This is a genomic window from Streptacidiphilus jeojiensis, from assembly GCF_042510965.1.
GTDB lineage: Bacteria > Actinomycetota > Actinomycetes > Streptomycetales > Streptomycetaceae > Streptacidiphilus > Streptacidiphilus jeojiensis.
The window spans coordinates 360,537-475,879 of record NZ_JBEUKS010000003.1; the positions used below are offsets into that span (position 1 = coordinate 360,537).

Annotated in this window: 90 protein-coding genes (1 of these 90 only partly in view); 50 read left to right on the forward strand and 40 right to left on the reverse strand. The window is 72.4% G+C overall.

The annotated features are described in order from the left end of the window. Positions 1–54: 54 nt before the first annotated feature. Entirely contained in the window at positions 55–1,131 is a 1,077-nt protein-coding gene (locus ABUW04_RS10655; RefSeq protein ID WP_380564274.1) for a LacI family DNA-binding transcriptional regulator, read from the reverse strand. Between the two features lie 177 nt (positions 1,132–1,308). After that, on the reverse strand, positions 1,309–2,556 hold the full coding sequence (locus tag ABUW04_RS10660; RefSeq protein ID WP_380564275.1) for a carboxylate--amine ligase: 1,248 nt from the start codon (positions 2,554–2,556) through the stop codon (positions 1,309–1,311). Positions 2,557–2,722: 166 nt separating this feature from the next. Here ABUW04_RS10660 and ABUW04_RS10665 point away from each other — a divergent pair, with 166 nt between their 5' ends. The 3 genes from ABUW04_RS10665 to ABUW04_RS10675 are packed head-to-tail and all read left to right on the forward strand — an operon-like array spanning position 2,723 to position 7,063. Continuing rightward, positions 2,723–3,952: an FAD-dependent oxidoreductase gene (locus ABUW04_RS10665; protein WP_380564276.1), complete on the forward strand. Its 1,230-nt coding sequence runs from the start codon at positions 2,723–2,725 to the stop codon at positions 3,950–3,952. Between the two features lie 16 nt (positions 3,953–3,968). Further along, on the forward strand, positions 3,969–5,726 hold the full coding sequence (locus ABUW04_RS10670) for a glycosyltransferase (RefSeq protein ID WP_380564277.1): 1,758 nt from the start codon (positions 3,969–3,971) through the stop codon (positions 5,724–5,726). 11 nt (positions 5,727–5,737) lie between these two features. Then, the gene (locus ABUW04_RS10675) at positions 5,738–7,063 is read left to right on the forward strand and encodes a glycoside hydrolase family 16 protein (protein WP_380564278.1); all 1,326 of its coding nucleotides are present in this window, start codon (positions 5,738–5,740) and stop codon (positions 7,061–7,063) included. Between the two features lie 34 nt (positions 7,064–7,097). Here ABUW04_RS10675 and ABUW04_RS10680 read toward each other — a convergent pair whose 3' ends face one another. The 8 genes from ABUW04_RS10680 to ABUW04_RS10715 form a co-directional block, all read right to left on the reverse strand. Beyond that, positions 7,098–7,922, reverse strand: coding sequence for a polysaccharide deacetylase family protein (locus ABUW04_RS10680; protein ID WP_030261709.1), 825 nt, complete (start codon positions 7,920–7,922; stop codon positions 7,098–7,100). Then, complete coding sequence (locus ABUW04_RS10685; protein WP_030261710.1) at positions 7,919–8,857, reverse strand: glycosyltransferase family 2 protein; 939 nt, start codon at positions 8,855–8,857, stop codon at positions 7,919–7,921. Before ABUW04_RS10685 ends, ABUW04_RS10680 begins: the two co-directional genes overlap by 4 nt. Then, positions 8,857–10,233 (reverse strand): lipopolysaccharide biosynthesis protein, encoded by a 1,377-nt coding sequence (locus ABUW04_RS10690; protein ID WP_380564279.1) that lies wholly within the window; start codon positions 10,231–10,233, stop codon positions 8,857–8,859. The genes ABUW04_RS10685 and ABUW04_RS10690 overlap by 1 nt, the downstream gene beginning before the upstream one ends. Positions 10,234–10,239: 6 nt before the next feature. Then, complete coding sequence (locus ABUW04_RS10695; protein ID WP_380564280.1) at positions 10,240–11,637, reverse strand: glycosyltransferase family 2 protein; 1,398 nt, start codon at positions 11,635–11,637, stop codon at positions 10,240–10,242. Continuing rightward, on the reverse strand, positions 11,634–12,494 hold the full coding sequence (locus ABUW04_RS10700) for a glycosyltransferase family 2 protein (RefSeq protein WP_380564281.1): 861 nt from the start codon (positions 12,492–12,494) through the stop codon (positions 11,634–11,636). The genes ABUW04_RS10695 and ABUW04_RS10700 overlap by 4 nt, the downstream gene beginning before the upstream one ends. Before the next feature lie 405 nt (positions 12,495–12,899). Next, complete coding sequence (locus ABUW04_RS10705) at positions 12,900–15,017, reverse strand: putative bifunctional diguanylate cyclase/phosphodiesterase (protein WP_380564282.1); 2,118 nt, start codon at positions 15,015–15,017, stop codon at positions 12,900–12,902. Beyond that, the gene (locus ABUW04_RS10710; protein ID WP_380564283.1) at positions 15,014–15,820 is read right to left on the reverse strand and encodes an SAM-dependent methyltransferase; all 807 of its coding nucleotides are present in this window, start codon (positions 15,818–15,820) and stop codon (positions 15,014–15,016) included. The genes ABUW04_RS10705 and ABUW04_RS10710 overlap by 4 nt, the downstream gene beginning before the upstream one ends. A gap of 120 nt (positions 15,821–15,940) precedes the next feature. Beyond that, positions 15,941–16,405, reverse strand: coding sequence for a MarR family winged helix-turn-helix transcriptional regulator (locus tag ABUW04_RS10715; RefSeq protein ID WP_380564284.1), 465 nt, complete (start codon positions 16,403–16,405; stop codon positions 15,941–15,943). 91 nt (positions 16,406–16,496) lie between these two features. Here ABUW04_RS10715 and ABUW04_RS10720 point away from each other — a divergent pair, with 91 nt between their 5' ends. Continuing rightward, positions 16,497–17,435, forward strand: coding sequence for an LLM class flavin-dependent oxidoreductase (locus ABUW04_RS10720; RefSeq protein ID WP_380564285.1), 939 nt, complete (start codon positions 16,497–16,499; stop codon positions 17,433–17,435). A 387-nt stretch (positions 17,436–17,822) separates the two neighbouring features. Next, complete coding sequence (locus ABUW04_RS10725; RefSeq protein ID WP_380564286.1) at positions 17,823–19,535, forward strand: hypothetical protein; 1,713 nt, start codon at positions 17,823–17,825, stop codon at positions 19,533–19,535. 374 nt (positions 19,536–19,909) lie between these two features. Here the strand turns inward: ABUW04_RS10725 and ABUW04_RS10730 are convergent, their stop codons facing one another. Then, positions 19,910–21,424 (reverse strand): hypothetical protein, encoded by a 1,515-nt coding sequence (locus tag ABUW04_RS10730; RefSeq protein ID WP_380564287.1) that lies wholly within the window; start codon positions 21,422–21,424, stop codon positions 19,910–19,912. Between the two features lie 357 nt (positions 21,425–21,781). Between ABUW04_RS10730 and ABUW04_RS10735 the strand changes: the two genes are divergently transcribed. The 3 genes from ABUW04_RS10735 to ABUW04_RS10745 all read left to right on the forward strand — a co-directional run bounded on the left by ABUW04_RS10735 (position 21,782) and on the right by ABUW04_RS10745 (position 26,068). Continuing rightward, positions 21,782–23,440, forward strand: a complete 1,659-nt coding sequence (locus tag ABUW04_RS10735) for an alkaline phosphatase family protein (protein ID WP_380564288.1) — start codon at positions 21,782–21,784, stop codon at positions 23,438–23,440. Positions 23,441–23,574: 134 nt separating this feature from the next. Beyond that, complete coding sequence (locus tag ABUW04_RS10740) at positions 23,575–25,293, forward strand: MFS transporter (protein WP_380564289.1); 1,719 nt, start codon at positions 23,575–23,577, stop codon at positions 25,291–25,293. 145 nt (positions 25,294–25,438) lie between these two features. Continuing rightward, positions 25,439–26,068, forward strand: coding sequence for an Rv1733c family protein (locus ABUW04_RS10745; protein WP_380564290.1), 630 nt, complete (start codon positions 25,439–25,441; stop codon positions 26,066–26,068). A 50-nt stretch (positions 26,069–26,118) separates the two neighbouring features. Here the strand turns inward: ABUW04_RS10745 and ABUW04_RS10750 are convergent, their stop codons facing one another. Together ABUW04_RS10750 and ABUW04_RS10755 are read right to left on the reverse strand one after the other, a co-directional pair. Next, positions 26,119–27,318, reverse strand: coding sequence for a PQQ-dependent sugar dehydrogenase (locus ABUW04_RS10750; protein ID WP_380564291.1), 1,200 nt, complete (start codon positions 27,316–27,318; stop codon positions 26,119–26,121). Positions 27,319–27,415: 97 nt separating this feature from the next. Then, the gene (locus ABUW04_RS10755) at positions 27,416–27,937 is read right to left on the reverse strand and encodes an Lrp/AsnC family transcriptional regulator (RefSeq protein ID WP_030261738.1); all 522 of its coding nucleotides are present in this window, start codon (positions 27,935–27,937) and stop codon (positions 27,416–27,418) included. 215 nt (positions 27,938–28,152) lie between these two features. Here ABUW04_RS10755 and hppD point away from each other — a divergent pair, with 215 nt between their 5' ends. Genes hppD through ABUW04_RS10785 form a run of 6 tightly spaced genes read left to right on the forward strand, consistent with a single transcriptional unit; the run spans position 28,153 to position 33,908 of the window. Beyond that, the gene (gene hppD, locus ABUW04_RS10760; protein ID WP_232242680.1) at positions 28,153–29,226 is read left to right on the forward strand and encodes a 4-hydroxyphenylpyruvate dioxygenase; all 1,074 of its coding nucleotides are present in this window, start codon (positions 28,153–28,155) and stop codon (positions 29,224–29,226) included. Positions 29,227–29,237: 11 nt separating this feature from the next. Beyond that, positions 29,238–30,437, forward strand: a complete 1,200-nt coding sequence (locus ABUW04_RS10765) for a homogentisate 1,2-dioxygenase (RefSeq protein ID WP_380564292.1) — start codon at positions 29,238–29,240, stop codon at positions 30,435–30,437. Further along, on the forward strand, positions 30,434–31,279 hold the full coding sequence (locus ABUW04_RS10770; RefSeq protein WP_380564293.1) for a hypothetical protein: 846 nt from the start codon (positions 30,434–30,436) through the stop codon (positions 31,277–31,279). The genes ABUW04_RS10765 and ABUW04_RS10770 overlap by 4 nt, the downstream gene beginning before the upstream one ends. Beyond that, positions 31,276–32,505, forward strand: coding sequence for a fumarylacetoacetase (fahA, locus tag ABUW04_RS10775; RefSeq protein ID WP_380564294.1), 1,230 nt, complete (start codon positions 31,276–31,278; stop codon positions 32,503–32,505). Before ABUW04_RS10770 ends, fahA begins: the two co-directional genes overlap by 4 nt. A gap of 3 nt (positions 32,506–32,508) precedes the next feature. Then, a complete protein-coding gene (locus ABUW04_RS10780) occupies positions 32,509–33,264 on the forward strand; it encodes a CoA transferase subunit A (RefSeq protein WP_380564295.1) in 756 nt (251 codons plus the stop codon). Further along, positions 33,264–33,908: a CoA transferase subunit B gene (locus ABUW04_RS10785; protein WP_380564296.1), complete on the forward strand. Its 645-nt coding sequence runs from the start codon at positions 33,264–33,266 to the stop codon at positions 33,906–33,908. Before ABUW04_RS10780 ends, ABUW04_RS10785 begins: the two co-directional genes overlap by 1 nt. A gap of 67 nt (positions 33,909–33,975) precedes the next feature. On the opposite strand, the gene ABUW04_RS10790 is transcribed toward ABUW04_RS10785, so the two are convergent. Continuing rightward, positions 33,976–34,650 (reverse strand): GntR family transcriptional regulator, encoded by a 675-nt coding sequence (locus tag ABUW04_RS10790; protein WP_380564297.1) that lies wholly within the window; start codon positions 34,648–34,650, stop codon positions 33,976–33,978. 194 nt (positions 34,651–34,844) lie between these two features. On the opposite strand from ABUW04_RS10790, the gene ABUW04_RS10795 reads away from it, so the two are divergent. The 9 genes from ABUW04_RS10795 to ABUW04_RS10835 are packed head-to-tail and all read left to right on the forward strand — an operon-like array spanning position 34,845 to position 45,486. Then, positions 34,845–36,086 carry an amino acid ABC transporter substrate-binding protein gene (locus ABUW04_RS10795; RefSeq protein WP_380564298.1) on the forward strand — a complete coding sequence of 414 codons (1,242 nt, stop codon included), beginning with the start codon at positions 34,845–34,847 and terminating at the stop codon, positions 36,084–36,086. After that, positions 36,083–36,967 (forward strand): branched-chain amino acid ABC transporter permease, encoded by an 885-nt coding sequence (locus ABUW04_RS10800; protein WP_030261752.1) that lies wholly within the window; start codon positions 36,083–36,085, stop codon positions 36,965–36,967. Before ABUW04_RS10795 ends, ABUW04_RS10800 begins: the two co-directional genes overlap by 4 nt. Next, positions 36,964–38,784, forward strand: a complete 1,821-nt coding sequence (locus ABUW04_RS10805; protein ID WP_380564299.1) for a branched-chain amino acid ABC transporter ATP-binding protein/permease — start codon at positions 36,964–36,966, stop codon at positions 38,782–38,784. Before ABUW04_RS10800 ends, ABUW04_RS10805 begins: the two co-directional genes overlap by 4 nt. Further along, complete coding sequence (locus tag ABUW04_RS10810) at positions 38,781–39,581, forward strand: ABC transporter ATP-binding protein (RefSeq protein ID WP_380564300.1); 801 nt, start codon at positions 38,781–38,783, stop codon at positions 39,579–39,581. The genes ABUW04_RS10805 and ABUW04_RS10810 overlap by 4 nt, the downstream gene beginning before the upstream one ends. After that, a complete protein-coding gene (locus ABUW04_RS10815; RefSeq protein WP_380564301.1) occupies positions 39,578–41,209 on the forward strand; it encodes an FAD-dependent monooxygenase in 1,632 nt (543 codons plus the stop codon). The genes ABUW04_RS10810 and ABUW04_RS10815 overlap by 4 nt, the downstream gene beginning before the upstream one ends. Further along, the gene (locus ABUW04_RS10820) at positions 41,206–42,009 is read left to right on the forward strand and encodes a TIM barrel protein (protein WP_380564302.1); all 804 of its coding nucleotides are present in this window, start codon (positions 41,206–41,208) and stop codon (positions 42,007–42,009) included. Before ABUW04_RS10815 ends, ABUW04_RS10820 begins: the two co-directional genes overlap by 4 nt. Further along, on the forward strand, positions 42,006–43,715 hold the full coding sequence (locus tag ABUW04_RS10825) for a dihydroxy-acid dehydratase (RefSeq protein WP_380564303.1): 1,710 nt from the start codon (positions 42,006–42,008) through the stop codon (positions 43,713–43,715). Before ABUW04_RS10820 ends, ABUW04_RS10825 begins: the two co-directional genes overlap by 4 nt. Next, a complete protein-coding gene (locus ABUW04_RS10830) occupies positions 43,712–44,608 on the forward strand; it encodes a fumarylacetoacetate hydrolase family protein (protein WP_030261762.1) in 897 nt (298 codons plus the stop codon). The genes ABUW04_RS10825 and ABUW04_RS10830 overlap by 4 nt, the downstream gene beginning before the upstream one ends. Continuing rightward, positions 44,605–45,486 carry an NAD(P)-dependent oxidoreductase gene (locus ABUW04_RS10835; protein ID WP_380564304.1) on the forward strand — a complete coding sequence of 294 codons (882 nt, stop codon included), beginning with the start codon at positions 44,605–44,607 and terminating at the stop codon, positions 45,484–45,486. Before ABUW04_RS10830 ends, ABUW04_RS10835 begins: the two co-directional genes overlap by 4 nt. Positions 45,487–45,558: 72 nt before the next feature. On the opposite strand, the gene ABUW04_RS10840 is transcribed toward ABUW04_RS10835, so the two are convergent. Genes ABUW04_RS10840 through ABUW04_RS10875 form a run of 8 tightly spaced genes read right to left on the reverse strand, consistent with a single transcriptional unit; the run spans position 45,559 to position 53,696 of the window. After that, positions 45,559–46,566 (reverse strand): sugar phosphate isomerase/epimerase family protein, encoded by a 1,008-nt coding sequence (locus ABUW04_RS10840; RefSeq protein ID WP_380564305.1) that lies wholly within the window; start codon positions 46,564–46,566, stop codon positions 45,559–45,561. 40 nt (positions 46,567–46,606) lie between these two features. Next, entirely contained in the window at positions 46,607–47,758 is a 1,152-nt protein-coding gene (locus ABUW04_RS10845; protein WP_380564549.1) for a Gfo/Idh/MocA family protein, read from the reverse strand. 38 nt (positions 47,759–47,796) lie between these two features. After that, positions 47,797–48,906 carry a Gfo/Idh/MocA family protein gene (locus ABUW04_RS10850; RefSeq protein ID WP_380564306.1) on the reverse strand — a complete coding sequence of 370 codons (1,110 nt, stop codon included), beginning with the start codon at positions 48,904–48,906 and terminating at the stop codon, positions 47,797–47,799. Continuing rightward, complete coding sequence (locus ABUW04_RS10855) at positions 48,891–49,559, reverse strand: ThuA domain-containing protein (RefSeq protein ID WP_380564307.1); 669 nt, start codon at positions 49,557–49,559, stop codon at positions 48,891–48,893. Before ABUW04_RS10855 ends, ABUW04_RS10850 begins: the two co-directional genes overlap by 16 nt. Continuing rightward, positions 49,556–50,437, reverse strand: coding sequence for an NAD-dependent epimerase/dehydratase family protein (locus ABUW04_RS10860; protein WP_380564308.1), 882 nt, complete (start codon positions 50,435–50,437; stop codon positions 49,556–49,558). Before ABUW04_RS10860 ends, ABUW04_RS10855 begins: the two co-directional genes overlap by 4 nt. A 40-nt stretch (positions 50,438–50,477) precedes the next feature. Continuing rightward, positions 50,478–51,392 carry a carbohydrate ABC transporter permease gene (locus ABUW04_RS10865; protein ID WP_084715257.1) on the reverse strand — a complete coding sequence of 305 codons (915 nt, stop codon included), beginning with the start codon at positions 51,390–51,392 and terminating at the stop codon, positions 50,478–50,480. Further along, positions 51,389–52,348 (reverse strand): carbohydrate ABC transporter permease, encoded by a 960-nt coding sequence (locus ABUW04_RS10870; protein ID WP_380564309.1) that lies wholly within the window; start codon positions 52,346–52,348, stop codon positions 51,389–51,391. The genes ABUW04_RS10865 and ABUW04_RS10870 overlap by 4 nt, the downstream gene beginning before the upstream one ends. Positions 52,349–52,355: 7 nt before the next feature. Further along, positions 52,356–53,696 carry an ABC transporter substrate-binding protein gene (locus ABUW04_RS10875; protein WP_380564310.1) on the reverse strand — a complete coding sequence of 447 codons (1,341 nt, stop codon included), beginning with the start codon at positions 53,694–53,696 and terminating at the stop codon, positions 52,356–52,358. Between the two features lie 275 nt (positions 53,697–53,971). Here ABUW04_RS10875 and ABUW04_RS10880 point away from each other — a divergent pair, with 275 nt between their 5' ends. From ABUW04_RS10880 to ABUW04_RS10905, 6 genes are all read left to right on the forward strand, one after another. Further along, positions 53,972–55,132, forward strand: coding sequence for a substrate-binding domain-containing protein (locus ABUW04_RS10880; RefSeq protein ID WP_380564311.1), 1,161 nt, complete (start codon positions 53,972–53,974; stop codon positions 55,130–55,132). Positions 55,133–55,184: 52 nt separating this feature from the next. Beyond that, complete coding sequence (locus tag ABUW04_RS10885; RefSeq protein WP_030261781.1) at positions 55,185–56,480, forward strand: enolase C-terminal domain-like protein; 1,296 nt, start codon at positions 55,185–55,187, stop codon at positions 56,478–56,480. 292 nt (positions 56,481–56,772) lie between these two features. Beyond that, positions 56,773–60,753 (forward strand): glycoside hydrolase family 3 C-terminal domain-containing protein, encoded by a 3,981-nt coding sequence (locus ABUW04_RS10890; protein WP_380564312.1) that lies wholly within the window; start codon positions 56,773–56,775, stop codon positions 60,751–60,753. Between the two features lie 292 nt (positions 60,754–61,045). Further along, positions 61,046–64,072: an alpha-mannosidase gene (locus ABUW04_RS10895; protein ID WP_380564313.1), complete on the forward strand. Its 3,027-nt coding sequence runs from the start codon at positions 61,046–61,048 to the stop codon at positions 64,070–64,072. Positions 64,073–64,141: 69 nt separating this feature from the next. After that, a complete protein-coding gene (locus ABUW04_RS10900; protein ID WP_380564314.1) occupies positions 64,142–67,291 on the forward strand; it encodes an alpha-mannosidase in 3,150 nt (1,049 codons plus the stop codon). A 74-nt stretch (positions 67,292–67,365) separates the two neighbouring features. After that, complete coding sequence (locus tag ABUW04_RS10905) at positions 67,366–68,571, forward strand: ROK family transcriptional regulator (protein ID WP_380564315.1); 1,206 nt, start codon at positions 67,366–67,368, stop codon at positions 68,569–68,571. Positions 68,572–68,596: 25 nt separating this feature from the next. On the opposite strand, the gene ABUW04_RS10910 is transcribed toward ABUW04_RS10905, so the two are convergent. Next, positions 68,597–70,723 carry an ROK family protein gene (locus ABUW04_RS10910; protein ID WP_380564316.1) on the reverse strand — a complete coding sequence of 709 codons (2,127 nt, stop codon included), beginning with the start codon at positions 70,721–70,723 and terminating at the stop codon, positions 68,597–68,599. Between the two features lie 68 nt (positions 70,724–70,791). Further along, complete coding sequence (locus ABUW04_RS10915; protein ID WP_030261789.1) at positions 70,792–73,092, reverse strand: beta-galactosidase; 2,301 nt, start codon at positions 73,090–73,092, stop codon at positions 70,792–70,794. 360 nt (positions 73,093–73,452) lie between these two features. Between ABUW04_RS10915 and ABUW04_RS10920 the strand changes: the two genes are divergently transcribed. The 5 genes from ABUW04_RS10920 (at position 73,453) to ABUW04_RS10940 (ending at position 80,681) form a co-directional block, all read left to right on the forward strand. Continuing rightward, positions 73,453–74,823, forward strand: a complete 1,371-nt coding sequence (locus ABUW04_RS10920) for an ABC transporter substrate-binding protein (RefSeq protein ID WP_030261790.1) — start codon at positions 73,453–73,455, stop codon at positions 74,821–74,823. 9 nt (positions 74,824–74,832) lie between these two features. Then, entirely contained in the window at positions 74,833–75,732 is a 900-nt protein-coding gene (locus tag ABUW04_RS10925) for a carbohydrate ABC transporter permease (protein ID WP_030261791.1), read from the forward strand. Next, positions 75,729–76,676 carry a carbohydrate ABC transporter permease gene (locus tag ABUW04_RS10930; RefSeq protein ID WP_198037598.1) on the forward strand — a complete coding sequence of 316 codons (948 nt, stop codon included), beginning with the start codon at positions 75,729–75,731 and terminating at the stop codon, positions 76,674–76,676. Before ABUW04_RS10925 ends, ABUW04_RS10930 begins: the two co-directional genes overlap by 4 nt. A 488-nt stretch (positions 76,677–77,164) precedes the next feature. Continuing rightward, complete coding sequence (locus ABUW04_RS10935) at positions 77,165–80,008, forward strand: fascin domain-containing protein (RefSeq protein ID WP_380564317.1); 2,844 nt, start codon at positions 77,165–77,167, stop codon at positions 80,006–80,008. Between the two features lie 100 nt (positions 80,009–80,108). Beyond that, entirely contained in the window at positions 80,109–80,681 is a 573-nt protein-coding gene (locus ABUW04_RS10940; RefSeq protein WP_030261794.1) for a dihydrofolate reductase family protein, read from the forward strand. Between the two features lie 22 nt (positions 80,682–80,703). On the opposite strand, the gene ABUW04_RS10945 is transcribed toward ABUW04_RS10940, so the two are convergent. Together ABUW04_RS10945 and ABUW04_RS10950 are read right to left on the reverse strand one after the other, a co-directional pair. Continuing rightward, positions 80,704–81,561 (reverse strand): CAP domain-containing protein, encoded by an 858-nt coding sequence (locus ABUW04_RS10945; protein ID WP_380564318.1) that lies wholly within the window; start codon positions 81,559–81,561, stop codon positions 80,704–80,706. Between the two features lie 164 nt (positions 81,562–81,725). Further along, positions 81,726–82,292 (reverse strand): hypothetical protein, encoded by a 567-nt coding sequence (locus ABUW04_RS10950; protein WP_380564319.1) that lies wholly within the window; start codon positions 82,290–82,292, stop codon positions 81,726–81,728. A gap of 66 nt (positions 82,293–82,358) precedes the next feature. Here ABUW04_RS10950 and ABUW04_RS10955 point away from each other — a divergent pair, with 66 nt between their 5' ends. Then, entirely contained in the window at positions 82,359–83,081 is a 723-nt protein-coding gene (locus ABUW04_RS10955) for a response regulator transcription factor (RefSeq protein WP_030261799.1), read from the forward strand. Then, positions 83,078–84,460, forward strand: coding sequence for a sensor histidine kinase (locus tag ABUW04_RS10960; protein WP_380564320.1), 1,383 nt, complete (start codon positions 83,078–83,080; stop codon positions 84,458–84,460). Before ABUW04_RS10955 ends, ABUW04_RS10960 begins: the two co-directional genes overlap by 4 nt. A gap of 99 nt (positions 84,461–84,559) precedes the next feature. Here ABUW04_RS10960 and ABUW04_RS10965 read toward each other — a convergent pair whose 3' ends face one another. Together ABUW04_RS10965 and ABUW04_RS10970 are read right to left on the reverse strand one after the other, a co-directional pair. Then, positions 84,560–85,951 (reverse strand): Cys-Gln thioester bond-forming surface protein, encoded by a 1,392-nt coding sequence (locus tag ABUW04_RS10965; protein ID WP_380564321.1) that lies wholly within the window; start codon positions 85,949–85,951, stop codon positions 84,560–84,562. A 179-nt stretch (positions 85,952–86,130) separates the two neighbouring features. Beyond that, complete coding sequence (locus tag ABUW04_RS10970; protein ID WP_380564322.1) at positions 86,131–87,543, reverse strand: S41 family peptidase; 1,413 nt, start codon at positions 87,541–87,543, stop codon at positions 86,131–86,133. Positions 87,544–87,765: 222 nt separating this feature from the next. On the opposite strand from ABUW04_RS10970, the gene ABUW04_RS10975 reads away from it, so the two are divergent. The 5 genes from ABUW04_RS10975 to ABUW04_RS10995 all read left to right on the forward strand — a co-directional run bounded on the left by ABUW04_RS10975 (position 87,766) and on the right by ABUW04_RS10995 (position 96,096). Next, complete coding sequence (locus ABUW04_RS10975; protein ID WP_380564323.1) at positions 87,766–89,478, forward strand: glycerol-3-phosphate dehydrogenase/oxidase; 1,713 nt, start codon at positions 87,766–87,768, stop codon at positions 89,476–89,478. An 85-nt stretch (positions 89,479–89,563) separates the two neighbouring features. Then, entirely contained in the window at positions 89,564–90,364 is an 801-nt protein-coding gene (locus ABUW04_RS10980; RefSeq protein WP_380564550.1) for an MIP/aquaporin family protein, read from the forward strand. A 44-nt stretch (positions 90,365–90,408) separates the two neighbouring features. Further along, on the forward strand, positions 90,409–91,923 hold the full coding sequence (gene glpK / locus ABUW04_RS10985; protein WP_380564324.1) for a glycerol kinase GlpK: 1,515 nt from the start codon (positions 90,409–90,411) through the stop codon (positions 91,921–91,923). A gap of 160 nt (positions 91,924–92,083) precedes the next feature. Beyond that, positions 92,084–95,440, forward strand: a complete 3,357-nt coding sequence (locus ABUW04_RS10990) for a glucodextranase DOMON-like domain-containing protein (RefSeq protein ID WP_380564325.1) — start codon at positions 92,084–92,086, stop codon at positions 95,438–95,440. A 35-nt stretch (positions 95,441–95,475) separates the two neighbouring features. Then, positions 95,476–96,096, forward strand: a complete 621-nt coding sequence (locus tag ABUW04_RS10995; RefSeq protein ID WP_030261814.1) for an L-threonylcarbamoyladenylate synthase — start codon at positions 95,476–95,478, stop codon at positions 96,094–96,096. A gap of 25 nt (positions 96,097–96,121) precedes the next feature. Here the strand turns inward: ABUW04_RS10995 and ABUW04_RS11000 are convergent, their stop codons facing one another. Further along, complete coding sequence (locus tag ABUW04_RS11000) at positions 96,122–97,018, reverse strand: SDR family oxidoreductase (RefSeq protein ID WP_380564326.1); 897 nt, start codon at positions 97,016–97,018, stop codon at positions 96,122–96,124. Positions 97,019–97,132: 114 nt separating this feature from the next. On the opposite strand from ABUW04_RS11000, the gene ABUW04_RS11005 reads away from it, so the two are divergent. Beyond that, on the forward strand, positions 97,133–97,705 hold the full coding sequence (locus ABUW04_RS11005) for a TetR family transcriptional regulator (protein ID WP_380564327.1): 573 nt from the start codon (positions 97,133–97,135) through the stop codon (positions 97,703–97,705). Positions 97,706–97,733: 28 nt separating this feature from the next. On the opposite strand, the gene ABUW04_RS11010 is transcribed toward ABUW04_RS11005, so the two are convergent. The 3 genes from ABUW04_RS11010 to ABUW04_RS11020 form a co-directional block, all read right to left on the reverse strand. After that, positions 97,734–99,443 carry a methyltransferase gene (locus ABUW04_RS11010; RefSeq protein ID WP_380564328.1) on the reverse strand — a complete coding sequence of 570 codons (1,710 nt, stop codon included), beginning with the start codon at positions 99,441–99,443 and terminating at the stop codon, positions 97,734–97,736. A 54-nt stretch (positions 99,444–99,497) separates the two neighbouring features. Beyond that, positions 99,498–100,709, reverse strand: a complete 1,212-nt coding sequence (locus ABUW04_RS11015; RefSeq protein WP_380564329.1) for a 4-hydroxybenzoate 3-monooxygenase — start codon at positions 100,707–100,709, stop codon at positions 99,498–99,500. 90 nt (positions 100,710–100,799) lie between these two features. After that, positions 100,800–101,702 carry a LysR substrate-binding domain-containing protein gene (locus ABUW04_RS11020; protein ID WP_380564330.1) on the reverse strand — a complete coding sequence of 301 codons (903 nt, stop codon included), beginning with the start codon at positions 101,700–101,702 and terminating at the stop codon, positions 100,800–100,802. A gap of 71 nt (positions 101,703–101,773) precedes the next feature. Between ABUW04_RS11020 and ABUW04_RS11025 the strand changes: the two genes are divergently transcribed. The 3 genes from ABUW04_RS11025 (at position 101,774) to ABUW04_RS11035 (ending at position 103,643) form a co-directional block, all read left to right on the forward strand. Next, complete coding sequence (locus tag ABUW04_RS11025; protein ID WP_030261825.1) at positions 101,774–102,466, forward strand: 3-oxoacid CoA-transferase subunit A; 693 nt, start codon at positions 101,774–101,776, stop codon at positions 102,464–102,466. Further along, positions 102,463–103,158, forward strand: a complete 696-nt coding sequence (locus ABUW04_RS11030; RefSeq protein ID WP_380564331.1) for a 3-oxoacid CoA-transferase subunit B — start codon at positions 102,463–102,465, stop codon at positions 103,156–103,158. The genes ABUW04_RS11025 and ABUW04_RS11030 overlap by 4 nt, the downstream gene beginning before the upstream one ends. A gap of 98 nt (positions 103,159–103,256) precedes the next feature. Further along, on the forward strand, positions 103,257–103,643 hold the full coding sequence (locus tag ABUW04_RS11035) for a hypothetical protein (protein ID WP_380564332.1): 387 nt from the start codon (positions 103,257–103,259) through the stop codon (positions 103,641–103,643). A 22-nt stretch (positions 103,644–103,665) separates the two neighbouring features. Here ABUW04_RS11035 and ABUW04_RS11040 read toward each other — a convergent pair whose 3' ends face one another. Both ABUW04_RS11040 and ABUW04_RS11045 read right to left on the reverse strand, forming a co-directional pair. Beyond that, the gene (locus tag ABUW04_RS11040; protein ID WP_380564333.1) at positions 103,666–104,130 is read right to left on the reverse strand and encodes a phage tail protein; all 465 of its coding nucleotides are present in this window, start codon (positions 104,128–104,130) and stop codon (positions 103,666–103,668) included. Between the two features lie 72 nt (positions 104,131–104,202). Further along, positions 104,203–104,781, reverse strand: a complete 579-nt coding sequence (locus ABUW04_RS11045) for a helix-turn-helix domain-containing protein (RefSeq protein ID WP_380564551.1) — start codon at positions 104,779–104,781, stop codon at positions 104,203–104,205. Positions 104,782–104,892: 111 nt separating this feature from the next. On the opposite strand from ABUW04_RS11045, the gene ABUW04_RS11050 reads away from it, so the two are divergent. Both ABUW04_RS11050 and ABUW04_RS11055 read left to right on the forward strand, forming a co-directional pair. Next, positions 104,893–105,390: a mycothiol transferase gene (locus tag ABUW04_RS11050; RefSeq protein ID WP_380564334.1), complete on the forward strand. Its 498-nt coding sequence runs from the start codon at positions 104,893–104,895 to the stop codon at positions 105,388–105,390. A gap of 1,463 nt (positions 105,391–106,853) precedes the next feature. Beyond that, positions 106,854–107,288: an AAA family ATPase gene (locus ABUW04_RS11055; RefSeq protein WP_380564335.1), complete on the forward strand. Its 435-nt coding sequence runs from the start codon at positions 106,854–106,856 to the stop codon at positions 107,286–107,288. An 82-nt stretch (positions 107,289–107,370) separates the two neighbouring features. Here ABUW04_RS11055 and ABUW04_RS11060 read toward each other — a convergent pair whose 3' ends face one another. From ABUW04_RS11060 to ABUW04_RS11070, 3 genes are all read right to left on the reverse strand, one after another. Continuing rightward, the gene (locus ABUW04_RS11060; protein WP_380564336.1) at positions 107,371–108,147 is read right to left on the reverse strand and encodes an amidase domain-containing protein; all 777 of its coding nucleotides are present in this window, start codon (positions 108,145–108,147) and stop codon (positions 107,371–107,373) included. A 126-nt stretch (positions 108,148–108,273) separates the two neighbouring features. After that, positions 108,274–109,275: an NADP-dependent oxidoreductase gene (locus tag ABUW04_RS11065; RefSeq protein ID WP_380564337.1), complete on the reverse strand. Its 1,002-nt coding sequence runs from the start codon at positions 109,273–109,275 to the stop codon at positions 108,274–108,276. Between the two features lie 121 nt (positions 109,276–109,396). Continuing rightward, entirely contained in the window at positions 109,397–109,846 is a 450-nt protein-coding gene (locus ABUW04_RS11070; protein WP_030261840.1) for a carboxymuconolactone decarboxylase family protein, read from the reverse strand. Positions 109,847–109,951: 105 nt separating this feature from the next. On the opposite strand from ABUW04_RS11070, the gene ABUW04_RS11075 reads away from it, so the two are divergent. Next, positions 109,952–110,842 carry a sigma-70 family RNA polymerase sigma factor gene (locus tag ABUW04_RS11075; protein ID WP_380564338.1) on the forward strand — a complete coding sequence of 297 codons (891 nt, stop codon included), beginning with the start codon at positions 109,952–109,954 and terminating at the stop codon, positions 110,840–110,842. Between the two features lie 7 nt (positions 110,843–110,849). On the opposite strand, the gene ABUW04_RS11080 is transcribed toward ABUW04_RS11075, so the two are convergent. After that, positions 110,850–112,130 (reverse strand): vWA domain-containing protein, encoded by a 1,281-nt coding sequence (locus ABUW04_RS11080; protein WP_380564339.1) that lies wholly within the window; start codon positions 112,128–112,130, stop codon positions 110,850–110,852. A gap of 133 nt (positions 112,131–112,263) precedes the next feature. On the opposite strand from ABUW04_RS11080, the gene ABUW04_RS11085 reads away from it, so the two are divergent. Both ABUW04_RS11085 and ABUW04_RS11090 read left to right on the forward strand, forming a co-directional pair. Further along, entirely contained in the window at positions 112,264–112,728 is a 465-nt protein-coding gene (locus ABUW04_RS11085) for a hypothetical protein (RefSeq protein ID WP_380564340.1), read from the forward strand. A gap of 118 nt (positions 112,729–112,846) precedes the next feature. After that, positions 112,847–113,473, forward strand: a complete 627-nt coding sequence (locus ABUW04_RS11090) for a maleylpyruvate isomerase family mycothiol-dependent enzyme (RefSeq protein WP_380564341.1) — start codon at positions 112,847–112,849, stop codon at positions 113,471–113,473. Between the two features lie 57 nt (positions 113,474–113,530). Here ABUW04_RS11090 and ABUW04_RS11095 read toward each other — a convergent pair whose 3' ends face one another. Together ABUW04_RS11095 and ABUW04_RS11100 are read right to left on the reverse strand one after the other, a co-directional pair. After that, positions 113,531–114,394: an LLM class flavin-dependent oxidoreductase gene (locus ABUW04_RS11095; RefSeq protein WP_380564342.1), complete on the reverse strand. Its 864-nt coding sequence runs from the start codon at positions 114,392–114,394 to the stop codon at positions 113,531–113,533. Positions 114,395–114,439: 45 nt separating this feature from the next. Further along, positions 114,440–115,343: the 3' portion of an ABC transporter ATP-binding protein gene (locus ABUW04_RS11100; protein WP_380564343.1), read on the reverse strand. It continues 860 nt past the right edge of the window; the window shows 904 of its 1,764 coding nt (coding positions 861–1,764); the start codon falls outside the window, past its right edge; its stop codon occupies positions 114,440–114,442.

Genomic DNA, 115,343 nt, shown 5'->3' on the forward strand with positions numbered 1-115,343 from the left:
TGGTGTCGATCCGCAGGTCGGTCAGGACGATGTCCCCGCGCCCCGCGCCCGTCGTCACACCCCCACCTGGCGGGTCAACTCCTCGGCCTCGCGCACCGGGTCGGTGCGCGGGCCGGTCGAGCCGCGCACCACCAGTTCGGGTTCGTGCAGCAGTTCCTTGGGGGTGGGCGCGCCGCCCTGGATCTGGTTGACCAGCAGGGTGACGGCGGCCTTGGCCATGGCTTCGATGGGCTGGCGCAGGGTGGTCAGCGGCGGGTCGGTGTAGTTCATGAAGGCCGAGTCGTCGTAGCCCACCACGGACACGTCGCCGGGCACCGACAGCCGCTTCCGCCGCGCGGCCCGCACGGCGCCCAGCGCCAGGATGTCGCTGCCGCAGATCAGACCGGTCATCCCGGCCGCCAGCAGTTCGCCGGCCACGGCCTGGCCGCCTTCGAAGGAGAAGAGGGCGTGGCCGATGCGGTGGTCCTCGCGGCCGCCGGCACGGGCGCTCAGCGAGCGGAAGGCGGCGATCTTGCGTAGCGAGGGGGTGTGGTCCTCGGGGCCGACCAGCAGGCCGATCCGGCGGTGGCCGAGCGAGGTCAGATGGGCGAAGGCCTGTTCCACGGCGGAGGTGTCGTCGGTGGACACCTGGGGGAAGCCCAGCCGGGCGGGGGCCGGACCGTACGCGGGCTCGCGCTGCTGCACGCCGGAGTAGTCGACGGCGGCGTTGAGGAGGACCACCGGGACGCCGCGGCCCAGGAGTTGCCGGTACTCGTCGGCGCTGAGGCCGCCGCAGAAGACCACGCCGGAGACCTGCTGGTCCAGCAGCATGGTCACGTACTCGGCCTCGGTCAGCCCGCCGGCCGTCCTGGTGCAGAGCACCGGGGTGAAGCCGAGTTGGACCAGGGCGCCGCCGACGACCTCGGCCAGGGCCGGGAAGATCGGGTTCTGCAGTTCCGGCAGCACCAGTCCGACCAACCGGGCGCGGACGCCGCGCAGTTGGGTGGGGCGTTCGTAGCCGAGCACGTCCAGGGCGGTCAGCACGGACTGGCGGGTGGTGTCGGAAACGCCGGGCTTGCCGTTCAGGACACGGCTCACGGTCGCTTCGCTGACGCCGACCCTCTTGGCGACTTCCGCGAGTCTACGAGTCATGCAACGACTATGGCATGCACTCCCACCTATTTGCATAGGCCCATTGGTGCATTGCAAGAAGATATCCAGTCCATGCGCTGCGATGTCGACTATTTGCGCAAGCGGCTGAGCTCGGACTTCCGGACAGGGACATCGTGCCTGCCCCGAGGGGTCGTCGTCCAGCAGGCAGCGTCGGGTCTACCGGGAGCGCACCCGGCGCCAGGCGCGGCCGGTGAGCGGGCCGGCCCGGTGGGCCACGGTGCCGGCGAAGCGGACCGCCTCGGCCGCCGCCGGGGCCGGGTCGTCCCGGCACAGCCAGGCGCGCTCGGTGCCCCGGCGCGGCAGCAGCTCCCCGGGGAGGCTGCGCAACTGCCAGCCGCGGACCGCCGCGGACAGCAGGTCGAGCTGCCCGAGACCGAAGCTGCGGGGCGGCGCCTGCGCACCGCGCGGCAGCGGCCGGCCGGTCAGGTCCAGGTGCAGGGCGCGCACCACGTCCAGACCGTCCACCGTCTCCAGCAGCCGGAACTGGGCGCCGGTGCGCGGGTTGAAGTCGACCAGCTTGTACTGCCCGTCCCTGCGGTCCAGCCGCCAGTCCAGGTCGGCCACGCCGCGGTAGCCGATGCGGCGGCAGAACTCGGTGGCCAGCTCGGCCAGGAACGGGTTGTCCAGCGCGCGGGCCCGGGTGGTCACCCCGGCGTCCGGCGGCCAGGAGCGGATCTTGAACCCGGTGAGGACCAGCGGACGGCCGCCGTCGGCCGGGCAGTAGAGATGGGTGAACCAGTCCTCGGCCTGCTCCTTGGGGATGCACTCCTGGACCAGGACGGACGGCATGCGGCCCGGCGGGCAGGCGGCCAGCAGCTCGCGCTCGTCGCGCACCACCGTGGTGTGCCCGACCGCCGGGGTCCGCAGCCGGGTCCACGCCTCCAGGTTCTTCAGCACCAGCGGGTAGCCCCAGTCGCGGCCCGCCGCCACCAGCCCGTCGTGGTCGGCCGGGGCCCGCGAGCGCGGGGTCGGTGTGCCGTGCTCCAGGCAGAGCCGGTGCAGCCCGCCCTTGTCGGCCAGCCGCCGCGGCAGGCTGCCCGGGACCGGTGGCAGCAGGAACCACTCGGACAGCCGGTCGGCGTGCTCCGCCAGCAGCAGCGCGGCCTCGTCGTCGGTGGCCACCGGGACGCTGCGGCGGCCGATCGCCCGGCCGACCGCCAGCAGCAGGTCCACCAGCACGGCCGGCTGCTCCAGGCCGGTGGTGGGGGTGACGAACCGTCCGGCCGCGTAGCGGGACACCGCCGCCGGGGTGAACCGGTCCTCGACCATCGCGTGCACCGGCACCCCGGTCCGGCCCAGCGTCCGCAGCACGCCGACGCCGCCGGCGTGCTGCGGATAGCGGCCGATCTTGACCAGCAGCGCCGGGACCGTACGGTCCGGCTCGGAACCTTGCAGGGCGACCATGGCGACCTCGAAGCGGCCGGGCGGCGGAGTCCGGCCAGGTGCAGCCCATTGTCCGAGCCGGTACCGGCCGCCGCGAGCGGGGACGCCCGGCGGCGGGCCGCCCGCCGCGCGCCGTGGCCGCACCTGTTGTCCACTGGAAGATGATCCGCGCCGAGGAGGTCCGACGATGGCTGTGCCCCGCTCCACCGCCGCCGACACAGTGCCGGTCACGGTGATCGGCGCCGGACCCTACGGCCTGGCCGCCGCCGCGCATCTGCGCGCTCGCGGGCTGCGGTTGCGCGCCTTCGGCGAACCGATGGACAGCTGGCGGACGCGGATGCCGGCCGGGATGTTCCTCAAGTCCACCCCCTCCGCGTCGAGCATCGCCGACGCGGCCGGAGCCTGGAACCTGGACCGGTTCCGGGCCACCGAGGGCCGCCGCTCCGAGGGCGACCTGCACCCGGTGCCGCTGGACGAGTTCGTCCGCTACGGCCTCTGGTTCCAGCGGCAGATCCTGCCCGACCTGGACACCACGGCGGTGCGCGAGGTCGACACGGTGGACGGCGGCTTCCGGATCGAGCTGGCGTCGGGCGAGACCTTCGCCAGCCGCTCGGTGGTGCTGGCCACCGGACTCGGCCCGTTCCCCCGGATCCCGGGCCAGTTGGTGGAGCTGGCCCGGGCGGGCCTGGCCTCGCACCCGGCCGAGCACGCCGACCTGTCCGGCTTCGCCGGCAAGCGGGTGGCGGTGATCGGGGCGGGCCAGTCGGCGCTGGAAAGCGCGGCGCTGCTGCGCGAAGCGGGCGCCGAGCCCATCGTGGTGGCCAGGACCGACCGGCTGCTGTTCGGCGAACCCCCGGACGAGGACCGTCCGGAGCAGCGCCCGCTCCCGCTGCGCCTGGTCAAACCAGCCACCCCGCTGGGCCCCGGCTGGTCGCACCGCGCCTTCAGCGGCGCCCCCGGCGCCTATCGGTACCTGCCGTCGGGGGTGCGCGAGCACTTCCTGCGCACCGTGCTCGGCCCGTCCGGGGCCTGGTGGCTGCGGGACCGGGTGGAGGGCCGGGTGGAGGTGCTCACCGGCCACGGCGTGCGATCGGCCCAGGCCGCCGACGGCGGTGCCCGGCTCACGCTGGCGGACCGGCAGGGCGGCAGCAGGGTGCTCGAAGCCGACCACGTCCTGGCCGCCACCGGCTACCGGGTCGACGTGGACCAGATCGACCTGCTGGCCCCGGGCCTGCGTGCGCGGGTGCGCAGGGACGGCGGGGCGCCGAAGCTCTCCGCCGGGTTCGAGTCCTCGGTGCCCGGCCTGTACTTCACCGGCCTGGCCGCCGCCGCGACCTTTGGCCCGGTGCTGCGCTTCGTCTGCGGCACCGGCTTCGCCGGCCACCGGATCAGCGCCGCTGTGGTGGCCCGCGGATGACACCGAGGGGGGTCCGGTGACCGGCAGCACCGTCTGGGCCGCCCGGACGGTCCGGGCGGATCCGGAATCCCCGGCGGGCACCGTGCCTGCTCTGGCCGCGCGGGCGGCACTGCCGCTGGCACTGCTGCTCTGGCTGCTGTCGCTGCGCGGGGTGGACCTCGCCGCGATGGGGGACCTGGGGCTGATCCAGGTGCTGCCGGTGCTGTTCTGGGTGGCCGTCGCGGTGCTCACCCTGGGCTTCGCGCTCGCCGTGCGCGACCGGCGGGTCGGCAACGGCTGGCTGGTCGGCTATCTGCTCGGACTGATCGCGGTCATCCACGCCACCCCGGCCCTGCTCTACCCCGAACTGCGCTACGCCTGGGCCTGGAAGCACCTGTCGGTGATCGACGCCATGCTGCGCAACGGCGGTTCGGTGCCGCACGCGGCCGCGCTGGACATCTACAACCAGTGGCCGGGCTTCTTCCAGCTGAACGCGCTGGTGCTGCGGGCCACCGGGCTGCACTCGGCGCTCGGCTACGCGGCCTGGACCCCGCCGGTGGTCAACGCCCTGGTGCTGGCCCCGCTGCTGCTGCTCTACCGGTCGGTCAGCCGGGACCGCAGGCTGGTCTGGGGCGGCGCCTGGATCTTCTACGCCTGCTCCTGGGTGGGGCAGGACTACTTCTCGCCGCAGGCGTTCGGATTCCTGCTCTACGTGGTGGTGCTGGCCACGGTGTTCCGGCAGCTGTCAGCAGTCCCGCGGCGGGGCTGGGCACCGTCGCGGCTGATCCTGGTGCTGGTGCTGCAGGCGGCGATCGTCTCCTCGCACCAGCTCACCCCGCTGATGCTGGTCACCGCGCTGGCCGCGCTCTCGCTGCCGCGCGCCAACCGGCGGATCACCGTGCCGCCGCTGCTCGGCGCGCTCGGCCTGATGCTGCTCTGGGACCTGACGGTGGCCCGCCCCTACATCTCCGCCAATCTGCACAGCTTCGGCAGGGCGCTGCTCACCCCGGACGGCAACGCGGTCGCCGGGATCGCCGGACTCGGGGCCGCCGCACCGGGCCAGGTGCTGGTGGACTGGGTGGACCGCGGGCTGTCCGCGACCGTGGTGCTGCTCGCCCTGCTCTGCTTCGTGCGGCGCCCCTGGGTGCGCCGCACCGGCATCCCGCTGATCGCGCTGTCGCCGCTGCCGCTGCTCGCCGCGAACAGCTACGGCGGGGAGATGATCTTCCGGGTCTACCTGTTCGCGCTGCCGGGCACCGCGTTCCTGATCGGCGCCCTGGTGCTGCAGCCCGGACCGCGGGCCCGGCTGCGCGAGGCCGGCGCGTTCCTGGTCACGCTGGCACTGCTGGCCGGCCTGTTCTTCGGCTACTACGGCAAGGAGCTGATGAACCACTTCACCCCCGCCGAGGTCGCCGCCTCCCGGTACGTCACCGCCACGGCGCCGCCGGGCTCCGCGGTGGTGGCCCTGACCGGCAACGTCCCCGGTTTCTACGACCACTACGACCAGCATGTGCTGATCCAGCTGAGCCAGGAGGACACCGAGGTCACCTCGCTGCTGCTGCGCGACCCGCTGGCCGGCCTGCGGCTGGCGGTGGGCGGCGCGGACCGGGTGGAGCCCGGCTACCTGGTGCTGACCCGGGGTCAGGCGGCCGAGTGCTACCTCACCGGGGTGCTGCCCGCGGACACCATGAACCGGCTGCAGACCGCCGTCGACCGGGCCCCGGGCTTCAGCGTGGTCTACCGCAACGCGGACGCGGTGGTCTACCGGTTCGTGCCGGTGGGGGCCGAGCGATGAACGGGCGGCCGATGCGGCGGATTCCCGGCGGACCTGTGGCCGTCGAGGTGCTGCTGGCCGGCTCCGGGTGGATCGCGCTGGCCTCGACGCTGCTGCCGGCGGCGAATCCGCTGCGGGTGCTGCTGGTCACGGCGTTCCTGGTGGTCTGTCCCGGTGCGGCGGCGGTGCGGTGGGCGGCCCCCGCCCCCGACTCCCGGCGCCGTGCCTCCACCGTGCTGGAGACCGGCTGCCTGGCCGTGGCGGTCAGCCTGGCGATCGCGGCGCTGGTCGCCGAGGCGTTCTTCCTCGGGCATGCCTTCACCGCGACGCGGGTGGTGGCGACGCTGGCGGGGCTCACCACACTGCTGGTGCTGGCCCGGTACCTGGGCCCGCGACTGCGCCGCCGGGCCCGGGCCGATCCGGATCCGCCCGGATCCGGACGCCCGGCGGACGCCGGGCCCCCGCTGCGGGTCGCCCGTGGGCTGCTGGCGGCAGCCGTGCTGGCGGCGACCGGCGCCGGCTGCGCCGACCGCCAGTCCGCCCCCTCGCTCTCACCGCTGCCCCCGACCGGCGCCACGTCCAGCGCCGCGCCCTCGTCCGGCCCCTCGACCGCAGGCACCGTCCCCGGGCCGAGCCCGGCCGCGCCCGGCCCGTGGCACGCGGTCTTCCAGGACGACTTCACCGGCTCCGCCCTGGACACGTCCCGCTGGACCACCTGCTACGACTGGAACGTGGCCGGCTGCACCAACGCCGGGAACCACGAGAGCGAGTGGTACCTGCCCAGCCAGGTCACCGTGGACCAGGGCTTGCTGAGCCTCACCGCCCAGCGCCAGGCCACCACCGGCTCGGACGGCCTGCACTACCCGTGGCGCTCGGGGATGGTCTCCACCGGACGCGACTCCTGGGACGCGACCCCCCGGCACACCTTCACCTACGGCTACTTCGCCGCCAGGCTCCGGATCCCCGCCGGCGCCGGGTTCTTCCCGGCGTTCTGGCTGATGCCGGCCTCCCGCACCACCCCGCCCGAGCTCGACGTGGTCGAGTTCATCGGCACCACCCTCAGCGCCACCATGACCGTGCACTGGACCGGCCCCGGCGGCGACGACCTGCACGAGGGCAGGCGCTTCACCGGTCCGTCCGACTTCTCCGCCGGCTACCACGTCTTCGCGCTGGACTGGGAGAAGACCTCGCTGACCTGGTACATCGACGGCGTCGCCCGGCTCACGCTGAAGGAGCACGTCCCGGACGTGCCGATGGAGGTGCTGCTCACCCTCGCCGTCGGCTACCCGCACCCGCCCGCCGCCGGGCAGGAATCGGCGGTGCTGCGGGCCGACTGGATCCGGGTCTGGCAGCACTGAGCCGCGACCCCGACCGCAGCCGCCGGCGCGCGGGTCAGTCGGTCGGCGGGCCGCCGACCGGGCGGCCGATCCCGGCCCGGACCCGGCGGTAGGCCCGCCAGCCCCTGGTCCGCAGCCGCTCGGGGTACGGCGCCACCGGGGCGCCGCTGCCCTCGGTCCAAGCCCGGAACTGCTCCGCCGGGGTGTCGGCGCGGACCATCAGCCGGGAGATCCGCAGCGCCTGGTCCGCGGGTGAGCTGAAGGCGTAGCCGACCGAGGCGGCCGAGGACCACCCGGCCCGCTGCACCTTGCGGCGCACCGACGGGCTGGAGTAGCCGTGCGGGTAGGCGAAGGCCTCCACCGGGTGCGACAGCAGTTCCTCCAGCTCCTGCTTGCAGCCCCCCACCTCGTCGCAGAGCTGCCGTCCCGGCAGCGTGTCCAGCTGCGGATGGGTGCGGGTGTGGCCGCCGATCTCGATGCCGCAGGCGTCCAGGGTGGTGATCTGACGCCAGTTCAGCATCGGTGCCGGCGGCAGCAGGCTGCCGCGGGCCGCGCCGCCCGGCGCGTGCACCGCGCCGGTGGTGACGTAGAGGGTGGCCGGCAGCTCACGGTCGGTCAGCAGCGGGGTGACGGTCCAGTAGAAGTCGGCGAAGCCGTCGTCGAAGGTGAGCACCGCCGAGCGCGGCGGCAGGGTCGGCCCGCCGCGGATCGCGGCCACCAGGCGGCGCAGCGGCACCACGGTGAGCCCGGCCTCGGCGATGCGGTCCAGCTGCTCGGCGAAGGTGCGCGGGCTGACCGTGAACGGCGCGATCCACGACGGCGGGTCCTCCGACACCGAGTGGTAGAGGAAGACCGGGACGGCGTACCCGGGTCCGGTCATGTCGCACCTCCGCCGATCCGGCCCGCGGCGTAGCCGAGCAGGGTGGCACCGGCCCCGGTGACCACGGCCGCTGCGGCGGTCGCCGGGGTGCCCGAGCCGGGCCGCAGCCCGCGGGCCAGCGCCCGGGGGAGCGTCGAGCGCAGGTAGGCCCGCTCGCTGGCCAGCCCGGGTCCGGACCCGGCGTGCCGGGCCACCGCGGCCTTGGACAGCCCCTCGGCGTAGCAGCGCGAGCGGAAGTAGGCCCAATCGGTGCGGGCCGGCGGGACGTGGTGGCGGACCACCGCGGCAGGTTCGTACAGCAGCACGCCCTGCGGGTCGCGGGCCGCCATCCGCAGGCACAGCTCGGTCTCCTCGCAGCCGAGCGGGCGGGTGCCGACCCGGCCGAGGTCGGTTCGGAAGCCGCCGGCGGCGAGCACCGCCGCGCGCCGGAAGGACATGTTGGCGCCGATGAAGTTGCGTACCGGCGCCCGCCGTTCGGTCATGCCGCGGTAGCTGCAGCCGACCACCCAGTCGAACTCCGGCGGGAACCAGGCCGGGCGGCCGGTCTCCCACCAGGGCAGCACCAGGCCGCCGACGCCGAGCACCCGCGGGTCGCGGTAGCCGTCCAGCAGGCGCCCGCTCCACTCGGGTTCGGCGACGGCGTCGTCGTCCAGGAAGGCGACCACCTCGCCGCGGGCGGCGGCCACCCCGGTGTTGCGGGCGCCGGAGAGCCCCTGCTGCTCCTGGTTGCTGACGATCCGTACGCCGTCCAGGGCGCCCCGGGCGCGGTCGGCCAGCTCCGGGCAGTGGTCCACCACCAGCAGCAGTTCGTCGACCGGGGTGCGCTGGGCCCGTACCGAGCGGACCGAGGCGGACAGGTCGTCCCAGCGCTCCAGGGTGTAGGCGCAGACCAGCACCGTGACCGAGGGTCCCGCGGGCGTTCCGGTGGGATCCATCACGGCCTCCTTTCCTGTTGCCGCGGCTCCTGCTCCCGCGGCTCCTGCTCCCGGGGCAGCCAGCGCGGCAGCGTCGCCAGCAGCGGCAGGCCCAGCGCGCATTCGGCAGCCAGCCAGGCGACACCGACGCCGGTCACGCCGAAGCGCGGGATCAGCAGCACGCTGAGGCCCAGGACCAGCACGCACAGCAGTGCCTGCAGCAGCACCACCCAGCCGAGCCGGCGGCGCGCCCTGGCCACGTCGATCGCCACGCTCAGCACCAGGTTGGGCAGCGCGGACAGGGCCAGCAGCCGCAGCAGGGCGGTCCCGTGCCGGGCGTACTGGGGGCCGAACAGGCCCAGCAGCCAGGGCGCGGCCAGCACCATCACCGTCGCGGCGGCGGCGATCAGCACCGCGTTGTGGCGCAGCACCCGTCGGGCGTGCTCGACCAGCCGCTCCGGGGCCCGCGCCGCCTCCACCAGCAGTGAGCTGCCCATGTTGTAGGCCACCAGGAAGAGCGTGTAGGCGATCACCCAGGCCAGCGAGAGGTAGGCACTGCCCTCCGGACCGAGCCGGTTCAGCACCAGCAGTGGCACCACGTTGTAGGCGGCCAGCCGGAACTGCGCGCCGACGTAGTCGGCGGCCGCGTAGCCGACCAGCCGCTGCGGCGCGGGGGCGTCCAACTGGGCCCGCCGGTGGGCCGGGACGGCGCTGCGGAACAGGAAGACATTGGTCACCACCAGCGCGGTGAGCAGCGCCGCGACCCAGGAGGCGAGGATCCCGGCGTCCAGCGCCAGCGTGCCGCAGAGCGCCAGCAGCGCCGCCTTCACCGCGGCGAACAGCGCGTTCTCGCCGAGCACCCATCCGGGCCTGCGCAGCCCGGTGAGGGCACCGTCCTGGAGCACGAAGATCGAGTATCCGGCGGCCCCCAGCGTGAAGCAGACCGCGACCAGCGGTCGGCGCAGGTAGTCCAGGCCCGGCGCGAGTTGGGGCACCAGCAGCAGGAAGGCCACCGCGACCACCGTGCTGAACACTCCGGCGGCCAGGTAGCAGCGCAGCGCCAGCCGTCCGGCGTGCGCCCCGGCGGCCGGGACGAAACGCACCAGCACGTCGGCCAGGTTGAGCTGGCCGATCCCGGACAGCAGCATCACCGCCGACAGCGCGGCGTAGCTGCGGCCCACGGTCGCGGTGTCGTACCAGGTGGTGGCGAGCACCCAGAAACCCGCGCCCAGGGCTGCGGCCAGCAGCGAACTCAGGGTCAGCACATGGCCGTTGCGCAGCAGCGGCTCGCCGTCCAGGGCCGTCCGCAGCCGGGCCGGCAGCAGTGCCGGGCGCCGGGCCGGCCGGGGCAGCGCGGCCGGGACCGGCGTGCCGGGGGTCTCCACGCGGGTGGTCATGGCAGGTCAGCCTCCGGCCCCGAGCCGTCGGGCGCTGCGCGAGGCGCGCAGGTAGCCCAGCGGCCCGTACAGCAGGCCCTGCACCTCCAGCAGCGAGAGCCGGCGGGACCAGCCGTCGTGCTGCGCGGTGGCGTCCCGGCGGCGGGTGGCGGCGTAGTGCACGCCGCGCGGCAGCCGGCGGGCCAGCGCCGGCAGCATGGCCGGCTCGTGGGCGACCGCGGCGGCCAGGAAGGCCCCGAAGCCGGCGCCGTAGCCGAACGCCTGCGCGGGCAGCGCGTCCGGGTCCTGGCTCGGGCGGTGCCAGACCACGGCGTCGGGCTGGTAGGCGAGGGTGGCCCCGGCGACCAGGGCGCGGAAGAAGCCGAGCAGGTCGTCGCCGCCGCGGGCGGCGGTGCCGGTGCCGGTGGCCGGGTCGAAGCCGCCCATGGTGTGCAGCAGCCCGGTCCTGAAGGCCATGTTGGCCCCGGAGCCGAACCGGCCCGCGGTGAACGGGAACAGCGGGTCGCCGGGCGGGTCGGCCAGCGACCAGGTGCGCATGGTGAAGCCCTTGTCGTAGCCGCCGTGCCGCTGCAGGTCGGCCTGCGCCCTGGTCTCCAGCTCGGCGGGCAGGATCAGCCCGGTGACGCAGCCGATCCGGTCCGAGGCGGCGAAGGTCTCGGCGATCGCGGCGGGCCAGTCCGGGTCGACCAGGGTGTCGTCGTCGGTGAAGGCGGTGATGGCGCCGGTGACCTCGGTCAGGGCCCGGTTGTGCGCCCGGGCCAGCCCGGCGACCGGCTCGCGCAGGTAGCGGATCCGTCCGCGGTAGCGGCCCTGGACCATGGCCCGGGCCTCGTCATCCTGCGGCGCGTTGTCCACCACCAGGACCTCCAGCCGCGGGTAGCCGGTGCGCAGCAGCGAGTCCAGGCACTGCCGCAGCGCGCGGACCCGGTTGTGGGTGGCGACCACCACGCTGATCGCGGGCGGGTCGCGCAGCACCAGGCTGCGGGAGAGCCGGCACGGGTGCGCCGCGGCCGCGTCCCCGCCGGGCAGCCGGCTGTGGACCGGTCGGCCGACGGCGGGTTCACGGGCGGCCAGCGCCCGGGCGTCGGCGGCGCGGTGCGCGGCGACGGCGCCGGACAGTTCCCGGCAGACGGCGCGGGCCAGCGCCCGGCGGGCGTAGCCGGGGTCGCCGGGCGGGCTGGTGACAGTGAGCACGCCCAGCGGGTGGCCGTGCAGCCGGGCCAGCACCAGCACCCGTCCGCGCGGATCGACCGGCCCGGCGCTCGCGGGGGAGTGCAGCCCGTCCGGGTCGTCCAGGTCGAGGTCGAGCACGCGGACCGGGGTGTAGGGGCAGTCCTGGGTGTCCGGTCCTGGCGGGACCGCGACGGTGCTGCGCTGCCGGCCGCCGGCCTGCCGGCCGTTCATCGCTGCGCCGCCGTGAGCGGGGCCGCCGGCCGGGCGCCGGGGCGCTCGGCGATCAGGGTGCGCAGCACCCGGCGGCCGTCCGAGACCGCGTGCAGGTGCGAACGCCCGTTGCGGCGCGGGAGTTCGAGGCTGGGGACCTCGGCGATGCGCAGGCCCGAGCGCAGTGCGTGGGCGATCATCTCGGCCTCGATCTCGAAGCCGGTGGACCGCAGGTCCAGCTCGTCCAGGAAGCTGCGCCGGAAGGCGCAGTAGCCGTAGCAGAGGTCGGTCAGCACGGTGTCGTAGAGCCGGTTGACGACCGCCAGCAGGGCCCGGTTGCCGAGCGAGCGGATGGCGGTGAGGTCCAGCGAGCCGCCGCCGGCGACGTACCGGGAGCCCTTGACGAAGTCGTAGCCGTTGTCCAGGAAGTGCAGGTAGTGCGGGATCTCGCCGGGCGACATGCTGCCGTCGGCGTCCAGCATCACCACGTACTCGCCGGTCGCGGCCGCGAAGCCGGTGCGCAGCGCGTTGCCCTTGCCGGAGCCGCGCTGCGGGACGCTGCGCACGTTCGGCAGGCAGTGCGCCGCCATCCGCAGGGTCGCGTCGCGGGAGTCCCCGTCGACCAGGATGACCTCGTCCACGCAGGACGGGATCTGTTCGAAGACCCAGGGGATGTTGCGGGCCTCGTTGCGGGCCGGCACCACCAGACTGACGGTGTGTCGGGGCGCGGGCGGGTCGTCCTGGCGCCTCAGCGGGTGCGGTGCGGGTGGGCGGTCGGCGACGCGGTCGGTGCTGCGGCGCCCCGCCCCGCGGTCACCGGCGCGCCGGTCGCTGTGGACGCCGACCCGGCGTTCGATTCTGGGCAGGGTGGTACTCATGGCGGACGACCTCTCCGTACGCAGGGCGCGAGGAGAGTTCGGACGGGCGGCCGGGTGCGGCCGCAGGAGCGGACTCGGCGGCCGTTGCGCCGGTGACGGGAATCGGGGACCGTGTCGGCGTTGACCGCTTCCTCGCGAGGAAGGTGCTCCAGCTCTCGACTGAAGCGGTCGACTGGGGCAGCGGGCCCGGAACGGGCGGTCTGCCACGGACGTCACGGGGACGCCGCTCGGCCTCGGACGCCGAAGCGCCAACTGAGACTGGCAAATGTGCTGTCCGCGGACGGCGGTGCCGGTGTGGCGGCCGGTCGATCGCGGTGCCAGGGGTTCATTCTCGGCGCGGAACCCCGTCGGAGTCAAGCGATATCGGCCAAAATCTTCTGATACATGCTGATTTGGGCGTTACTGCTACCGGGTCAGTCCGCTTTCCGCGATCCGGCGGGAGATCTCGCCCGGCCGGACCGGCCTGCCGTAGTGCCACCCCTGCGCCCAGTCGCAGCCCATCGCCCGCAGCCGCTGCGCATGGGCCTCGGTCTCGACCTCCTCGGCGGTGACGGTCAGCCCCAGCGTGTGCGCCAGCGAGACCACGCCGCCGACGATCCGCCAGCCCAGCGCCTCGTCCCGGTCCGGGTCGTTCAGGTCGCTGATGAAGGAGCCGGCGATCTTCAGCCCGGAGACCGGCAGGTCCCGCAGGTAGGACAGGTTGGACCAGCCGGTGCCGAAGTCGTCGATGGCCAGCGAGACGCCCATGCCGACCAGGTCGTGCAGGGTCTTCAGCGACTCGTCGTCGCGCCCGACCACGGCGCTCTCGGTGATCTCCAGCTGCAGCCGGCGCGGGTCCAGACCGGTGCTGCTCAGGATCCGGGCGACGTCGGTCACCAGGCCCGGGTTGCGGGTCTGCCGTCCGGCCACGTTGACGTTGACCTGCGGCGCGGCGGCGCCGAACCGGCGCACCCAGGAGGCGGCCTGGCCGCAGGCCTGCTCCAGCACCCAGCGGCCCAGCGGCATGATCACGCCGGTCTCCTCCGCCGTGGCCACGAACTCGTCCGGGCCCAGCACCCCGAACTGCGGGTGCCGCCAGCGCAGCAGGGCCTCGACCGCGACCAGCGAGCCGTCCGGCAGCGCGCACAGCGGCTGGTAGTCGACGAAGAACTCGCCCCGGTCCATGGCGGTCGGCATCCGGACCGAGACGGCGTAGCGGCTGACCGAGAGGGCGTTGCGGCCCGGGTCGAACACGGTCCAGCGGCCGCGGCCCTCCTCCTTGGCCCGGTACAGCGTCAGATCCGCCGCCCGCACGGCGGCCATCGGGGTGGTGGTGGCGACGGTCCGCTCCAGCACCCCGACGCTGGCCCCCACCGACAGCTGGTTGTCGCCGACCGCCATCGGCCGGCTGAGCGCGTCCAGCACCGTCTTGGCGACCGACACCGCCTGCTGCTCGCCGCGGCAGTTCTCCAGCAGCACCACGAACTCGTCGCCGCCCAGCCTGGCCAGCAGGTGGCCGGTGGGGGCGAGCGCCCCGGCCAGCCGCCCGGCCACCGCGGTCAGCAGCTGGTCCCCGGCCTCGTGGCCGAGGCTGTCGTTGATCACCTTGAAGCCGTCGAGGTCGATGTAGCACAGGCCGAGCCTGGCGCCCGGGGCCGGATCCTCGAACAGCGCCTCCAGCCGCTCGAAGAACGCCGCGCGGTTGGGCAGACCGGTCAGCCCGTCGTGGGTGGCCTGGTAGCGCAGCCGCTCCTGCAGCCGGTAGCGGTCGGTGATGTCCTCCAGCATCGCCACCTGGTACTGCGGCTTGCCGTCCTCGTCGCGGATCAGCGAGACCGTCAGGTTGGTCCAGACGACCTCGCCGTCCTGCCGGTAGTAGGGCTTGTCGACCTGGAACCGGTTGCGTTCGCCGCTGATCAGCTCCGCGTAGGCCTCCCACACGCCCGGGGTGTCCTCCGGGTGCACCAGGTCGTCGACCCGGCGCCCCTCCAGGTCCTCGGTGCGCGCGCCGAACAGCTCCACCAGGGACGGGTTGACCTCCAGGATCCGGCCCTCGATGTCGCCGATCCCGATGCCGATGGCGGCGCTCTCGAACAGCGCCCGGAACCGGGCCTCCGAGGCGTGCAGCGCGCGTTCCGCGTCCTGCCGGGCGGAGTCGGCGGCCAGCCGGATGCTCTCCTGCTCGTGCAGGGTCTGCTCGCGCAGCGTCACCGCCCAGCCGACCGCGAACGCCCCGGCCAGCTCGGGACCGCGGCCCTCGGCCAGCGGCGGCTCCTGCACCAGCTCCACCACCCTGGCCAGCATCCCCGGGTCGGTGTAGTGGGCGTGCACCAGCAGCGCGCCGACCTCCTCGGCCAGCACGGGGTCGAACGGGTCCTCGTTCCTGGCCCGGTGCAGCAGCGCGGTGGTCCTGGCCACCAGCCGGCGCTTGGTGCCCGGGGTGAGCGTGCCGCCGTGGTCGCCGTCGCGGCCGTGCAGCAGCGCGGCCCACGCCTCGGCGAAACGGTCGGTGGCGCTGGGAGCCTGCTGCGGTGCGGCGTTCACGATCGGCGTCCCACGCCCACCATGCCGACCATCCGCTCCGGATGGGCCTCCACCGCGCCCGGGTTCTCCGGGTGCCACTCGGAGAAGTAGACGACGCCCGGCTCGACCAGCTCGAAGCCGTTGAACAGGGCGGTGATCCGCTCGCGGCTGCGCATGGTCAGCGGGGTGGGCGTGCGGGCGTAGAGGTCCTGGTGCGGGCCGGCCTGGTCGGGACGGCCCTCCAGGCCGGCGTGCGAGAGCGCCAGCATGCTGCCGGGCGGCACCGCACTGTGCAGTCTGCGGACGATCCCTTCCGGGTCCTCCTCGTCGGTGATGAAGTGCAGCACCGCGACCAGCAGCACCGCGACCGGCTCGCCGGGCGCCAGCAGGTCGGCGACGGCGGGTTCGGCGAGCAGGCCCTCGACGTCGCGCATGTCGGCCTCGACGACCTCGCTGAGCGGGTCGTCCTTGAGCAGCAGGCGGCTGTGCGCCACCGCAACCGGGTCGCGGTCCACGTACACCACCCGGGCGTCGGGGGTCACCTCGCGGGCGATCTCGTGCACCGCGCCGAAGGTCGGGATCCCGGAGCCGATGTCCAGGAAGCGGGAGACGCCCTGCTCGGCCATGTACTGCACCGCGCGGCGCAGGAAGGCGCGGTTGGCCCTCATGATGTCGGGCAGTTCCGGCCACAGCTCGATCGCCTTGCGGGCCATCGCCCGGTCAACGGCGAAGTTGTGCGAGCCGCCGAGGTAGTAGTCGTACACCCGGGCAGCGTTCGGCTTGTCCAGGTCCGTGCCTGCGGGGACCCACTTCGGTCGCGACATGTGCTGGACCTCTCCGGCCTGGGCGGGTGGACGTGGACAGTAAAAGCCTCCTACTAGCCCATACGTGGTGCAACCCGCAGAATTCCTCGCCCTTGTCGGCGACGCGGTGAGGTCGGAGGGTTACCCGGCGTTCGAGGGGGCGGGTCGGTCGGGGGCGGCCAGGAGCGTCTGCAGGGTGAGGACCAGTCGGTCCGCGTCCCGGGCGGCGAGTGGGGCGAGGAACTGACGTTCCATCTCCTCGCGTGCGCGCTCGGCTCCGCGCAGGCAGTCCTGGCCAGCCGGGGTCAGCTGGACGGTGTTCTTCCGGCGGTCCTGCTCGCTGCGGCGGCGCTCGACGAGCCCCTTGCGCTCCAGGGCGTCGACGAGCGCCACCATCGTGGTGCGGTCGACGCCGAGCCGGCCCGCCGCCTCCAGCTGGGACAGCGGGTTCTGCGCCGTGAGCACCACCAGGACCGCGAGCTCGCGGCCGTCGATGCCGAACGGCGCCAGTGCCCGTGCGGACTGCTCCGCCAGCCGCAGCTGCACGTGCTTGAGCAGATAGCCGAGTCGGGAGGCGAGGGCCTCGGAGGTTGCGTCGCCCGTCATGGCTGCAGCGTATCCGAGACCTGATGGTCAGTAGTGCTGACGATCAGCTATGGTGACGGTAGTCCCCGAGCTGAAGGGCGCGTGACCACCCATGACCGTGACATTCGGAATCAAGACCACCCCGATGCGGGTGGAGTACGCGGACATCCTGCGGGTGTGGCAGGAGGCCGACGACCTGCCGGAGATCGCGGACGCCTGGCTGTGGGACCACCTGCTGCCGATCGCCGGTCCCAGGGACGGGCAGATCCTGGAGGGGTGGACACTGCTCAGCGCGCTGGCGGCGCAGACCCGACGGCTGCGGCTGGGGCTGCTGGTGACGAGCAACCGGATCCGCGAGCCCGCCGTCCTCGGCAAGATCGCCACGACCGTGGACGTGATCTCCGGGGGCCGCCTGGTGATGGGCCTCGGCGTCGGCGGGACCCACCAGCCGCCCGACGCCGGAGGCATCGCGGGGGAGAACCCCGCCACGGCGGAGTACGACGCCTACGGGCTGACCCTGGTGCCGCCGGCCGAGGGCATCGCCCGCCTGGCCGAGACCGTCGCCATCCTCAAGCGGATGTGGACCCAGGAGGTCTTCGACTTCCACGGGCGGTACTACACCCTCAAGGGCAACCGCAACGAGCCCAAGCCGGTCCAGCGCCCGGGCCCGCCACTGCTGATCGGCGGGTGGGGGACCCGGACCCTGCGCCTGGTCGCCGAACACGCGGACATCTGGAACATCCCCGGCCCGCCGCACAACACCCTCGACTACATCCGCGAACGCAGCGGCGTCCTGGACGCGCACTGTGCCGCGATCGGGCGGGATCCGCGGACGATCACCCGCTCGGTGCAGTACATCGTCAACTACGACGACCCCGCCGGTGACCGCGCGGCCGTCCGGGGCCTGATCGACGCCGGCCTGACCCACATCGTGCTGAGCCTGCGCAGCCCCTACCCGCCGCAGGTCGCGCAGTGGCTGGTCGAGGCGATCATCGCGCCCCTGGGCGGAGGTCGGCGGATCCGGACCAACGGACCCGTAACGGCCTCGTAAGGAGTCCCCGAACCTCTGCGTCAGCAGGGAACGGTGGTGCGCCGCAAGGGTGTTGGCGGAGACCTCGGCCACCGGGCCGATCAGGGGTTTCAGTGTTGCGGGGAGAGCCGCCGGGTCGGTCGGGTCGGCAGTGGCGGATGGGGAGGAGGTGGGAATTGGTCCGGCTATGCCCGGTATCTCCCGCGCTAGAACGGCGGACTCCGGTTCTGCAACTATCGGCCACCAAGGCAAGCACCCTCCGAAGGGAGCCGCCGTCCCCGAGTGCGGACCCCGCATGCAGCAGGGGGCGGCAGTCGGATAGGAGTTGGTTCGATGTCAGGCCACCGATCATCACCACCCAGGCGCTCGCGGCCCCTGCCGATGGAGCCCCTGCCCACGCGCCGGTCGTTGGACCAGCGAAGCAAGCAACGCAAGAGGCGGTCGCTGTGGGCCGTCCTGACGGTGGTGCTCACCGTGGTCGCCGGTGGACTGGCCACCGCCCTCGCGGCGAACAACGCCGCGCCGGCCGCGCCCAACCCCAACTGCTCGCTGATCGTCCCGGCCGACCCGCTGACGGCGCAGGGCCTGGCCACGCCCTACCAGTTGGCCGCGACGGACGCGGGCGGCGGGCCCTGCAACGAGGCCAACGCCAACCAGTCGGCCTTCGTCGAGGCGGCGATCCTCACCAACAACGGTCAGTTGACGCTCTACGACCCGCTGGTGGTCGACCAGGGCACCCAGCCCGCGGCCGCCCCGGTCACCCCGCAGGTGCCCGCGGGATCCACCGTGGGCCTCTGGTTCGGCTTCAACGGCACCAACCTCACCCTGCAGTCGGCCAACGGCACGACCGCGCTGCAGCAGGGCAACTGCGTCAACGGAACCCAGGGCTCCATCTTCGGCCAGTTCTCCTACTGCAACGCGCCGGCGTTCTTCCAGAGCGCCAACCAGGAGATACAGGCGAACATGCTGCAGGTCCCGGCTGCCGGGACGGCCAACGACGGCCAACCCTGCCCCACCGTGCGTGACTTCTCCGTGGTCGACCAGGACCAGAGCGACAACGTGGTGACCCACTACATCGCCACCGGCAACGGCACCATCGCGCAGAACAACGCGGCGAGCAAGGCCGCCCTGCAGAACCAGAACCCCGTCGACCTGGCGAACGGCAGCGACAACCTGCTGCTCACCCAGTTCATCGACCCGGCCCTGGGCTGCACCCCGTGGACCCGCCCCGACCAGTCCAGCGACGGCGCGCCCTCGGCGGCACTTCCGCTGGACGAACTCTCGGCCGCCGCCAACCAGCAGGCGCCGATCGCCCTCGTGCCGCAGAACGACCCGATGGTGCTGAACAACAACAACCAGGACGCCAACAAGACCAACCTCTACCGCCAGGGCGTGGACCAGGCCGCGATCGGCGGCGCCGACAGCGGCAGTGGCGCCACGTACTGCCAGAACTTCTTCGGCTCGGCCAACGGCATCCAGCGGGTCTTCAAGGACATGGCGACCTTCCAGAACGCCCCCTCGGTGGACGCGGCGATGGCCACCAACCTCTTCACCTTCCTGGCGATGCGGGCCAACCAGAGCTTCACCAACCTGAACTGCGGCGGGCTGCTCAACGTGGCCAACCCGATCACGCTGACCATGGACGGCAACGGCGTGGTGACCGCGGCCACCTACACCCCGCTCGGCCAGACCCCGGTCGCCGCCGCCACCTGCACGGCGACCCCGACGGCGGGCGCCGCGAGCACGCCTGCGGCAGCCGGCATGTCGGCGTCGGCTTCGGCGGCGCCGTCGGCGGCGGGCTCGGCCTCCGCGTCGGCAGCGGGTTCCGCGACCGCGTCGTCGGCCGTGGGCAACGCCTGGTCGGCGACGGGCCCAGCCTCCATGGCAGCGGGAGCCGGCTCCACCAGTGCGTCGGCAGCAGCGCCGAGTACGGCAGCAGCGGGTACGGCACCCACGTCGGCAGCCGCGGCCGCGCCTCCGTCGGCGTCCAGCACCTGCACCGCGGCCGCCTCGGCCCCGGCGGCCGGTAACAGCACCGGTGCCACCACCCCGGCATCCGCCATGCCGACCGCCACCTGGGGCGGCGGTCGCGGGATGAAGCACCATCACCACCACATGTGATTCCACCCGTACACAAAAGGGTGCCGCAGGCTCACGAAGCCTGCGGCACCCTTTTGTGCGCCCGCTGTGGGTTCAGCTCCGTATGCGTCTCTTCGGCGGAGCGACAGCACCATTTCACGTACTCATGTGCTGACGAACTATTGAAGCTGGGGGAAAGCAGCGGGTCCCCCGAGCGATTCGCTCGAGGGACCCGGTACCGGTACCACTCGATCAGCCGGACGTGGGTGCCGGTGTACTTACTGGCCGTTGCGGTAGGGGTCCTGGCACCGGTCAGGGCGACCGACTCGGTGGTCTCCAGCGGCTGCCGCTGCGGGAAGGCACCGGGCCCCTCGAGCGAATCGCTCGAGGGGCCCGGTGCCGGTACCGCTGGAGGCTCACCAGTGGGAGCCGGCGTTCACCGTGGCGGAGGACGTCGCGGTCGGCGCTGCGCTCATTCCCATCGTCATCGAGGGGGTGGGGGAGGGGGACATGCTCGGCGACGGCATCGGTGCCGAGGTCGGGCTGGAGGTCGACCCCGAGCCCGAACCCGAGAAGCTGACCCGGAGGCGGGCCAGGAAGAGGTGCGTGGTGGTCGGCCAGCTGCCGCCGCGGTGGTAGGACGCCGGGGTCTGCTGGACGAAGGCCCAGGCCAGATCCCCGTTGCGGAGCACCACGATGTTGCCGGAGACATGGATCGTCAGGACCAGGTCCGCCGTCAGGAACCGTCCCTGCAGGTCGATCAGCCGGAGGTGGGTGCCGGTGTACTGGCCGTTGCGGTACGAGTCCCAGCTGGCCAGCATCGCGTTCCGGCCGTACGGCGCGATGTGCACATTGATGTTCTGGACGGACTGGTCGCCGGTCAGGGCGACCGACTTGGCGGTCTTCCAGTGGCTGCCGCTGAGGAAGACGAGCACCACCTGGTCGGTCTTCCAGCGCGGGTTGACGCTCCAGGTGAGGCTGTTCTTCTTGTAGGTGACCGGACCGGGCGCGGACAGGGCGACCACCTGGCTGCCGTTGCCGGCCGTGATCTGGTCGGCGCTGCTGCTCTTGGAGGCGCCGGAGCCGCCGTCGTCGTAGCAGATCGCGTAGTTCGCGGAGCCGGTGGAGAGGGAGCGGCCGACGTCGCCGCGGCAGCCCCACTCCCAGCCGCCGGAGAGGACGCGCCCGGAGCTGCTGACGGGGACCATCTTGTCGCCCCACTGCCCGGACCTGGAGCCGCTGGTGCCGTGCACGGTGAAGTACGTGGTGTACTTGCTGCCGTTCCAGGCCAGTTGGCCGTTGAGCACCGGCGAGGTGTCACGGCTGGCCGTGCCGGTCAGCTTGACGACGAAGACCACGTGGTTGTTGGCGACGTGGATCAGTGCCGCGGCGGTCTCCCCGTTCCTGTTGTGGTCGGCGATCCGGGTGAGCAGGGTGAAGCCGTTGTTGAAGGCGACCAGGCCGCCGACCTCATGGGCCCCGTTGATCACCACGTCCGGTCCGCTCCGCTGCAGGAACCGGTTGACCGGGGTGACGTGGATCGAGTTGGACGCCTGCCAGGCCACCTCCAGCGTGCCGTTGGGCGCGACCGCGGTGACGGTGCGCGTCCAGGTCGGTATGCCGTTGGTGGATGGGGACAGGAAGCTGAAGGCGGAGGCGAGCCTGACCGTGGTGACCGAGAGGTTCGCGGTGAGGGTGCCGTTGCTCATCATGGTGGGCGCGGTGTTGGCCATGGAGAAGGGGGCCGCGGCCCCGTTGACCATGGCCGACGGGTTGGAACCGGCTCCGTTGACCGGAGTCGACGGCGGCGTGACATCCGCGAAGGCCAGCCCGCCGGCCGCGGCGACAGCCAGCGCCGCCGGGATGCCGATCATGAGCCGGCGCTTGCGCCGCGCCGTACGTTCCCTGACTTTGATTCGCATGCCGGGCATTTCTGCTCCCTTTCGCTTGGGCGAGATACAGACTGGCCCGCCCGAAGCCCGGGAGTACGGCTCGGAGCCTTTGTGTAAGACAGCGGTAATGGAGCCCCTTCCGCGTCAGGGAATTACCGCGTTTCGGGGGCGTCGTCCCGGAATGGGATATCACCCGTTCCCAGGGTATAGACCACTCCAGCATGGCGCAGACGACCTAACACCCGGATAACACGCCGACTTTGGTGGCGCCCCCGTGCCCAGGACCCGTCCAGGGTCGGAACTATGGGTGAACTGTGCTGCGCACGGGTGTCCTTGGCGGCGGCTGTGAGTCAGGATCGCGCCGACGCGCAGCCCGAAACACCCCGAGGAGTACCCGTGAATCGTCGTCACCTCCGCCTTGCCGCCGTCCTCGGCGCCACCGGCCTGATCGGCGGAGCCTTCCTCGCCACCCCCGCAGGCGCGGTACCGGCCGCCTCTGCGGCGCACCGCGCCGCGGCCAAGCATGTGCTGCTGATCTCGGTGGACGGCCTGCACCAGTCCGACCTGGCCTGGTACATCGCCAGGCACCCGCAGTCGGCGCTGGCCAAGCTGGTCCGCGGCGGTGTGCAGTACACCGACGCCAAGACCACCAACCCCTCGGACAGCTTCCCCGGCATGGTCGCCCAGGCCACCGGCGGCGGCCCGGGGACCACCGGTGTCTACTACGACGACACCTACAACGCGGCGCTGCTGCCGGCCGGGACCACCAGCTGCAAGGGCGTCAAGCCCGGGGTGGAGGTGGACTTCACCGAGGACCTGGACATCAACAAGGCCTCCATCGACGCCGGCCAGGGCCTGAAGAACCTCCCGGGCAGCATCCTGTCGATGACCGGCAACCCGACCAAGCTCATCGACCCGAGCAAGCTCCCGGTCGACCCCAAGACCTGCAAGCCGGTCTACCCGTACCAGTACCTCCAGGTGAACACCATCTTCGAGGTGGCCCGCCAGGCCGGGCTGCGCACCGCGTGGTCGGACAAGCACGCCGCCTACGACATCCTCGACGGACCGTCGGGAACCGGGATCCAGGACCTGTTCACCCCCGAGATCAACTCGGACGCGCTCGGCTACGCCTCGGGCAACGACTGGACCACCGACAACAAGGCCACCCAGCAGTACGACAGCTACAAGGTCAAGGCCGTCCTCAACGAGATCGACGGCTACGACCACTCGCGCTCGCAGAAGGTCGGCACCCCGGCCATCTTCGGCCTGAACTTCCAGTCCGTCTCCACCGCCGAGAAGCTGCCCAGCTCGGACGGGCTGGCCGGCGGCTACACCGCCAAGAACGTGCCGGGACCGTTGCTGCAGAACAACCTGGACTACATCAACGCCCAGATCGGCGCGCTCACCGCGGAGATCCACAAGCAGCACCTGGACGGCAGCACCACGGTCATCCTCTCGGCCAAGCACGGCCAGTCGCCCACCGACCCGACCGCGCTCACCCGGATCGACGACGGCCCGCTGCTGGACGGCCTGAACGCCGCCTGGAAGAAGCTCCACCCGGCCGCCGCCGACCTGGTGGCGCACGCGGTGGACGACGACGCCATGCTGATCTGGCTCTCGGACCGCTCCAAGGCCGCGACCGACTTCGCCAAGGCGTACCTGCTGGCGCAGAGCGGCACCGGCACCGACATCAACAAGAAGGCCAAGGCCTACACCCACGGCGGCCTGACCAAGGTCTACGCCGGTGCCGACGCCGCGCACTTCTTCGGGGTCAAGCCCGGTGACGCCCGGGTCCCGGACGTCTTCGGCGTCGCCCAGTACGGGGTCGTCTACACCGGCGGCACCGGCAAGGTCGCCGAGCACGGCGGCGGCCACGCCGACGACCTGGACGTGCCGCTGGTCGTCTCCGGGGCCGGCACCCCGGACCGGGTCACCGACGCGGCCACGGTCCACACCACCCAGATCGCGCCGACCATCCTGGCCCTGCTCGGCCTGGACCCGCAGCAGCTGAAGGCCGTCCGCGAGGAGGGCACCAAGGTCCTGCCGGTGCGCTGACACGCACGCTGTTCCCGGTTCGGCTCCGTCGGCGGCGATCGCCCGGCGGAGCCGTTCGCGTTGTGTCCGATCCGTGGTGCCGGGTCGGAGCAGGGGCGGTTTACTAAGGTGGGTTGATAAAGTAGCTTTAGCATATGGAGTACAAGTGGACGGCGCTGACCAACACCACCGCCGCAGTGTTCATGTCCGCCCTGGACGGCTCGATCGTGCTGATCGCGCTGCCGGCGATCTTCCGGGGGGTGCACCTGGACCCGCTGTCGCCGGGCAACATCGCCTACCTGCTGTGGATGATCATGGGGTACCGGCTGGTTCAGGCCGTCCTGGTGGTCACCGTGGGCCGGCTCGGCGACATGTACGGCCGGGTGCGGATCTACAACTCCGGCTTCGCGGTCTTCACCTTCGCCTCGGTCCTGCTCTCCTTCGACCCCTTCGACGGCGGCCACGGCGCCATGTGGCTGATCGGCTGGCGATTGCTGCAGGCCGTCGGCGGCTCGATGCTGACCGCCAACTCGGCCGCGATCCTGACCGACGCCTTCCCCAAGGAGCAGCGCGGCTTCGCCCTGGGCATCAACCAGGTCGCCGGACTGGGCGGGATGTTCATCGGCCTGGTCGCCGGGGGACTGCTCGCAGCGTGGGACTGGCGCGCGGTGTTCTGGGTGAACGTGCCGGTCGGCGTCTTCTTCACGGTGTGGGCGTACCGCACCCTGCGTGAGACCGGCAGGCGCGACGGCGGCCGGATCGACTGGTGGGGCAACATCACCTTCGCGGTGGGGCTCAGCGCGGTCCTGATCGCGGTGACCTTCGGCCTGCAGCCCTACGGCGGCCACACCATGGGCTGGACCAACCCGCTGGTCCAGACGCTGATCGTGGGCGGCCTGGTACTGCTGGCGGCGTTCGTGGCCATCGAGAACCGGGTCTCCGCACCGATGGTCCAGCTGAGCCTGTTCCGGCTGCGCGCCTTCACCTTCGGCAACCTGGCCGGCCTGGCCGTCTCGATCGGCCGCGGCGGAATGCAGTTCGTACTGATCATCTGGCTCCAGGGCATCTGGCTCCCGCTGCACGGCTGCGACTACGCCGCCACACCGCTGTGGGCCGGGATCTTCATGCTGCCGCTGACCGCCGGGTTCCTGGCCGCAGGCCCGGTGTCGGGCTACCTGTCCGACCGGATCGGCTCACGCGGCCTGGCCACCGGCGGCGCACTGCTGTTCGGCGCCAGCTTCCTGGGGCTGATGCTGCTGCCGATCGACTTCAGCTACTGGACCTTCGCGGTGCTGATCGCCCTCAACGGGATAGCCAGCGGCATGTTCGCCTCCCCCAACTCCTCGTCGATCATGGGCAGCGTGCCGGACCGGCTGCGCGGCGTCGCCTCCGGGATGCGCTCCACCTTCCAGAACTCGGGCACCGCCGTCTCCATCGGTGTCTTCTTCTCGCTCATGATCGCCGGACTGGCGAGCAGCCTGCCGCACGCCCTCACCAGCGGCCTGACCCAGCAGGGCGTCCCGGCCCACGTCGCCGCCCAGGTCGGCGACCTGCCCCCGGTGGCGTCGCTGTTCGCCGCACAGCTGGGCGTCAACCCGATCCAGCACCTGCTGCAACCCACCGGCGCGCTGTCCGGGCTGACCGCCGCCCAGCAACAGACCCTGACCGGACGCGAGTTCTTCCCACATCTGATCGCCGCCCCGTTCCACTCCGGGCTGGTGGTGGTGTTCGCCTTCGGCGCGGCCCTCGCCCTGCTCGCGGCCATCGCCTCGATGCTGCGCGGCACCGGCACCCAGGTCGGGACCCCGGAACCGCGGGCGGCCGGGACCGGTTCGCCCGCCGACACCGCGACGACCGGCCCGAAAGCCGGCTGAGCGACGGACCGCACCCGGATCTGTGACGCCGGTCGGCGAGATCGTCTCGTACAGCCCTGCCTGACAACGCATCACGGGCGCAGAATGGAGGGAGACCGCTCCACCGTCCACGCCGGCTCTGGCCGTGCCCGAGGAGGCGAGATCCATGGCAACGCCCGCAGCCGCCCCCACTCCCGCCCAGCCTGCGCCACGCCGCTCGCGCCTGGGGATCGCCCTGGCGCGGCGCCACAACCCGCTGTGGCGGCGCACCGACGCACTGCGCGCCAGGCTGCGGATGCTGCTGATCGCGGCCCTGATCGTGATCACCGCGCTGGCCGCGCTGCTGGCGCTGGGGCTGTACCGCAGTGACCGCGCCGCCGCCGGGCGCTACGCCGCGACCCTGCACCAGGTGCAGGCGGTGGCGCTGGCCGACGCCGACCAGCAGCACCCCGTCGACGGCGCGCGGTTCACCGCGGAGGTCCGCTGGACCGACGCCTCGGGCGCGCACCAGGCGCGTGCCGCAGCGGGCGCGACCACGCTCCGGGGCGACCCGGTCACGGTGTGGGTCGACGCCGCCGGCAGCCCCAGTTCCGCGCCGCGGTCCGAGGCTTACTCCACCGGGAAGGCCGCGATGGTCGGCTCGCTGGTCTGGATCAGCGTGACCTCCGGTGCGCTGGCCGTGGCCACGCTGCGGCGCCGCCGCCTCGGCCAGGTGGACCTGGAGCGCTGGACCCGGGAGTGGGAGGACGTCGAGCCGGTCTGGACCCGCCGGGGCCAGGGCGGGGCGGGCCGTTGACATCGGGCCGTTGACATCGGGCTGTTGACAACGGGCCGTTGACGGCGTGCTCAGTGGACGGTCAGCCGCAGGATCCGGTCGTCGCCGCTGCGGGCGGTGCCGCGGCCGTCGGTGTTGCTGGTGGTGAGCAGCAGGGTGCCGTCGGTGTCCGCGATCACGCTGCGGAGCCGGCCGTAACTGCCGTCGAGGAAGCTCTGCGGGGTGGCGGCGGTCGTGGTGCCGTCCAGCGGGATCCGCCACAGGCGCTCGCCCTTGAGCCCGGCCATCCAGATGCAGCCCGCCGCGTAGGCGATGCCGCTGGGTGAGTCCACCTCGGTGCCGAACTGGGCCACCGGGCTGGTGTACTCGGAGTTGGTGGTCTTCCCCTGGGTGGCCGGCCAGCCGTAGTTGTGGCCGGGCAGGATCAGGTTGAGCTCGTCCGCCTCCCGGTCGCCGAACTCCGAGGCCCACAGCCGTCCCTGCGGGTCCCAGGCCAGGCCCTGGACGTTGCGGTGGCCGTAGGTGTAGACGACCGAGCCGGGGAAGGGGTTGCCGGACGGCACCTCCCCGGCCGGGGTCATCCGCAGGATCTTGCCGCCGAGCGAACTCCGGTCCTGGGCAAGTGCGGTGTTCCCGGTCTCGCCGGTGCCCGCGTAGAGCAGGCCGTCCGGTCCGAAGCCGATCCGGCCACCGTTGTGGTGGACGCCCAACGGGATCGCCGTGAGGACCGGCTGCGGTGTGCCCAGCTGCTTCCCGGCGGGCTGGGTCGGGTCGTAGCTCAGGTGGGCGATGCGGTTGTCGTGGGCGGTGGAGTAGTACGCGTAGACCAGGTGGTCGGTCGCGTAGTGCGGGGACAGCGCGAGGCCGAGCAGGCCCGCCTCGCCGCCCGCGGCCTTGTTGGAGACGACGTCGGGCACGGTGCCGGCCAGCGTCTTGGCACCGGTCGCCGGGTCGACGCGGTGGATCTCGTAGGTGTCCCGGGAGGCCACCAGCAGGCTGCGGTCCGGCAGCAGCACCAGCCCCCAGGGCACGTTGATGCCGGTGGCGACGGTGGCCGTGACGGTCACCCCGCCCTTCGCGGCGCCGGCGCTCGCGGACGCCGTGGCGGCGGCCGAGGCCGAGGTTGCGGAGGCGGGCGGTGCCGTCGTCAGTGCCGGAGAGGTGGGGGCGGCGGACGACGGGGCGGGCGACGGTGAACCGCCCCCGCCGTTGGAGGAGCAGGCGGACAGCAGCAGGGCGGCCGTCCCCGTGACGAAGACGCGTCGGTGCATGGCGTTCCTTCCGTGGGAGCCGGACTCCCCTCACCATCGCACCTGTGGCCCCCTGAACGCCGTGCCTGCCGCCCGGGCGCGCCGGGCTGACAGTCGGTCACTTCCGGCCGTCGCGGTAGGACGGGACCCGGCTGGGGCTCGGGCGCTGTTCGGAGTCGAGCAGCGGGAGCCGGCGCGGGGCGACCACCTCGGACAGGGCGATGACGCTGGTGGACCGCACCACGGCGGGAATGCGGTTGATCCGGATCAGGATCTGCTGCAGGTGCTGGTGCGATCCGGCGGCGACGCGGCAGTGGATGTCGGCGGGTCCGGTGGCCCCGTAGGCCTCCAGGATCTCCGGCACCCGGGAGAGCTCCTCGGCGATCTGGTCCAGGCCGCCCTGGGCGATCTCCAGGCTGACGAACGCCAGCACCGGGTAGCCGGCCGCGGGGAGGTCGAGGTCCGGTCCGTAGCCGGTGATCACACCGCGGTCCTCCAGCCGCTGGATCCGGGCCTGGGCCGTGGCCCGGGACACCCCGGCCAGCCGGGAGAGTTCCAGGAAGCCGATGCGCGGGTGCTCGGTCAGGGCCCGGATGAGCAGGATGTCGAGCTGGTCGAGCCTGCTGCGCACTTCTTCCATCTCGATCCCGTTCGGCCGGACTCATCTTGGCAATCTGCCTAGCTGGTGAGCAGGATGTTGTCACAGCGCGCAGATGGGCGTCTACTGCCTGGCGACCCCTCCGCCTCTCCCTCAGGGAGTCCGCCATGACCCAGCCCCTGACCGACGTCGACCTGACCACCCTGATCGGCGCCGTTGCGCACGACGACACCGCCGACCCGTTCCCGGTGCTCGGTATGGACCACATCCGCTTCGCGGTGGGCAACGCCAAGCAGGCCGCGCACTACTACTCGACCGCGTTCGGAATGACCTGCGTGGCCTACCGCGGCCCGGAGACCGGCAGCCGTGACGTCGCCGAGTACGTGCTCACCTCCGGCAAGGCCCGCTTCGTGTTCACCGGCGAGGTCCACGCCGGGACCGCGGTGGGCGAGTCGGTGGCCGCCCACGGCGACGGCGTGGTGGACCTGGCGATCGAGGTCCCCGACGTCGACCGGGCCGTCGCGTTCGCGCGCTCCCAGGGCGCGACCGTGCTGGAGGAGCCGCACGACCTGGCGGACGAGCACGGCACGGTCCGGCTGGCCGCACTGGCGACCTACGGACAGACCCGGCACACCCTGGTGGACCGCTCCGGCTACAACGGCCCGTTCCTGCCCGGCTTCGCCGCCCACGCCCCGCTCTTCCACGCCAAGCCGCCCGCGCACCCCAAGCGCTACTTCCAGGCGGTGGACCACTGCGTGGGCAACGTCGAGCGGATGGACGAGTGGGTCGGCTTCTACAACCGCGTCATGGGCTTCACCAACATGAAGGAGTTCATCGGCGACGACATCGCCACCGAGTACTCGGCGCTGATGTCCAAGGTCGTGGCCAGCGGCAACCACCGGGTGAAGTTCCCCATCAACGAGCCGGCCGCGGGCAAGCGCAAGTCCCAGATCGACGAGTACCTGGAGTTCTACGGCGGCCCCGGAGTCCAGCACCTGGCCCTGGCCACCGGCGACATCGTCGGCAGCGTCCGGGCCATGCGGGAGATGGGCGTGGAGTTCCTGGACACCCCGGACAGCTACTACGACACCCTGGGCGAATGGGTCGGTGACACCCGCGTCCCGGTCGAGACACTGCGCGAGCTGAAGATCCTGGCCGACCGGGACGAGGACGGCTACCTGCTGCAGATCTTCACCAAGCCGCTGCAGGACCGTCCGACCGTGTTCTTCGAACTGATCGAGCGTCACGGCTCGCTGGGCTTCGGCAAGGGCAACTTCAAGGCCCTGTTCGAGGCCATCGAGCGCGAGCAGGCCCGCCGCGGCAACCTGTAGAGGAGACGTCCATGGCCCACTACCGTCGGCTGGGCGCCGTCCCGCCCAAGCGGCACACCCAGCACCGGAACCCCGAAGGCGGCCTGTACTACGAGGAGCTGATGGGGGAGGAGGGCTTCTCCTCCGACTCCTCGCTGCTCTACCACCGCAACATCCCGTCGGCCATCGTCGACGCCGCGGTCTGGGAGCTCCCGGACCAGTCGCTGACCGCCAACCACCCACTGACGCCACGCCATCTGAGGCTGCACCAGCTGACCGCGGGGGAGGAGTGGAAGAACACCGACGCCGTCACCGGACGGCGCCTGGTGCTCGGCAACGGTGACGTGCGCATCGGCTACGTGGCCGCGGGTGCCCCGTCGCCGCTGTACCGCAACGCCGTCGGCGACGAGTGCGTCTACGTCGAAGCCGGCGAGGGCCGCGTCGAGACGGTCTTCGGGGAGCTGACGGTGCGCCAGGGCGACTACGTCCTGCTGCCGCGCGCGACCACCCATCGTTGGGTGCCCGGCGGTGACGGGCCGCTGCGGCTCTACACCGTCGAGGCCAACTCCCATATCGCGCCCGCCAAGCGGTACCTGTCCAAGTACGGGCAGCTGCTGGAGCACGCGCCCTTCTGCGAGCGGGACCTGCACGGCCCCGACGAACCGCTGTCGGTCCAGGGCACGGACGTGGAGGTGCTGGTCAAGCACCGCACGGCCGGTGGTATCGGTGGCACGCGCTACGTCTACCCGCAGCACCCCTTCGACGTGGTCGGCTGGGACGGCTGCCTCTACCCCTACACCTTCAACATCGCCGACTACGAGCCGATCACCGGCCGGGTCCACCAGCCGCCGCCGGCGCACCAGGTCTTCGAGGGCAACGGCTTCGTGATCTGCAACTTCGTCCCGCGCAAGGTGGACTACCACCCGCTGTCCATCCCGGTGCCGTACTACCACTCCAACGTGGACAGCGACGAGGTGATGTTCTACTGCGGCGGCGACTACGAGGCCCGCAGGGGCTCCGGCATCGGCCAGGGCTCGATCTCACTGCACCCCGGCGGGCACGCGCACGGACCGCAGCCGGGAGCCTACGAGCGCTCCATCGGCGCCGAGTTCTTCGACGAACTCGCGGTGATGGTGGACACCTTCCGCCCGCTGCAGCTCGGCGAGGCCGGCCTGGACTGCGCCGATCCGGGCTACGCCTGGACCTGGTCCGGACGGGGGCCGAGCCGGTGAACGCCATCCCCGAGCTCTTCGTCGGCCTGTGCGACGACGCGGCCATGTTCCCGCCCGGCAACGCCCCGGCGGCACGGGCCGTCACCGCCCACCGTGAGCACCGCGCCGCCTGGTACGCGCCGCTGGTCGGCCCGTTCCTGGTCGGGGCCGCCCACCTGGAGGACGTGGTCCGGGCCGGCGACCCCGGCCCCGCGGTGCTGGTCGTCCCCGCGGGCCCGGACGGGCTGGCGGCGGCTCTGGCCGCGGCGCGGGACGCCGGACTGCTGGTCGCCGGGGCCGAACTGCCCTACCGGCCCGGCGGTACGGCGGCCGACGCGGTGCGGGCCCTGGACTCCGTGCTGCCCGCCGGCGGAGTGGTGGAGATCCCGCCCGGCCAGGGCCTGGACGAGGCCCTGGACACCGTCGCCGGCTCCGGCCACCGGGCCAAGCTGCGCACCGGCGGCACCGTGGCGCAGGCCTTCCCCGACGCGGCGCAGGTGGCGGCGTTCATCCTCGGCTGCGTGGCCCGCGGGCTGCCGTTCAAGTGCACCGCCGGCCTGCACCGGGCGGTGCGCCACACCGATCCGGTCACCCGGTTCGAGCACCACGGTTTCCTGAACATCCTGGCCGCCACCGAAGCGGCCCTGACCGGGGCCGGGGCGGACGAGGTGGCGGCGGTGCTGGAGCAGCGCGACGGCCGCCGGATCGCCTCCCGGCTGAGCGATCTGACGCCCCAGCAGGTCTCCGCCGTACGCGCCGCCTTCACCGGCTACGGCACCTGCAGCATCACCGAGCCGCTGGCCGAGCTGGCCGCGCTCGCTCTCCTCCCCGTACCGCACCCGCAGATCCCGGAGCACGCATGACCTCGACCACCTGGGTGGACCTGCCCGAAGGCACCCTGTTCGGCCTGGCCAACCTGCCCTACGGGGTCTTCAGCCGCGAGGACGGGCGGCGCCGAGTGGGCGTGCGCGTCGGCGACCTGGTGCTGGACCTGGCCGCTGCGGCCCGGGCCACCGGGGCCGACGCGGCGCTGCTGGAGGGGCCCACGCTCAACCCGCTGCTGGCGGCCGGACGGGCGCACTGGTCGGCGCTGCGCTCCGCGCTCACCGGATGGCTGACCGACACCGCCCACCGGGCCGCGGTGGAGCCGCAGTTGCACCCGCTGGCCTCGGTGACGCTGCACCTGCCCTTCGAGCCGGGCGACTACGTCGACTTCTACGCCTCCGAGCACCACGCGGCCAACCTCGGCGCCCTGTTCCGTCCGGGCACCGAACCGCTGACGCCCAACTGGAAGCACCTGCCCATCGGTTACCACGGCCGGGCGGGCTCGCTGGTGGTCTCCGGCACCCCGGTGGTCCGACCCTGCGGGCAGCGCCGGGCCCCCGGTGAACCGGCGCCCCGGTTCGGGCCCTCGCTGCGCCTGGACATCGAGGCCGAGGTCGGCTTCCTGGTCGGCACCCCCTCGCCGCAGGGCAGCCGGGTGGGCCTGTCGGGCTTCGCCGACCACGTCTTCGGGGTGTGCCTGGTCAACGACTGGTCCGCGCGCGACCTGCAGGCCTGGGAGTACGTGCCGCTCGGCCCCTTCCTCGGGAAGTCCTTCGCCACCTCGCTGTCTCCGTGGATCGTGCCGTTGGAGGCCCTGGAGCAGGCCCGTACCGCGCCGCCGGTCCGGGACGTGCCGCTGGTCCCGTACCTGGACGACGGCGCCGCGCCGCAGTGGGGGCTGGACCTGTCGCTGGAGGTGGCCCTCAACGGCAGCACCGTCTCGCGGCCCCCGTTCGCCGGCCTGTACTGGACGGCGGCGCAGCAGTTGGCCCACATGACCGTCAACGGCGCCCCGCTGCGGACCGGTGACTTCTACGCCTCGGGCACGGTGAGCGGCCCCGACCCGGAGACCCGGGGTTCGCTGATCGAGCTGGCCTGGAACGGCGAGCGGCCGCTGGAACTGCCCGACGGGAGCACCCGGGCTTTCCTGGAGGACGGCGACGAAGTCGTGATCACGGCCACCGCACCGGGCGCTGACGGTTCGCGCATCGGCTTCGGCGAGGTCCGCGGGCGCATCCTGCCGGCGACCGCCGGGGAGGGCTGAGCCATGGACAAGACCGCTGGTTCGGCGGCCGAGGCGGTCGCCGACGTCCAGGACGGCGCCAGCCTGGCCGTGGGCGGGTTCGGGCTGTGCGGGATACCCGCGGTGCTCATCGGGGCGCTGCTGGAGCAGGGGGCCACGGGTCTGCACGTGGTGTCCAACAACTGCGGCGTCGACGACGGCGGTCTCGGGCTGCTGCTGGGGGCCGGCCGGATCGCCCGGGCGACCGGCAGCTACGTCGGGGAGAACAAGGAGTTCGCGCGGCAGTACCTCTCCGGGGAGCTGGCGCTGGAGCTGGTGCCCCAGGGGACGCTGGCCGAGCGGCTGCGGGCCGGGGGCTGCGGCATCCCCGCCTTCTACACCCCCGCCGGAGTGGGCACCCAGGTCGCCGACGGCGGGCTGCCCTGGCGCTACGGGAGCCGGGGCGAGGTCGTGGAGGCGTCACCGCCCAAGGAGACCCGCCGCTTCGACGGCACGGAGTACGTGCTGGAGCGGGCCATCACCGCGGACTTCGCACTGGTCCGGGCGGCCCGCGGGGACCGGCACGGCAATCTGGTCTTCCACGCCTCGGCCCGCAACTTCAACCCGCTGGCCGCGATGGCCGGCCGGCTCACCGTCGCCGAGGTGGAGGAACTGGTCGAGCCCGGGGAACTGGACCCTGACGAGGTCCACCTGCCGGGCGTCTTCGTGCAGCGCGTGCTGGCACTGACCCCGGAGCAGGCGGCGGACCGCCGGATCGAGAAGAGGACGGTGCAGGCCTGATGGCGTGGACCCGTGACCAGATGGCCGCCCGGGCCGCCCGCGAACTGACTGACGGCATGTACGTCAACCTGGGCATCGGCCTGCCCACCCAGGTGCCCGACCACGTCCCCGAGGACGTGCACGTGGTGCTCCAGTCCGAGAACGGCGTGCTCGGCACCGGACCGTACCCCCGGCCCGAGCAGGTGGACCCCGACCTGATCAATGCCGGCAAGGAGACGGTGACGGTCCGTCCGGGCGCGTCCTACTTCGACTCGGCGCTGTCCTTCGGCATGATCCGGGGCGGCCACATCGACCTGGCCGTGCTGGGGGCGCTGGAGGTGTCGGCCTCCGGGGACCTGGCCAACTGGACCGTCCCCGGGAAGATGATCAAGGGGATGGGCGGTGCCATGGACCTGGTCCACGGGGCGCGCCGGGTGGTCGTCCTGATGGAGCACACGGCCCGGGACGGCAGCCCGAAACTGGTCGACCGCTGCACCCTGCCGCTGACCGGACGCGGATGCGTGCACCGGGTCATCACCGACCTGGGGGTGTTCGACCTGGACGGTGACGGGGTCGTGCTGGTGGAGTCCGCCCCGGGGGTGCCGCTGGCGCAGATCCTGGGGCAGACCGGCACCCGGGTCCGGGTGCCGGCCGGGGCGGCCTGAGCCGACCCTGCGTCAACTCCCAGGTGGGGCCGGCCGTCCGCCGTGACGGTCGGCCCCGCCTGCGTGGTCAGCCGCGCGAGGCGCGCCGCGGCACGCCGAAGACCTGGACCAGGGCCTGGTGGGTCGAGCGCAGGTGGTCGCGCATGGCGCGGGCGGCGTCCCGACGGTTGCCGGCGGTGATGGCGGCCGCGATGCGCTCGTGCGCGTCCAGCTCCTCGCGTGACCAGATGTGCGGCTCCAGGCTGGGGATGAGGTGGTGCAGCCGGGTGACCTCGTCGGCCAGGGAGGCGATCATGCGGGCCGCGCGGGCGTTGCCGGCGACCTCGGCGATGCCGATGTGGAAGTCGGCGGCGCTGGACAGCGCCAGTTCCAGATCGTCCGCGGCGCCGCGGTGGGCGTTCAGGGCGTCGGTCACCCCGGCCGCGCCGCCGCGCAGTTGGGCGAAGCGCGCGGCGGCCTGGCCGGCGAACTCCGGTTCCAGCAGCTCGCGCAGCTGGAAGACGTCGCGCAGGTCCTCCAGGCCCAGCGAGCGCACCACATAGCCCTTGCGGGGCAGCACGGTCACCCAGCCGTCCTGGACCAGCAGCCGCAGTGCCTCGCGCACGGGCGTCTTGGAGACCCCGAAACGCGCGGCGAGGTCCGCCTCCAGCACCGTCGCTCCGGGAGCCAGACGAGCGTGCAGGATGTCGTCCTTCAGCAGCAGGTAGACCCGCTCGGTCAACGGCTGCTTGGACTCGCTCATGCTGGCGACGGTTGTCACTGCACCCCTCCGCGTCGGACACCGGGGACAAGAAATATCTGGCGTCAGCCTACCCCCCGATCTGAGGCCCGATGTGCCGGTCAGTTGTGCTGAATCTCTTGACGCTGAAACACCAGTGATATATCTCTGAGATCCCACTGACGATCGCTCAACGAAGACGATCAGGAGAGCCGCGCATGCGTCCCACCGCTCACGCCCCTCTGCGCCGCAGACCCCGCCTCGCCCTGTGCCTGGGAGTCCCCCTGCTGCTGGCCGCCGCCGGCTGCGGGGCGAGCTCGACCAGCCACGCCGGCTCCGGCTCGGGGACCATCACCATCGGCATGTCCCTGCCGCTCAGCGGCGCCGTCGCCGACAACTCCAAGAGCGGCTACCAGGGCTACCAGCTCTGGGCCGACCAGCTCAACGCCCACGGCGGACTGCTCGGCCGCAAGGTCAAGCTGGTGGTCCTGGACGACGGGTTCACCCAGAGCACCGCCATCTCCGACTACAACAAGCTGATCGGCCAGCAGCACGTGGACCTGCTGCTGGGCACCTTCTCGTCGTTCCTGAACCTGCCGGTGGCCGAGGTCGCCGAGCGCAACAAGTACGTCTACATCGAGCCCTCCGGCGGCGCCGACTCGATCTTCGCGCGGAACTTCAACTACCTGTTCTTCGCCCAGCCGGCCACCACCCAGAACCTGCCGGACCAGTTCGTGGCCCAGATCGCCGCCCTGCCCGCGGCCCAGCGCCCCCGCACCGCCGCCTTCGTCACCCAGGACGACCCCAACACCTCCGAGGCCACCAAGCTGTTCAAGGACCAGCTGGCCAAGCTGGGCGTGAAGTCGGTCTACGACTCCACCTACGCGCCGGACACCTCCAACTTCGACGCCATCGCCAACGCCATCAAGCAGGCCGCCCCGGACCTGGTGGTCCAGGGCGCGCTGGCCGAGGACGGGGTCTCGCTGATCCGCTCGTTCCAGAAGGTGGGCTTCACCCCCAAGACCCTGTTCCAGACCAACTCGCCGTCCGACACCAGCTACCCGGACGCGGTGGGGACCAGGAACACCGAGGGCGTGCTCACCGCCCTCGCCTACAGCCCGGACGCCCCCACCCCGGGCAACGCCGCCTTCGTGTCCGCCTACAAGGCGAAGTACAGCACCGTCCCCTCCGACGACGCCGCCAACTCCTACACCGCCGGACAGGTCCTGGCCGCCGCGGTGACCGCGGTCGGCAGACTCGACCAGAGCGCGATCGCCGACTGGCTGCACAAGAACTCCGTGTCCACCATCGTCGGCCCGCTGTCCTGGGACGCCGCCGGCAAGCCCAAGGGCTCGCTGCTGCTCGCGCAGTGGCAGAACGGCAAGCTGCAGATCGTCGCCCCGGCCGCCGAGGCCACCAGCAAGCAGATCGAGTGGGCCAAGCCCGGGTGGTCCCAGTGACCCTGCTGCTGCAGACCCTGATCTTCGGCTGCCTGATCGGCGGCGTCTACGCCCTGATGTCCTCCGGCTTCACGCTGATCTTCGGCGTGATGGACGTGATCAACCTGGCCCAGGGCTGCCTGCTGATCACCGGCGCCTACCTGTCCTGGTGGATGTGGCAGCGGACCGGCCTGGACCCGCTGCTGCTCGGCGTCCTGTCCTCGGCCGCCCTGTACGGCATCGGCTGGCTGCTCTACAAGGGCGTGGTCGCCCGGGTGCAGCGGGTGGACCCGGGGCTGACCCTGGTCGCCACCTTCGCCGTCGCGGTCGCCGGGGAGGGCGTCATCGCGCTGGTCTTCGGCACCTCCGACCGCAGCGCCACCCCCTCCTACTTCAACACCTCCTTCCACCTCGGCTCCCTGAGCGTCCCCAAGGCACAGCTGTACGCGTGCATCGGCGCACTGGTCGTCCTCGGCGGCCTGTACGCGCTGCTGCGCGGCACCTTCCTGGGACGCGCGATCCGGGCCTGCGCCTCCAGCCGCGGCGGGGCGGAACTGGTCGGCATCGACGTGGAGCGGGCCATGGCGCAGATGTTCGCGCTGGGCGCGGCCACCACCGGCTTCGGCGGCGCGGCCCTGTCCGTCCTCTACCAGTTCCTGCCCGACTCGCAGGACATCTGGATCGGCCGGGTGCTGTGCGTGGTCGTCCTCGGCGGCCTGGGCAGCCTGCCCGGAGCGCTCGCCGGAGCCGTGGTCCTGGGCCTCGGCGAGGCTCTGACCTCCACCTACTGGGACGTACGCTGGACCACCGCCGTGCCCTACATGCTCATCCTGGCCATCCTGCTGCTGCGCCCCCAGGGCCTGTTCGGCATCACCCTGCGACGCGAAGGAGCCCGGGCATGACCGCGCGCAACCGCCGCCTGCTGCGCCGGGGCGCACCCGCCCTGGGCGTGCTGCTGCTGGCCCTGGTGCCGCTGACCGGCGACATCTACTACCAGAACATGCTGATCATGACGTTCGTGCTGGCGGTGCTGGCCAGCGGCTGGAACACGATGGCCGGGTACACCGGCTACGTCTCCCTGGGCCACAGCGCCTTCATCGGCATCGGCGCCTACACCGCCGGGGTCGCCTCGGCCCACTGGGGCGTCTCCCCGTTCCTGGTCGCCCCGCTCGGCGGCGTGGCAGCGGCCCTGGTCGCCCTGCTGCTGTCGGTGGTGACCCGGCGCACCCGCGGGCCGGCCTTCGTGATCGTCACCTTCGCCCTGCTGGAACTGCTCGGCCTGACCGTCCGCAACTGGACCTCGGTCACCGGCGGCAGCAAGGGACTGCTGATGCCACTGCCCACCTGGGGCGTGGACATCCAGGACTGGCCCTTCTACTACACCCTGCTCGGACTGCTGGTGCTGGCCGTCGCCCTGGCCGCCGGCATCGCCCGCACCAAGCTCGGCATCGGCCTGGTGGCCATCCGCGACGACGAGGACAAGGCCGCCGGCATCGGCATCAGCACCCCCGCCTACAAGTCCCTGGCGTTCATGGCCAGCGCGGTGCTGGTCGGCGTGGCCGGTGCGGTCTACGGCTACTACGTCTCCTTCCTGGACCCCGGGGCGATGTTCGACATCGTGCTCAGCGTCGAGGCGGTGCTGGCCGCGCTGATGGGCGGCCGCGGCACGGTGTGGGGACCGGTCCTGGGGGCGTTCATCCTGGAACCGCTGTCCGAGGTCACCAACTCGCACCTGGGCGGCTCGGACGCGGGCGCGCTGCGGCTGGTCTTCTTCGGCGGCCTGCTGCTGGCCGTCACCCTGCTGCTGCCGCGCGGCATCCTGCCGCAGGCCGCCGAATGGCTGCGCCGACGCCGCACCCGCGGCGCCACCAGCCCGGTCGGGCGACGGCTGGCCGACGCCGAACTGCCGGCCACCCCGGTGATGCGACCCCGGGCGCAGACGGAGGACACCGCCCTGCTGCGGCTGACCGGGGTGAGCCGGCGCTTCGGCGGACTGGTCGCCGTGGACGACTGCGGCTTCGAGGTCACCCGCGGCTCGATCACCGCGCTGATCGGCCCCAACGGCTCCGGCAAGACCACCGTGTTCAACCTGGTCGACGGCACCTACCCGGTCACCGCGGGCCGGATCGACTTCGACGGACGGCGCATCGACCAGCTCGGGCCCACCCAACGGACCTTCGCCGGCATCGGCCGCACCTACCAACTGCCGCGGTTGTTCCCCAGCCTGACGGTGCTGCAGAACGTCGCCGCGGCCTGCGGCGGGTTCCGCCCCGGCAACCTGCTGCGCAGCGCCGTCTCCGGCGCCGAGGCCGCCCGCGCCACCGAACTGCTGGAGTTCGTCGGCCTGGGCGACTACCTCACCGCCCGCGCCACCGACCTGTCCTACGGGCAGCGCAAACTCGTCGAACTGGCCCAGGTCCTGATGCTGGAACCGCAGCTGATCCTGCTGGACGAACCCTGCGCCGGCATCAACCCCACCCTGATCCGGCGCATGGCCGCGCTGATCCAGGCGCTCAACCGGGCCGGGCAGACCTTCCTCATCGTCGAGCACGACATGAACTTCGTGCTCTCCCTGTCCGACCCGGTCGTCGTGCTGTCCCGCGGCACCGTCATCGCCTACGGCGCCCCCGACGACATCAGCGCCGACGAGCAGGTCCGCGAGGCCTACCTCGGCGCGGACTTCGCCCTGGACGCCGCCACCGCCGGAGGCACAGCATGATCGAGATGCATTCCGTCGTCGCCGGATACGGCGGCGGGGACGTCCTGCAGGGGCTGGACCTCTCGGTCCGACCCGGCACCATCACCTGCATCGTGGGCCCCAACGGAGCCGGCAAATCCACCGTGCTGCGCGCCATCAGCGGCCAGATCCACCCCCGCGAGGGCGAGATCAGGCTGGCCGGCGCCGCCATCCACGGGCACAGCCCGGCCGCCGTCATCAGCGCCGGCATCGTCCAGGTGCCCCAGCACAACGGCCTCTTCGCCGACCTGACGGTGCGTGACAACATGCTGCTGGGCGGCTACCTGATCCGCCGCGACAAGGCCCGGCTGCGCCGCCGCATCGCCGAACTCGAAGAGGTCTTCCCGATCGTGCGCGAGCGCGCGGACGAGAAGGCCGCCAACCTCTCCGGCGGCCAGCGCCGCATCGTCGAGTTCGCCAGGGCGCTGGTGCTGGAACCGCGGATGGTGCTGCTGGACGAACCCACCCTGGGCCTGGATCCCAAGGCCAGCGCGCTGGTCTTCGACAGCACCCGGATGATGCGCGACCTGGGTACCACCGTGCTGATGGTGGAACAGAACGTGCGGTTCGGACTCAGGCTCGCCTCGCACGGAGTGGTCATGGAGCGCGGCCGGGTGCTGCTCGCCGACAGCTCCGAGGCGCTGCTGGCCCGCCCGGACATGGCCGCCATGTTCTTCGGATCCTCCGCACCCCCGGCGGACCCGGCCGAACCCGAACCCGAACCCGGGTCCGGTACCGGACCCGGCACCGACCCGCAGCGAGAGGACGCCCACCTGTGACCGCGACCCACCCCCCAGTCGCCATCGTCGGCGCCGGACCGGTCGGCCTCAGCGCGGCCATCGCCCTGGCCCGGTTCGGGGTGCGCAGCACCGTCGTCGAGCGCTCCACCGGCACCTTCGAGCACCCCAAGGCCCGCGGCGTGCGGGTCCGCACCATGGAGCTGTTCCGCCAGTGGGGCCTGGAGGACGAACTGCGCGCCCACGCCCTGCCGCCCGAGGCGCTGCGCTTCATCTACTGCGACACCCTGGCCGGACACGAGCTCGCCCGCACCCCCGAACTGGAACCCCGCACGTTCGACGGCAGCCCCACCACCAGCTGCCGGGTGGCCCAGGACGCGGTCCACGACGCCCTGCTGCGCCGCGCCCGCGCCGAACCCCTGATCGAGCTGCGCACCGGAGTCACCGCAGGACCGGTCACGCAGACCGCGCAGCAGGTCCGGGTCGCCCTGGACGACGGGACCACGCTGACCGCCCGGTACCTGGTCGCCGCCGACGGCGTCGGCTCCCGGATCCGCGCCGACCTGGGCATCCCGATGACCGGGGAGCCGGTCGTGTCCTGGTGGCAGAGCGTCTACTGGCACGGCGACCTGGACCGCTACGCCGCGCACCGGCCCTGCATCCAGTTCGTCACCGGCGCCGACACCGGGCAGCACGTCCAGATCGCCTCCGTCGACGGCCACCGCCGCTGGATCACCCTGATCGCCCTGCCCCCCGGCCAGGACCGGCCCGCCGACCAGACGGCCGAACAGGCCCTGGCTGCCATCCGCGGTGCGGTCGGGGACCCCGACCTGGCCGTGGAGATCCGCGACATCGCGACCTTCCGGGTCAGCGCCATGAACGCCGACCGCTACCGCGAGGGACGGGTCTTCCTCGCCGGGGACGCCGCCCACGTCCTGCCGCCCACCGGCGGCATGGGCATGAACAGCGGCATCCAGGACGTCCACAACCTGGCCTGGAAACTCGCCTTCGTGCTGGCCGGACACGCCGATGCCGCACTGCTGGACAGTTACGACGCAGAGCGCCGGCCCGTCGCCGAGGCGAACCTCGCCTGGAGCCTGGACAACGGCAAGCGGTTCCCGGCGATCCGCCGGGCCCTGGCCGAGGGGGACACCGTCCGCAGCCGCGAACTCCTGGACGCCCAGGGCGGCCACGTCAGCGCGCTGGGCCAGGACCTCGGCTTCGGCTACCGGCACGGCGCCCTGGTCCCCGAACCCGACCCGGCCCCGGCGTTCGTCCCCGAGCACTACACCCCCACCGCCCGGCCCGGGCACCGCGCCCCGGCCGTGCCGCTGCGGGACGGAGGCTCCACGCTGGACCTGTTCGACGACGCCTTCACCCTGCTGACGGGGGGTCACGGCGGAGCCTGGCGGGACGCTGCGGAGCAACTGTCCGCCGGGCCCTGGCTGCGGACCCTGGCCGTCGACCACGGCCGGCTCCGCGATGCCGCGGCCGACCTGCACGCCGCCTACGGGATCAGCGCCACCGGCGCCGTGCTGGTCCGCCCGGACGGCCATGTCGCCTGGCGCGCGACCACGCTGCCCGAGGACCCCGTCGACACCCTGCACTCCGCCCTCACCGCGCTCCACCTGAACGCCGCCCGCCCCGCAGCCGCCGGCGGGCGGCGATGACCCTGCGCTACAGCGCCCACCTGAACACCCTGTACGGGGCGGTGCCCTGGCCGAGCCGTCCGGCCCGGGCCGCCGGGGACGGATTCGGCTGCGTGGAGCTCTGGGCCCCGCCGGCCGACCAGCGCGAGGTCCTGGCCCTGGAGTTGGACCGGCTGGCCCTGGAGGTCGCCTGCGTCAACACCGCCGAGGGCCCCTACGCGGACGACTTCGGACAGTTGGGCAACCCCGCCGCCGCGGCCTGGTGGCGCGAGGACTTCCGGCAGACGCTGGCCTTCGCCCGCCGCATCCGTGCCGGGGCGATCAACGTCCTGGCCGGGGGCCGCCTGGCCGGTTCCTCGCGCGGGAACCAGCTGGCCACCGCCCACGCCAACCTGGCCTGGGCGCTGACCACCCTGCGCGAGGGCGACCCGCAGCTGCTGCTGGAACCGCTCAACGCGGCCGACCGCCGCTCGCCGCTGCTGCGCGGGGTGGACGACGCCCGCGCGCTGATCGACCGCCTGGACCGGCCCGGGTCGCTGCGGCTGCTGTTCGACGCGTACCACCTGTTCCAGGAGGAGAGCGACCTGCTCGCCGTGCTGCGCGACGCCGAGGACTGCATCGGGCACATCCAGATCGCCGACTGGCCCGGCCGCGGCCGCCCCGGCACCGGCCGCATCCCCTTCCCCGAACTCCTCGACGCGATCGAACGCCTCGGCTACGACGGCTGGATCGGCCTGGAGCACTTCCCCCACCCCGCCGAGGAGCCGACCGTGCCACCCGCACCGCACCGCCGCACCGCCGCCACCGGGGGCCCGGCATGACCCAGGACCAGGTGATCCAGGATCAGACCGACAGCTCCGCGCTCGACGGCGACGCGGGGTTCGCCGCCCGGTCCTTCCTCCGCTCCGGCGGCCTGACCAGCGACCAGGTCCGCAGGCGCCCGGTGATCGGCATCGCGACCAGCTGGAGCGAGCTGAACCCCTGCAACCTGCCCACCCGGCCGATGGCCGAGGCGGTCAAGCGCGGCGTCGCGGCGGCCGGCGGCATCGCGCTGGAGTTCCCCACCATCTCGCTGGCCGAGTCGCTGGTCCACCCCACCACGATGCTGCTGCGCAACCTGATGGCGATGGACGTCGAGGAGATGATCAGCGCCAGCCCGATCGACGCCGTGGTCCTGCTCGGCGGCTGCGACAAGACCGTCGCCGCCCAGCTCATGGGGGCGCTCAGCGCCGACAAGCCCGCCCTCTCGCTGACCACCGGCCCCCGGCCGGCCGGCCGCTGGCGGGGCGGCGAGCTGACCATCGACGACTCCTGGCGGATCGCCGACGAACGCCGCAGCGGCCTTCTCGACGACCGGGCCTGGCGCGAGGTCGAGGGCTGCATCAGCCCCGGCCCGGGCGTCTGCAACGTCATGGGCACCGCGGTCACCCTGGCGATGATCGCGGAGATCCTGGGCTTCGCCCCACCCGGCAGCAGCCTGCTGCCGGCCGGCAGCCCGCAGCGGCTGGCCTCCGCCGAGCAGGCCGGGGCGCGAGCCGTGGAACTCGCCCGCGACCCGGTCCTGCCCAGCCGGCTGGTCACCCGCGAGGCGCTGACCGACGCCTGGCGGCTGGTCTGCGCCACCGGCGGATCCACCAACGCCGTCATCCACCTGCAGGCCCTGGCCGGCCGCGCCGGAGTGCGGCTGAGCACCCGTCATCTGCGGGAAGCCAGCCGGACCACCCCCACCCTGGGCCAGGCCCGCCCCAACGGCCCGCACACCCTGGCCGATCTGCACGACGAGGGCGGAGTGCCGGCCGTGGTCCGCGAACTGGGCCCCCTGCTGCACCTGGACCGCCCCACCGCCGACGGCAGCAACTGGCGCGAGGTCGCCGCCGGGACCGCACCAGGACCCGGCCGCGCGCTGCGTCCCGCAGCCGACCCGGTGCACCCGCACGGGGCGATCGCCGTGCTGCACGGCAGCCTGGCCCCCCGCAGCGCCGTCATCAAGCGCAGCGCCGCCTCGCCCCGGCTGCTGCGGCACACCGGACCCGCCCTGGTCTTCGACGGCCTGGCCGACCTGCGGGCCCGCATCGACGACCCCGACCTCCCGGTCACCGCCGACACCGTGCTGGTGCTGCGCGGGGCCGGCCCGATCGGCGGACCCGGCATGGCCGAGGTCGGCGGACTGCCCATCCCCGCCAAGCTCTACCGGGCCGGGGTCCGCGACATGGTGCGGGTCTCCGACGCCCGGATGAGCGGAACCGCCGCCGGCACCGTGGTCCTCCACGTCACCCCGGAGGCCGCGGTCGGCGGCCCGCTCGCCCTGGTGCGCGACGGCGACCCGATCCGCCTGGACGTCCCCGCCGGGACCCTGGACCTGCTGGTGGACCCCGACACCCTGGACCGGCGGGCCCGCGACACCCCGCCGGCCACCGCCCCCCGCCCCGCCCGCGGCTACCGCCGGCTGTACGCCGACCACGTCGGCCAGGCCGACGAGGGCTGCGACTTCGACTTCCTGCACGCCACCCCGGAGGAGACCCCATGAAACTCGTCAGCTTCGGCCCCGCCCGCGCCGAGCAGCCCGGTGTCCTGGACGGTGACGCCGTCGTCCCGCTGGCACCGCTGCTGGCCGACCTCGGCATCCCCGGCGCCGGCATGAACGCCGTCCTCGGCCTGCTGCCGCAGCTGCGCCCGCTGATCGCCGAACTGCTCGCCGACCCGACGGCCGACCGGATCGCGCTGGACGCGGTGCGGCTCGGACCGCCGGTGCCCGAACCGCCCACCCTGGTGGTCATCGGCGGCAACTTCCACGCCCATGTCGCCGAGATGGCGGGGATGAACGGCGGCAAGCCGCCGCAGCAGCCGATCATCGTGCCCAAGCCCACCAGCAACGTCATCGGCCCGCACGACCCAGTCGTCAGGCCCGCCGTCACCGCCGAACTGGACTACGAGGCCGAGATGGGCGTGGTCATCGGCCGTGCCGGACGGCACATCCCGCGCGAGCGGGCCCTGGAGCACGTCGCCGGCTACATGAACATCCAGGACATGACGGCCCGTGACCAGATCCTGCCGCCCGGCGAACCGTGGATGCACGTCCAGATGGGCCGGGCCAAGGGCTTCGACGGCTCCAGCCCCTGCGGACCCTGGCTGCTGACCGCCGACGAGGTCGCCGACCCGCAGGACCTGCGGGTCCGGATGTGGGTCAACGACGAGCTGCGCCAGGACGGCAACACCGACGACATGGTCGTGGACGTGGCCGGACTGGTCGAGAGCGTCAGCGCGGTGTTCCGGCTGCGCCCCGGCGACATCCTGATCACCGGCACCCCGGCCGGCGTGGGCGCGAAGATGGAGCCCCCGCGCTTCCTGCAGCCCGGCGACCGGATCAGCATGTCGGTGGAGGGGCTGGGCCGCACCGACAACCCGATCGTGGCACCATGACGGCCGGCGCACCCCGCACCGTCGCCTTCCTGGGGCTGGGCGCGATGGGGGCACCCATGGCCGGCAGGCTGCTGACGGCAGGTCACCGCGTCGTGGTCTGGAACCGCACCCCGGCCCGCGCGCAGGCGCTGCGCGCGGCCAGCGCACAGGTCGCCGCGACCCCGGCCGAAGCCGCCGGTGCCGCGGACCTGGTACTGGGCTGCCTCCTCGACGGGGCCGCCGTCGAGGAGACCTACCTGGGACCGGACGGCGCCGCCGAGGCGGCCCGGCCCGGCCAGGTCTTCGTCGAGCACGGCACCTTCGCACCGAAGCTGGCGCGGGACCTCGGCGCGTTCCTGGAGGCGCGCGGCGCCGACTTCCTGGATGCGCCGGTCACCGGAGGCCCGGAGGGCGCCGCCGCCGGGACCCTGACCACCATGGTCGGCGGCTCTGCCGCGGCGCTGGCCGAGGCCGCCGCGGTGCTGTCGGGGTATGCGTCGAGGATCCGTCACGTCGGCGGCCAGGGCGCCGGCTTGGAGCTGAAGCTGGTCAACCAGATGCTGGTCAGCTGCCATGTGGCGGCCGCCGCCGAGGCGGTGGCGCTGCTACAGCGAAGGGAGGTGGACCTGGAGGTCGCCCGCGAGGTCCTGGGCTCGGGCTGGGCCGCCAGCACCATGCTGGAGCGAACACTGACCCGGCTGACCCGGGCCCCGCACGAACCCTCCGGGGCCACCCTCGCCGGACTGCTCGAACCCCAGCGCCTGGCCGCCGAACTGGCGGCCCAGGCCGGAATGCCGCTGGCGCTGCTCCCCGAGGCACAGGCGCTGTTCGTCCGAGCCCGAGACCTCGGCCTGGGCGGCCACGACCTGTCCGGACTGGCCGCCGCGGTCGGCGGCTGACCTCCTTCGAACCACCGCAGCAGCGGTCCCCTGCCGGGGGATGCCGGGCTCGGGACCGCTGCCGCTGCCGGTTCAGGAGGTCTGACTGAAGGCGGCGTCGAAGGAGGCTGCCGGGGGCTCGATCCTGCTGAGCTCGCGGACCAGGGCGAGTGCGGCGGGGGCGCCGACCAGGCGGTCCATGCCGGCGTCCTCCCACTCGACCGAGATCGGCCCGTCGTAGCCGATGGAGTTGAGCATCCGGAAGCAGGCCTCCCACGGCACGTCGCCGTGGCCGGTGGAGACGAAGTCCCAGCCGCGCCGCGGGTCGCCCCAGGGCAGGTGCGAGCCCAGGCGGCCGTTGCGGCCGTTGAACTGCTTGACGGACTCCTTGCAGTCGACGTGGTAGATGCGGTCCCGGAAGTCGTAGAGGAAGCCGACCGGGTCGAGGTCCTGCCAGACGAAGTGGCTCGGGTCGAAGTTGAGCCCGAAGGCGGGCCGGTGGCCGATCGCGTCCAGGGCGCGCTGGGTGGTCCAGTAGTCGTAGGCGATCTCGCTGGGGTGCACCTCGTGCGCGTAGCGGACGCCGACCTCGTCGAAGACGTCCAGGATCGGGTTCCAGCGCTCGGCGAAGTCGGCGAACCCGCGCTCGATCATCTCCGGCGGCACCGGGGGGAACATGGCGACGGTGTGCCAGATGGACGAGCCGGTGAAGCCGACCACGGTGTCGACGCCGAACCTGGCGGCGGCCCGCGCGGTGTCCTTGATCTCCTCGGCGGCCCGCTGCCGCACGCCCTCGGGCTCGCCGTCGCCCCAGATGCGGTCGGGCAGGATGCCGCGGTGGCGCTCGTCGATCGGGTGGTCGCAGACGGCCTGGCTGGTCAGATGGCAGGAGACGGTCCAGACCTGGAGGCCGTAGCCGTCCAGGGTGGCGCGCAGCGACGGCAGGTAGGCGTCGTCGGTCAGTGCCCGGCGGACGTCGAAGTGGTCGCCCCAGCAGGCGAGTTCCAGGCCGTCGTAGCCCCACTCGGAGGCCAGTCGGCAGACTTCTTCGAGGGGGAGGTCGGCCCACTGGCCGGTGAAGAGGGTGACGGGTCGGGGCATGGTCGCGATGCCTTTCCGTTGCGGGTGGGGGTCGGTCGGTTCAACTGCCGTCCGGGACGGCCGTCCAGACGCTGTCGGCGGCGGCGCTGTCGGTGACGGCGGCGAGCACCCGCTGCACCTGGAGCCCGTCGGCGAACGACGGCGCCGGGTCGGTGCCGGTGGCGACGGCCTCGACGAAGTCCTTCACCTGGTGGGTGAAGCTGTGCTCGTAGCCGATCAGGTGGCCCGGCGGCCACCAGGCGTCCATGTAGGGGTGGGTCGGTTCGGTGACCAGGATCCGGCGGAAGCCGGCCGTGCGCGGGTCCTCGCCCCGGTCGTGGAAGGCGAGTTCGTTCAGCGACTCGCAGTCGAAGGACAGGCTGCCCTGGGAGCCGCTGACCTCGATCCGCATGGCGTTCTTGTGCCCGGTGGCGAAGCGGGTGGCCTCGAAGACGCCGATCGCGCCGCCCTCGAAGCGCGCGGTGAACAGGGCCGCGTCGTCCACGGTGACCGCGCCGCGCCCGCTGCCGCCGGAGGCGGACAGGCCGCTGGACGCCTCCGGCAGCGGCCGCTCGGGCACGATGGTCTCCAGCAGCCCGCTGACGCCCACGATCTGTCGACCGGTCAGGTACTGGGCCAGGTCGATGCTGTGCGCGCCCAGGTCGCCGAGGGCGCCGGATCCGGCGCGGTCTGCCTGCAGCCGCCAGACCAGCGGGAAGTCCGGGTCGACGATCCAGTCCTGCAGGTACTGGGCGCGCACCTGGTGCACGGTGCCCAGCCGGCCGTCCGCGATCAGCTGCCGGGCCAGCGCCAGGGCGGGGACGCGCCGGTAGTTGAAGCCCACCATGGAGCGCTGTCCGCGCCGGGACGCCTCGGCGGCGGCGGCCGTCATGGTCCGGGCCTGCTCGGTGGTGTTGGCGAGCGGCTTCTCGCAGAGCACGTGCTTGCCGGCCGCCAGCGCCGCGAGGGCGATCTCCGCATGGCTGTCGCCCGGGGTGCAGATGTCCACGACGTCGATGTCGTCGCGGGCGACCAGGCGCTTCCAGTCGGTCTCCCAGTCGGACCAGCCCTGGGTCTGCGCGGCAGCCCGTACCGCCGGTTCGGAGCGGCCGCAGAGCACGGCGAGTTCGGGCCGCAGCGGGAGGTCGAAGAAGCGGGGTGCGTTGCGCCAGGCCTGCGAGTGGGCGGTGCCCATGAAGGCGTAGCCGACCATGCCGACGCGCAGGGGGGCTTTCTGACCGTCCGTCGGACTCACTGCTCCTCCGGCCGGGCGTCCAGCGGCACGGCCGCGGGTCGGGCGCAGCTGCTGCCGACCTCCACCGCCTGTCCCGACTCGGCCGCCGCGAGCAGCGACTCCATCACGTCCAGCACGTGGTAGGCGAGTTCGCCGTCGGCCCGGTGCGGGCCGCCGGTGGCGATGGCGCGGGCCAGGTCGGAGACGCCGTAGCCGCGCGAGGCGCCGCGGTAGCCGCCCGACTCGGGCACCGGGGTCCACTCCTGCCGGCTCGCGTGGAAGCGGCTCACCTGGCCGTCGAAGCCGTTGGGGTCGGGGACCCAGAGGGAGCCCTCCAGACCGTAGACCTCGATCCTGGGCAGCTGTCCGGCCCAGATGTCGAAGCTCATCATCAGCGTGGACAGCACGCCGTCGGCGTGCTCCAGGACGCCGGTGACATGGGTGGCGACCTGGACCGGGAAGCTCGTCCCGGCGTTGGGGCCGCTGCCGACGGTGCGGGTCGGCTGCGGGGTGGCGGACATGCCGACCACCCGCCGCACCGGGCCGAGCATGGTGACCAGCGCGGTCAGGTAGTAGGGGCCCATGTCCAGCAGCGGGCCGCCGCCGGGCCGGTAGTAGAACTCCGGTGCCGGGTGCCAGCGTTCGTGGCCGGGGGTGACCATGAAGGCGGTGGCGGCGACCGGTCGGCCGATGGCGCCGGCGTCCAGCTGGGCCCGGGCGGTCTGTACGCCGGTGCCGAGCACGGTGTCCGGGGCGCAGCCGACGCGGACGCCGGCCCGGGCCGCGGCGTCCAGTACCTGGCGGGCCTCGGTGGTGTCGGCGGCCAGCGGCTTCTCGCCGTAGACGTGCTTGCCGGCGGCGACGGCGGCCAGGGCGATCTCGGCGTGAGCGGCCGGGATGGTCAGGTTGAGGACCAGGTCCACGTCGGGCGCCGCGAGCAGTTCCGCGGGGGTCAGCGCGCGGGCGCCGGGGACGGTGTCGGCGGTCGCCTCGGCCCGGGCGGGGTCCAGGTCGGCGACGGCCGTCACCCGGACGTTGTCCAGCTGGGGGAAGGTCTTCAGGTATGCGCCGCTGATCTGGCCTGCTCCCACCAGACCGATGCGCAGCGGGTTCACCGGGTCGCCCATGCCATGCCCTCCTTGATCATCGTGTCGACCTGGGGTGTCTCGAGGTCGGCCAGGTTGTGGCCGAGGGTGGTGACGAAGACCCGGCCCGCGCCCCAGCGGCGGGTCCAGGTGACGGGCATGACGGTGCCCGCGAGTTCGGGGTTGTCCGGGTCGTCCTCGAAGTCGGTGACGGCCAGTACGTCGTTGGCGGGATCCAGGTGCAGGTAGTACTGCTCGGTGGTGATGGTGAAGGCGGTGATGCCGCCCAGCGCCGGGTGGTGCGCGCGCTCGGGGACCGGTCGCACCCGGTAGGTGACGAACCCGCTGGGGTGGTGCACGAACTGACCGCCCGTCATCAGCTGGTAGGCGGTCTCGCCGCGGAAGGAGTCGACGATGCCGCCGTGCCAGCCGGCGAAGCCGGTGCCGGCCCGCACCGCGCGGGACAGGCCGGCCGCCTGCGGGCCGGTGATCTCGCCCATGGTCCAGCACTGCACCACCAGGTCGGTGCCGGCCAGCAGTTCCTGGTCGAGGTAGGAGTCGAGCGTGTCCGAGACGGTGACCTGGTAGTCCGCCTCCTTGAGTGCCTGTGCGTAGCGGTCGGAGGCGGCGACGGGCACATGGCCCTCCCAGCCGCCGCGTACGACCAGGGCCTGTTTCCGTGGCGTTGTCGTCATGCCTTCTCCTCCTGGCGGGCGGCGTCCTGCCGCCAGCCGTGAATGGTGGTGAATCCGAGCAACTGCGTGGCCAGATGGGTGGCGTAGGGGGTGCCGTACCCGTCCGGGGCGCGGTCCAGCGGGGCCGACGGGTGGTAGCGGGTGAGCAGTTCGCGGGTGGGCCGGGTCGCGGTGGTGTCCGGGGCCACCAGGTTGATCAGGTGATGGCCGGTCAGCGGCCGGACCAGCGCCGCCTCGATGCCCCGTGCGGCGTCGCGGGTGTCCAGCCAGGACCACAGCGCGCCCCGGTCCAAGGCGGGGTCGGCCTGGACGTAGCGCAGGTGGTCGCGCAGCCGGTCGCCGCTGCCCAGGAAGGGGAAGCGCAGGCTGACCACGGTGCTGCCCCAGCGCCTGGCGGTGGTCTCGGCGATCAGTTCGCCGAGGTGCTTGGAGAGGCCGTAGACGTCCTCGGCGAGATAGGGGTGACGCTCCGTCACCGGGATCTCGGTGGGCGGGCGGTGCCGGGCGGACCAGGCCATGCCCAGGGCGGACAGGCTGGAGACGTAGACGATCCGCGGGACCCCGGCCCGCCCGGCCGCGTCGAGCACCTGGTAGGCGGCCATGACGTTGTTGGAGAACACCTCCTGCTCGGTGCCGGACGTCGGCGAGGGCAGCGCGGCGGCGTGCACCACCGCGTCCATGCCGGTGACGACGGAGCGTGCGTGCTCGGGGTCGAGCAGGTCGCCGCAGGCGGTCTCGGCGGCTTCGGCGGCCGGGTCGGCCCCGGCGTCCTGCGGCGGGGTTCGGTCGTGGGCGCGGACGCTCCAGCCGCGGGCGGTCAGGTGGGCGACCACCTCGCGGCCCAGCGTTCCGCGGGCTCCGGTGACCAGGACTCTCACGTTTCTGCGTTCCTTTCGGGGCCCGGGTGTCGGGGCCGGGTCAGCCCTTGACCGCGCCGGCCAGGCCGTTGACGAAGTAGCGCTGCAGCAGCAGGAAGAGGACGACCACCGGCACCACGATGATCAGTGAGGCGGCCATCAGCACGTTCTGCTGGGGGGACGCCGAGGAGCTGAGGTTCTGCAGGCCCAGCGGCAGGGTGTAGCTGGAGGGGTCGTTGAGCGAGACCCGGGACAGCACGTACTCGTTCCAGGTGGGGATGGCGGTGAGCAGGGCGATGGTGACCAGCGCGGGTCGTACCGCGGGCAGGTGGATCGACCAGAAGGTGCGCAGCTCGCCGGCGCCGTCGCAGCGTGCGGACTCCCGCAGTTCGCCGGGCACCGCGCGGAAGCTGTTGGTGAGCAGCATGATCGACAGTGGCGCGGTGCCGTTGATGAACGGCAGGATCAGGCCGATCCGGCTGCCCAGGATGCCCAGGTCGCTCTGCAGGATGACCAGCGGCAGCAGCACGGTGATGCCGGGGACGAACAGCAGTGAGACGAAGGCGCCGTAGAGCAGTCGGCGGCCGGGGAAGCGCAGTACGGCGAAGGCGTATCCGGCCATGGAGTAGAACAGCAGCACGCCGGCGGTGGTGCAGACGGTGATGATCAGGCTGTTGCCGAAGTAGCGCAGGAAGTGCAGCTGGTTCCAGGTCTGGACGAGGGTGGACAGGGTGGGGCGGTGCGGGATCAGGTGGCCGCCGGAGAGGATCTCCTTGCTGTCCTTGAAGGCGCCGGAGACCATCCAGGCGAAGGGGTAGGCGCTGACCACGGCGTAGAGCAGCAGCAGGACGTAGGCGACGGTGCGGCCCAGGTTGCGCTGCACCGGGTGGCTGCCGGGGGCCCGGGAGGGGCGGTCGGCACGGTCGGGGTCGGGGGTGGGCTTGGTGGGCGCGGCGACGGCGGCCGGGGCGGTCATGTGCGGCTCCGCAGGACTCGGACGTTGATCGCGGCCAGGATCAGCGCGACCACGAAGAGCAGCCAGCCAAGGGCGCTGGCCAGGCCGAGGGTGGGTCGCAGGCCGGAGAAGAAGGCCAGGTTGTAGGACTCCAGGCCGAGGACGGTGGTGTGGCCGCCGGGGCCGCCGTTGGTCATCACCAGGAAGATCTGGAAGCCCTGGAGCGCGTCGCGCATGTTGAGCATCACCACGGCGGCGGTGATCGGGCGCAGCAGCGGCCAGACCACCGCGGTCATGGTGCGCAGGGTGCCGGCGCCGTCGGTCCTGGCCGCGTCCAGCACCGAGGAGTCGATGCTCTGCAGGCCGGTGAGGTAGAGCAGCATGGCGACCGGGATGGCCGACCAGGCCATCACCACGATCAGGGTGGGCAGTGCGGTGCTGGGGTTGCCCAGGAAGCCCTGGGGTTGGGCCAGGGTGCCCAGGCCCAGGTGGCGCAGTACGTAGTTGAGCGAGCCGTCGGGCTGCAGGACGTAGGTCCAGGCGTAGAAGACGGCGATGCCGGCGGTGACGTAGGGCAGGAAGAAGACGGTGCGGAAGAAGCCGCGCAGCCGGGTGATGCTGTTGAGCAGCACCGCCAGCGGGAAGCCGACGGCGACGGCGAGCGCGGGTACGGCGACCATCACCACGACGGTGCGCAGGGCGGCGCTCTGCACCACCGGTGCGATGACCGGGTCGCGGTAGAGCAGGTCCAGGTAGTTGCCGACGCCGACCCAGGTCCAGTGCGGGGTGAAGCCGTTCCAGCGGGCGAAGCTGAGCAGCAGCCCGTAGATGATGGTGTAGACGCCCATCAGGGCGAACAGGGCCACGGCGGGCAGGACGAAGCCGTAGCCGGTCAGGGCTTCCTTGACGCGTTGCGAGCGCAGGGTGGCGGGGCGGCGCGGTCGGGCGGTGGTGTCGAGGTTCTCGGGGGTGGCCAAGGCGCCGTCACTTCCAGGTGCTGGCGATCAGGACGCCCAGGCGGGCGGCGGCGGAGGCGGGGGTCTGGCCCTTCAGTGGTGACATCTGCACCAGGACGTTGCCGGTCTGCGCGGGGTCGTAGGTGGGGCCCATGAACGTGGTGTCCAGGGGGTTGTAGGTGTCCGGTCCCGCTGCTCCGAAGACGCTCTCCAGGCTGGCCAGGTGCGGTCCCACGGCGGCTGCGGCGCCGGCGCCGAGGTCGGTTCCGGGCAGGTCCAGTGCGGCCTTGGCGAAGTCGCCGGCCTGCTGACGGGAGGTCAGGAACTGGAGCCACTTCAGGTCGGCGTCCTGGTGCTTGCTCTGCGCGGAGATCGCCAGGCCGGTCAGGGCCACCGGGGCGAGCTTGAGGTCGCTGACCGCTCCGCCCTGCACCGGCGGAAGCCCGAAGGCCACCACGTTGGCGGGGTCCATGCCGTCCTGCTGGATCGAGGAGAGGGTGAAGGTGCCGCCGACGTCGAAGGCGGACTTGCCCTGCGCGAAGGCGCGGTCGGCGTCGTCGATGCCGAGGGTCTGGCTGCCGGCGGTCCAGTACGGGGTGAGCTGGTCGTACTGGGTGAGCACCTGCTTGCCAGCCGGGCTGGACCAGTTGGCCGCCGGGTCCTTGCCGAACAGCGCCTGGTACTTGGCCTTGCCGAGGTCGGCGTAGGCCATCGGCTGCAGCAGCCAGTCGAAGGCGGTGGAGGGGTCCTTGAGACCCATGGTGATGCCGCCGGTCTGCGGGGCGGCGTGGTTGGTGGCCTTGAGCCAGGTGATCAGCTGCTGCCAGGTGGTCGGCGGCTTGGCCGGGTTCAGTCCGGCGGCGGTGAGCATCTTCTTGTTGGCGAAGACGATGCCGAAGGTGCCGGCCGTGAAGGGGACGCTGAACAGCTGTCCCTTCTGCACGCCCTGCCAGGTGGACTTCGGCTGCTGGGAGGACGCGTACACGCTGTCGGTGACCAGGCCGGTGTCGGCGGTGCCCTTGAGGAAGGTGTCCTTCCAGCCGGCGTCCACGCTGGGGGCCAGGTCGGCCAGGACGCCCGCGCCGCCGAAGACGAAGTCCTCGCCGCCGGCGTGGACCTCCAGTACGTCGGCGACGCTCCTGGTGGCGGCGGCGCTCTGGATCTTGCTGCTGTAGGTGTCGTCGGGGGTGTAGGCGGTGATCTGCACGGTGATGCCGGTCTGCTGCTTGAACGCGGCGGCGGCCGCTTCCAGGGCCTTGACGTGGGTCTGTTTGAACGTCCACATCTGGATGGTGCTGCCGGCACCGCTGCTGCTGCCGGCCGAGCCGCTGCCACAGGCCGCGGTACCGAACAGCAGTCCGGCGGCCATCGCGCAGGAACCCCATATTCGGGTTCTGCCAAGGCTGTTGGCCATATTCTCCTCCAAATGCACCGGTCCGGCGGTGACGCCGGTCGGGCTCCGGGCCTCCCGGCGAGGTCGAGTGCCCCAGACCCTAGGTGCGTCAGATTTAACATGTCAATAGCCTGATCAAGAAGAGCTTGTGCTACCAAGTGACTGTCAATTAAGGTTTTGACCGGTTAACTTGGCACTGTTGGAGCCGGGGGCGATCGAGCCGAACCGGACACCGAGGAGGTCGATCGTGGATGGCAGCGGAAGACGGTAGCTCCCGCGTCCCCCTGTACGAGCAGGTCAAGCGCAAGCTCCTGGACGCGATCGCGTCCGGCGAGTACTCGCCCGGCGTGCCCTTCGTGACCCAGCGGGAGATCTGCGAGCGCTTCGGGGTCAGCCATGCCACCGCCGTGCGCGCACTCAACGACCTGGCCACCGAGGGCTACGTGGTGCGCCGGCGCGGCAGCGGCACCTTCGTCGCCGACCGCCCGGTGCGCCGGTCCCAGGACACCGGGCGGTCGATCTCCTGCGTGCTGCAGTTCCAGGGTCCGCACGTCTCGCAGCTGCTCGCCGGCATCGAGGCGACCTGCGCGGAACTGGGCTACCGGCTCTACCTCACGCACTGCGAGGGCGATCCCCGGCGCGAGGAGCGGGCCCTGCTCGACGCCCTCGACCACGGGGCCGACGGCATCATCGTCTACCCCGCCCAGGACAGCGCGCCCGACTCGGCCTACACCGAGGTCCTCGGCCGCGACGTCCCGCTGGTGCTGCTCGACCGCTACCGCCCCGACCTCGCCACCGACGCCGTCGTCGCCGACAACGTCGGCGCAGGTCGCCAGCTCACCGAGGCGCTGATCGGCTCCGGCCACCGCACCATGGCCACACTGTGGGACGAGACCACCGTCACCAGCGTCCGGGACCGCCTGGCCGGGCACATCGACGCCCTGCGCCGCCACGACATCACCGTGCGGCCCGACCTGACGGTGCTCCGCCCCTTCCTGAGCCTGTCCGCCCAACAGCGCCAGGCGCTGCTGACCGATCTGCTGCGCGGACCCCAGCCGCCGAGCGTGCTGCTCTGCGCCAACGGGTACGTGCTGGCCAGCGCCGCCCAGGACCTGCTGGCGCTGGGCTTCGAGATCCCCGGCGACGTCGACCTGGCCGGCATGGACGACGCCGGCCCCTTCGACGTGCTCCCGCTGACCGCCGCGGCCGTCTCGCTGCCCTCCCGGGAGATGGGCCGGCGGGCCATGGAGCTGCTGCACCGGCGCATCAGCGCGGACACCCCCGCCACCGGCCCCGAACTGGTGGTGGTCCCGGTCACCGTGCAGACCCGCCAGGCCGCCCAGGCCCATCTGCGGATCTTCAGCGCCGACAGCCCCGGCCCCGCCCTGCCCGCCCTGCCGACGGCGCCCTGACGCGCCCGCCCCACCAACTCTGACGCCGCCTCACCACCCGGAGGACACCACCATGTCCATATCCCACGCCGACCAACTGCTCGACGCCACCGGCGGCCTCCCGCAGGCCCAGCCGCCGTGGCCGTCCCGCGACGCCCTGCGGGTCACCGCGGTACGCGCCGTCGTCACCGCGCCCGAGGGCACCCCGCTGGTGGTGGTCCGCGTCGACACCAGCGACCCCGGCCTGTACGGGCTCGGCTGCGCCACCTTCACCCAGCGCTACGCGGCCGTGGTGGCCGCGGTCGAGGAGCACGTCGGACCGCTGGTCGTCGGGCGCCACCCGGCCGACATCGAGGACATCACCCGGATGATCCACTACTCCTCGTACTGGCGCGGCGGACCGGTGCTCAACAACGCGCTGTCCGGCGTCGACCAGGCGCTGTGGGACATCGCCGGCAAGCGCGCCGGCATGCCGGTGCACGAGCTGCTCGGCGGACGCAGCCGGGCCGCGGTGGAGGTCTACTCCCACGCCGCCGGCGCCACCGTTGCCGAGACCCTGGCGCAGGCCGAGGCGCTGCTCGCCGAGGGCTACCGGCACATCCGGCTCCAGGTGGGCGGTCCGGGCCTGGGCACCTACGGCGCCCCCGGCACCCCGAACGGCTACCCGCGCTCGCCGCACCCGGACGGCTGGGACGTGAACCACTACCTGGCCGCCACCCCCGCGCTGTTCGCCGCGGCCAGGGAGCGCCTGGGCGACGAGGTGAGCCTGATGCACGACGTGCACAGCCGGCTGACGCCCAAGCAGGCGGTGGTACTGGCCCGGGCGCTGGAGCCGTACCGGCTGTCCTTCCTGGAGGACGTGGTGCCGCCGGAGTACTACGACCGGCTGCCCGAGGTGCGCGCGGCCTCCCCGGTGCCGATCGCGGTCGGCGAGCAGCTCGGCTCGGCGGCCGACGCGGCGCGGCTGGTCCGCGACGGGGGAGTGGACCTGCTGCGGCTGCACACCTCCTCGGTGGGCGGTCTCACCCCCACCCGCAAACTGGTCGCCCTGGCCGAACTCCTGGGCGTGCGCACGGCGTTCCACTCGCCCGGGGACATCTCGCCGGTGGGCGTGGCGGCCAACCTCGCCGTCGACGTCAACACCCCGGCCTTCGGCTACCAGGAGTCGCACAGCTACAACGAGGCCACCCACGAGGTCTTCCCCGGCACCCCGGTGGTCCGCGACGGCTACCTGACGCCCTCGGAACAGCCCGGCTGGGGGGTCGACCTGGACGAGAAGGCGGCGCTGCGCCACCCGCCGGTCAAGTTCCTGCACGAGCGCTGGTCCACCCAGGTGCGCCGCCCTGACGGCGGTCTCGAGGCGCCCTGAGGCGCCGTGCGGCGCTTTCCGAATTCGGCGGCGACTTCAATCGTCCTTGGACCAACAGATGAAGCGGATTAACTTACACCGGCAGCCGACACGGGCCCTCACGGTCAATAAAGTGGTGCCGTTTGCCCAGGTCAGCGACTAGATCCGGAAACATCTGCCGGCCGTATTGCGTCGATAACACAGCGGGTTGTAGACACACCTCCCGGGAAGAGATCCGCACACGACGTCGGAGGAGCCAACCTTGAAGGTGCTCGGATGCCCACTTCCACGACTCATGGCCACCGTATGCGCGGTGAGCCTGGTCGCGGTCCTCCCGGCCGTCGCGCAGGCCAGCCCTGCGGTCCACGCCCCGGCGGCGCAGTCCGCCGCCGGGGCGCCGGTCTACCTGAACACCCGCTACTCCTTCGCCGAGCGGGCCGCCGACCTGGTGTCGCGGATGACGCTGCCGGAGAAGGTCGCCCAGCTGCAGACCAACAGCGCCCCGGCGATACCGCGGCTCGGCGTGCAGGAGTACACGTACTGGAGCGAGGGCCAGCACGGCATCAACACGCTGGGCGCGGACAGCAACCGCGGCGGCGTGGCCGGCGGGGTGCACGCGACGAGCTTCCCGGTGAACTTCGCCTCGACGATGACCTGGGACCCGCAGCTCACCTACCAGGAGACCACCGCGATCTCGGACGAGGCCCGCGGCTTCCTGGACAAGTCGCTGTGGGGGACCGGACAGAACAACCTGGGCCCGTCGGCGTCCGACTACGGGGCGCTGACCTTCTGGGCGCCCAACGTCAACATGGACCGGGACCCGCGCTGGGGCCGGACCAACGAGTCCTTCGGTGAGGACCCATACCTGACCTCCTCGATGGCGGGCGCCTTCGTCGACGGCTACCAGGGCGAGACCATCACCGGCAAGCAGCAGACCCCGTACCTCAAGGTCGCCGCCACCGCCAAGCACTACGCGCTGAACAACGTCGAGGACTCCCGGCACACCGGCAGCTCCGACACCACCGACGCCAACCTCCGGGACTACTACACCAAGCAGTTCGCCGGCCTGGTCCAGAACGCGCACGTGTCCGGCATCATGACCTCCTACAACGCGGTCAACGGGACGCCGTCCCCGGCGGACACCTACACCGTCGACGAACTGCTGCAGGCGACCTACGGGTTCGCCGGCTACACCACCTCGGACTGCGGGGCGATCGGCGACGTCTACCAGTCCTCCTCGCACGACTGGGCCCCGCCCGGCTGGACCACCAACGGCACCTCGTGGACCAACACCACCACCGGGAAGCAGATCTCCGCCGCGGCCGGCGGACAGGCCTACGCGATTCGCGCCGGCACCCAACTCAACTGCGCCGGAGGTGAACTGACCACACAGAACGTCCAGGCCGCGCTGGACCTCGGGCTGCTGTCGACCGGCGTCGTCGACTCCGCGCTGACCAGGCTGTTCACCGTGCGGATGGAGACCGGCGAGTTCGACCCGGCGAGCAAGGTCGGCTACACCTCGATCACCAAGTCGCAGATCGAGAGCCCGGCCCACCAGGCCCTGGCCGAGCAGGTCGCCGCCAACGACATCACCCTGCTGCAGAACAACGACGTGACCGGCACCTCGTCCACGCTGCTGCCGGCCGATCCGGCGAAGCTGTCGAACGTGGTCGTGGTCGGCGACCTGGCCGGCAAGGTGACCCTCGGCGGCTACTCCGGCGAGCCAAGCCTGCAGGTCAGCGCGGTACAGGGGATCACCGCCGCGGTGAAGAAGGCCAACCCGGCGGCGACCGTCAGCTTCGACGCCTGCTCCACCTCCACCACGGCCACCGCGGCGGCCTCCTGCTCGGCCGCGACCCAGGCCGCCATCAAGTCCGCCTCGCTGGTGGTCGTCTTCGCCGGGTCCGACCTCCAGGTGGCCGACGAGAGCCACGACCGGTCCACCCTGGCCCTGCCGGGCAACTACCAGTCGCTGATCGACCAGGTCGCCGCCGAGGGCAACCCGCGCACCGCGCTGGTGCTGCAGGCCGACGGACCCTACGACATCCAGCAGGCCCAGAAGGACTTCCCGTCGATCGTCTTCAGCGGGTACAACGGCGAGAGCCAGGGCACCGCGCTGGCGCAGGTGCTGTTCGGACAGCAGAACCCGGCCGGGCACCTGGACTTCACCTGGTACGCCGGTGACTCCCAGCTCCCGGCGATGACCAACTACGGGCTGACCCCGTCCCAGACCAGCGGACTCGGCCGCACCTACATGTACTTCACCGGCAAGCCCACCTACCCCTTCGGCTACGGCCTGTCCTACTCCACCTTCAAGTACTCCGGCATCGAGGTCGGCCCGGCGTCCACCTCGGCGGACGGAACGGTGCGGGTCGGCTTCGACGTCACCAACACCGGCTCGGCGGCCGGGACCACGGTCGCGCAGCTGTACGCCGCACTCCCGGGAGCCGGCAGCGGCGACACCGCCCGCGAGCAGCTCGCCGGATTCCAGAAGACGCGGCTGCTGCAGCCCGGCCAGACCCAGCACATCACCCTGTCGGTCAAGGTCTCCAGCCTCAGCACCTGGGACGAGAGCAGCCTGAAGCAGGTCGTCGCCGACGGCGCCTACCAGTTCCGGGTCGCCACCGACGCCTCCGACACCGTCGGCTCCGGCAGCGTCAGCGTGCACGGCGCGATCACGCCCCGGGTGCAGACCGTCACCGTCCAGCCCGACCAGGTGGTCTTCGACTCCGGCCAGACCCTGGACCTGACCGCCGCCAACCCGTGGATCGCCCCGGACACCGACGCCACGCTGGAGCAGGACCACGCCGCTGCCGCCAACGTCGTCGAGGCGGTCGACAACGACCAGTCCTTCGCCGACCTCGCGCACGCACACGTCGGCTACGCCAGCAGCGACCCGCGGGTCGCCACGGTCAGCGGCGACGGCACCGTCACCATGCACGCACCCGGTGCGGCGACCATCCGGGTGACCGTGAACGGCGTCACCGGCAGCACCCCGATCGTGGTGCGGGACCCGCTGACCCTGCACGCGCCGACCGTGGTGAAGCCGGCCACCACCGTCACCGCGACCGAGACCTTCACCAACAGCGGCGACAAGGCCGTCCACGACCTGCACCTCGGCCTGGACACCCCCAGCGGCTGGACCGCGACCGCGACCTCGCCGGTGGAGATCGGCAGCGTCGCCCCCGGGCAGCAGGTGACGGCCAGTTGGAACGTGGCCGTGCCCAGCAGCACGACACCCGGTACCCAGACCGAACTTGACGCGACGACGACCCTCACCGGCGCGGCCGGACCGTACACCGAGAGCGCGGTCGACCCGCTGTCGGTCACCTCGGGCGCCACCCCGGAGCAGGCCACCCCGGTGATCACCGGGACCAGCCCGGCGGCCGGTGAGCTGAAGGTGCTGCTGGACAACCCGTCGGACACCCCGACCACGGTGACGGCGATCAACTGGAAGCTCGGCAGCCTGTCCGGCACCCAGCCGGTCGACGCGACCATCGCCGCGGGCTCCACCGCCACCGTGACCGCGCCGGTGCCCGGCATCGCCTTCGCCACCCAGTACCCGCTGACGGTCACCAGCACCGTCTCCGGCGGACTGTCCTCCGAGGCGCTGTCCGGGCACGCCACCTTCCTGCCCGTGGTCAACAAGAGCCTGGGCAGCTCATGGACGCTGGCCGACGTCCAGGACGGCCCGTCCATCGACATGGCCACCACGGCGAACGGAGTCTGGCAGTCGCTGGACGGCTCGCTGCCGTACGGCGGCCCGTCCTACCTGTCCGGGAAGATGTGGTTCGACTGGGACTCCCAGTACCTCTACATCACCGCCGACATGACCGAGCAGTCCTTCGCCAACTCCGCCACCGGGGGCGACATCTGGCAGGGCGACAGCCTGCAGTTCGCGGCCACCTCGGGGGTGCCCGGCGCCTCGACCAGTACCAGTTCCGCCTCCTCCGACGGCCACTACGAGTACGGCGCCGCGCTCACCCCGGACGGCTCCCAGCTCTACCGCTGGACCAGCCCCGCCCAGGGCGCCGGCCAGGTCACCGACGCGTCCGTCCACGTCACCAGGGACGACGCCAACCACACCACGCTCTACCAGGTCGCCCTGCCCTGGAGCGACCTCACCTCGGTGCAGCCCACGGCGGACAACGTCTTCTCGCTGTCCACGATGTTCAACAACGTGGACACCGGGGTGCGCAACGGCTACCTGGAGTGGGGCGGGGGCATCGGCGACAACAAGAACGTGGCCGAGTTCGACATGGCCCAGCTGATGCCCGCCGGCAGCGGGTCCTGACGAAGTGCCCTGAGGAGCGAGGTGGGCTGCCGTCCGTTATCGATTTACTCCATCGAATGGGGATAATCGGTACGGGCGGCAGCCCGCCGTGGCCTTCCTCGGTGGCTGACTGATAGACAGACAGGCTGTTCAGCAAGGCTTTTTGCCCGTTGGGTTGCCCACGCCGTCAGACCCTTGCCCCGTAGTTCATCCAGCGTATTGACTAACCAGGACGCCGATTCGTAGGCTCGCCGAGCAGGCGACTCTCCCCGACCGGTCCGTACCCGCTCGCAGCAACAGGAGACCCCATCCCATGCACGACGACCGAGAACTGGTCGAAGCCCGACTGGAGCGCGTCCTGCGGGAGCGCATCCGCCCGGCCGTCCACCCGCTGACGGCGCCGCTGGACGTCGAGATCTGGTCCACCCCGGGGGAGCCCGTGCCGGTGGCCGAGGGACTGGCGGCGGCGACCCGTCCCATCGCCGAGGGGACTCCCTGGGGCACTCCCTGGGGGACCAGCTGGTTCAAGGTCACCGGAACGGTGCCCGCCGAGTGGGCCGGCTCCACCGTCGAGGCCGTGCTCGACCTCGGCTTCACCCCGCGCACCCCGGGCTTCCAGTGCGAGGGCCTGGTCTACCGCCCCGACGGCTCCCCGGTGAAGGGCCTGCATCCGCGCAACTCCTATGTGCGGCTGGACTCCCCGGTGGCCGGCGGGGAGCAGGTGCACTGGCGGATCGAGGCGGCCTCCAATCCGGACCTGGACGCGAGCGGCGTGCCCTTCCAGCCCACGCCGATGGGGGACCGCAGCACCGCCGGCGACGCGCCGCAGTACGTGCTCGGCGCCATGCGGCTGGCCGTCTTCGACGAGACGGTGTGGAACCTGGTCATGGACCTGGAGGTGCTCGGCGAGCTGATGGCCGAGCTGCCCGTGGACGGCGCCCGCCGCTGGGAGATCCTGCGCGCGGTCGGCCGGGCCCTGGACGCCGTCGACCTCCGGGACGTCAACGGCACCGCGCAGGCGGCCCGGGACGAACTGGCCGGTGCGCTGGCCGCCCCCGCCGGCCCCGCCGCGCACCGGATCAGCGCGGTCGGCCACGCCCACATCGACTCCGCCTGGCTGTGGCCGCTGCGCGAGACCGTGCGCAAGGTGGCCAGGACCGCCTCCAACATGACCGCGCTGATCGAGGCGGAGCCCGAGTTCGTCTTCGCCATGTCCCAGGCCCAGCAGTTCGCCTGGCTCAAGGAGCACCGGCCCGAGGTCTGGGCCCGGGTCAAGAAGGCCGTGGCGGACGGCCGCTTCGTCCCGGTCGGCGGCATGTGGGTGGAGTCCGACACCAACATGCCAGGATCCGAGGCGATGGTCCGTCAGTTCGTGCACGGCAAGCGCTTCTTCATCGAGGAGTTCGGCATCGACAGCGAGGAGGCGTGGCTGCCGGACACCTTCGGCTTCGCCGCCGGACTGCCGCAGATCATCAAGGCGGCCGGGGCCCGGCGGCTGCTCACCCAGAAGATCTCCTGGAGCCGGACCAACAGCTTCCCGCACCACACCTTCCTCTGGGAGGGCATCGACGGCAGCCGGGTCTTCACCCACTTCCCGCCGGTCGACACCTACAACTGCGAGATGAAGGGGCGTCAGATCGCGCACGCGGCGCGCAACTTCAAGGAGAAGGGGGTGGCCACCCGCTCGCTGGCACCGACCGGCTACGGCGACGGCGGCGGTGGCACCACCCGCGAGATGGTCGCCAGGGCAGCCAGGCTGCGCGACCTGGAGGGCTCGGCCACGGTGCGCTGGGAGGCGCCCGCGGAGTTCTTCGACAAGGCCGAGGCCGAGTACCCCAACCCGCCGGTCTGGGTCGGCGAACTCTACCTGGAACTGCACCGGGCCACGCTGACCAGCCAGGCGCAGACCAAGCGCGGCAACCGGCACAGCGAGTCGCTGCTGCGGGAGGCCGAGCTGTGGGCCGCCACCGCCGCGGTCCGCACCGGATTCCCGTACCCGTACCAGGAGTTGGACCGGATCTGGAAGACCGTGCTGCTGCACCAGTTCCATGACATCCTGCCCGGCTCCTCCATCGCCTGGGTGCACCGCGAGGCCCGGGAGACCTACGCCCGGGTGGGCCGGGAGCTGGACGGCATCATCGCGGCCGCCCAGCAGGCGCTGGCCGGCCAGGGGTCGGTCGAGCTGCTGTTCAACGGCGCACCGCACGCCCGCACCGGGGTGCCCTCGGGCGGCGCCGGACCCGAGTCCGGGGCGGGCGGCGCGGCGACGCCGGTGCCGCGCGAGGGCGGCGGCTATGTGCTGGACAACGGCCTGCTGCGGGTCGAGATCGACGCACGCGGGCTGGTGGTGTCGGCCTACGACATCGCCGCCGGCCGCGAGGCGGTGGCCCCCGGGCAGGCGGCCAACCTGCTGCAGCTGCACCCCGACTTCCCCAACCAGTGGGACGCCTGGGACGTCGACGCCTTCTACCGCAACACCGGCTGCGACCTGGTCGAGGTGGAGTCCCTGGGCGTCGAGGGCGCCGCGGTGCGCATCGAGCGGGTCTTCGGCGAGTCCAGAGTCACCCAACTGCTGTCGGTGCCCGACGGCGTGCAGCGGCTGGACATCGACACCGAGGTCGACTGGCACGAGCGGGAGCGGTTCCTCAAGCTGGCCTTCCCGCTGGACGTGAAGGCGGACCGGTACGCCTCGGAGACCCAGTTCGGGCACGTCTACCGGCCCACCCACCAGAACACCAGCTGGGAGTGGGCCAAGTTCGAGGCCTGCAACCACCGCTTCGTCCACGTCGACGAGCCGGGCTGGGGCGTGGCGGTGGTCAACGACGCGACCTACGGCCATGACGTCACCCGCTCGATCCGCACCGCCGACGGCGGCGCGACCACGACGGTGCGGGCCTCGCTGCTGCGCGCACCGCGCTATCCCGACCCGGAGACCGACCAGGGTGTGCACCGTTTCCGGCACGCGCTGGTGCCCGGCGCGACCATCGGGGACGCGGTGCGCGAGGGCTACCGCGCCAACCTGCCCGAACGCCGGGTCACCGGCGCGGCGCAGGCGGTGGCACCGCTGGTCTCCGTGGACGGGGACGGGGTGGTGGTGAGCGCGGTGAAGCTGGCCGACGACCGCAGCGGCGACCTGGTGGTCCGCCTCTACGAGGCCCACGGCGGACGCGCCCGGGCCGCCGTGTCGGTCGCCGACGGCTTCGCCGCCGACCGCGCGGTGCTGACCGACCTGCTGGAACGGCCCGTCACGGACGCGGAACCGTCGGCGGTTGCTGACGGGACCGCCGTCCTGGACCTGCGGCCCTTCCAGCTGGTGACCCTGCGCATCCCCCGAGCCTGACCCGCCCGTCACCGGTCCTGCGCCGAGCGCCTCGTCGCCCCGCGCAGGACCCCGGAAGGAGCAGTCCCCGTGCACGACGACCGCCGGATCACCGAGACCCGGATCCGCAAGCTGCTGGACCGGGTGGTCCGGCCCGCCCTGTACAGCGACGTCCACCCGTTCACGCTGAGCGCCTGGCAGGTCGACGGCGAGCCCGTGCCGGTCGCCGAGGCGCTGAACGCCGACTACCGGCCCTTCGCGCTCGGCTCCAGCTGGGGCGGCCCCTGGTCGACCACCTGGCTGCGGGCCCGCGCGCAGATCCCGCAGGGGTGGGCGGGCCGTCGCGTGGAGGCCGTCTTCGACCTCGGCTTCGACCTCACCCGCGGGCCCGGCGGCCAGGCCGAGGGCCTGGTCCACGACGCCCACGGCGCCCCGCTGCAGGGCCTGCACCCGTACCACCGCAGTGTGCTGCTGACCCCGTCCGCCACCGCCGGCGAGCAGGTCGACCTGCTCGTGGAGCTCGCCGCCAACCCCTGGATCGTGGGCAGCGCCGGACACAACACCCACCTCGGCTCGCTGGAGACCGCCGGTACCGAACACCTCTACCGGCTCGGGCAGGCCGAGATCGCCGTGCGCGAGGAGGACGTCTGGCAGCTGATCCACGACATCGAGGTGCTCGACGAGCTGATGCACCAGCTGCCCGAGGGCTCCTCCCGGCGGCACGGGATCCTGCACGCGCTGCGGCAGGCGGCCGACGCCGTCGACCCCACCGATGTGCCGGGCACCGCGGCGCGGGCCCGGCAGCGGTTGGCCGATGTGCTGGCCCGGCCGGCGAACGCCTCCGCGCACACCGTCTCGGCGGTCGGGCACGCCCACATCGACTCCGCCTGGCTGTGGCCGGTCCGCGAGACGGTGCGCAAGTGCGCCCGTACCTTCACCAATATGACCACCCTCGCCCAGGAGTACCCCGAGCTGGTCTTCGCCTGCTCCTCGGCGCAGCAGTACGCCTGGATGAAGGAGCAGTACCCGGAGGTCTTCGCGCGGATCAAGAAGGCCGTGGCCGAGGGAAGTTGGGCGCCGGTCGGCGGCATGTGGGTCGAGGCCGACGGCAACCTGCCCGGCGGGGAGGCGCTGGCCCGCCAACTCGTCCACGGCAGGCGGTTCTTCGCCGAGGAGTTCGGCATCGAGCAGCACGGCGTCTGGCTGCCCGACTCCTTCGGCTACACCGCCGCCTACCCGCAGCTCGCCAGGCTGGCCGGGGCCCGCTGGTTCCTCACCCAGAAACTGTCCTGGAACGAGACCAACCGGCTGCCGCACCACACCTTCGCCTGGGAGGGCATCGACGGCTCGCGGATCTTCACCCACTTCCCGCCCGTCGACAGCTACAACGCCGAGCTCACCGGGGCCGAACTCGCCCACGCCGAAAACAACTTCGCGGAGAAGGGGGTGGCCACCCGGTCGCTGGTGCCGTTCGGCCACGGCGACGGCGGGGGCGGTCCCACCCCCTCGATGCTGGAAAAGGCGCGCCGGCTCCGGGACCTGGAGGGCTCGCCCCGGGTGGTGGTCGAGGCGCCGGACGCCTTCTTCGCCGCCGCGGCGGCCGAGCACGAACAGCTCCCGGTCTGGCGCGGCGAGCTCTACCTGGAGAACCACCGCGGCACCTACACCAGCCAGGCGCGCACCAAGCGGGGCAACCGCCGCGCCGAGGCCCTGCTGCGCGAGGCCGAGCTGTGGGCCGCCACCGCGGCCGTCCGGGCCGGCGCGGACTACCCGCACCAGCGGCTGGAGCGGATCTGGCAGCGGGTGCTGCTCAACCAGTTCCACGACATCCTCCCCGGCTCGTCGATCGCCTGGGTGCACCGGCAGGCCGAACGCGAGTACGGCGAGATCCACCGGGAGTTGGAGGAGATCATCGGCGCGGCGGTGGCCGAGCTTCCCGGCGCGCCCGCCTTCCTGAACAGCGGCCCGCTGGCGCGCCGCGAGATCGCCTTCCTGACGCCGGATCAGGAGCATTCCGCAGCCTCGACGCAGGGCCAGCTGCTCTCGGACGGCCGCCTCGCCCTGCTGGCCGAGGCGCCCGCCCTCGGCTCCGGCACCGCGACCGCCCCGGCGCAACCGGTCACCGCCCGCGCCGAGGATGGCGGCTACGTCCTGGACAACGGCCGGCTGCGGGTCGTGGTCGACCGCCGGGGCCTGGTGACCTCCGCCTACGACCACATGGCGCGGCGCGAGGCCATCGCCCCCGGCGCGGCCGGCAACCTGCTCCAGGTGCACCCGGACGACCCCAACCTGTGGTCGGCCTGGAACCTGGACCCCTACTACCGCGACACCGTCCGCGACCTCGACCAGGCCGACTCGGTCACCCTGGTCGACGCAGGCCCGCTGCTGGCGTCCGTGCGCGTCGAGCGCACCCACGGCGCCTCGCGCTTCGTCCAGCACATCGAACTGGCCGCGGAGAGCGCCTGGCTGACGGTCCGTAACGACATCGACTGGCAGGAGCGCGACACCGTGCTCAAGGCGGCCTGGCCGATCGACGTGCACGCCGAGCACGAGAGCGCCGAGATCCAGTTCGGCCATGTGCGCCGGCCCACCCACGAGAACACCAGCTGGGACGCCGCCCGCTTCGAGCTGTGGGCGCACCGCTGGATCCACGTGGGCGAGCACGGCTGGGGGGCCGCGCTGCTGACCGACTCCACGTACGGACACGACGTGCACCGCGACACCCGCGCGGACGGCGGCAGCACGACCACCGTGCGGCTGTCGCTGCTGCGCGCGCCGCACAGCCCGGACCCGCAGGCCGACCGCGGCCGGCACCGGTTCAGCTACGCCCTGGCTCCGGGCGCGGGTGTCGAGCAGGCCGTCGCGGGCGGCTACGCGCTGTCGCTGCCGCTCCGCCCCGCGGCCGCGCAGGCCGCTCCGCTGATCGCGCTGGACAACGACCGGGTCGTGGTGGAGTCGGTCAAGCTGGCGGACGACCGCAGCGGCGACGTGGTGGTGCGGCTCTACGAGTCGGGCGGCGGTACCGCCGAGGCCCGCCTGACGGCCGGGTTCCCGCTGGCCGGCGCCCGGGACTGCGACCTGCTGGAGCGGCCCTGGCCGCAGCCCGCCCCGGGCGAGCCGGAGCACAGGCCGGCCCTACTGACGCAGGGGCCGGACGGGATCCGGCTGCGGCTGCGGCCCTTCCAGATCCTGACCCTGCGGCTGCGCCCGCAGGCCGCCGAGCACAGTGGGCAGGGGTGAACCGGTCGCGGTGGCATAGCATGCCAGCGACCGGACACCAGTCCACGGAGGCGAAGAGGCGCAGGTTGGCGAGCATGAGGACGGGTTCGGACACGCAGTCGCCGATCAGACGCGGAACCAACCTGCCGCGGGTGGGGGACTTCAACGAGTCCGTGGTCCTGGACGCGATCCGCCGGCAGCGCTCCGGCCTGAGCCGGGTCGAGCTGGCCCGGGCCACCGGACTGTCGTCGCAGACGGTCTCCAACATCACCCGGCGGCTGCTGGACCAGGGCGTGGTGCGCGAGTCAGGCCGGCAGAGCAGCGGCAGCGGCAAGCCGCGGACCCTGCTGGAGATCGTCCCGGCCTCGCTCTACGCGGTGGGCGTCCACCTGGACCCGGCCGTGATCACCTGCGTGGTGGTGGACCTGCTGGGCACGGTCGTGGCCGAGCACAGCCACACCACGCCCAGCGGCGGTGACACCGACCGGATCGCCGCGGACATGGCCGCCTCGGTCACCGCGCTGGTCGCGGACTCGGTCACGGACCGGGACCGGGTGCTGGGCCTGGGCATCGCCGCGCCCGGGCCGATCGACGCCGTCGCCGGCTGGGTGGTGGACCCGCCCGAGCTGCCCGGCTGGGGCCGCTACCCGCTGCGGGACCGGTTGAGCGAGGCCACCGGCCTGCCCGCGGTGCTGGACAAGGACGTGACGGCGGCGGTGGTCGCGGAGCGCTGGACCGGCGCCGCGACCGCCAGCCGCAATCTGCTCTTCTTCTACTTCGGCACGGGCACGGGCATGGGTCTGGTGGTGAACGACACCGTGCTGCGTGGGACCTCGGGCAACGCCGGCGAGGTCGGCGGCCTGGGCGCGGCCGGCTCCACCCGCACCCTGGTCGAGGAGGCGGTGACCCTGGGCGTGCTGGGAACCGAGTACACCGTGGTGAGCCCGGCCGACGCGCAGCGGGGCCTGGAGCGCCTGGCGGAGCTGTCGGCCGCCGGGGACGCGGCGGCCGACGGCGTCCTGGAGCGGCTGGCGGTCCGGATCGGCCGCGGCGTCTGCGCCGCGGCCACGCTGCTGGACGTGGACACGGTGGTCTTCGGCGGCCCCGCCTGGCAGGTGCTGGGGGACCGGCTGCTGAAGACCGTGGAGCCGATGGTGGCCGGCAGCCCCTTCATCCGGGCCACGCATCCGACCGCGGTCCTCTCGACCACCCTCGGCGCCAACGTCGCCGCCGTGGGCGCGGCCTCCCTGGTACTCGACAGCGCGCTGTCCGCCCAACCGGGCACGCTGCTGCTGACGTAGTCCGGACTGTTGCGGCCCGTCGCCTTCACGGCCGGCGCAGGCGGGGGGTGAAGGAGGCGTGGAAGAGGGTGGAGGCGGCGCCTACGGCGGCGGCCTCATGGGTGCTGACGGAGCGTTCGACGTGGACCCGGCGCAGTCGGCGGGCGGTGGGGAAGTCGTTGACGGCGCGTTCGATCTCGGTGAGGTAGACCTCGGCGGCGGGGCCGGTGCAGAACGGGCCGCCGACCACCACCAGGCCCACGTCCAGCATGTCGATCACGGCCAGCGTGCCGCGGCCGATGGCGCGGGCGGCCTGGCGGACCGTCAGCTGCGGTCGCTGGGCGGCCGGGTCGGGCACCAGGACGTGGCAGGCCGGGTTGCACTCGGGCAGTACCTCCGGGCGCCCCGAGGGCTCGACCCGGCCCAGCACCACCGCGCACAGCTGGCCGAACTCGCCCGCGTTGGCGGTGAGCCCGCGGTAGATGTCGCCGTTGAGGATCAGTCCGGCGCCCACCCCGGTGCCGAGGTAGAGGTAGACGAAGTCGCGGGAGCGCCGGTCGCGGCCGATCCAGCGTTCGCCGACGGCAGCGGCTATCGAGTCCTTCTCGATCAGGATCGGGCAGGAGAAGCGGCGCTCCAGCAGGGTGCGCAGCGGCACGTCACGCAGCACGCCCATCAGCGGCGGGTCCAGCACGGTCCCCGACACCGTGTCGACCGGGCCCGGCACGGCGACGCCCAGGCCCAGGAAGCTGCTCTCGCGCACCTGCCGGCCGGCGCCCGCGAGCACCGCCTCGCCGAGCGCGGCGATCTGCGCGACCACCGCTCCCGGGCGCGGCTCGGGGGTGATCCGTTCCACCCGCCGGGCGACGATCCGCCCGGACAGGTCGACCACCACCGCGGTCAGCACCTCGGGGTCGATGTGGATGCCCATGGCGTGCGCCGCGTCGTCGCGCAGCCGGACCAGGCCGCGCGGTTTGCCGTCCGCGGACGGGCGTTTGCGGTCCTCCACCAGCAGCCCGCGCTCCAGCAGCGAGCGCGCGATCCGGGAGACCGACTGCTGGGTGAGCCGGGTCCGGGTGGCGATGTCGCCGCGGGTGATCGCGCCGGCCAGCCGCACCGTCTCGATGACCACGCATTCGTTGAAGGAGCCCAGGTCGATCTGGTTGGCGCCGGCGCCGCTGGCGGTCCCGGCGGCGTGCAGCGGACCGGCGGCGCCGGACGGGCGCTCGCCCGGGGCGGCGGGCAGCGGTTCGCGGATCCAGCGCAGCGGGGCGGGGCCCTGCAGCGCCGCCGCGAGGTCGAGCAGCACCCGGGCCGAGGAGGACGGGTGCTGGGCGGCGTCCAGGGCCAGCGCGGCGCGCAGGAAGGACACCGTGCCGGTGTGTTCCGGCGGCTGATGGGGGGTCACCTTGGCCCGGGCGCACTGCTCGGTGAAGTCCGTGGCGGCGGGACCGCGCAGGACCACCAGGTGCAGTGCGGCCCTGGGGTGGACCCGGCGGGCGGCGGCCAGGAAGGCGCCGACCGCGGCATGGCCCGCGGTCTGGCCCGTGCCCGGTCCCGCGGGCGGCGCCGCCGGGGCGGCCAGGGCGCGGGTGAAGGCGGTGGTGACCGCGGCCAGTGCGTCGGCGGGGGGCTGGATGTCGGCGGGCGCGGGTTCGGCCCGGGTGCCGGTGCGCTGGGCGAGCAGCACCAGGGTGTGGCCCGGCTCGTGCAGCAGGCCCACCACCCAGATCCCGCCCTCGCCCAGCGGCGGTGTCAACGGCGGTGCGGGGGTGGAGAGTTCGTCGCGACCCAGGTTCCAGTGGCGGCGGGCGGCGGCGACCGCGGTGTGCGAGCAGCCGAGCCGGCGGCCCAGGCTGCGCGAGGAGCGCTGGTCCGGCGGGGCCAGCAGGCTCTCGGCGACCACCTCGCCCTCGTCCACCACGCTGGGGCGGCCGCTCTGCGAGCGGCTGTCGAGGCCGGTCGCGCCCTCGGCGGCGTAGCGCTGCCGCCAGGTGGCCACGGTCTGCCGGGAGACCCCGAGCCGGCGGGCGATCTCGGCGTTGTGCCGCCCGAGCGCGGCCTCCAGCACGATCGCCGCACGCAGCGCGCGGGGTTGCGGCCCGGCCGCCCACCGGCGGAGGACGTCGAGCTCGTCCTCCACCGGTGCGCGGGTGGCAGTGTGCTCAAGCACCGGCAGTCGTCCCTCCTGCCGGCCCGCCCGGCGGATCTCATGCTAGTTGCGGACGGCGCCGTTGCAGCTCACTGGGCGCCGGTGGACAGCTGGACGCTGTGGATGTACAGCGGCAGGCCGGGGTCGGTCGCGGCCAGGCGCAGGTCGGCCTGGAGGTTCTGGGCCTCGTCGAACTGCGCGCCGGTGAGGGTCACCGTCGCGGTCTGCCAGCTGCCGGTGCCGCTGCCGGTGACCGTGGGCCCGTTCTGGTACGGGCTGCCGGTGGCGTCGTACTGGGCGGTGAAGCCCTGTCCGGCCTGCGACCAGTAGGTCACCGTGAGGGTGACCGTGGACGCGCGGGCCACCGCGCTGCCCGGGTCCAGCTGGAGGTAGGCGTTGGCGGAGCCGACCCCGGTCTGGGCGGTGGTCCAGGTCTGGTACGCGCTCTGGCCGCCGATACTGGTGACCGTCAGGTTGCCGTCCGCGCCCGCGCCGGTCGCGCCGACGCTCTGGAAGATGACCCCTGACGAACCGTCGTTGCTGCCCACGGTGGCGCCGATGGTGGTGGCGCCGCCCGCGCTGGTGGAGCAGCCGGCGGGCACCGGGGTGCCGGCCGGGGCGGGGCCCGGCACCAGCTTCCACTCGCCGAGCGTGGCCGTGCCGAGGGTCAGCGGCACGCAGGCGCCGCCGTCCTGCTGCGGGACCTGCGGCAGCGCCTTGCCAGTGACCGCGTCCACCGCGTGGTAGCGGCCGGAGGCGAGGTTCAGCCCGGCCGGGTGCAGCACCACCGCGCCGTCGTAGCCGAAGTAGGGGTTGATCTCGGCCAGCACCAGCTGCGCGCTGCGGTGGTCGGCCGCGGTGGTGGGCACGATCTGCAGGGCGTGCGCGCTGCTCAGGTCGGCGTAAGCCGGGGCGTAGCTGGTGAGCTGGTCGCCGCTGGTCAGCACGGTGCCGCCGGAGTTCTGGTAGGCGGTCACATTGGCGTCGGTGCCGTTGAGCGGGAGCACCGCGCGGAACTTCCGCAGGTCCACCGCGTGGTTCTTGACCTCGTCGCTGGTGACCACGGCGAAGCCGCTCTGGTGGCGCGACCACAGCGCGGTGATCTCGTTCTCCACGCTGTTGAGGCTGCCGCCGGCCGGGTTGCCCCAGGCCTTGGAGTAGTCGAAGTAGACGGCGACCGGCTGCTGCGGGTAGGAGCCCTTGAGGCTCTGCAGCTGCGCCAGCGCGGCGGTGTAGATCGGGTAGGCGATGACGTCCTTGGAGGTGCCGTCGTGGATGAAGAAGTCCTCGCCGCCGCCGTAGGGCAGCCCCATGCCGTAGTTGGAGATCCACTGCACGGCCTGGGCGGGCATCTCGGTCTCGTCCGGCGCGGTCCACTCCTGGGCCAGCTTGACGTGGTAGGCGTTGGCCAGGCTGCCGAAGGTCAGGGTGAGGCCGGGTGACTGGGCGGCGTCCTCGACGACGGTGACGTCGTACTTGCGGGCCAGGTCGAAGAAGATGTCGGGCAGGTTGCCGATGTCGGGCGCGTTGGAGATGTGGCCGCCGAAGTAGTAGTACAGCGTCCCGGAGCTGACCTTGCGCACGGCGGCGGTGAGCCGGTCGTAGGTGTCCAGCACGCTCCACTGGCGGAAGTCCTGGTAGACGCCGGCCAGCGGCTGCCCGGGGGTGGCGGCCGGCACCTGGTCGAAGGAGGTGTAGGCGGTGCCGTTGGCGGTGTTGAAGCGCGCGACGGTGCGGTACGTCTGCGGCAGCCAGTGCTGGTGGAAGTAGTCGATGTCGGCCTGGGCCCAGCCGCCGTCGCCGTTGTCGCTCCACTGGGCGTCCAGGCGGCCGTAGTTGAGGATGGCGCCGCCGTAGCCGGGGTTGGCGGTGATGTGCGCGACGGTGCTGGTGACGTAGTCGAAGTAGTCCTGCTGCTGGGTCAGGTCCCACCAGGGCGGGGCGATGCCGGTGCCGCCGGTGCTGGTGGTCTCGGTGCCGGTGATCCAGGCCGCGGGGCTGCCGCCCCAGCCGGCCTGCCAGAAGATCGGGACGATCCGGATGCCGGCCGCGGCCGCGTTGGCGAGCTCGGTGTCCAGCTCGCTGAAGTCGAAGGTGCCGCGGCTGGGCTCGATCTGGTTCCACGGCATGTTGATCTCGACGCTGTTCATCCCCTTGGCCCTGATGGCCTGGAACTGCGCCACCGACCAGGGCGTGCCGTGGTCGTCGAACTGGAGCTGGGTGGACCACAGTTTGGCCGCGCCGGCGGCGGATCCGGCCGTTGCGCCGGTCGCCGAGCCGGTTGCAGCGCCGGCCGGGGAGACCATGCAGGCCGTCGCGGCGGCGAAGGCCGCGGTCGCGGCGAGGAATGGGACCGTTCTGCGTTTCGAGGGTTTCGATGTGCGCAGCATCGGCAGAGCCCTTCCGGGTGGGTGGACGGGTGGGGTTCGACGGGCCGTGCTTCTCCAGGGCGCCCCGTCGGCGGCAAGGGCTATGGAAAACCAAGAGTGTTACGAAGGCAACAGTTCGGCCGGAAAACCTGCCGCCGTCCCGTTTCTCCATGAGGCGACCTGCGCAGATGCCACCGTCGATGTGCGGGTAACGGGGTTTCCACCACTCTTCCGTAAGAAAAGTCTCTTGGCGAACCGTCAGAATTCTCCGTGCAGACGGTCTTGACGCGGCAAACAATCGGTCACATGCTTCGGATCAATCTCCGGGGCTTCCCCGTCGGCCACATCGCGTCCCTCGTCTCTCTCGCAGAGGAACCAGACATGGCCGACAGAAACCGCACCATCCGCCCGTCCCGCGTGCTGGCCGCGACCGCAGCCGCGGCTCTCGCCGCCACCGGGCTCACCGCCTGCGGAGGCGGCAGCGGCAGCAGCAGCTCGTCCACCACCCTGGTGGTCGCCGAATGGACCAACGCCGCCGCCGTACAGGAAACCCAGGCCATCGACGCCGCCTTCGAGAAGGCCAACCCCGGCGTCAAGATCAAGCTGGAGACCGCGCCGACCACCGCGGGAGCCTGGCCCGCCCTGCAGTCCTCGCTGGAGGCCTCCAAGGGCGTGGACGTGCTGGCCCAGTTCGCGCAGTCGCCGGAGAAGTACGCGCCGGCCGGCTCCGGCGTCACCGTCGGCGGCACCCCGGCGCTGATCTCCAGCGGCCAGCTGCTCGACCTGAGCAAGCAGTCCTTCATGTCGCGCTTCGACAGCACCACGCAGAAGTTCGCGATGGGCTACAAGGACGGCATCTACGGCGTCACCATGGCCGAGTACGTCAACAACTCCGGCATGTTCTACAAGAAGGACCTGCTGGCCAAGTACGGCCTGTCGGTGCCGACCACCTTCGACGAGTTCATCAGCGACCTGAAGACGCTCAAGTCCAAGGGCCTGACCCCGCTCTACGTGGCGGGCAAGGACGGCATCCAGAACATCGTCTGGATGGGCATCTACAACCAGCTGATGATGCAGGACAAGCCGGCCTCCGAGGCCACCAGCGTCTTCATGGCCAAGGACAACGCCTTCCTGAACGGCACCCAGAACTGGAACAGCGCGCTGTACCAGGACGCCGCCAACCGCTACGAGCAGATCATGCAGTACATCGAGCCGAACGCGGGCGGTGTCTCCTTCGCCAGCGCCCCCGGCACCTGGTCGGCCAAGACCGACGACTACCCCTTCTTCGTGGACGGCTCCTTCGACGGCAACACCATCGCCGCCGACAACCCGGCGCTGAACTTCGGCATGATGGCCATCCCCGGCACCGACAACGCCGCCTGGAACCGCGCCGACCTGGCCCCCGACCTCGCCTGGACGGTGCCGACCTGGTCCAAGCACCAGGACCTGGCGCTGAAGTACCTGGACTTCTTCACCCAGCAGACCAACTACGAGGCCTGGGTGAAGGCCACCGGTTCGCTGTCCACCCAGACCGCTGTGCCCACCCCCACGCTCAAGTGGACCGACTGGCTGCAGACCAACGCGTCCAAGGGCTTCCCGGGCACCACGCTGCCCTGGCTGCCGGCGAACGTCGGCACCGGCAACCCGGCCGGCGGCCCGACGCTGACCGAGACCAAGCCCTTCGGCTCCAAGGACCTGCTCGCGGCACTGGACGACTCCGCCAAGGCGTACACCGCCGCCGTCAAGAAGTAGGGGCGTGCCGTGTCCACCAGTCCCTTCGGCACCAGGAGGACCAGGCGCTGGATCCCCTGGCTCTCCATCCTGGTGCCCTCCGTCGGCTGGCTCACCTTCGGGCTCTACCCGTCGCTGGCCACCGTCTACTACTCGCTCACCGAGTACTCCGGAGTGCCCGGCACCCCGATGAACTACTGCGGGCTGTGCAACTACCGCAACCTGTTCACCAGCAACTACTCGCAGGTCTCCGACGCCGTCGTGGCGACGCTGAAGTACACCGCCGGGGTGACGGTGCTGCAGATCGGGGTCGGCCTCGGCCTGGCCCTGCTGCTGCAGCGCCGCCGCTTCGGCTACGGGCTGTACCGGGCGCTGATCTTCATGCCGCAGATCTTCTCGGTGACCATCGTCGGCGTGCTCTTCTCGCTGCTGCTCGACCCGAGCAGCGGTCCGGCGGAGCAGATCCTGCACTCGCTCACCGGCGGCTCCAGCGCCTTCCTCGGTGACGCCTCCGTCTCGATCTGGCTGATCGTGCTGGTCAACGTGTGGATGTTCTCCGGCTACACGATGCTGGTCTACATCGCCGGACTGAGGCGCATCCCGCTGGAGCTGTACGAGGCCGCGTCGCTGGACGGCTGCGGTCCGATCCGCCGCTTCACCAAGATCACCTGGCCCATGCTGGCCCCCGCCACCACGGTGAACGTCTTCCTCACCGCGATCGGCAGCCTGGGCGAGTACGCGCTGATCCTGGTGATGACCCAGGGCCAGTACAAGACCCAGACCATCGGGATGTTCATGTTCAACTCGGCCTTCGGCGTCAACCCCGACCTCGGGCTCGGCTCCACGCTCGCCATGGTGCAGTTCGTCTTCACCGCGGCCATCGGCGGCGTGCTGCTGTGGCGCCTGCGCCGACGGGAGGTGGCGCTGTGAGTGCCCTCAGCACACGGCTGCACCGGCAGACCGATCCGGCCGTGGCAGTCGACCCGCAACGCGCCTCCCGCCGCCGCGGGGTGGTCCGGGGCCTGCGGCTGACCGGCGTCCAGCTGTTCTGCTTCGTGGTCTCGGCGGGCTTCTTCGCCCTGCCGTTGGTGTACCTGCTGCTGCAGTCGTTCAAGGACAACCTGGACTTCCTGCAGGACCCGACCGGGCTGCCCAAGCACTGGACGCTGAGCAACTTCTCCGCCGCCTGGACGCAGGGCGACTTCGCCACCGAGATGGTCAACTCGCTGATCTACGCGGTGGTCCCGGACGTCATCACGCTGGTCCTCGGGGTGTTCCTGGCCTTCCCGATCTCCCGGGGCTGGTTCCGGCACTCCAACGTGCTGTACGCGTTCTTCGTCTTCTCCGGCTTCCTGCCGGCGGGGCTGATCCCGCTGTTCATCGAGGCACAGAAGCTCGGCCTGTACGACAACCGGCTGGGCTATCTGACCCTCACCTCGCTGGCAGGCGCCGGGTTCTTCTTCTTCGTGGGCTACATCAAGACCATCCCACGGGAGTTGGACGAGGCGGCGGCGATGGACGGCTGCGGCTACGTCCGCTTCATCTTCACCATCATCATCCCGCAGATGAAGCCGGCGCTGGCGACCTTCGCCGTGTTCGGGTTCGTGGCCTCCTGGAACAACCTGATCCTGCCGCTGATCATGCTCACCGACTCCGATCTGTGGCCGGTGACCCGCGGCCTGTACAGCTTCTTCGGCGAGCACGGCAGCCAGTGGCCGCTGATCGCCGCGGCCACGATGATCGTGGCCGCGCCGATCCTGGTGGTCTTCGCCCTGCTGCAGCGCTACCTGGTGGAGGGCGTCGCCGGCGGCGCGGCCACCGGTACGGCCGGGGTGGGCAATGCGCCCGCCACGGTGGTGGCGGCGGAGGAGTGAGATCCGGCTGCTTCGCCCCGCCGACCGGTGTGTCGGCGGGGCGAAGTGCTTCCCCCGACAGGGCCTGATGATTCATCGGACCTTTGCGTCGGCTGAGTGGGGGATCGGGCGCCGGGTTCGCCCGACCGGGCGTTGTCGGAGCGTCGAGCGGCGCGCCGTGCCGGATGCCACCGGTGTCGCTGGAGCATCCCGCGCACGGTGGTCCGGTGACCGGAACATCTGCTGAGTCAGTTACGAAACCGGAGGTCAGCAGCGCTGATCTGGGCAGCATCCGGTCCCTTGCGGCGCAGATCATGACGTCGGGTCAGGCCTGGTGCGCCGCAACGGCCGTACTCCCGGTGGAGTCGTTGTGTCGAGGCCTTGACAAGCCGTCAGAAGAGCCCGAGTCTCATGTCTTGTCCTCCGATGTTTCGCCGCTGTTGCGCGTAGCGGAGGGTGCCGCCCGTCGTTGCTGTGTGCGCCGCACCGGCGCGCCGAAGGAGGATCGAATGTCCCCAGCGCGATCACCGCGCCGTCCACGCGCCCGCGTGCTGACGGCGCTGCTGCTCTCCCTGGTCCTACCGGGGCTCGGGCTGCTGTTCCCGGGCGCGGCCGCCAGGGCTGCCACCAGCACGACCGCGTGGCAGAACGGGGGGTTCTCCCTCGACACCGCCAATGTCGTCCGCCGCTCGGACATCGTGCTGGGCAAGGCGAACACCAGCCCCACCCAGTTCGTCCCGCTGGGCAACGGCACCCTGGGGGCAGCGGTGTGGGCGGCCAACGGCTTCACCGCCCAGCTGAACCGCTCCGACACCTTCCCCGACCGCAAGTCCCCAGGGCAGCTGGTCATCCCCGGACTGTCCAGGCTCACCGGCGCCACCGACTTCAGCGGCTACCTCGACCCCTACGACGGGATGCTGCACGAGTCCGGCGGCGGCATGACGCTGACCGCCTACGTCCGCGCCGACACCGCGCAGTTGGTGGTCGACGTCACCGGCGCCGACCCGAACAGCACGCAGACCGCGCAGGTCAAGCTGTGGAGCGGCCGTTCCCCCTCGGCCCAGGCCTCCGGCGCCACGGCCACCCTCGCCGAGACCTGGGTCGACAACAGCGGCCAGGGTGCGTCCGGACAGACCTTCGGCTCGCTGGCCGGTGTGAGCGCCGGCGGCCGCAATGTCTCGGCCTCCGACCCCGACTCGCTGACCGCGCAGGTCTCCTTCAACCCCAACACCGACGGCAGCTTCCGGGTGATCGTCGCCGCCCCGGCCTGGACCGGGGGCGACGCCCTCGGCACCGCCAACTCGGTGATCAACGGTGACACCACCAAGGCGGCCTCCGCCCTGACCACGCCTCACCTGTCCTGGTGGCACACCTACTGGAGCACCGCCGGGCTGATCAAGATCTCCTCGGCCGACGGCTCCGGCGAGTACGTGGAGAACCTGCGCACCCTCTACCTCTACGACGCCGCGGCCGAACGCGGCGGGTCCGTGCCCGGATCCCAGGCCGGCGTCGCCGACCTGTTCAACTTCTCCCAGGACCACCAGGACTGGTTCCCGGCCGGCTACTGGTTCTGGAACCTGAGGATGCAGGTCCAGGCCAACCTGTCGGCCGGCGAGTCGAGCCTCAACGATCCGGTGCTGAACCTCTACGAGAGCAACGTCAACGCCATCACCTCCTGGACGTCGTCCAAGGTGCCCGGCAAGCAGGGGCTCTGCGTCCCCGAGACGATGCGCTTCAACGGCAACGGCTACTACAGCGGCGGCGAGAGCAACGCGTCCTGCGACTCCACCATCGCCCCCAGCTACAACTCGCTGACCTTCACCAGCGGCGCCGAGATCGCGCTCTGGGTCTGGCAGGAGTACCTGGCCACCGACAACCTCTCGCTGCTCAGCAACGACTATCCGCTGATCAGCGGCTCGGCCCGGTTCCTGCTCTCGGCCGCCACCACCGGCTCGGACGGACTGCTGCACACCCAGGCCAACGCCCACGAGACCCAGTGGAACGTCACCGACCCGACCACGGACATCGTCGCCATGCAGGCGCTGTTCCCGGTGGCGGTGAAGGCGGCGCAGACCCTCGGCGTCGACTCCGCCCTGGTCACCCAGCTCAACGCGGCCATCCCGAAGATCCCGCAGCTGCCGCGCACCGACACCGGCACCCAGACCCAGCTGCTCACCGCGTCGTCCGACGCTGGCGGCAGCGACATGATCGGCCTGTCCACCCAGCCCACCGCGACCCGGCACAACAGCGAGAACCTGGGCCTGGAGGCGGTCTGGCCCTACAACCTGATCGGCGACAACGGGACGCTCACCGCCCTGGCCAAGCGGACCTACACCTCGCGCAGCTACGTCAACGGCAACGACTGGTCCAACGACGCGCTCGACGCCGCCCGCCTCGGCCTCGCCAGTGAGGTCAAGAACGACCTGCTGGCCGCGACCAAGTCCTACCAGGCCTACCCGTCCGGCCTGGCCAGCTTCACCGGCAGCGCCGCCTCGGAGCCCTACATCGAGCAGTCAGGAGTGCTGGCGGCGGCGGTCAGCGAGGCCCTGGTCCAGGACTACGACGGGCTGCTGCGCATCGCCCCGGCCTGGCCGACGGACTGGACCGGCGAAGGCACCGTCTACATCCAGCACAAAACCAAGGTCGACGTACAGGTGAGCAACGGCACCGCGAGCACCGTCGCGATCGTCTCCGGCGGCAACGCGCCGGTCACCATGCGCAGCCCGTGGCCGGGCCAGGCCGTCACCGTGGTGGACGGCGCCACCGGTGCGACCGTGCTGGCCTCGCAGACCAACGTGACCTTCACCTTCCAGACCCAGAGCGGCAAGTCCTACCTGGTCGAGCCGACCGCGTCGCCGACCACCTCGCTCCCGTTCGCCTCGGTCAGCGGCAGCCCGGCCACGGCCGCCAAGCACCTGGGCAACGTCAGCATCGGCCTCGACCGGGCGACCACCACCAGCCCTGTGATCAGCCTGCGGGCGCACGCCAACGGACTGATCGTCACCGCCGACAACGCCGGCGCCGCACCGCTCCTCGCCAAGAACACCGCGATCGGCACCTGGGAGCAGTTCGACGAGATCGACGAGGGCAACGGCAACATCGCGCTGCGCTCCCACGTGAACAACGAGTACGTGTGCGCGGACAACGCCGGCGCCTCCCCGCTGATCGCCAACCGCACGGCCGTCGGAACCTGGGAGACGTTCAATCTCATCCACAACTCCGACGGCAGCATCAGCCTGCGCTCCCTGGCCAACAACGAAATCGTCACCGCCGAGAACGCCGGCGCCTCCCCGCTGATCGCCAACCGCACCGCCATCGGCCCCTGGGAGGAGTTCGACCTGATCCTCGACTGACGGTGCGACTTCGGCCGGATCGAGAAATTCCGCGAGTCGCGATGAGTCCTGCGACGGTCGGCAGTCGTAGTGTCGGAACCGTTACCTAGGAGGACTTCTGATGCGCAGTGTGACCTACTCGATGGGCGTCTCACTGGACGGCTACATCATCGGGCCGGACGGCCGGTTCGACTGGTCGGCGCCGGACGAGGAGGTCTTCCGCTTCGTCACCGACGAGATCCGTGGGGTCGGCGTCCACCTGATGGGGCGTCGGCTCTACGAGACGATGCTCTACTGGGAGACCGCGGACCAGGATCCGGCGGCGGACGAGTCGATGCTCACCTGGGCGGCGATCTGGAATCCGCTGCCCAAGGTGGTGTTCTCCACCACGCTGACGGAGGTGCAGGGCAACGCCCGGCTGCTCTCCGGCGGCCTGGCGGAGGAGATCGAGCGGCTGCGCGCCGAGCCGGGGGAGGGCAACATCGCGATCGGCGGTGCGGCCCTCGCCGCCGAGGCCGCCGAGGCGGGGCTGATCGACGAGTACCGGGCCAGGGTCTACCCGGTGCTCGTCGGCGGCGGGGTTCCGTACTTCCCACAGAGCGAGCGCCGGGTCGACCTGGAACTGGTGGAGAGCCGCACCGTCTCCGACCTCGTCTACCTCCGCTACCGCGTAAGGCACGGCGCCCGGAGCTGACCCTCCGGCCCGCCGGTCCGGGTCAGTTGGCGAAGTCCTGGGTGAGCCAGACCGTGCCGTTGGCGTCACGCAGGACGGCTATGCCCACCCGGGTGAAGCTGCTGCTCAGGATGTTCTTGCGGTGCCCGTCGTCCGGCGGCTGCTCGTCCAGCATCATCTGGGTGAGGCCGACCGCGCTGGTGGCCTCGGCCGCTGCGGTGTCCGCCACGCCGCCGCCCTCGCCGATGTTCTCGCCGGCCGAGGTCCAGTGCACCCCGGCGGCGATCTCGCGGTCGCCGAAGGCCGCCTCGCCGGGGCACTGGTGGGAGAGGCCGCAGCCGGACGCCATCACCGAGTTGTGCGCGGCGGCGCTCGCGTTCAGCCCGGAGTCCAGGGTGTACGGGGCCAGGCCCTGCGCCGCACGGCTCTTGTTGATCAGGGCGAGCACCTGCTGGACGGCGTCGCTGCTGGTCGTCCCGGTTGCGGAGGCCGTCGTCGCCGGCGCGGACGCGGAGGCCGGTGCGGAGGAGGGTGCGGAGGACGCCGGGGCGGTCGGATGCGCGTCCGGGCTCGGCTTGGGCTTGGGGGTCGCGCTGCGGCTCGGTACGGGCTTGCCCCGGCGGGCCGCGGCCGAGACGGTGGACCGGGCGCTGCTGTTCCGGGTCGGACCTGCGGTGGCCGTGACCGCCTGGCCCTTGGCGCCCAGGTGGTCCAGTGCCCGCGCCGTGGTGCTGGCCGCCGGTGACGCATGCGGCACACCCAGGCAGGCGAAGGCGGTGCCGCCGCCGACCACGGCGAGAGCCGCCGCACCCGTCACCGCCAGCCGCAGTCGCGGCCGGCGCTTGGCCCGGTGCTGCCCCGAGGCGGCATGGCGGGAGGACGAATGGCGGGACGGGCTCATCAGCGGCACCTCGTGGTCGGGGTCGTTCGCCGGAGCGGTCCGGCGGCACGACCCTAGGCGGCTCCCGGCGCCCGTAGCAGGGGTGAGCGGCAACTTCATGTTGCGCTAAGGAAGGCCCCATGCTGCCCTCAGCCCCGCCGCCGTCGTGATCGCCGTCGTGATCGTCACCAGGACACCTCGCGGGTGACCTCCTGCGCCTGGGGCTGCAGACTGGCGGTGAGCTCGGAACGGTGGTGCCCGCCGCTGAAGGTGACGGTCAGGGTGCCGGGCGAGGACTGCGCGGTGCTGGTGGTGAAGCCCAGCGCCGGTACGGCGGAGACCAGGCAGACCGCGTCCGCCCCGAACCGGACCACCACCTGCCCCCCGGCGGAGGAGAAACCGTGCGTCCCGGCTCCACCGCCGCAGTCCGCGGAGGACGGATGCCCGGGCGGTGGCGCCGAGGAGTGCCGCGGCTGCGGTGTCGGCTGCGAGGCGGTCGTGGCCGAGGGAGAGGGCTTGGGTCGTGGGACCGAGGGCGAGGCGTCCGGAGTGGATGACGGCGTACCCGTCCCGGTTGCGCCGGGTGACACCGGGATCGGCGTGGCCAGCGCCAGCACGGTGGTCACCCCGGCGGTGCTGGGCGGCAGCGGCGCGGTGGATCCGAGGACGAAACGCACCGTCAGGAAGACGGCGGTGGCGGTGAGCGCGGTGCAGCACAGCCAGACGACGAAGAAGCGAAGGAGCCGGGACACGGCCCCATCATGCCGCTCCCCGCCGGCTTCCTGTCCCGTCACTGTCGATCGGCTACGGTGTCCGCCATGGCCAGTGTCCTCGTCGTGGAAGACGACCCCGGTATACGTGCCGAGCTGATCGACGTCCTGGCCGGTGGCGGGCACGCGGTGCGCAGCGCGGCCGACGGGTTCGGCGGGCTGCGCGAGGTGACCCGGGGTCCGCTGGACGCGGTGATCCTGGACCTGGGCCTGCCCGACCTCGACGGCAGCGACGCGCTCCGCATGATCCGCGGCATCTCCCAGGTGCCGGTGCTGATCGTGACGGCCAGGGACGACGACGCCGAGATCATCCGGCTGCTCGACGCCGGCGCCGACGACTACCTGGTCAAACCCTTCTCGGCAGGCCAACTGCTGGCCCGGCTGGCCGCGGTGCTGCGGCGCTCCGGCCGGGGCCCCGACCCGGAGGCGCGCTCCGGCGCGCTCCAGGACGCCCCGGGCCTGCTCCGCGAACCCGTCGCCATCGGCCCGCTGCACATCGACCCCGGCTCCCGCGCCGTCCACCTGCATGGACACGAAGTCCCGCTGACCCGGCGGGAGTTCGATCTGCTCTCGTTCCTCGCCGCCAACGCCGACCTGGTGGTCTCCAAGCGGCGCATCCTGGCTGAGGTGTGGCGTGAGCCCTATGTCGAGGACCAGACCATCGACGTGCACCTGTCCTCGCTGCGGCGCAAGCTCGGCGAGAGCGCCGCGGCCCCGGGCCTGCTGCGCACCCTGCGCGGGGTCGGCATCAAGCTGGTGACGCCCAGGTGAGGCGCACGCTCGCCGGGGTCGCCCTGGCCGTCACCTCGATGGTGGCGCTGTCCTTCCTGATACCGCTGGCCCTGCTGGTGCGCACCGAGGCACGGAACCGGGCGGTCACCGCCGCCGAGCAGCGCGCCGCCGCGCTCGCTCCGGTGCTGGCGCTGACCGCCGACCCGAACCAGCTGCGCCAGGTCGTCCTCGGGATCGACCCGACCGGGCGGCTGAGCGTCCAACTGCCCGGCGGCCAGGCGATCGGCACCGGTCACGCGCCCGCCGCCCTGCTGCAGCAGGCGCAGCAGCAGGGCGAGACGCTGGCGCAGAACCTCCCCGACGGTGGCTGGGTCTACCTGCAGCCGGTGCTGCTGGGGCAGCGACGGGTGGCGGTGGTGCAGGAGTTCGTCCCCAAGGACGCCCTGGACCGGGGGGTCACCGCCTCGCTGTCGGTGATGGCGGTGCTCGCGCTGGGACTGGTACTGGGCTCGGTGGTGGTCTCCGACCGGCTGGCCTCCCGGGTGGTGAAGTCCTCGCGCGGGCTGTCCCGCGCCGCCCACGCCCTGGGCCGGGGCGACCTGGAGACCCGGGTGGACCCGATGGGACCGCCCGAACTCTACGAGGCCGGTCAGGCGTTCAACGCCATGGTCGAGCGGATCGGCGAACTGCTGGCAGTGGAGCGGGAGTTGGTCGCCGACCTGTCGCACCGGATGCGGACCCCGCTGACCGCCTTGCACCTGGCGACCGAGCGGATGGCGCCCACCCCGGACTCGGCCAGGATCACCGCGGCCGTCGCCCAGCTGGAGTCGGAGCTGCATGTCGTCATCACCACCGCGCGGACCCCGCTGGCGCTGGGACGGGGGACGGGCGCCGGCCGGCCCGAGCAGGATGCGGCGGTCAGCTGCCCGGCCCCGGAGGTGGTCCGCCGCCGGGGCGGGTTCTGGGCCACGCTGGCCGAGCAGCAGGACCGCCGCTGCCTGGTCGAGGTGACTGCCGAGCAGGCCCCGATCGACCTGCCCGAGGACGAGTTCGCAGCCGTGGTGGACGCACTGGTCGGCAATGTGTTCCGGCACACGGACCCGGGCACGGACTTCGCGGTGCGGCTGGTCCGCGCGGCCCAGGTGGTTCAGCTCACCGTCGAGGACGCCGGCCCTGGCATCCCGGACCCCGACGACGCGCTGGTGCGCGGCGTGAGCGCGGCCGCCACCGGCCCGGCCTCCACCGGCCTCGGCCTGGACATCGCCCGCAGGGCCGCCGCGGCGACGCGCGGGACGGTCGAGATCGGGCGCAGCCCGATGGGCGGCGCGCAGGTCTCGGTCACCTTCGGACTCGCGGCGCCGCCGGGCCGCGGATCACTGAACCGGCGACGCGGCCGGGCCCGCCGGTCACACGCCTGAGCAGCAGACCCGTCACCGCACCGGCGCCCGCACCATCGGACGGCAAAGAGGGGGTGCGCACAGCCGGTTCGGCCGTGCACACCCCCTCCTGGCGGGGCGTCAGCCCGCGTGGGCGCCACCGCGCTGCCTGCGCAGGAAGAACACCACGCCGCCGCCCAGGACCAGGAGCGCCGCGCCGACACCGGCGATCACCGGGGTGCTGCTGCTGGCACCGGTCTCGGCCAGGCCGCCGCTGGCGGAGGGCGACGGGGCCGCCGCACCCGAGGCGGGGGTGGAGCCGGACGCCGAGGCCGAAGCCCCGGCCGACGGGGTCGAGCTGCTGCTCGCCGTCCCGCCACCGGTGGGCCGGCACTTCAGCGCGCCGGTGAAGGTCTTGCTGAAGCCGTTCGGACCGGTGACCGTGATGCTGTAGGTGTCACCCTCCTTGACCGGGACGAACACGCTCTGGCCGGCGCCGGCCGCGACGGTGACCGACTTGCCGTTGACCTGCGCGGTCCACGGCTGGTCGCCGCCGTTGGTCACGGTGACGTCGACGCCGCCCTGCTTGCAGTCCTCGGTGGCGTTCGCCGCCGGAACCGCGCCCTGGGGCGCCCACTGCGCCGCGGCCGAGGCGTTGACCTGCACCGGGGCGGTCCCGGCGAGGATCATCGTCTGGCTGTCGCCGCGCAGCGCCTTGAACGCGCGACCGACCGGAAGGCTGGTCGTGGCCGAGGCGCTGAGCTGCGCGGTGCCGGCGTCGGTGCCCGCCGGCACCTTCACGTAGAGCTTGTCGTTGTTGCCCGCGCTGGTCACGGCCTGGCCGTTGCCGTCGACGAGCTGCACACCGCTGGGCGCGGTGAGCTTGAGGCCGACCGACTTGGCGTTGGTGGTCACCGTGATCGGTCCCAGCTTGTCTCCGCTCTTCCCGGCGACCGAGGCCGGCGAGAGGGCCAGCGAGGGGGCCGGCTCGGAGACGTCGGTGGCGTTCTGCTCCAGCCAGCCGGCGACCGCCGTGGTGGTGGCGTCGTTGCTGGTCGCGTCGGTCTTGTCGGAGAAGTGCCAGATCGCGATCTGGGTCGCGGCCGCCGCCTCGTCCTGGCTCAGGCTGCCGACACCGGCCTCCTGCGCCAGGGCCGACGCGGAGAGCACCGGGTAGCTGTGCTGCAGGATCCACTGGATCTTGCCCCGGTCCGGGTTGTCGGAGAGCACGGACTGGTCCCAGCCGGTCTCCTGGTACTTCACCCCGGCACTGGTGCCGTGGTAGAGGTCGATGCAGTAGACCTCAAGGTCCTGCCCGTCCTCCGTGAGCGCCACCGTTCCTGCGGCGCCCTGCCCTTCACCGGGGATGTGCACGCTCTGGCCGTGCAGCACGTTGCCGAGCGTGGCGACCGCGCTGCCGTTCTGGTCCGCTGCCGCACTTGTCGCCGTGGTCAGCGCGCCCGCGGCGAACGCCCCCGTCGCCAGCAGGGCGGCGCCTATCCGCACCGCTCCCCGCTGTGGTATTCCGAACATGCCTCGCCCTTTCGATGGTTCCAGGGGCACCGTGGCATCGACTTCCGGCCAGCCCGCTGACGCAGCAGCAGATCGGCTACCCCCCTTGGCATGTGCATACTAGTGGGATTCATCCGCTTTGATGACCAAGGGGTGGCATTTCCGGCTGTGGGCTGTCCCAGAGTCTACTGAGGGGTATGTCAGAGCCCGCTGAGGGCTGCCTCTGCGGCGGCGAAGGCGGAGTCCCGTCCCTGCGCGAACTCGGCCGGGGTGAAGACCGGTTCGGTGAGCTGCGGCGGAATGCCGCGGCCGTCGAACGTGGTCCCCGCGGCGGTGAGGAACTCCTCGTTGGGCAGGCCGAAGGACCAGCCGTTGGGAAGCTGCCGGTCCAGTACGTCGGAGAACACGCCCTGGGTCGGCTGTCCGACGCGCAGGGCCCCGCCGGGACGTCCCATCAGGGCCTGGGTGAAGGTCTCGCCGGCGCTGACGGTGGAACCGCCGGTGAGCACCGCGACCGGTCCGGTGTAGTGGGTGACGGAGTCGGCCGGCCGGACCTCGATCGGCTGGGGCGTGGTGAACCGGGTCGGGTCCTGCGGCTGGTTGCGGGCCCGCTTGGCGTAGGCGAGGTACGGACGGTCGGTCAGCCGGGCGGCGATCTGCAGCCCCAGGGCGTCCGAACCGCCGCCGTTGACGCGCAGGTCGATGATCAGTCCGTGCAGCCGCCGGGTCCGGGCCGGGGTGAGCACGGTGTCCAGTGCGCTCTCGAGGACGGCGCTGTTGCCGGCGTAGGGGTCGTCGGGGTCCGGGGTGTAGCCGCCGAATCCGGAGATCCGCAGGTAGCCCTGACCGTTCGGCAGGTCGGCCCAGCTGATCCGGCCGCGGGCGTACTCGTGGAACGGCAGGCCGCCGAGGTCGGTGCGCCGGATGTAGTCCTTGACCTGCTGGTCGAGCTCGGGTCCGGGCGGCACGGTCCCGGGTCGGCCCGCCGCGAAACGGCCGACCCTGCCCGCGTCCAGGGAGACATGGGCGTCATGGAGCGGCGCCACCATGTCCCGTAGCACCGCGAACAGTGCCGCGTCGCCCATGCCTGCGTGCACCAGGGGACGGTAGTGCGCCCTGACGGACTGCCAGTCGATCCCCTTGGCGGCGAAGAAGGGGTAGTTCTCCGCGAAGGTCGCCCAGAACACGTCGAAGACCCGCACCGGGTCCGCTGCCGCGGCGGCGCCGCAGCCGGGCGGCAGCGCGGCGATCCGCCGCAGCCGCAGGTCCCCGGCCGAGCCGTCAAGGTGCAGCACGGCACGGTCCGGTGCCGACCCGGGCCGGAACCGGTAGACCTGGCCTTCGTCGTCGGTCCAGACCGTCGAGCCGGCCGCGGGCCGCCCGGTTGGCCGGGCCGAGACTCCCGGCAGGCAGCTGACGGCAGTGGTCTGGTACTCCAGCAGCAGGCCGGCGCCGATCACCACGTCGGTGCCGTACCCGTCCACCTGCCAGACCCCCGAGGCGGCGGGCGGCGCTCCGGTCCCGGCCGAGGCGTTCGCCGCGGGCAGGAAGGCACCGGCGATCAGCAGTGCCAACGCGGCCGTGACGGTCCGGGCGCAGGTCAGCTGTGGCATGGCGGAACGGTCCCCTCGTACGGTCCCCGCAACTGCGGGGACGACGGTCTCCTGGGTTCCATCCTTGCGATCACCGGGCCGGACCGGCCATCGGGCTGTCCCGCCGGTCCGCCGGGGGGTTAACCCGACCGGTCGTGGCAGGGGTGCCTGCGGATGCGCTCCCGCCGATGGCCTGTTCGGATGGCAGCAGCGTCATTGTCGCCCCATGCGAGGAGCAGGTTGATGAGACCGGTTGCGTTGTCGCCGCAGGCCCGCGAGGACGCGTTGGGCGCGATGGCGGATACCAGCGAGTTCGACGTCCTGGTGGTGGGCGGCGGCGTGGTGGGGGCCGGGTGCGCACTGGACGCCGTCACCCGCGGGCTCAGCGTGGCGCTGGTGGAGGCCCGGGACTGGGCCAGCGGCACCTCCAGCCGTTCCAGCAAGCTGATCCACGGGGGGCTGCGCTACCTGGAGATGCTCGACTTCCGGCTGGTCCAGGAGGCGCTGAAGGAACGGGGCCTGCTGCTCCAGCGGCTCGCCCCGCACCTGGTGCACCCGGTGAAGTTCCTGTACCCGCTCAAGCACCGGGTGTGGGAGCGGCCCTACGTGGGCGCCGGAGTGCTGCTGTACGACACCCTGGGGACCACCTCCGGCAACGCCCGCGGCCTTCCGCACCACCGGCACCTGACCCGGCACGGGGCGCTGCGCGAGGTCCCGGCGCTGAAGTCGGATTCGCTGGTGGGGGCGATCCAGTACTGGGACGCCCAGGTCGACGACGCCAGGCACACCATGACGATCATTCGGACGGCGGCCTCCTACGGGGCGAAGGTGGCCAACCGGACCCGGGTCGAGGGCTTCCTGCGCCAGGGCGAACGGGTGACCGGGGCGCTGGTGCACGACCTGGAGTCGGACCGGAGGTTCGAGATCCGGGCCAAGCAGGTCATCAACGCGACCGGGGTGTGGACCGACGACACCCAGGCGCTGGCGGACACCCGCGGCCAGTTCCACGTCCGCGCCTCCAAGGGCGTGCACATCCTGGTGCCCCGGGACCGGGTCAACTCCAAGTCCGGCCTGATCCTGCGCACCGAGAAGAGCGTGCTGTTCGTCATCCCCTGGGGACGGCACTGGCTGATCGGCACCACCGACACCGACTGGGACCTGGACAAGCAGCACCCCGCGGTCAGCTCCCGCGACATCGACTACCTGCTGGGCCACGTCAACGAGGTGCTGGCCACCCCGCTGACGCACGACGACGTCGAGGGCGTCTACGCCGGGCTGCGGCCGCTGCTGTCCGGGGACGCGGCCGAGACCAGCAAGCTCTCCCGCGAGCACCTGGTCGGGCACCCGGTGCCCGGTCTGGTGGTGGTGGCCGGCGGCAAGTACACCACCTACCGGGTGATGGCCAAGGACGCGGTCGACGAGGCCGTGCGCACCCTGGACCGTGCCGCCCCCGCGTCGGTCACCGAGGACGTGCCGCTGGTCGGCGCGGACGGCTACCGCGCGCTGTGGAACCGCCGCCAGGGCCTGGCCGACGAGGCCGGGCTGCACGTCGCCCGCATCGAGCACCTGCTCAACCGCTACGGCTCGATGGTCGGCGAGGTGCTGGACATCCTCCGCCAGGACCCGTCGCTGGGAACGCCGCTGGCGGGCGCGGACGACTACCTGGAGGCCGAAGCGGTCTACGCGGCCACCCACGAGGGCGCACGCCACCTGGACGACCTGCTCACCCGGCGGACCCGGGCCTCGGTCGAGTCCTGGGACCGCGGCCTGGCCGCCGCAGAGCGGGCCGCGCAGCTGATGGCGGGCCCCCTGGGCTGGAGCGACGAGCAGGTCCGCGACGAGATCGAGCACTACCGCGAGCGGGTGGCGGCCGAGCGCGACGCCCAGCAGCAGCCCGACGACCGCACGGCCGACGCGGCCCGTCTCGGCGCCCCCGACATCGCCCCCCTGCACTGAGGCACCTCCGCCCTGAACCAAGGAGTCGACCATGGCCTCAGCGGCCCAGTCCGGCAGCCGGCCCGTAGCCGGTGCGTCCCGCCGAATGCCCCGACAACTGCTCGGTGAACTCCTGGCCGAATTCGTCGGGACGATGATCCTGATCCTCTTCGGCGTGGGCGTGGTGGCCCAGGTCGTCGCGGCCGGCCTGGGCGGGCACGACAGCATCGCCTGGGCCTGGGGCCTGGGGGTGACCCTGGGCGTGTACGTCGCCGCTCGGCTGTCCGGCGCGCACCTCAACCCGGCCGTCACCGTCGCCCTGGCCGCGTTCCGCGGCTTCTCCTGGGCCAAGGTCGCCCCCTACGCCCTGGCCCAGACCGCGGGCGCGTTCACCGCCGCGCTGCTGGTGCGCTGGAACTACACCGAGGTCCTGGCCAAGGCCGACCCCGGCCACACGCTGAAGACCCAGGGGGTGTTCTCCACCCTCCCCGGCAACGGGACCTTCCCGGTCAGCCAGTGGGGCGCGCTGCGCGACCAGATCATCGGCACCGCCATCCTGCTGCTGGTCATCATGGCGCTGACGGACGTGCTCAACACCGCCCCCAAGGCCAACATGGGGGCCTTCATCACCGGACTGCTGGTCGTGGCCATCGGCCTGGCCTTCGGCACCGACGCCGGATACGCCATCAACCCGGCCCGCGACTTCGGCCCGCGGCTGGCCAGTTTCATCACCGGCTACGGAGGGGCCTGGCGCGACCAGTACGGGGACCTGTACTTCTGGGTCCCCATCGTCGGACCGTTGATCGGCGGCCTGCTGGGGGCCGGCCTGTACCGGTTCCTGATCACCCCCTTCCTGCCCAGCCAGGAGCTGCAGGCCGGACGGGTCCTGGCCGACGAGGAAGCATAACCGCACCGCACCCAACTTGCCGTCACCTGTGGAGGGTTGCCGCCATGGCGGACTACGTCGCCGCGATCGACCAGGGCACGACCAGCACCCGGTTCATGATCTTCGATCATTCCGGGAACGAGGTCGCCCGCCAGCAGATGGAACACGAGCAGATCCTGCCCAGGTCGGGCTGGGTCGAGCACAACCCGGTCGAGATCTGGGAACGCACCCGGTCGGTCGTCGCCACCGGGCTGAACCGCTCCCACCTGGCCGCGGGCGACATCGCAGCGCTGGGCATCACCAACCAGCGGGAGACCACGGTGGTGTGGAACCGCCGCACCGGCCGCCCCTACTACAACGCCATCGTCTGGCAGGACACCCGCACCGACCGCATCGCCAGCGCCCTGGAGCGCGAGGGCAAGGGCGAGGTGATCCGCGCCAAGGCCGGACTGCCGCCGGCCACCTACTTCGCCGCCGGGAAGATCCAGTGGATCCTGGAGAACGTCGACGGCGTCCGCCAGGACGCCGAACGCGGCGACGCCGTCTTCGGCACGGTGGACACCTGGGTCCTGTGGAACCTCACCGGAGGCGTCCGCGGCGGCGTGCACATCACCGACGTGACCAACGCCTCGCGCACCATGCTGATGGACCTGCGCACCCTGGACTGGGACGACGAACTGCTGTCGTTCTTCGGCATCCCGCGCGCCATGCTCCCCGCCATCCAGGCGTCCAACGCCCCCGACGGCTACGGACAGTCGCCGGACGTCAGCCCGCTGGCCGGCATCCCGATCAGCGGCATCCTCGGCGACCAGCACGCCGCCACCGTAGGACAGGTCTGCTTCGCCCCGGGCGAGGCCAAGAACACCTACGGCACCGGCAACTTCATGCTGCTGAACACCGGGAGCGAGCCGGTGCGCTCCCAGCACGGCCTGCTCACCACGCTGGCCTACCAGTTCGCCGGACAGCCCCCGGTCTACGCCCTGGAGGGGTCCATCGCGGTGACCGGATCGGCCGTGCAGTGGCTGCGCGACCAGCTGCACATCATCGGCAACGCCGCCGAGAGCGAGACCCTGGCCCGCCGCGTCGCCGACTCGGCCGGGGTGTACTTCGTGCCCGCCTTCTCCGGGCTCTTCGCCCCCTACTGGCGCTCGGACGCGCGCGGCGCCATCGTCGGCCTGGCCCGCTTCCACAACGACGCGCACATCGCCCGGGCCACCCTGGAGGCCATCTGCTACCAGAGCCGGGACGTGGTCGAGGCCATGACCAACGACTCCGGAGTGCGGCTGGAGGTGCTCAAGGTCGACGGCGGGGTGACCGAGAACAAGCTGTGCATGCAGACCCAGGCCGACGTGCTGGGGGTCCCGGTGATCCGGCCCAAGGTCGCCGAGACCACCGCACTGGGCGCCGCCTACGCCGCCGGCCTGGCCGTCGGCTTCTGGCGGGACACCGAGGAGCTGAAGGCCAACTGGAACCAGGACCAGCGCTGGGACCCGCAGTGGGACCAGGCCACCCGCGAGGCCGGCTACACCGGCTGGAAGCGCGCCATCGAACGCACCCTCAACTGGGTCGACGTCAGCTGACACAGCGTCACCATGCTTCCGGAGTCCGGCCCTTGCCGCCCAGCGGTGGCAGGGGCCACGGCCTGCCGGCAGCGCTGCGCCGCGTCTTTACGCCCCAGTGGCTGCGGAGTAGCTTCAGGTGTTTCGCACCACTCCCTGCAAGGCGAGCCTCGGGGGAACCATGACCGGATCCACGCGCAGGCTGGCCGCCGCTGTCACGGCCGCCGCCCTCGCCCTGCTCGGCACCGGAACCGGAACCGCCGCCGCGACCGTCGGCGCCGCCGACACCGCCCAGGCTCCGGCCCACGGCACCGCGTCCACCTTCGACCTGGCCCGCAAGGACTGCCTGGGCACCGCACGGAACAGCGGGTCCAAGGTCTGGTACACCGTGGCCGACGGCGTCCTGTCGGACGTCTACGAGCCCACCGTGGACAACACGAACGTCGGCACGCTGCAGTACGCGGTCACCGACGGGTCGACCTTCACCGACCTGCAGACCCGCGACATGACCTACACCGTGCAGGCCGACCCCACCGGCATGGCCTGCACCGTCACCTCCACCGACGCCGGGCACGGCTTCCGGCTGACCACCACCTACGTCACCGACCCGGCCCGCGACAGCGTGGTCATGCGCACCCGGCTGTCCGCCGTCCCCGGCAGCCGCACCGACCTGGGCCGGCTGCACGTCTACGCCCGGCTGGACGCGCACGTCAACGGCAACGGCGGCGGCGGAACCCAGAACGCGGGAGCGGACACCGGCGTGGTGGACGCGGCCACCGGCACCCCGGTCGTCTACGACACCGGCACCGTCAGCCAGGCCGCCAACCGCGACTACGCCGTGCCCACCTACCTGGACCTGGCCGCCACCGGCGGCGGCGGCGCCGAGGTCGGCTACGCCGGCACCGCGAGCGACGGACTGACCCAGCTCGACACGGACCACCGGCTGACCTCCGCCGACAGTTCCGCGCCCGACGGCCACATCACCAGCACCCAGGAGGTGACCCCCCGTCACGGCGGCGAGGTCACCCTAGCGCTGGGCTTCGGCCGCACCCTGGCCCAGGCCACCGGCACCGCCGCCGCGTCGCTGCGGGCCCCCTTCGCGCAGACCGAGGCCGGCTACACCCGCGGTTGGCAGGCCTACGACCGGACCCTGAAGCAGCCCCCGGCCTCGCTGCCCGGTCTGCCCGCCGCCCAGGTGCGCTCCAGCTACTACCTGGACGCCAATGTGCTGAAGGCGAGCGAGGACAAGACCTTCCCCGGCGCGGTCGTCGCCTCGCTGGCCTCGCCCTGGGGCCAGTCCGTGGACGGCAGCGCCCTGGTCGGCGGCAAGCCGGTCTACTTCGGCTCCTACCGCGAGGTCTTCGGCCGCGACCTCTACGAGGCGTTCACCGGGCTGATGGCCGACGGCGACACCGCCACCGCCCGCGACGCCACCACCTTCCTGTTCGACCGCCAGCAGCTGGCCGGCGGCGAGATCCCGCGCAACTCCCTGGTCAACGGCAAGGCCGCGCCCGACACCGGCGGCGACCAGCTGGACGAGACCGCCTACCCGATCCTGATGGCCTACCTCTCCGGCCTGGGCGGCGACACCGCCCTGTGGCAGCAGCACATCAAGCCCGCCGCCGACTACCTGGTCGCGCACGGCCCGTCCTACGGCGTGGAGCGCTGGGAGGAGCAGTCCGGCTACTCGCCCTCCACCATCGCCGCCGAGATCGCCGGACTCACCGCCGCCTCCGCCATCGCCGACCGCAACGGCGACCACGCCGACGCCCGGATCTACCAGGCCACCGCCGACCAGTTCCAACGCAGCGTCAAGAGCTGGACGGTGACCGGCAGCGGGCCCGACAGCAGCTCGCCCTACTTCATCCGGCTGTCCAAGACCGGTGACCCGAACGCCGCCACCAGCTACAACCTGGGCAACGGCGGACCCACCCTGGACCAGCGCACGGTCATCGACGGCGGCTTCCAGGAACTGGTCCGCCTCGGCGAACTGACCGCCACCGACCCGGCGTTCACCAACTCGCTGAAGGTCCTGGACCAGCAGATCTCGGTGGCCACCCCCACCGGCACCGGCTACTACCGCTACGGCGACGACGCCTCCCGGGGCAGCGCGGACGGCTACGGCGACTGCTCCACCACGCTCAGCCAGACCTCCTGCAGCACCGCCGGACAGCCCTGGCCCACCACCGACGTCGGCACCGGCCACCTGTGGCCGGTACTGTCCGGCGAACGGGCCGAGTCGGCGATCGCCACCGGCGACCGGGCCACCGCCGCCGCCGAGCTGTCGTTCATGATGAAGTCCGCCTCCGGGATCGGCCTGGTGCCCGAGCAGGTCTGGGAGGACCCGGACCTGCCCGCCGCCCCCTACGGCAGCGACCCGACCACCGCGTCCATCGGCTTCAGCGACGGCCGGGCCGCGGGCTCCGCCTCCCCGCTGACCTGGGCGCAGGCCCAGGAGCTGCGGCTGATCACCGACCTGGGCCAGGGCCGCACGGTGGACCAGCCGGCGATCACCAGGGCCCGCTACGCCACCCACGGCGCCCCGGCCGCCACCACGGTCACGCTGACCTCGCCCGCCGCCGGGAGCACCGTCGAGTCCGCCACCACCACGGTGGCCGGCAGCACCGCCCCGAACGCCGAGGTGACCGTCCAGTCCGCCGACACGGACACCGCGGCCCCCGCCGTCACCGCCTCCACCAGGGCCGACGCCCAGGGCGCGTTCTCCGTCCCGGTCGCCGTCGGCTTCGGCACCAACACCATCACCGTCGCCGCGACCACGCCCGCCGGCGCGACCGGCTACGCCCGCACCGCCGTGCTCGGCGACGTCAGCGGCGGCACCACCGTCCTGGACGCCACCGACCCCACCGGCGACGACAACGGGCCCGGCAGCTACCAGTACCCGACCGCCGCCGACTTCACCCCGGGCTCCTTCGACCTCACCCGCTTCCAGGTGATCACCAGCGGCGGCACCGTCTACCTGCGCACCACGCTGAAGTCGCTCACCCCGACCTTCGGCAGCACCATGGGCGCGCAACTGCTCGACATCTACGTCCACACGCCGAGCGGGAACCCGACGTCCACGGCTGCCGCGTACCCGTCGCGCAACTACGCGATCGCCCCGGAGGACGCCTGGAGCCAGCGCCTGGAGGTGCAGGGCTTCGCCTCGCCGGTCTGGGCCGACGCGAACGGGAACCAGGTCGGCACCCCGAGCGCGGTGGTCGCCTCCACCCTGTCCGACACCATCACCATCGCCCTGCCCGAGTCCGCCTTCGGCACCCCGACCAGCGGCTGGACCTTCACCCTGGCCCTGGCCGGCCAGGACGGCTACAGCGCGGACCAGGCCAGGGCGTTCACCGCCACCGCCGGCGCCTACAGCTTCGGCGTCTGCCCGGCCGGCGGCACCGCGGCGATCTGCTCGCTCGACCCCGGCTCCGTGCCGAAGGTGATGGACACGATCACCCCGCCCGGCACCTTCCAGGCCACCGAACTGGACCCGACCCTGGGCACCCCCACCCTGCACGGCGTGACCGCGCCCTGACGCCCTGACGCCCCGTGATCCCGTAGTCTCGGCGGATGGCCAAGTACTTCGACGTGCACCCCGAGAACCCGCAGCCGCGCACCATCGGCAGCGTGGCGGACCTGGTCCGGTCCGGCTCGCTGGTCGCGTACCCCACGGACTCCTGCTTCGCCCTGGGGTGCCGGCTCGGCAACCGTGACGGCATCGGCCGGATCCGGACCGTCCGGGAGCTCGACGACCGCCACCACTTCACCCTGGTGTGCCGCGACTTCGCGCAGCTGGGGCAGTTCGTGCACATCGACAACAAGGTGTTCCGGGCGATCAAGGCGGCGACGCCCGGCAGTTACACCTTCATCCTCCCGGCCACCTCCGAGGTGCCGCGGCAGCTGCTGCACCCGAAGAAGAAGACGGTGGGGGTGCGGATCCCCGACCACGTGGTCGCCCAGGCCCTGCTCGCCGAGCTGGGCGAGCCGCTGGTCTCCAGCACCCTGCTGCTCCCAGGGGAGGAGGAGCCGATGACGCAGGGCTGGGAGATCAAGGAACGGCTGGACCACGTCGTGGACGCGGTGCTGGACTCGGGTGACTGCGGTACCGAGCCGACCACCGTCATCGACTTCTCCGGTGACGAGGTCGAGATCGTACGGCGCGGAGCGGGCGACACCGCGCGGTTCGAGTGAGGGTCCGTCCGGCAGGTCAGGCGGGTCAGGTCCGGAAGTAGTAGCCGGCCTCCAGGTCCTGGATCAGGCTCGGGCCGCTCGGGGTCCAGCCGAGCAGCTCCTGGGTGCGGGCGCTGGTGGCGTGGACGTCCAGGGCGTAGAAGCGGCTGATCCAGCCGAAGTGCTCGGCCGCGTCCTGCGGCGCGATCGAGACCGCGGGGAGGCCCAGCCCCCGTCCGATGGCCTCGGCCATCTCCCGGGTGGGGACCCCCTGCTCGCCGACCGCGTGCAGGACCGTTCCCGCCGGGGCCTTCTCCAGTCCCAGCCGGGTGACCCGGGCGGCGTCCGACAGGTGCACCGCCGGCCAGCGGTTGGCGCCGTCGCCGACGTAGCCCGCGACGCCCCTGGCGCGGGCGATGGCGACCAGGGCCGCGACGAACCCGTGGTCGCCGTCCCCGTGCACGGTGGCGGCGTAGCGCACGCTCACCGTGTTCACGCCGCGCTCGGCGTACTCAAGGGCGAGGTTCTCGCTGCCGCCGCGCGGGGAGTCCGGGCCGTGGGCGGGGGACCGGTCCTCCTCGGTCAGCGGTCCGCCCGGTGCCGGGAAGGCGAGGCCGGAGGCCAGCAGGAACGGACGGCCCGATCCGCTGAGGACGTCGGCGATCGTCTGCACGGCGGCGCGTTCGGCCCGGTTGGAGACGGCGGGGTTGTCGAAGTCGTGCTTGTTGGCGAGGTGGATGACGGCGTCGGCGCTCTCGGCGCCCTGCCGGATGGCGTCCAGGTCGTCCAGGTCGCCGCGGCGGACCCGGGCCCCCTTGGCCTCGATGGCGGCGGCGGAGGCGTCGGAGCGGGCGAGCCCCACCACCTCGTGTCCTGCGGCGAGCAACTCGTCGACGGTGGCGGAACCGATCCACCCGGATGCTCCGGTGACGAAGACGTGCATGTGGAAGATCTCCTTCAGAAGCCGAGCCTGCAAAAGCGATGTCAGTGACTGACGTCAGTGACTGCTGTCACTGTAGCTCTGATGTCAGCTGCTGTCATCGCTAGAGTGGAACCCATGGTGAGATGGGAGCCCGGAACACGGGAGCGGCTGCAGGCGGCGGCGATGGACCTCTACGTCAGCCGCGGCTTCGAGAGGACGACCGTGGCCGAGATCGCCCAGGCCGTCGGCCTCACCGAGCGCACGTTCTTCCGCCACTTCGCCGACAAGCGCGAGGTGCTCTTCGGCGGCCAGGAACTGCTGGAGCAGGCGTTCGTGGACGGGGTCGCCGCCGCGGAGCCGGACGCCTCGCCGCTGGCGATGGTCGAGTCGGCGCTGTCGGCCGCGGCGGGCTTCTTCCCGGCCGAACGCCGCAGCCACTCCCGGCAGCGGCAGACCATCATCGCCGCCAACCCGGCGCTGCAGGAACGGGAGCTGCTGAAGATGGCGGCGCTGGCCGCGGTGGTGGCAGCCGCCCTGCGGGCGCGCGGGGTCCCGGAGGCGTCGGCCACGCTGGCCGCGGAGTCGGGCGTGACCGTGTTCGGGGTGGCCTTCGTGAAGTGGCTCGCCGAGGGCGAGCGGCGGTCGTTCCTGGACATCGAGCGCGAGGTGCTGGGCGAACTCGTGGCGATGGCCGCCGGCGCGGCCTGAGGCGGCGCCGGCGGCCGGTGTCGAACCGTCAGATCCCGGCGGCAGCCTGACCGGCGGCAGCCCTCCGGGCGTGCAGCACACAGGCGTCCAGCGGCAGCGGCGAGCTGTCCACCAGGGCCAGGCCCGCCTCGGCGAGCAGCCGCGCGTAGTGGTCGGTACGGCGTTCACGGCCGCCGACGTTGCACATCATGTGCAGGTCCCACGCGGTGGCCAGCGAGGGGGAGCCGTCCGCCGGCAGCACCCGCTCGATGATCAGCAGGTCTGCTGTGGCGGGCATGGCCTGCGCGATGCCCCGCAGGATCTCCCGGCAGCGGTCGTCGTCCCAGTCGTGCAGCACCCGGGAGAGGACGTAGACGTCGCCGCCGGACGGCACATGGGCGAAGTCCCCCGGCAGGTAGTCGCACCGCCCGCCCAGGCCCGCGGCGTCCAGCGACCGGCGGGCCGCCTCGATCACGTGCAGGCGTTCGAGCAGCACCCCGCGCAGCCGGGGATGCGCGGTCAGCAGGCGGCCGAGCAGCTCCCCGTTCCCGCCCGCGACGTCGACGACGGTCCCCGGCGTCGGCGCCTGGGCGGCGGCCGTGACCACCGGGTGCGCGGTGAGCGGCTCGAACATGCGCGAACTCGCCGCCATCGACTGGTCGAACAGCTCCGCCAGCTCCGGGTGGCGGACGAAGTAGTCGAAGTGGTTCTGGCCGAAGCGGTGCTCGAAGCCGACCTCGCCGGTGCGCACGGTGTGCCCCAGGCTGGCGAAGGACTGGTAGAAGGCGCCGCCGTACATCAGTGCCAGCGGCCGCAGCGATCCCGGGCCGCCGGTGCGCAGCAGGGCGCCGAGCGCGGTGAGCCGGAAGCCGTCCTGGTCCTCGCTGACCAGGTCCAGCGTGGCCAGGTAGCGCAGCAGCCGGGTCAGGTTCTCCGGGTGCGTGCCGACGGCCAGGGCCAGCGTGTCGGCCTCGGTGCCGGTGTCGGTGTCCAGGGCGTCGGGCACCCGCAGCTCCGCGAACGCGGCCAGGGCCTGGGTGGTCCAGGCCCCGGTGAGCAGACGCAGGAGCGTTTCCGCAGATCCGTTCGCCCGGTGCTCGTCCAGGTGGCCGGCCAGCACGTCCCGGTGGTCGCCGGGCGCGTAGAGCTCGACCCGCCGGTACCCGGCCTTGGAGTCGGCGGGGGCGGCGAAGTAGAAGACGGTGCCGTCCTCGTGCGGGTTGTAGCCGCCGCCGTCGGCGACCGCGCCGTGCCGGCCTAGCAGCGCGCGCAGGCCGCGCAGCAGCAGCGGATCGGGCCGGTCCACCTCGAAGGCCAGGTGCGCCTCGTGCTGCCGGGCGCGCTCGTGCTCGGCGACCCCGGTCAGGTCGGAGCCCGGCGGCACGGCCAGGGCGAACACCTCGACCGTGCGCTGCTCACCGCCCGGGCCGAGCACCGGCGGGCGCAGGATCTGGACGTCGAGCCCGGCCGCGTCGCGCCCGTGCCGCGCGGCCAGCCGGTCGCGGACCACGACGCTGGGGCACGGGGCGGTGTCGGGCGCCAGCCCGCAGCCGGCCAGGTCGGCACGGAGCGCCGCCGGGTCCGGGGGGAAGACCAGCAGCGCGGCGTGCGAGAAGCGGCAGCGGTCGGCCAGTGCGCGCAGCTCCACCGCGTCCAGGCCGGGCAGCAGCAGCCACAGCAGCGCGGCGGTGTCCTGTTCCCGGACGAAGTCGACGGTCGCTCGCAGGCGGCCGGCGTCGGTCGGGATCGTGGTCGTCATCGCGAAAGCATCCTCGGTGTCAGTGGGCCGGGTGTCGGTGGGGGAGAGCGGTGTTCATACGCCGACGTAGTGCTCGGCGAACCAGTCCTGCTGGCTGCGCGAGGTGCGCAGTGACTCGAGGCGGGCACGGCGCAGGGCGTTGTGGAACAGCGACTCGGCGTCCGGGCCGGAGGGCCCGTGCAGCAGCCGGAGCATCCACTGCGAGAACTCCTGCGCCCGCCAGATGTAGGGCAGGCACTGGGCCGAGTAGCGCTCCAGGCCTCTCGCGTCGCCGTGCGCGAGGTCGTCGACCAGGGCGTCGGCCAGGATCTCCGCCTCCAGTACCGCGAGGTTGGCGCCCTTGGCGGCCGACGGACTGAGCAGCGCGGCCGCGTCGCCGGCCAGGAGCAGCGATCCGTACCGCAGCGGCTCCAGCACGTCGGACTCCAGGTCGACGACGGCGCGCTGGACGATCGGGCCCCGGTGCAGCGCGCCGTACTCGGCGGCGCCCATGCGCAGTGCCAGCTCGTCCCAGATCCGCTGCTCGGACCAGGCGTCGGCGGCCTGGCCGCGCTGGTACTGCAGGTAGTAGCGGGTCACCTCGGGGGTGCGCGCCATGTGTCCGGCGAAGCCGCCGGGGTGCACCGCGTAGCCCACGGCGTCCAGGCTCGGCGGCGCCTGGGCCAGCAGGCCGAGCCAGGACAGGCCGTGGTCCAGGTGGTGCCGCCGCACCGCACCGGGCGGCAGCGAGCGCCGCGCCGCACCGTGCCGTCCGTCGCAGCCGGCGACGTACCTGGCCGACAGCCGGGACGGGCGGCCGTCGGGATCGCGCACCGTGACCTCGGGGCGGGAGCCGTCGGCGCCGACCACGGCGACCGCCTCGGTCCGGAAGCTGATCCGGCCGCCGGCGTCCTGATAGTGCGTCAGCAGGTCCGTGACCAGTTCCTGCTGCGGGTAGACGGTGTGGCGTTCACCCCGGCCCAGGCTGCCGTAGTCCAGGCGGAAGCGGCCGTCCTGGGTGCGGAACTCGCACACGGAGTGCTCGCGGCCGCGACGGTGCAGACCCTCCGCCAGGCCGTGGCGGTCCAGGATCCGCACGGTGTTCGCGGCGAGGAACCCGGCCCGGGCCCGGGTCCGGACCTGCGCGGCGTCGGCCCGCTCCACGACCAGGCAGTCGACACCGCTCGCCTGGAGCAGGTTCCCCAGCACCAGTCCGGCGGGTCCGGCACCGAGGATGACGACGTCGGCCGTTTCATCGCCTGATCCGACTCTCTGACTCACTGTCACGGAAGTGGATCATAAGCACCCGCGGACCCGTTGATCGTCAGAATTCCCCCGTTTGCAGTCAGAACCCGCCAGATCGGTACCGACGGCCGGCTACGGGGTCGCCGGGGCGGCCGGGACCAGGTGTCGGATGATCTCGACGGTCCGCAGCAGGTGTGGTTCGGCGCGGTCGGCGCGGTGGGCTACGGCCAGGGCGACGGTGGTGGTGGGCTGGACCAGCGGCCGGTAGACCACGCCGGGCAGGGTCAGCGCGGACACCGGCTCGGGCACGACGGCCGCCCCCAGGCCGCCGGCGACCAGGGTGACCAGGGTCGAGGTCTCGCCGACCTCGTGCCGGATCCGGGCCTCGACGCCGGCGTCGCGCAGCACCCGCAGCACCACGTCGTACATGGTGGAGCGGCGATCGGCCGAGTGCACGATCAGGTCGGTGCCGGCCAGGTCCGCGGCGCGCAGCCGGCGCCGCCGGGCGAGGGCGTGGTCCGCCGGCAGCGCCACCACCAGCGGGTCGTGCCGCAGCAGGTGGGTGACCAGGGAGGGGCCCGCCGCCGAGGGGCGCAGCAGGGCGACGTCGATGGCGCCCACCCGCAGCGCCTCGGCCTGGTCCGGGGCGAGCATCTCGCCGCGGAAGGAGAAGTCGACGCCGGGCAGTTCGGTCGACAGGTGCCGGGAGAGCGCCGGCAGCAGGCTGTAGGTGGCCGATCCCACGCAGCCGATCGCCAGGCGGCCGACGCCGCCGGCCGCCACCCGGCGGGCCAGGTCGGCCGCCTCGTCGACCTCGGCCAGGATCGCGTGCGCGCGCTCCAGGTAGGCGCGGCCGGCCTCGGTCAGGTCGACCCGGCGCGTGGTGCGGTGCAGCAGCTCGACCCCGAGCTCGCCCTCCAGCCGGCGGATCGCCTGCGACAGCGGCGGTTGGGCCATCCGCAGCCGCTCCGCGGCCCGGCCGAAGTGGCGCTCCTCGGCGACGGCGACGAAGTAGCGCAGATGGCGAAGATCCATATCTGCTGCCTCTCAATCGACCGTGATATTGATACTTCACCCTATCGACCCCCGCCCCCTAACGTGGAGTCGTGACTGCTCTCCTCCATGACACCTGCGACCAGGCCGTCGCCGGCATCCAGGACGGTTCCACCGTCCTGGTCGGCGGCTTCGGCTTCGCGGGGATGCCGTTCGACCTCATCGACGCCCTGATCCGGCAGGGCGCCAAGGACCTCACGATCGTGTCCAACAACGCCGGCAACGGCGAGGTCGGCCTGGCCGCGCTGCTGAAGGCGGGCCGGGTGCGCAAGGTGGTCTGCTCGTTCCCGCGGCAGGCCGACTCCTACGTCTTCGACGAGCTCTACCGCGCCGGCAGGATCGCGCTGGAGGTCGTGCCGCAGGGCAATCTCGCGGAGCGGATGCGCGCTGCCGGCGCGGGCATCGGCGCGTTCTTCTGCCCGACCGCGGTGGGCACGCCGCTCGCCGAGGGCAAGGAGGCGCGGACCATCGACGGCCGCGACTACGTGCTGGAGTACCCGATCAAGGGCGACTACGCGCTGGTCTCCGCGCACCGGGCCGACCCGATGGGCAACCTGGTCTACCGCAAGACCGCCCGCAACTTCGGCCCGGTCATGGCCACCGCGGCCACCACCACGATCGTGCAGGTGAACGAGGTCGTCGCGCTGGGGGAGCTCGACCCCGAGGCGGTGGTCACCCCGTCCATCTACGTCGACCGGATCGTCCGGGTCCAGGCCCGGAACTACACCGTCCAGGGAGCACGATGAGCATCGTCGCCAGTGCCGCCGCCGGCGCGGTCGAGCACCTCGACCGCGGACCGCTGACCATGGACGAGCTCGCCGCCGTCATCGCCCGCGACATCCCCCGGGGCTCCTACGTGAACCTCGGCATCGGCCAGCCCACCAAGATCGCCGACCATCTGCCCGCGGACGCCGGGGTCGTCCTGCACACCGAGAACGGCATGCTGAACATGGGCCCGGCCGCCGCCGGCGACCAGATCGACCCGGACCTCACCAACGCCGGCAAGGTGCCGGTCACCGAACTGCCCGGAGCGGCCTACTTCCACCACGCCGACTCCTTCGCGATGATGCGCGGCGGCCACCTGGACGTCTGCGTGCTCGGCGCCTTCCAGGTGAGCGCCACCGGTGACCTCGCCAACTGGCACACCGGCCGCACCGACGACATCCCCGCCGTCGGCGGCGCCATGGACCTGGCCATCGGCGCCAAGAACGTCTACGTGATGATGACGCTCTTCACCAGGACGGGCGAGCCCAAGCTGGTGCCGTCCTGCAGCTACCCGCTCACCGGGGTCCGCTGCGTGGGCCGGGTCTACACCGACCACGCCACCTTCGACACCACCCCGGACGGCATGCGGATCCGGGAGACCTGGGGCAGCACGGCGACCGACCTGGCGGCCCGGCTCGACGGCGCCGCCGCAGCGACGCAGTCACGTCGTTGATCGATTCCGGTCGCCGATTAGCACGTCCCTCGGAATGTCGTACCGCCCTCGACGGAACAGGTGACAGGCAGTCACCCGGCTGTGGCATGCTGCCCGGCATGCTCCGATCCTCCGCCTGGACGTCCGTCGTCGTCGCTGCCGCGCTGTCCCTGACCGGCTGCGCCTACCAGGCCAGCGCCACCATCGTGAACCCGGCGGCGCAGCTGCGCGACCAGGACCTGAGCGCCCATGGCACCGCCCACGCCCAGGCCAGCTACACCAAGGCGTTCAAGGCGCTGACCGCCGACTGCAAGGAGCAGGGCACGGCCCTGGCGAGCACGGTCGACGCGGTGCTGGCGGCCCTGCAGAAGGCGAAGTTCGACGACGAGACCCGGCTGACCCTGATGCAGCACCTCGCCGCCACCACCACCGTCCCGGCCGGCACCCCGAAGACCTCCTGCGCCACCCTGGGCACCGCCTACATCGCCCTCCGCAAGAGCCAGTGACCCGCTCCCCGGACCGCGCCGCTCAGTACTCGCCCTTGATCACGAAGAAGGAGCCGCGGATCTCGCCGGCCAGCTTCGACTTCTGCCGCGCGAACTTGAAGCGTGACGCCAGCTCCTCGGGGACGTCCATGCCCTCGGAGAGCTTGAAGCCCACGGCGCGCTTCCCGCCGTCCTCGACGGTGTACATCACGTTGATGGACAGGCCGGACTCGTAGAACACGTAGGCCATCCGGATGCCGTCCACCTCGAAGGAGGTCACCTCCAGGGGCGGGGAGGCGATGACGATGTCGCGCTCCTCGGCGAGGATGCGGTTCACCCACGCCAGCACCTCCGGCGCCTCGGCGGTGGGGGTGACGGTGAAGGTGTGGTCGTACTTGTTCTTGAAATAGCGGGCCTCGTTGGCGCGGAGGCCTGCGAGTGCGTCCACGACCGGGGAGGATTCCAGGCCGACGGTGGACACGTCCTTGAAGTCGACGGCGTACGGCATGTGCCCTCCTGGTGGCCTGCTGCCGGATCGGGTTTTCAGCCTAGTCGCCGGTGCGGTGCGCGATCGCCGCGGTTACTCCGTCGGGGCGGCCCGGCCGCTCTGGTGTCCGCGCCGGGCGTCGCGGTCGAAGATGCCGAGGATCTCGCAGGGCCCGTTCTCCGCGCCGATGGCGTGCGGGAGCATGGTGGGGAACTCGGCCGCCTGGTTGGTCTCCACGCGGAGGCGGCGGTTGCCCAGCAGCAGGACCGCTGTCCCGGACAGGACCACCAGCCATTCGCGGCCCGGATGGGCGCGCAGCCGCGCGGGGCTGTCCGGCGGCGGGTCGGTCATCCGCTGGCGGACGACGGTCATGCCCGGGTCGGACTTGACGGGCCACCGCAGCACTCCGTGGGCTCCGTCGATCATCGGGCTGGAGATCACGTCGTCGCCAGCGGTCTCGACCAGCTGGTCCAAGGTGGTGTCCAGGGCCCGGGCCAGGGTGACCAGTTGGTCCAGGGCCAGCCGGCGTTGACCGTTCTCGATCCGGCTGAGCGTGGACTGGCTCAGCCGGGCGCGGGAGGCCAGCTCCTCCAGCGACCAGCCCTGCGCCACCCGCAGCCCGCGGATGCGCTTGCGCACCAGGCTGTCCAGCTCCGCGTCGTCATCGCCCATGCCATGCGTCATAGGCATGACTGTATGCCGTTATGGCAAGCGCTGTCTGATTCCGGGGTCGTCGTTCGTCACAGCGCTGACGTCCTCGTTCCCCGGAAGGGAAGTACCGCCATGACGGATCTCCAGGTGCGCGACCTGCTGGCGTCGCTGCGCGAGCAGCGGCGCCATGTGCTGGGCGCGGTCGCGGGGCTGTCCGACGACGAGCTGCGGCGGCCGGCGCTGCCGTCCGGCTGGAACTGCCTGGGGCTGGTCAACCATCTGGCGCTGGATGTGGAGTGCTTCTGGTTCCGTGCCGTCCTGGCCGGCGAGCCCGGGGCCCGCGCTCTGCTCGACGCCAGCGGGGACGCCTGGAAGGTGCCGGATGACGAGCCGTCGGGTGCCGTTCTGGCCCGCTATCGCGAGCAGTGCGCGGGTGCGGACGCCGTCATCGCCCGGACCGCCGCCGGAGCCGCCCCGGCCTGGTGGCCCGACGACCGCTTCGGAAGCTGGCGGCTGGACACCCACCGGGAGCTGCTGCTGCACGTGATCGCCGAGACGGCCTGCCACGCAGGCCATCTGGACGCGGCCCTGGAACTGCTGGACGGCCGCCAGTGGATGGTGCTGCACTGACCGTTCCGCCGCCGCGCGGACCAGTCGGCGCAGGCGGACCCGACCCCTCCGGTTTCGGATCCGTCTCGGCCCGGCATCAAGCTGGCAACGGAGTGTTTAAGCAGGTCAAACCCCCTTCTGTGAAAGATCGCCGGTTTGATACACCTGCTCTGCGCACCTCTCGTCGTCACGGGCACGGGCGCTTCACCCGGCCACTTCGCTCCAAGGTCCGCCCATGCCCGCGCGCGCCGTCACGCCCTCGCTCACCATGCTCTTCTCCGCCGGTTACCTGGCCCCCTACCTGCTGCCGACGCTGGTGGGACGGCTCACGGCCGACTACCGGCTCGCGCCCGCCGCGGCGGGGGCGATCGGCAGCGCCCTGCTGCTGGCCTCGGCCGCGGCCGGGTTCACCCTCACCTCCCGCAGGTCGGCGGGCAGCGCCGCGGCAAGGGCCAGGGCCGGTCTGGCCCTGCACATCGCCGGCTTCGCCCTGGCCGCGGCCGCCCCGGTCGGGGCGCTGCCGCTGCTGGTGCTCGGCTGCCTGCTGGGCGGCGCCGGATCGGGGACGGTCGCCGCGGTCGCCGCCACCGGCATCGCGGGGCAGCACGATCCGCACCGGACCTCGGTCCGCGGGCTGCTGCTGACCTCGGCCGTCGCCGGCTCCCTGTATCTGATCCTGCCTCACCTGGGCGGCGGCCACCGGCTGCCCTTCGCCTGTATCGCGGCCTGGGGCGCCCTGGCCCTGCCCGGCACCGGCGCGCTGCTCGGCACCGGGCGGGCCACCGGGACCACCGACGCACCGCTGCCCCCGGCCGGACCGCTGCCGCTCCGCGCCGCCGGGTCCACCCTGGCCTGCTGCATCCTGCTGTGGTCGATGGCGCAGAACGCGCTGTGGGGAGTGAGCGCCCGGATCGGACTCGACCGGGCCGGCCTGTCCGACTCCCTGCTGGGCCTGGTCTTCGCGGTGGCCCTCGGCGCCGGGCTGCTCGGCACCGCCGCTGCGGGCTCGCTCGGCAACCGCCTCGGCCGCGCCCTGCCCATCGGCGCGGGCACCGTGGCCATCGCCGGATGCGTGGCGCTCAGCGCGGGCGCCCACTCCGCGCTGCCCTTCGCGTTCGGGGAGATCGCGTGGAACGGCGTCTACCCCTTCGTGCTCAGCTATCTGTTGGGCCTGGCCGCCCGCCTGGACGGCCGGGGCCGCTGGGCGGTGCTGATCGGCTCCGCCTCGTCGCTCGGCGTCGCCTGCGGCCCCATCACCGGAACGCTGCTGTCGGTGTCCGCCGGGTTCACCACGACGGGTCTGCTTCTCGGCAGCGTCCTGCTGCTGGTGGCGCTACCGATGGCAGCGGTGGCCCGGGGCACGGATCACGCTGTCGCCCGACCCGCGGCCCGGCGCTCCGGGCTAGCCTGGCTCGGTGACGGAACGAGTGAGCACGGTGGTGCTGATGTGTGGGCTGCCGGGAGCAGGCAAGACCACGTACGCGATGGGGCTGGAGCGACGCGGTTTCGTCCGACTCTCCATCGACGAGGTGGTCTGGCGACGGCTCGGCGGGCGCGACGCCGGCCTGGTGCTGGAGACCGAGGCCTTCGACCAGCTCAAGGAGGTGGTCCGCCGCGAGCAGCGGCGGGAACTGGTCGAGCTGATGCGGGCCGGCCGTGACGTGGTGGTGGACTACAGCTTCTGGAGCCGCGCCGCCCGCGACGACTACAAGGCGCTGATCGAGGCCCACGGCTGCCGCTGGGAGCTGATCCACCTCAAGGGCGACCGGACGGTGCTGGAGGGTCGCCTGGCGGTACGCAACGCAGAGGAAGGCGCCAACTCCGTCACCGTGGACGCGGAGTTGTTCGACCGCTACCTGTCCGGCTTCGAGGAGCCGGACGGAGAGGGCGAGCAGGTCGTCCTGCAGTCCCCGGCCTGAACTGGAGCAGGGGGCCGTCCGGCTGCAGGCCGGACGGCCCCCTCGCTCTCAGGTCCTCGGATCGCTCCCGGGCAGTCGGTCGCTAGACCTGGGGGCCCGCCGGGTCGGTGGGCAGGGCCAGCCGGGACTTCGGGCTGGGGGTGGTCGGGGTGGCCGGGGCCGGGTGCAGCAGTCGCTGCTCGGCGGTCCAGGCCCAGACCTCCAGCAGGGCGTTGGGGACCAGCCGGACCAGGTGCGAGGGGGCGTAGTAGTGGTAGCCGTAGTCGAGCCGGGCGTTGTTGTGGGCGTCCACGGTCGCCTCGGTCGTGTCGGTGGCGGCCTGGGCCACCAGGCCGACATGGCTGAGGGTGCCGTCGGGGCCCAGGTAGGTGACCACGATGTCACCGGGCTGCGCCTGCCCGGGCTGGTCGCCGACGTCCTGCCCGATGCCGCTGTCCATCAGGTAGGCGTAGAGGTTGTTGTACTGCGGCAGCTCCGAGATCAGCAGCAGGTCGTAGACCTTGCCGTTGGGCGCGGTGTAGTTGAAGTAGTCGTCCTGCGGGTCGTTCGGGCCCAACCCCGGCACCAGCCCGGCGGCGGCCAGCGCCCGGGCCACGAACTCGGCGCACTGGTACTGGGGCTGGGCGCTTCCGAAGGCGACCGGGGTGCTGTCGTTCCAGGCCGTCCAGTTCCAATGGGCGTCGGCGTAGCCGACCTCGATCGCGCGCGAGACCACATCCGTGTCCGGCAGCGTCTGACGCTGGCTCAGGGACGGCCGGGGAGCCGCGACCGCGGGCCCGGCCAGCGCCGGAGCGCCGGCGCAGACGATTCCCACCACGACCGCGGCGGAGGCGATTCGGCTTCGGAGAACATGCGTCACTGTGGTGGACTTCCTTAGCTCTTGGTTCTGGACAACACCATCTCTCACTCACCCAGACTCCTCACAGCCGCCACAGCGTCACACCGGATCAGTAAGAAAATGGCATGACCTCGGCAACGAGGCCGCTCAGTCCGCCACCCGGACCAGCATCTTGCCGGTGTTCTCGCCCCGCAGCAGGCCGAGGAAGGCGTCGACGATGCGGTCGAAACCGTCGACCACGGTCTGGTCCACGCGTATGCGTCCCGCCTGGATGTGGGGTATGACCAGGGCTTCGAGGTCCGCCCTGGCGTCGAGGTGGTCGCGCACCCCGAAGCCCTCGACGCGGAGGTCCTTGCGCATGATCTCGGCGAGGTTGCGCGGTGCCGCCGGCGGGTCCTCCGGGTTGTTGTACTCGGCGATGGCCCCGCACCAGGCGACCCGTCCCCGGGTCCGCAGCGCGGCGAGGGCTGCCTCCAGGTGGTCGCCGCCGACGTTCTCGAAACAGACGTCGATGCCGTCCGGTGCGGCGGCGGCGAGCTGTTCGGTGACGCTCGCGTCGTGGTAGTCGAAGGCCGCGTCGAAGCCCAGCACGTCGATCAGGTACCGGACCTTGGCGGGTGTCCCGGCGCTGCCGATGATCCGGCCGGCGCCCAGCAGCCGTGCGATCTGGCCCACCGAACCGCCGACCCCGCCCGCCGCCGCGGAGACGAAGAGGTCCTCGCCGGGTTGCAGCCGGGCGATCCGGGTCAACCCGACGAACGCGGTCAGCCCCGTGCCGCCGAGCACACCGAGATAGGCGGGCAGCGGAACTCCGGGCGGTGCCACCACGGTTCGGACCTCGTCGCCGGTCAGCACGGCATGGGTGGCCCACCCGTGGTGGTGGAAGACGGTCGTCCCCTCCGGCAGGGCCGGGTCGCGCGACTCCACGACCCGGCCCAGGCTCCGACCTTCCAGCCCGAAACCCCGCGCCCAGCCCTCCCTGCGCATCAGTCCGCGCATGTACGGGTCGACGGACAGGTAGAGGTTCTGCACCAGCACCTGCCCCGCCCGCAGGTCCGGCGCCGTCCCGGTGACCACGGCGAAGTCCTCGGGAACCGGAACCCCCTCGGGCCGTCGGACCTGGCGGACGGCGGTGAACGTGCGGGACACGGGGACTCCTCGCTGGGCGTGGGCAGGCAGGGTCGGCTGACGCCACGACAGGTGCGATGATCACGCTAACGGATGCCCCGGCACACCCACCACCCTGCCCAGGCCCCCGGCCCGCCCGCCCTCACCAGGACTTGCCGGCCTGCTCCCGGACCGTGTGATTGATCGTGTTGAAGAACTTGGTCAGAGCGATGTTGAGGACGATCGCGGACAGCTGCCCCTCGTCGAAGTGGGCGGCGGCGGCGTCCCAGATCTCGTCGGTCACCCCCGGCGCGCCGTCCTGCAGCCGCGTGGCGGCCTCGGCCAGTGCGAGCGCCGCCCGCTCCGGCTCGGTGAAGAAGGGCGTCTCGCGCCAGGCGACCACGCTGTGCAGCCGCTCGTCGGTCTCCCCGTGCTTCTTCGCCGACCGGGCCCCGGCGTACACGCACGGGCTGCAGCTGTTGATCTGGCTGGTGCGCAGATGCACCAGCTCCAGCACGAGCGGGTCCACGCCCGCGCCGTGGATCGCCTTGTTGAGATGCTTGATCGCCGTCATCACGTCGGGGTTCGGCCGGCTCTCGATACGTGCTTCCATCGGTCCTGCTCCTTTGAAAGGTGACTCGTAGTTGACTCGTCGGTTACCTGGACCGCTCCAGGGCCGTCATACCTGTGACGGAGCAGAGCCGAGGAAGGTAACAACATGTCCGACACCAGCCCGATGGACCCGACGGACCCGGTGGCCAAGGCGTTCCAGGACCAGCGCGAGCGTCTGGTCGCGATCGCCAACCGGATGCTCGGATCGAAGGCCGACGCCGAGGACGCGGTCCAGGAGGCCTGGCTGCGGCTCTCGCGCCAGGACGCGGCCGAGATCGACAACCTCGCCGGCTGGCTGACCACGGTGGTCGGCCGGATCAGCCTGGACGTGCTGCGATCGCGTACGGCCCGCCCCGAGGCGACCTACGACGACACGCTGCCCGAGCTCGTGGTGGCGGTCGCCGACGGCCCCGCGCCGGAGGACGAGGCGGCGCTCGCCGACTCGGTCGGGCTGGCTCTCCTGGTGGTCCTGGAGTCGCTGGGGCCGACCGAGCGGCTGGCGTTCGTGCTGCACGACCTGTTCGCGGTGCCGTTCCAGGAGATCGGCCAGATCCTCGGCAAGTCCACCGCCGCCACCAAGATGCTCACCAGCCGCGCCCGCAGGAAGGTGCGCACGACCGAACGGCCGACGGCCGCCGGACGCGAGCAGCACGATGTCGTCCGGGCCTTCCTGGCGGCAGCCCGCCGCGGCGACTTCGAGGGACTGCTGCGGGTACTCGACCCGGAGGTGAGACTGACCGTCGACACCCCCGACGGCGTGGTGGTGACCCTCGGCGCCACCAAGGTCGCCGCCGGCGCGCAGCTGGGCGCGGCCGCTGCCGCGCGGGGGACGGCGGTGCTGGTCAACGGCCTTCCGGGGATGGTGGCCTGGCGCGAGGACGGCGCGCCGATGTCGGTCATGGCGTTCACGGTGGTGGCGGGCCGGATCGCCGGCATCGCCATCGTGATCGACCCGGCCAAGCTCGCGGCGATGGACCTGCCCGATGCTGTCGGCTGAACAGGTGTCAGGCGATGCCGAGCCGGCGGGCCTCGGCCAGCCACTGCGGGAACTCGCTGAGCAGGCGGTCGTACAGCTCCGCGTCGGTGATCCGGTCGAAGTCGTCGACCTGGAAGAAGCCGGCGTTGTCGACCACCCGCCCCGGCAGCGTGTCGAAGCGCTCCAGGATGCCGTAGTCGGACTTGCCCAGCCCGATGAACTGCCAGAACAGCGGCTGGGAGGCGGCCCGGGTGAGCAGCTCCTGGATCTGCCGGCTGCGGTTGATGCCGCCGTCGGAGAAGAACAGCACCAGCACCGGATCGCCGGGACGCTCCGCGTAGTAGTCCAGGATGTCGCGGATCACCTCGGGCTCGTTGTTGCCGCCGAAGACGTCCACCAGGTAGTCGGGGACGCGGGAGCGTCCGTTCGGCAGCTCCGGGAGCTGACGGTGCCCGGCGCGGATGTAGACGTTGCGCTCGATCCACCCGGCCAGCTCCGGGACCCTCAGTTCGGGCAGCCGGGCGCAGTGGTCCGCGAAGATCCAGGCGTCCAGGGAGCCGTCGTCGTCCACCACGGCGGCGACCGGGGCCATCCGCTCCACCAGGCGGCCCACGGTGCCGCCGTTGTAGAGCGGGCGCATCGACCCCGACCGGTCCAGCACCAGGGCGACCCGGGCCCGGATCCCGGCGGCGCCCCGCTTGGCCAGGTTCACCCGCACGATCTCCTTGCGCAGCGAGACCGGGTCGGCGGGGGCGGCGGCCGGCGCGGCCTCGGCCGGGGTCGGTGCCGGCGCCGCGGTCGGCTCGTCGTCGACGGCGACGCCGAAGTCGGCGGCCAGCCCGGCCAGGCCGGTGTCGTAGCCCTGGCCCAGGGCCCGCAGCCGCCAGCCGCCCTGGCGCCGGTAGACCTCGCCGAGCAGCAGCAGGGTCTCCCGTCCCGCGGACCGTACCGGGAAGACGGCGGCGACCGCGCCGTCGGCGTCGTGCAGTTCCAGTGCCAGGTCGCGCACATGGGCGAAACTGCCGTCGTCCAGGGTCGCCGCGATCACCACCCGCTCCACGCCCGCGGGCAGCCGCTCGGGCTGCAGCAGCAGGGACTGGCGCCCCGGCGTGCCGCCCTGGTGGCGCACCGCGCCGCCCTCCGCCTCCGGCTGGTTGTAGAACACCAGGTCGGCATCGCTGCGGACCTTGCCGCCCGCACCCACCAGCACGGCCGAGGCGTCCAGCACCGAGCCGCAGGACCAGCGGACCACCAGGTCCAGCGAGCCTGAGGGGACAGCGACATTGGCACCGGGGAGGAGTTCCGTCATGGCGGCATTGTTCCGCAGCGCGGGCCCTCCCGGCGGCACTTTCCGAGGCGCGGGGTCCGGGCCGGTCGGGCCAGGTCCGGGGCGGGACCGGGGCGCTGGAGGGGTGCCGTTGCCGGTTTCCTAGACTCGGCGGGTGACCAAATTCTTCCTCGCCCTGCACATCCTCGCCGCCATCGTCGCCATCGGCCCGGTCGCCGTGGCGGCCAGCATGTTCCCGCCGGTCGCCCGGCGGGCGCTGGCCGCCCCGGGCGCCGGCGACGCCGAGGCGACGATGGCCGTGCTCTACCGCATCTGCCGGATCTACGCGCTGGTCGGTATCGCCGTACCGCTGTTCGGCTTCGCCGCGGCCGGGGTGATGAAGGTGACCGGCCAGACCTGGGTGATCGTCTCCATCGTGCTGACCCTGCTCGCCGCCGTGGTGCTGGGCGCACTGGTGCTGCCGCGCCAGGCCCAGCTGATCGAGGGCGGCCGCGACGGTGCGGCGGCGTCCGTGAAGGACACCAAGCAGCTGGCGATGTTCGTCGGCATCTTCAACCTGCTCTGGGCCGCCGTCACGATCATCATGATCGTCCGCCCCGGCTCGACCCTGGGCCACTGACTGGCCCGCGCAGGCGGGCGGCGACCACGGTGCCGACTCGCAGGGAAACGTGCTCCCGGCTGATCGGGTGGCAGTCTTGTGGTCCGACCGGCGGACGAGGACGGGTGAACGGACGACCATGGGTGACGCGGAGTTGTGGGGCATGGTGCATGCGGAGCGGGCGGCGCTGGCCGAGGACCTGGCGGGGCTGGTGGACGCGCAGTGGAGCACGGAATCGCTGTGCACCGGGTTCACGGTCCGTCAGGTCGTGGCGCATCTGACGGCGGGGGCGAGGCTGGGGCCGGCGCGCTGGATGGCCGGCGTGATCCGGTGCCGGTTCGACTTCGACGCACAGAACGCGTACCGGCTGGCCCAACAACTGGGGGCCGACGCCGGTGAGACGCTGGAACGGTTCCGCCGCTCGGTCACCAGCACGACCAAGCCGCCGGTCCCGGTCGTGGCGGTGCTGGGCGAAGTGGTCGTGCACGGCGAGGACGTCCGCCACCCGCTGGGCCTGCGACGCGACTACCCGGTCACGGTGTTGACCCGGGTCGCCGAGTACTACCAGCGCACCAACATGACCGTGCCGAGCAAGCGACGGACGCAGGGGCTGCGGCTGTCCGCGACCGACGGACCGTTCGCCGCCGGCCCACTGGACGGCGCGCAGGTCAGCGGCAGCACGCTCGCGCTGGTCATGGCGATGGCAGGACGGTCGGCGTATCGCGCGCAGTTGGCGGGTGACGGAGCGCCGGCCATCGCGGGCTGAGCCCGAAGCCGCGACCGCCCTCGGCCCGGTGACCGTCGACTCCGTGGGCCGTCGCGGTCACCCGCGCGGGGGTCCCTGCTCGATCCTGCGCAGCAGCGGCTCGGCGCGGTCCAGGTCCTCGCCCCAGGGGATGCGTTCGTCCCACCAGGTGGCCCCGGCGTCGGCGCGTGCGGCGACCAGATCCCGGCCGGCGGTCCCGGTGGGGCTCGCACCGCCGACGACGATGTCGAACGGACGGTCCGTCAGCCCGTGGTCGGCGCGGCAGGTTCGGAGGAAGCGCACGAGTTCCCGCACCTGGCCCAGGTCCGGTGGTTGTGCGGCCTGCCAGCCGGCCATGATCGGGATGGCTCCGTCCCAGCGTGCCGCTCGGCGCATCGGTGCCTTGTTGGGCCAGACCCCGCCGACCCAGATCGGGACCCGCGGCCGCTGGACCGGGGTGGGCCGGAACACCACGTCGTCGATGGTGGTGTGGTTGCCGCGGTAGCTCACCGGCTCACCGGACCAGAGCAGGTCCAGTGCGTGCAGGCCCTCGTCGAGGCGTTCGGCGAGCACCCGGGCGTCGGTGGTCTCGCCGAAGCTGCCGTACTCGTCGGCGAGGGGAGCGTCCAGACCGGCGCCGAGGACGACGCGTCCGCCGGTGAGCCGGTCCAGGGTGGTCACCTCCCTGGCGAGTTTGGCCGGCCGGCGCCGGGCCACGGGGGTGACCGCGGTACCCAGCCGGATCCGGCGCGTTGCCAGCGCCGCGACGGTGAGCAGGATCCAGGGGTCGGCGATGTCCCGGTGCAGGGCCTTCTGTTCGACCACGTGGTCCCAGACCAGCACCGCGTCCCATCCGGCCGCCTCGGCCCGACGGGCGACCTCGGCGAAGACCTCGGGCCGGGCGAACTCGCCGAAGTTGGGAACGCTGACGGAGTAACGCATGACCCCCACCCTGCCACCCGGCACTGACAGGAGCGGGGGCACGCGTCAGGCGATGTTGCCGGCGTGGATGTCGGCGTACTCGCCGCCGTGGTGCAGCAGTTGGTCGTGCGTGCCGATCTCGGCGATCCGGCCGGCACGCATGGTGACGATCCGGTCCGCGCCACGGATGGTGGACAGCCGGTGGGCGACCACGAAGGTGGTGCGCCCGTGCATCAGCCGCGCCAGCGCCTCCTGGACCAGGGCCTCGGCGCGCAGGTCCAGGGCCGAGGTGGCCTCGTCCAGGATGAGGATGCGGGGGTCGCGGATCAGTGCGCGGGCGATCGCCAGGCGCTGCTTCTGCCCGCCGGACAGCCGCGCGCCGCGCTCGCCGACCACGGTGTCGATCCCCGCGGGCAGCCGGTCCACGAACTCCAGGGCGTTGGCGTCGCGGAGCGCGTCGCGCACCTTCTCCTCGGGGAGTTCGCCCATGCCGTAGCCGACGTTCTCGCGGATGCTCCCCTCGAACAAGATCGGCTCCTGGGGGACGATGGACAGGGAACGGCGGAAGGTGCGCAGGTCCAGGGCCTCCATGTCGACGCCGTCCAGGAGGATCCGACCGGTGCTGGGGCGCAGGAATCCGATGGCGAGGTTGAGCACGGTGGACTTGCCGGCGCCGGAGGCGCCGACCAGGGCCACGGTCTCGCCCGGCGCGATGTCGAGGCTGAAGTCCGCGACGGAGGGGTCGGCGGCTTCGGGGTAGGTGTAGCCGACCGCCTCGAAGCGGACGGCGCCGGTGACGGCGGCGACCTCCGCCTTGCCGGCGTTGCTCTCCAGGTCGGGGGCCTGCAGGACCTCGCCGATGGACCGCACGGACTCCAGTCCCTTGCTGATGGTCGGCGCCAGGTTGATCAGCGCGGTCACCGCGGCGGTGAGCGTGGTGAAGAAGGCGCTGAGCATCACCACGTCGCCC

Excerpts from the sequence above, each read along its gene's own strand:
- ABUW04_RS11005 (WP_380564327.1), top strand. The coding sequence starts at position 97,133 with ATGGTGAGATGGGAGCCCGGAACACGGGAGCGGCTGCAGGCGGCGGCG.
- ABUW04_RS10750 (WP_380564291.1), bottom strand. The coding sequence starts at position 27,318 with ATGCACCGACGCGTCTTCGTCACGGGGACGGCCGCCCTGCTGCTGTCC.
- ABUW04_RS10915 (WP_030261789.1), bottom strand. The coding sequence starts at position 73,092 with ATGCTGCGCACATCGAAACCCTCGAAACGCAGAACGGTCCCATTCCTC.
- ABUW04_RS11080 (WP_380564339.1), bottom strand. The coding sequence starts at position 112,130 with ATGACGGAACTCCTCCCCGGTGCCAATGTCGCTGTCCCCTCAGGCTCG.
- ABUW04_RS10695 (WP_380564280.1), bottom strand. The coding sequence starts at position 11,637 with ATGAACGGCCGGCAGGCCGGCGGCCGGCAGCGCAGCACCGTCGCGGTC.
- ABUW04_RS10895 (WP_380564313.1), top strand. The coding sequence starts at position 61,046 with ATGCACGACGACCGAGAACTGGTCGAAGCCCGACTGGAGCGCGTCCTG.
- ABUW04_RS10975 (WP_380564323.1), top strand. The coding sequence starts at position 87,766 with ATGAGACCGGTTGCGTTGTCGCCGCAGGCCCGCGAGGACGCGTTGGGC.
- ABUW04_RS10730 (WP_380564287.1), bottom strand. The coding sequence starts at position 21,424 with ATGCCCGGCATGCGAATCAAAGTCAGGGAACGTACGGCGCGGCGCAAG.
- ABUW04_RS10945 (WP_380564318.1), bottom strand. The coding sequence starts at position 81,561 with ATGAGCCCGTCCCGCCATTCGTCCTCCCGCCATGCCGCCTCGGGGCAG.
- ABUW04_RS10765 (WP_380564292.1), top strand. The coding sequence starts at position 29,238 with ATGGCCCACTACCGTCGGCTGGGCGCCGTCCCGCCCAAGCGGCACACC.
- ABUW04_RS11020 (WP_380564330.1), bottom strand. The coding sequence starts at position 101,702 with ATGGATCTTCGCCATCTGCGCTACTTCGTCGCCGTCGCCGAGGAGCGC.
- ABUW04_RS10875 (WP_380564310.1), bottom strand. The coding sequence starts at position 53,696 with ATGGCCGCCGGACTGCTGTTCGGTACCGCGGCCTGTGGCAGCGGCTCG.
- ABUW04_RS10745 (WP_380564290.1), top strand. The coding sequence starts at position 25,439 with ATGGCAACGCCCGCAGCCGCCCCCACTCCCGCCCAGCCTGCGCCACGC.
- ABUW04_RS10830 (WP_030261762.1), top strand. The coding sequence starts at position 43,712 with ATGAAACTCGTCAGCTTCGGCCCCGCCCGCGCCGAGCAGCCCGGTGTC.
- ABUW04_RS10665 (WP_380564276.1), top strand. The coding sequence starts at position 2,723 with ATGGCTGTGCCCCGCTCCACCGCCGCCGACACAGTGCCGGTCACGGTG.
- ABUW04_RS10845 (WP_380564549.1), bottom strand. The coding sequence starts at position 47,758 with ATGGTCGGCTACGCCTTCATGGGCACCGCCCACTCGCAGGCCTGGCGC.
- ABUW04_RS10920 (WP_030261790.1), top strand. The coding sequence starts at position 73,453 with ATGGCCGACAGAAACCGCACCATCCGCCCGTCCCGCGTGCTGGCCGCG.
- ABUW04_RS10940 (WP_030261794.1), top strand. The coding sequence starts at position 80,109 with ATGCGCAGTGTGACCTACTCGATGGGCGTCTCACTGGACGGCTACATC.
- ABUW04_RS10905 (WP_380564315.1), top strand. The coding sequence starts at position 67,366 with ATGAGGACGGGTTCGGACACGCAGTCGCCGATCAGACGCGGAACCAAC.
- ABUW04_RS10710 (WP_380564283.1), bottom strand. The coding sequence starts at position 15,820 with ATGTCGCGACCGAAGTGGGTCCCCGCAGGCACGGACCTGGACAAGCCG.
- ABUW04_RS10990 (WP_380564325.1), top strand. The coding sequence starts at position 92,084 with ATGACCGGATCCACGCGCAGGCTGGCCGCCGCTGTCACGGCCGCCGCC.
- ABUW04_RS11010 (WP_380564328.1), bottom strand. The coding sequence starts at position 99,443 with ATGACGACCACGATCCCGACCGACGCCGGCCGCCTGCGAGCGACCGTC.
- ABUW04_RS10715 (WP_380564284.1), bottom strand. The coding sequence starts at position 16,405 with ATGACGGGCGACGCAACCTCCGAGGCCCTCGCCTCCCGACTCGGCTAT.
- ABUW04_RS11000 (WP_380564326.1), bottom strand. The coding sequence starts at position 97,018 with ATGCACGTCTTCGTCACCGGAGCATCCGGGTGGATCGGTTCCGCCACC.
- ABUW04_RS10690 (WP_380564279.1), bottom strand. The coding sequence starts at position 10,233 with ATGACCACCCGCGTGGAGACCCCCGGCACGCCGGTCCCGGCCGCGCTG.
- ABUW04_RS11030 (WP_380564331.1), top strand. The coding sequence starts at position 102,463 with ATGAGCATCGTCGCCAGTGCCGCCGCCGGCGCGGTCGAGCACCTCGAC.
- ABUW04_RS10810 (WP_380564300.1), top strand. The coding sequence starts at position 38,781 with ATGATCGAGATGCATTCCGTCGTCGCCGGATACGGCGGCGGGGACGTC.
- ABUW04_RS10995 (WP_030261814.1), top strand. The coding sequence starts at position 95,476 with ATGGCCAAGTACTTCGACGTGCACCCCGAGAACCCGCAGCCGCGCACC.
- ABUW04_RS10740 (WP_380564289.1), top strand. The coding sequence starts at position 23,575 with ATGGAGTACAAGTGGACGGCGCTGACCAACACCACCGCCGCAGTGTTC.
- ABUW04_RS11035 (WP_380564332.1), top strand. The coding sequence starts at position 103,257 with ATGCTCCGATCCTCCGCCTGGACGTCCGTCGTCGTCGCTGCCGCGCTG.
- ABUW04_RS10785 (WP_380564296.1), top strand. The coding sequence starts at position 33,264 with ATGGCGTGGACCCGTGACCAGATGGCCGCCCGGGCCGCCCGCGAACTG.
- ABUW04_RS10700 (WP_380564281.1), bottom strand. The coding sequence starts at position 12,494 with ATGAGTACCACCCTGCCCAGAATCGAACGCCGGGTCGGCGTCCACAGC.
- ABUW04_RS11075 (WP_380564338.1), top strand. The coding sequence starts at position 109,952 with ATGTCCGACACCAGCCCGATGGACCCGACGGACCCGGTGGCCAAGGCG.
- hppD (WP_232242680.1), top strand. The coding sequence starts at position 28,153 with ATGGACCACATCCGCTTCGCGGTGGGCAACGCCAAGCAGGCCGCGCAC.
- ABUW04_RS10780 (WP_380564295.1), top strand. The coding sequence starts at position 32,509 with ATGGACAAGACCGCTGGTTCGGCGGCCGAGGCGGTCGCCGACGTCCAG.
- ABUW04_RS10980 (WP_380564550.1), top strand. The coding sequence starts at position 89,564 with ATGCCCCGACAACTGCTCGGTGAACTCCTGGCCGAATTCGTCGGGACG.
- ABUW04_RS10850 (WP_380564306.1), bottom strand. The coding sequence starts at position 48,906 with ATGGGCGACCCGGTGAACCCGCTGCGCATCGGTCTGGTGGGAGCAGGC.
- ABUW04_RS10840 (WP_380564305.1), bottom strand. The coding sequence starts at position 46,566 with ATGCCCCGACCCGTCACCCTCTTCACCGGCCAGTGGGCCGACCTCCCC.
- ABUW04_RS11050 (WP_380564334.1), top strand. The coding sequence starts at position 104,893 with ATGACGGATCTCCAGGTGCGCGACCTGCTGGCGTCGCTGCGCGAGCAG.
- ABUW04_RS10965 (WP_380564321.1), bottom strand. The coding sequence starts at position 85,951 with ATGTTCGGAATACCACAGCGGGGAGCGGTGCGGATAGGCGCCGCCCTG.
- ABUW04_RS10885 (WP_030261781.1), top strand. The coding sequence starts at position 55,185 with ATGTCCATATCCCACGCCGACCAACTGCTCGACGCCACCGGCGGCCTC.
- ABUW04_RS10970 (WP_380564322.1), bottom strand. The coding sequence starts at position 87,543 with ATGCCACAGCTGACCTGCGCCCGGACCGTCACGGCCGCGTTGGCACTG.
- ABUW04_RS11045 (WP_380564551.1), bottom strand. The coding sequence starts at position 104,781 with ATGGGCGATGACGACGCGGAGCTGGACAGCCTGGTGCGCAAGCGCATC.
- ABUW04_RS10835 (WP_380564304.1), top strand. The coding sequence starts at position 44,605 with ATGACGGCCGGCGCACCCCGCACCGTCGCCTTCCTGGGGCTGGGCGCG.
- glpK (WP_380564324.1), top strand. The coding sequence starts at position 90,409 with ATGGCGGACTACGTCGCCGCGATCGACCAGGGCACGACCAGCACCCGG.
- ABUW04_RS11090 (WP_380564341.1), top strand. The coding sequence starts at position 112,847 with ATGGGTGACGCGGAGTTGTGGGGCATGGTGCATGCGGAGCGGGCGGCG.
- ABUW04_RS10805 (WP_380564299.1), top strand. The coding sequence starts at position 36,964 with ATGACCGCGCGCAACCGCCGCCTGCTGCGCCGGGGCGCACCCGCCCTG.
- ABUW04_RS10680 (WP_030261709.1), bottom strand. The coding sequence starts at position 7,922 with ATGACCGGACCCGGGTACGCCGTCCCGGTCTTCCTCTACCACTCGGTG.
- ABUW04_RS10855 (WP_380564307.1), bottom strand. The coding sequence starts at position 49,559 with ATGACGACAACGCCACGGAAACAGGCCCTGGTCGTACGCGGCGGCTGG.
- ABUW04_RS10820 (WP_380564302.1), top strand. The coding sequence starts at position 41,206 with ATGACCCTGCGCTACAGCGCCCACCTGAACACCCTGTACGGGGCGGTG.
- ABUW04_RS10755 (WP_030261738.1), bottom strand. The coding sequence starts at position 27,937 with ATGGAAGAAGTGCGCAGCAGGCTCGACCAGCTCGACATCCTGCTCATC.
- ABUW04_RS11070 (WP_030261840.1), bottom strand. The coding sequence starts at position 109,846 with ATGGAAGCACGTATCGAGAGCCGGCCGAACCCCGACGTGATGACGGCG.
- ABUW04_RS10790 (WP_380564297.1), bottom strand. The coding sequence starts at position 34,650 with ATGAGCGAGTCCAAGCAGCCGTTGACCGAGCGGGTCTACCTGCTGCTG.
- ABUW04_RS10935 (WP_380564317.1), top strand. The coding sequence starts at position 77,165 with ATGTCCCCAGCGCGATCACCGCGCCGTCCACGCGCCCGCGTGCTGACG.
- ABUW04_RS10825 (WP_380564303.1), top strand. The coding sequence starts at position 42,006 with ATGACCCAGGACCAGGTGATCCAGGATCAGACCGACAGCTCCGCGCTC.
- ABUW04_RS11095 (WP_380564342.1), bottom strand. The coding sequence starts at position 114,394 with ATGCGTTACTCCGTCAGCGTTCCCAACTTCGGCGAGTTCGCCCGGCCC.
- ABUW04_RS10955 (WP_030261799.1), top strand. The coding sequence starts at position 82,359 with ATGGCCAGTGTCCTCGTCGTGGAAGACGACCCCGGTATACGTGCCGAG.
- ABUW04_RS10660 (WP_380564275.1), bottom strand. The coding sequence starts at position 2,556 with ATGGTCGCCCTGCAAGGTTCCGAGCCGGACCGTACGGTCCCGGCGCTG.
- ABUW04_RS11055 (WP_380564335.1), top strand. The coding sequence starts at position 106,854 with ATGGGGCTGGAGCGACGCGGTTTCGTCCGACTCTCCATCGACGAGGTG.
- ABUW04_RS10865 (WP_084715257.1), bottom strand. The coding sequence starts at position 51,392 with ATGACCGCCCCGGCCGCCGTCGCCGCGCCCACCAAGCCCACCCCCGAC.
- ABUW04_RS10880 (WP_380564311.1), top strand. The coding sequence starts at position 53,972 with ATGGCAGCGGAAGACGGTAGCTCCCGCGTCCCCCTGTACGAGCAGGTC.
- ABUW04_RS10655 (WP_380564274.1), bottom strand. The coding sequence starts at position 1,131 with ATGACTCGTAGACTCGCGGAAGTCGCCAAGAGGGTCGGCGTCAGCGAA.
- fahA (WP_380564294.1), top strand. The coding sequence starts at position 31,276 with ATGACCTCGACCACCTGGGTGGACCTGCCCGAAGGCACCCTGTTCGGC.
- ABUW04_RS10720 (WP_380564285.1), top strand. The coding sequence starts at position 16,497 with ATGACCGTGACATTCGGAATCAAGACCACCCCGATGCGGGTGGAGTAC.
- ABUW04_RS11040 (WP_380564333.1), bottom strand. The coding sequence starts at position 104,130 with ATGCCGTACGCCGTCGACTTCAAGGACGTGTCCACCGTCGGCCTGGAA.
- ABUW04_RS10795 (WP_380564298.1), top strand. The coding sequence starts at position 34,845 with ATGCGTCCCACCGCTCACGCCCCTCTGCGCCGCAGACCCCGCCTCGCC.
- ABUW04_RS10675 (WP_380564278.1), top strand. The coding sequence starts at position 5,738 with ATGCGGCGGATTCCCGGCGGACCTGTGGCCGTCGAGGTGCTGCTGGCC.
- ABUW04_RS10685 (WP_030261710.1), bottom strand. The coding sequence starts at position 8,857 with ATGGATCCCACCGGAACGCCCGCGGGACCCTCGGTCACGGTGCTGGTC.